The organism is Bradyrhizobium sp. LTSP857, from assembly GCF_000938285.1.
Classification (GTDB): domain Bacteria; phylum Pseudomonadota; class Alphaproteobacteria; order Rhizobiales; family Xanthobacteraceae; genus Bradyrhizobium.
Genome location: NZ_JYMS01000032.1, coordinates 222,404 through 325,117 on the forward strand (window position 1 = coordinate 222,404; position 102,714 = coordinate 325,117).

Annotated in this window: 103 protein-coding genes and 1 pseudogene; 48 read left to right on the top strand and 56 right to left on the bottom strand. The window is 64.4% G+C overall.

The window, feature by feature from the left end; all coding sequences use genetic code 11:
• Positions 1–86 precede the first annotated feature (86 nt).
• From UP06_RS21820 to UP06_RS21830, 3 genes are read left to right on the top strand one after another with little or no spacing between them, the layout of a single operon-like run.
• Positions 87–1,058 carry an ABC transporter permease gene (locus UP06_RS21820; protein WP_045005632.1) on the top strand — a complete coding sequence of 324 codons (972 nt, stop codon included), beginning with the start codon at positions 87–89 and terminating at the stop codon, positions 1,056–1,058.
• Positions 1,055–1,894 (top strand): ABC transporter permease, encoded by an 840-nt coding sequence (locus UP06_RS21825; protein WP_045005634.1) that lies wholly within the window; start codon positions 1,055–1,057, stop codon positions 1,892–1,894. Before UP06_RS21820 ends, UP06_RS21825 begins: the two co-directional genes overlap by 4 nt.
• 2 nt (positions 1,895–1,896) lie before the next feature.
• Positions 1,897–3,516: an ABC transporter ATP-binding protein gene (locus tag UP06_RS21830; protein WP_045005636.1), complete on the top strand. Its 1,620-nt coding sequence runs from the start codon at positions 1,897–1,899 to the stop codon at positions 3,514–3,516.
• Positions 3,517–3,536: 20 nt separating this feature from the next.
• On the opposite strand, the gene UP06_RS42705 is transcribed toward UP06_RS21830, so the two are convergent.
• Positions 3,537–3,806, bottom strand: coding sequence for a hypothetical protein (locus UP06_RS42705; protein ID WP_082081549.1), 270 nt, complete (start codon positions 3,804–3,806; stop codon positions 3,537–3,539).
• A gap of 348 nt (positions 3,807–4,154) precedes the next feature.
• Here UP06_RS42705 and UP06_RS41585 point away from each other — a divergent pair, with 348 nt between their 5' ends.
• The 3 genes from UP06_RS41585 to UP06_RS21845 all read left to right on the top strand — a co-directional run bounded on the left by UP06_RS41585 (position 4,155) and on the right by UP06_RS21845 (position 5,144).
• A complete protein-coding gene (locus UP06_RS41585) occupies positions 4,155–4,319 on the top strand; it encodes a hypothetical protein (protein WP_197087341.1) in 165 nt (54 codons plus the stop codon).
• Positions 4,316–4,525 (top strand): hypothetical protein, encoded by a 210-nt coding sequence (locus tag UP06_RS21840; protein ID WP_045005640.1) that lies wholly within the window; start codon positions 4,316–4,318, stop codon positions 4,523–4,525. Before UP06_RS41585 ends, UP06_RS21840 begins: the two co-directional genes overlap by 4 nt.
• 106 nt (positions 4,526–4,631) lie before the next feature.
• Positions 4,632–5,144 carry a PaaI family thioesterase gene (locus tag UP06_RS21845; RefSeq protein WP_045005642.1) on the top strand — a complete coding sequence of 171 codons (513 nt, stop codon included), beginning with the start codon at positions 4,632–4,634 and terminating at the stop codon, positions 5,142–5,144.
• A gap of 25 nt (positions 5,145–5,169) precedes the next feature.
• Here the strand turns inward: UP06_RS21845 and UP06_RS21850 are convergent, their stop codons facing one another.
• Entirely contained in the window at positions 5,170–5,634 is a 465-nt protein-coding gene (locus tag UP06_RS21850; protein WP_045005643.1) for a MerR family transcriptional regulator, read from the bottom strand.
• Positions 5,635–5,723: 89 nt separating this feature from the next.
• Between UP06_RS21850 and UP06_RS21855 the strand changes: the two genes are divergently transcribed.
• Positions 5,724–7,031: an NADH:flavin oxidoreductase/NADH oxidase family protein gene (locus UP06_RS21855; protein WP_082081541.1), complete on the top strand. Its 1,308-nt coding sequence runs from the start codon at positions 5,724–5,726 to the stop codon at positions 7,029–7,031.
• Positions 7,032–7,089: 58 nt separating this feature from the next.
• Here UP06_RS21855 and UP06_RS42160 read toward each other — a convergent pair whose 3' ends face one another.
• Both UP06_RS42160 and UP06_RS21860 read right to left on the bottom strand, forming a co-directional pair.
• Entirely contained in the window at positions 7,090–7,374 is a 285-nt protein-coding gene (locus tag UP06_RS42160; RefSeq protein WP_082081545.1) for a hypothetical protein, read from the bottom strand.
• A gap of 122 nt (positions 7,375–7,496) precedes the next feature.
• A complete protein-coding gene (locus UP06_RS21860; protein ID WP_045005646.1) occupies positions 7,497–7,838 on the bottom strand; it encodes a hypothetical protein in 342 nt (113 codons plus the stop codon).
• A 121-nt stretch (positions 7,839–7,959) separates the two neighbouring features.
• Here UP06_RS21860 and UP06_RS21865 point away from each other — a divergent pair, with 121 nt between their 5' ends.
• The 4 genes from UP06_RS21865 to UP06_RS21880 all read left to right on the top strand — a co-directional run bounded on the left by UP06_RS21865 (position 7,960) and on the right by UP06_RS21880 (position 12,707).
• Positions 7,960–8,280: a hypothetical protein gene (locus UP06_RS21865; protein ID WP_045005647.1), complete on the top strand. Its 321-nt coding sequence runs from the start codon at positions 7,960–7,962 to the stop codon at positions 8,278–8,280.
• Positions 8,281–8,503: 223 nt separating this feature from the next.
• Positions 8,504–9,229 carry an outer membrane protein gene (locus tag UP06_RS21870; RefSeq protein WP_045005648.1) on the top strand — a complete coding sequence of 242 codons (726 nt, stop codon included), beginning with the start codon at positions 8,504–8,506 and terminating at the stop codon, positions 9,227–9,229.
• Positions 9,230–9,396: 167 nt separating this feature from the next.
• Positions 9,397–11,550, top strand: coding sequence for a methyl-accepting chemotaxis protein (locus UP06_RS21875; RefSeq protein WP_045005649.1), 2,154 nt, complete (start codon positions 9,397–9,399; stop codon positions 11,548–11,550).
• A gap of 95 nt (positions 11,551–11,645) precedes the next feature.
• Positions 11,646–12,707 (top strand): MBL fold metallo-hydrolase, encoded by a 1,062-nt coding sequence (locus UP06_RS21880; protein ID WP_045005651.1) that lies wholly within the window; start codon positions 11,646–11,648, stop codon positions 12,705–12,707.
• 116 nt (positions 12,708–12,823) lie between these two features.
• On the opposite strand, the gene aroQ is transcribed toward UP06_RS21880, so the two are convergent.
• Positions 12,824–13,255, bottom strand: coding sequence for a type II 3-dehydroquinate dehydratase (aroQ, locus tag UP06_RS21885; RefSeq protein ID WP_045005653.1), 432 nt, complete (start codon positions 13,253–13,255; stop codon positions 12,824–12,826).
• Between the two features lie 301 nt (positions 13,256–13,556).
• Between aroQ and hemA the strand changes: the two genes are divergently transcribed.
• Both hemA and UP06_RS21895 read left to right on the top strand, forming a co-directional pair.
• The gene (gene hemA / locus UP06_RS21890; RefSeq protein ID WP_045005655.1) at positions 13,557–14,786 is read left to right on the top strand and encodes a 5-aminolevulinate synthase; all 1,230 of its coding nucleotides are present in this window, start codon (positions 13,557–13,559) and stop codon (positions 14,784–14,786) included.
• Between the two features lie 279 nt (positions 14,787–15,065).
• Positions 15,066–18,575, top strand: coding sequence for a PAS domain-containing hybrid sensor histidine kinase/response regulator (locus UP06_RS21895; RefSeq protein WP_045005801.1), 3,510 nt, complete (start codon positions 15,066–15,068; stop codon positions 18,573–18,575).
• A 180-nt stretch (positions 18,576–18,755) separates the two neighbouring features.
• Here UP06_RS21895 and UP06_RS21900 read toward each other — a convergent pair whose 3' ends face one another.
• Positions 18,756–19,427, bottom strand: coding sequence for a response regulator (locus UP06_RS21900; protein ID WP_045005656.1), 672 nt, complete (start codon positions 19,425–19,427; stop codon positions 18,756–18,758).
• Positions 19,428–19,730: 303 nt separating this feature from the next.
• Here UP06_RS21900 and UP06_RS21905 point away from each other — a divergent pair, with 303 nt between their 5' ends.
• Complete coding sequence (locus UP06_RS21905) at positions 19,731–21,416, top strand: MFS transporter (protein ID WP_156163112.1); 1,686 nt, start codon at positions 19,731–19,733, stop codon at positions 21,414–21,416.
• A gap of 64 nt (positions 21,417–21,480) precedes the next feature.
• On the opposite strand, the gene UP06_RS21910 is transcribed toward UP06_RS21905, so the two are convergent.
• Positions 21,481–21,954, bottom strand: coding sequence for a secondary thiamine-phosphate synthase enzyme YjbQ (locus UP06_RS21910; RefSeq protein ID WP_045005658.1), 474 nt, complete (start codon positions 21,952–21,954; stop codon positions 21,481–21,483).
• A 134-nt stretch (positions 21,955–22,088) separates the two neighbouring features.
• Positions 22,089–22,610 (bottom strand): hypothetical protein, encoded by a 522-nt coding sequence (locus UP06_RS21915; RefSeq protein ID WP_045005803.1) that lies wholly within the window; start codon positions 22,608–22,610, stop codon positions 22,089–22,091.
• 382 nt (positions 22,611–22,992) lie between these two features.
• Between UP06_RS21915 and UP06_RS21920 the strand changes: the two genes are divergently transcribed.
• The 5 genes from UP06_RS21920 (at position 22,993) to UP06_RS21940 (ending at position 25,626) form a co-directional block, all read left to right on the top strand.
• Positions 22,993–23,367 carry an AtpZ/AtpI family protein gene (locus tag UP06_RS21920; RefSeq protein WP_045005659.1) on the top strand — a complete coding sequence of 125 codons (375 nt, stop codon included), beginning with the start codon at positions 22,993–22,995 and terminating at the stop codon, positions 23,365–23,367.
• 110 nt (positions 23,368–23,477) lie between these two features.
• Complete coding sequence (locus UP06_RS21925; RefSeq protein WP_045005660.1) at positions 23,478–24,227, top strand: F0F1 ATP synthase subunit A; 750 nt, start codon at positions 23,478–23,480, stop codon at positions 24,225–24,227.
• Between the two features lie 53 nt (positions 24,228–24,280).
• On the top strand, positions 24,281–24,511 hold the full coding sequence (locus UP06_RS21930; RefSeq protein ID WP_007599451.1) for a F0F1 ATP synthase subunit C: 231 nt from the start codon (positions 24,281–24,283) through the stop codon (positions 24,509–24,511).
• A 60-nt stretch (positions 24,512–24,571) separates the two neighbouring features.
• The gene (locus UP06_RS21935; RefSeq protein ID WP_045005661.1) at positions 24,572–25,135 is read left to right on the top strand and encodes a F0F1 ATP synthase subunit B; all 564 of its coding nucleotides are present in this window, start codon (positions 24,572–24,574) and stop codon (positions 25,133–25,135) included.
• A gap of 5 nt (positions 25,136–25,140) precedes the next feature.
• Entirely contained in the window at positions 25,141–25,626 is a 486-nt protein-coding gene (locus tag UP06_RS21940) for a F0F1 ATP synthase subunit B family protein (RefSeq protein ID WP_045005662.1), read from the top strand.
• A gap of 203 nt (positions 25,627–25,829) precedes the next feature.
• On the opposite strand, the gene UP06_RS21945 is transcribed toward UP06_RS21940, so the two are convergent.
• From UP06_RS21945 to UP06_RS21965, 6 genes are all read right to left on the bottom strand, one after another.
• Positions 25,830–26,477, bottom strand: coding sequence for a hypothetical protein (locus UP06_RS21945; protein ID WP_045005664.1), 648 nt, complete (start codon positions 26,475–26,477; stop codon positions 25,830–25,832).
• Positions 26,478–26,610: 133 nt separating this feature from the next.
• Positions 26,611–27,198: a GNAT family N-acetyltransferase gene (locus UP06_RS21950; protein ID WP_045005666.1), complete on the bottom strand. Its 588-nt coding sequence runs from the start codon at positions 27,196–27,198 to the stop codon at positions 26,611–26,613.
• A gap of 38 nt (positions 27,199–27,236) precedes the next feature.
• The gene (locus UP06_RS21955; protein WP_045005668.1) at positions 27,237–28,526 is read right to left on the bottom strand and encodes a M16 family metallopeptidase; all 1,290 of its coding nucleotides are present in this window, start codon (positions 28,524–28,526) and stop codon (positions 27,237–27,239) included.
• The gene (gene thrC / locus UP06_RS21960; RefSeq protein WP_045005670.1) at positions 28,523–29,941 is read right to left on the bottom strand and encodes a threonine synthase; all 1,419 of its coding nucleotides are present in this window, start codon (positions 29,939–29,941) and stop codon (positions 28,523–28,525) included. The genes UP06_RS21955 and thrC overlap by 4 nt, the downstream gene beginning before the upstream one ends.
• A 39-nt stretch (positions 29,942–29,980) precedes the next feature.
• Positions 29,981–30,283 (bottom strand): hypothetical protein, encoded by a 303-nt coding sequence (locus tag UP06_RS40935; protein ID WP_156163114.1) that lies wholly within the window; start codon positions 30,281–30,283, stop codon positions 29,981–29,983.
• Positions 30,284–30,478: 195 nt separating this feature from the next.
• Entirely contained in the window at positions 30,479–31,123 is a 645-nt protein-coding gene (locus tag UP06_RS21965; RefSeq protein WP_045005672.1) for a response regulator transcription factor, read from the bottom strand.
• Between the two features lie 87 nt (positions 31,124–31,210).
• Between UP06_RS21965 and UP06_RS21970 the strand changes: the two genes are divergently transcribed.
• Positions 31,211–32,551 (top strand): ATP-binding protein, encoded by a 1,341-nt coding sequence (locus UP06_RS21970; RefSeq protein WP_045005673.1) that lies wholly within the window; start codon positions 31,211–31,213, stop codon positions 32,549–32,551.
• A gap of 99 nt (positions 32,552–32,650) precedes the next feature.
• On the opposite strand, the gene UP06_RS21975 is transcribed toward UP06_RS21970, so the two are convergent.
• The 9 genes from UP06_RS21975 to coxB form a co-directional block, all read right to left on the bottom strand.
• Complete coding sequence (locus UP06_RS21975) at positions 32,651–33,019, bottom strand: nuclear transport factor 2 family protein (protein WP_045005675.1); 369 nt, start codon at positions 33,017–33,019, stop codon at positions 32,651–32,653.
• Positions 33,020–33,127: 108 nt separating this feature from the next.
• Entirely contained in the window at positions 33,128–33,892 is a 765-nt protein-coding gene (locus UP06_RS21980) for an SURF1 family protein (protein ID WP_045005677.1), read from the bottom strand.
• On the bottom strand, positions 33,889–34,290 hold the full coding sequence (locus UP06_RS21985) for a DUF983 domain-containing protein (RefSeq protein WP_045005678.1): 402 nt from the start codon (positions 34,288–34,290) through the stop codon (positions 33,889–33,891). The genes UP06_RS21980 and UP06_RS21985 overlap by 4 nt, the downstream gene beginning before the upstream one ends.
• A gap of 97 nt (positions 34,291–34,387) precedes the next feature.
• On the bottom strand, positions 34,388–35,245 hold the full coding sequence (locus UP06_RS21990; RefSeq protein WP_045005679.1) for a cytochrome c oxidase subunit 3: 858 nt from the start codon (positions 35,243–35,245) through the stop codon (positions 34,388–34,390).
• A 76-nt stretch (positions 35,246–35,321) separates the two neighbouring features.
• Positions 35,322–35,966 carry a cytochrome c oxidase assembly protein gene (locus UP06_RS21995; RefSeq protein WP_045005680.1) on the bottom strand — a complete coding sequence of 215 codons (645 nt, stop codon included), beginning with the start codon at positions 35,964–35,966 and terminating at the stop codon, positions 35,322–35,324.
• Between the two features lie 5 nt (positions 35,967–35,971).
• Entirely contained in the window at positions 35,972–36,136 is a 165-nt protein-coding gene (locus tag UP06_RS22000) for a cytochrome c oxidase system small membrane protein (protein WP_045005682.1), read from the bottom strand.
• A 7-nt stretch (positions 36,137–36,143) separates the two neighbouring features.
• Entirely contained in the window at positions 36,144–37,088 is a 945-nt protein-coding gene (locus UP06_RS22005; RefSeq protein WP_045005684.1) for a heme o synthase, read from the bottom strand.
• A gap of 61 nt (positions 37,089–37,149) precedes the next feature.
• The gene (ctaD, locus tag UP06_RS22010; RefSeq protein WP_045005686.1) at positions 37,150–38,775 is read right to left on the bottom strand and encodes a cytochrome c oxidase subunit I; all 1,626 of its coding nucleotides are present in this window, start codon (positions 38,773–38,775) and stop codon (positions 37,150–37,152) included.
• Between the two features lie 87 nt (positions 38,776–38,862).
• Positions 38,863–39,717 (bottom strand): cytochrome c oxidase subunit II, encoded by an 855-nt coding sequence (gene coxB / locus UP06_RS22015; RefSeq protein WP_045005688.1) that lies wholly within the window; start codon positions 39,715–39,717, stop codon positions 38,863–38,865.
• A gap of 448 nt (positions 39,718–40,165) precedes the next feature.
• Between coxB and UP06_RS22020 the strand changes: the two genes are divergently transcribed.
• The 4 genes from UP06_RS22020 to UP06_RS22035 all read left to right on the top strand — a co-directional run bounded on the left by UP06_RS22020 (position 40,166) and on the right by UP06_RS22035 (position 43,578).
• Positions 40,166–40,714, top strand: coding sequence for an invasion associated locus B family protein (locus tag UP06_RS22020; protein ID WP_045005690.1), 549 nt, complete (start codon positions 40,166–40,168; stop codon positions 40,712–40,714).
• Positions 40,715–41,015: 301 nt separating this feature from the next.
• Positions 41,016–42,443: a metalloprotease TldD gene (gene tldD, locus UP06_RS22025; protein WP_045005804.1), complete on the top strand. Its 1,428-nt coding sequence runs from the start codon at positions 41,016–41,018 to the stop codon at positions 42,441–42,443.
• Entirely contained in the window at positions 42,440–43,216 is a 777-nt protein-coding gene (gene lepB, locus UP06_RS22030) for a signal peptidase I (protein WP_045005692.1), read from the top strand. Before tldD ends, lepB begins: the two co-directional genes overlap by 4 nt.
• A 23-nt stretch (positions 43,217–43,239) precedes the next feature.
• Positions 43,240–43,578 (top strand): MmcQ/YjbR family DNA-binding protein, encoded by a 339-nt coding sequence (locus UP06_RS22035; RefSeq protein WP_045005693.1) that lies wholly within the window; start codon positions 43,240–43,242, stop codon positions 43,576–43,578.
• Between the two features lie 138 nt (positions 43,579–43,716).
• Here the strand turns inward: UP06_RS22035 and UP06_RS22040 are convergent, their stop codons facing one another.
• The 3 genes from UP06_RS22040 to UP06_RS22050 all read right to left on the bottom strand — a co-directional run bounded on the left by UP06_RS22040 (position 43,717) and on the right by UP06_RS22050 (position 46,369).
• Entirely contained in the window at positions 43,717–44,295 is a 579-nt protein-coding gene (locus tag UP06_RS22040; RefSeq protein WP_045005695.1) for a PAN domain-containing protein, read from the bottom strand.
• Positions 44,296–44,401: 106 nt separating this feature from the next.
• Positions 44,402–45,772: a glutamate--cysteine ligase gene (locus tag UP06_RS22045; RefSeq protein WP_045005697.1), complete on the bottom strand. Its 1,371-nt coding sequence runs from the start codon at positions 45,770–45,772 to the stop codon at positions 44,402–44,404.
• A gap of 99 nt (positions 45,773–45,871) precedes the next feature.
• Positions 45,872–46,369, bottom strand: coding sequence for a MarR family winged helix-turn-helix transcriptional regulator (locus UP06_RS22050; RefSeq protein ID WP_045005698.1), 498 nt, complete (start codon positions 46,367–46,369; stop codon positions 45,872–45,874).
• Between the two features lie 125 nt (positions 46,370–46,494).
• On the opposite strand from UP06_RS22050, the gene gstA reads away from it, so the two are divergent.
• On the top strand, positions 46,495–47,109 hold the full coding sequence (gene gstA / locus UP06_RS22055; protein WP_045005700.1) for a glutathione transferase GstA: 615 nt from the start codon (positions 46,495–46,497) through the stop codon (positions 47,107–47,109).
• A gap of 87 nt (positions 47,110–47,196) precedes the next feature.
• Here the strand turns inward: gstA and UP06_RS22060 are convergent, their stop codons facing one another.
• From UP06_RS22060 to UP06_RS22075, 4 genes are all read right to left on the bottom strand, one after another.
• Positions 47,197–49,410 (bottom strand): FAD-dependent oxidoreductase, encoded by a 2,214-nt coding sequence (locus tag UP06_RS22060; protein WP_045005702.1) that lies wholly within the window; start codon positions 49,408–49,410, stop codon positions 47,197–47,199.
• 149 nt (positions 49,411–49,559) lie between these two features.
• Positions 49,560–50,768 carry an acetyl-CoA C-acetyltransferase gene (locus tag UP06_RS22065; RefSeq protein WP_045005704.1) on the bottom strand — a complete coding sequence of 403 codons (1,209 nt, stop codon included), beginning with the start codon at positions 50,766–50,768 and terminating at the stop codon, positions 49,560–49,562.
• 70 nt (positions 50,769–50,838) lie between these two features.
• Positions 50,839–52,629, bottom strand: coding sequence for an acyl-CoA dehydrogenase C-terminal domain-containing protein (locus UP06_RS22070; protein WP_045005706.1), 1,791 nt, complete (start codon positions 52,627–52,629; stop codon positions 50,839–50,841).
• A 40-nt stretch (positions 52,630–52,669) separates the two neighbouring features.
• Complete coding sequence (locus tag UP06_RS22075; RefSeq protein ID WP_045005708.1) at positions 52,670–53,053, bottom strand: nuclear transport factor 2 family protein; 384 nt, start codon at positions 53,051–53,053, stop codon at positions 52,670–52,672.
• Positions 53,054–53,243: 190 nt separating this feature from the next.
• Between UP06_RS22075 and UP06_RS22080 the strand changes: the two genes are divergently transcribed.
• From UP06_RS22080 to UP06_RS22105, 6 genes and pseudogenes are all read left to right on the top strand, one after another.
• A complete protein-coding gene (locus UP06_RS22080) occupies positions 53,244–53,834 on the top strand; it encodes a PadR family transcriptional regulator (protein WP_045005710.1) in 591 nt (196 codons plus the stop codon).
• A 91-nt stretch (positions 53,835–53,925) separates the two neighbouring features.
• Complete coding sequence (locus tag UP06_RS22085) at positions 53,926–54,399, top strand: Xre family toxin-antitoxin system antitoxin (protein ID WP_045005712.1); 474 nt, start codon at positions 53,926–53,928, stop codon at positions 54,397–54,399.
• Positions 54,396–54,899 (top strand): RES family NAD+ phosphorylase, encoded by a 504-nt coding sequence (locus UP06_RS22090; RefSeq protein WP_045005714.1) that lies wholly within the window; start codon positions 54,396–54,398, stop codon positions 54,897–54,899. The genes UP06_RS22085 and UP06_RS22090 overlap by 4 nt, the downstream gene beginning before the upstream one ends.
• A gap of 246 nt (positions 54,900–55,145) precedes the next feature.
• Positions 55,146–58,625, top strand: a complete 3,480-nt coding sequence (locus UP06_RS22095; RefSeq protein WP_045005716.1) for a tetratricopeptide repeat protein — start codon at positions 55,146–55,148, stop codon at positions 58,623–58,625.
• 341 nt (positions 58,626–58,966) lie between these two features.
• The gene (locus UP06_RS22100) at positions 58,967–59,884 is read left to right on the top strand and encodes a sulfite exporter TauE/SafE family protein (RefSeq protein ID WP_045005718.1); all 918 of its coding nucleotides are present in this window, start codon (positions 58,967–58,969) and stop codon (positions 59,882–59,884) included.
• Positions 59,881–60,650, top strand: a pseudogene (locus UP06_RS22105) (TIGR02186 family protein). Before UP06_RS22100 ends, UP06_RS22105 begins: the two are co-directional and overlap by 4 nt.
• A gap of 141 nt (positions 60,651–60,791) precedes the next feature.
• Here the strand turns inward: UP06_RS22105 and UP06_RS22110 are convergent.
• Positions 60,792–61,565, bottom strand: a complete 774-nt coding sequence (locus UP06_RS22110; protein ID WP_045005805.1) for an MBL fold metallo-hydrolase — start codon at positions 61,563–61,565, stop codon at positions 60,792–60,794.
• Positions 61,566–61,577: 12 nt separating this feature from the next.
• Complete coding sequence (locus UP06_RS22115) at positions 61,578–62,486, bottom strand: DMT family transporter (RefSeq protein ID WP_045005719.1); 909 nt, start codon at positions 62,484–62,486, stop codon at positions 61,578–61,580.
• A gap of 98 nt (positions 62,487–62,584) precedes the next feature.
• Here UP06_RS22115 and UP06_RS22120 point away from each other — a divergent pair, with 98 nt between their 5' ends.
• Positions 62,585–63,448 carry a LysR family transcriptional regulator gene (locus UP06_RS22120; RefSeq protein WP_045005806.1) on the top strand — a complete coding sequence of 288 codons (864 nt, stop codon included), beginning with the start codon at positions 62,585–62,587 and terminating at the stop codon, positions 63,446–63,448.
• Positions 63,449–63,644: 196 nt separating this feature from the next.
• Here UP06_RS22120 and pdeM read toward each other — a convergent pair whose 3' ends face one another.
• The 4 genes from pdeM to UP06_RS22140 form a co-directional block, all read right to left on the bottom strand.
• On the bottom strand, positions 63,645–64,316 hold the full coding sequence (gene pdeM, locus UP06_RS22125; protein WP_045005722.1) for a ligase-associated DNA damage response endonuclease PdeM: 672 nt from the start codon (positions 64,314–64,316) through the stop codon (positions 63,645–63,647).
• A gap of 50 nt (positions 64,317–64,366) precedes the next feature.
• The gene (locus tag UP06_RS22130) at positions 64,367–66,943 is read right to left on the bottom strand and encodes a ligase-associated DNA damage response DEXH box helicase (RefSeq protein ID WP_045005723.1); all 2,577 of its coding nucleotides are present in this window, start codon (positions 66,941–66,943) and stop codon (positions 64,367–64,369) included.
• An 89-nt stretch (positions 66,944–67,032) separates the two neighbouring features.
• Entirely contained in the window at positions 67,033–68,262 is a 1,230-nt protein-coding gene (locus tag UP06_RS22135) for an ABC transporter substrate-binding protein (protein ID WP_045005724.1), read from the bottom strand.
• 116 nt (positions 68,263–68,378) lie between these two features.
• Positions 68,379–69,305, bottom strand: coding sequence for a class I SAM-dependent DNA methyltransferase (locus UP06_RS22140; RefSeq protein WP_045005725.1), 927 nt, complete (start codon positions 69,303–69,305; stop codon positions 68,379–68,381).
• 66 nt (positions 69,306–69,371) lie between these two features.
• Here UP06_RS22140 and UP06_RS22145 point away from each other — a divergent pair, with 66 nt between their 5' ends.
• The 5 genes from UP06_RS22145 to UP06_RS22165 all read left to right on the top strand — a co-directional run bounded on the left by UP06_RS22145 (position 69,372) and on the right by UP06_RS22165 (position 74,935).
• Positions 69,372–70,409, top strand: a complete 1,038-nt coding sequence (locus UP06_RS22145) for a ligase-associated DNA damage response exonuclease (protein ID WP_045005726.1) — start codon at positions 69,372–69,374, stop codon at positions 70,407–70,409.
• Entirely contained in the window at positions 70,406–72,283 is a 1,878-nt protein-coding gene (locus tag UP06_RS22150) for an ATP-dependent DNA ligase (protein ID WP_045005727.1), read from the top strand. Before UP06_RS22145 ends, UP06_RS22150 begins: the two co-directional genes overlap by 4 nt.
• Positions 72,284–72,547: 264 nt before the next feature.
• On the top strand, positions 72,548–72,850 hold the full coding sequence (locus UP06_RS22155; protein WP_045005807.1) for a DUF6460 domain-containing protein: 303 nt from the start codon (positions 72,548–72,550) through the stop codon (positions 72,848–72,850).
• Positions 72,851–72,873: 23 nt separating this feature from the next.
• Complete coding sequence (locus tag UP06_RS22160) at positions 72,874–73,608, top strand: MBL fold metallo-hydrolase (protein WP_045005728.1); 735 nt, start codon at positions 72,874–72,876, stop codon at positions 73,606–73,608.
• 1 nt (position 73,609) lies between these two features.
• A complete protein-coding gene (locus UP06_RS22165) occupies positions 73,610–74,935 on the top strand; it encodes an MATE family efflux transporter (protein ID WP_045005729.1) in 1,326 nt (441 codons plus the stop codon).
• Positions 74,936–75,058: 123 nt separating this feature from the next.
• Here the strand turns inward: UP06_RS22165 and UP06_RS22170 are convergent, their stop codons facing one another.
• Both UP06_RS22170 and UP06_RS22175 read right to left on the bottom strand, forming a co-directional pair.
• Positions 75,059–76,156: a quinone-dependent dihydroorotate dehydrogenase gene (locus UP06_RS22170; protein ID WP_045005730.1), complete on the bottom strand. Its 1,098-nt coding sequence runs from the start codon at positions 76,154–76,156 to the stop codon at positions 75,059–75,061.
• Entirely contained in the window at positions 76,153–76,497 is a 345-nt protein-coding gene (locus tag UP06_RS22175; RefSeq protein WP_045005731.1) for a DUF952 domain-containing protein, read from the bottom strand. Before UP06_RS22175 ends, UP06_RS22170 begins: the two co-directional genes overlap by 4 nt.
• A 283-nt stretch (positions 76,498–76,780) precedes the next feature.
• Here UP06_RS22175 and UP06_RS22180 point away from each other — a divergent pair, with 283 nt between their 5' ends.
• Positions 76,781–77,434, top strand: coding sequence for a S24 family peptidase (locus UP06_RS22180; protein ID WP_082081547.1), 654 nt, complete (start codon positions 76,781–76,783; stop codon positions 77,432–77,434).
• A 126-nt stretch (positions 77,435–77,560) separates the two neighbouring features.
• Here the strand turns inward: UP06_RS22180 and UP06_RS22185 are convergent, their stop codons facing one another.
• The 5 genes from UP06_RS22185 to UP06_RS22205 form a co-directional block, all read right to left on the bottom strand.
• Positions 77,561–79,204: a lysine--tRNA ligase gene (locus tag UP06_RS22185; protein WP_045005733.1), complete on the bottom strand. Its 1,644-nt coding sequence runs from the start codon at positions 79,202–79,204 to the stop codon at positions 77,561–77,563.
• A 212-nt stretch (positions 79,205–79,416) separates the two neighbouring features.
• Positions 79,417–80,352 (bottom strand): transporter substrate-binding domain-containing protein, encoded by a 936-nt coding sequence (locus tag UP06_RS22190; RefSeq protein ID WP_045005809.1) that lies wholly within the window; start codon positions 80,350–80,352, stop codon positions 79,417–79,419.
• Positions 80,353–80,444: 92 nt separating this feature from the next.
• Positions 80,445–81,035, bottom strand: a complete 591-nt coding sequence (locus UP06_RS22195) for an SCO family protein (RefSeq protein WP_045005734.1) — start codon at positions 81,033–81,035, stop codon at positions 80,445–80,447.
• A gap of 24 nt (positions 81,036–81,059) precedes the next feature.
• The gene (locus UP06_RS22200; RefSeq protein WP_045005737.1) at positions 81,060–81,254 is read right to left on the bottom strand and encodes a hypothetical protein; all 195 of its coding nucleotides are present in this window, start codon (positions 81,252–81,254) and stop codon (positions 81,060–81,062) included.
• Between the two features lie 110 nt (positions 81,255–81,364).
• Positions 81,365–81,886 (bottom strand): Clp protease/crotonase-like domain-containing protein, encoded by a 522-nt coding sequence (locus tag UP06_RS22205; RefSeq protein ID WP_045005739.1) that lies wholly within the window; start codon positions 81,884–81,886, stop codon positions 81,365–81,367.
• A 289-nt stretch (positions 81,887–82,175) separates the two neighbouring features.
• Between UP06_RS22205 and UP06_RS22210 the strand changes: the two genes are divergently transcribed.
• From UP06_RS22210 to UP06_RS22225, 4 genes are all read left to right on the top strand, one after another.
• Complete coding sequence (locus UP06_RS22210) at positions 82,176–83,834, top strand: FAD-binding dehydrogenase (protein ID WP_045005741.1); 1,659 nt, start codon at positions 82,176–82,178, stop codon at positions 83,832–83,834.
• Between the two features lie 3 nt (positions 83,835–83,837).
• Positions 83,838–84,755, top strand: coding sequence for a CE1 family esterase (locus tag UP06_RS22215; RefSeq protein ID WP_156163120.1), 918 nt, complete (start codon positions 83,838–83,840; stop codon positions 84,753–84,755).
• Between the two features lie 114 nt (positions 84,756–84,869).
• Positions 84,870–85,220 carry a RidA family protein gene (locus UP06_RS22220; RefSeq protein WP_045005744.1) on the top strand — a complete coding sequence of 117 codons (351 nt, stop codon included), beginning with the start codon at positions 84,870–84,872 and terminating at the stop codon, positions 85,218–85,220.
• A gap of 202 nt (positions 85,221–85,422) precedes the next feature.
• Entirely contained in the window at positions 85,423–85,788 is a 366-nt protein-coding gene (locus UP06_RS22225; RefSeq protein ID WP_045005810.1) for a nuclear transport factor 2 family protein, read from the top strand.
• 184 nt (positions 85,789–85,972) lie between these two features.
• Here UP06_RS22225 and UP06_RS22230 read toward each other — a convergent pair whose 3' ends face one another.
• The 11 genes from UP06_RS22230 to UP06_RS22280 form a co-directional block, all read right to left on the bottom strand.
• On the bottom strand, positions 85,973–86,818 hold the full coding sequence (locus tag UP06_RS22230; protein WP_045005745.1) for an amidohydrolase family protein: 846 nt from the start codon (positions 86,816–86,818) through the stop codon (positions 85,973–85,975).
• A gap of 3 nt (positions 86,819–86,821) precedes the next feature.
• The gene (locus UP06_RS22235) at positions 86,822–87,799 is read right to left on the bottom strand and encodes an aldo/keto reductase (protein ID WP_045005747.1); all 978 of its coding nucleotides are present in this window, start codon (positions 87,797–87,799) and stop codon (positions 86,822–86,824) included.
• Between the two features lie 102 nt (positions 87,800–87,901).
• On the bottom strand, positions 87,902–88,834 hold the full coding sequence (locus tag UP06_RS22240; protein ID WP_045005811.1) for a sugar-binding protein: 933 nt from the start codon (positions 88,832–88,834) through the stop codon (positions 87,902–87,904).
• Positions 88,835–88,929: 95 nt separating this feature from the next.
• The gene (locus UP06_RS22245; RefSeq protein ID WP_045005748.1) at positions 88,930–90,012 is read right to left on the bottom strand and encodes an ABC transporter permease; all 1,083 of its coding nucleotides are present in this window, start codon (positions 90,010–90,012) and stop codon (positions 88,930–88,932) included.
• The gene (locus tag UP06_RS22250; protein ID WP_045005749.1) at positions 90,012–90,770 is read right to left on the bottom strand and encodes an ATP-binding cassette domain-containing protein; all 759 of its coding nucleotides are present in this window, start codon (positions 90,768–90,770) and stop codon (positions 90,012–90,014) included. Before UP06_RS22250 ends, UP06_RS22245 begins: the two co-directional genes overlap by 1 nt.
• Before the next feature lie 12 nt (positions 90,771–90,782).
• A complete protein-coding gene (gene xylA, locus UP06_RS22255; RefSeq protein ID WP_045005751.1) occupies positions 90,783–92,105 on the bottom strand; it encodes a xylose isomerase in 1,323 nt (440 codons plus the stop codon).
• Positions 92,106–93,560, bottom strand: coding sequence for a xylulokinase (gene xylB / locus UP06_RS22260; RefSeq protein ID WP_045005752.1), 1,455 nt, complete (start codon positions 93,558–93,560; stop codon positions 92,106–92,108).
• Positions 93,561–93,639: 79 nt separating this feature from the next.
• Complete coding sequence (locus UP06_RS22265; protein ID WP_045005753.1) at positions 93,640–94,686, bottom strand: LacI family DNA-binding transcriptional regulator; 1,047 nt, start codon at positions 94,684–94,686, stop codon at positions 93,640–93,642.
• A gap of 102 nt (positions 94,687–94,788) precedes the next feature.
• Positions 94,789–95,253: a GNAT family N-acetyltransferase gene (locus UP06_RS22270; RefSeq protein WP_045005755.1), complete on the bottom strand. Its 465-nt coding sequence runs from the start codon at positions 95,251–95,253 to the stop codon at positions 94,789–94,791.
• Between the two features lie 2 nt (positions 95,254–95,255).
• On the bottom strand, positions 95,256–95,768 hold the full coding sequence (locus UP06_RS22275; protein ID WP_082078596.1) for a GNAT family N-acetyltransferase: 513 nt from the start codon (positions 95,766–95,768) through the stop codon (positions 95,256–95,258).
• Positions 95,768–96,349: a helix-turn-helix domain-containing protein gene (locus UP06_RS22280; RefSeq protein ID WP_045005813.1), complete on the bottom strand. Its 582-nt coding sequence runs from the start codon at positions 96,347–96,349 to the stop codon at positions 95,768–95,770. Before UP06_RS22280 ends, UP06_RS22275 begins: the two co-directional genes overlap by 1 nt.
• Before the next feature lie 169 nt (positions 96,350–96,518).
• Between UP06_RS22280 and UP06_RS22285 the strand changes: the two genes are divergently transcribed.
• Positions 96,519–97,511, top strand: coding sequence for an alpha/beta fold hydrolase (locus UP06_RS22285; RefSeq protein ID WP_045005757.1), 993 nt, complete (start codon positions 96,519–96,521; stop codon positions 97,509–97,511).
• 13 nt (positions 97,512–97,524) lie between these two features.
• Here the strand turns inward: UP06_RS22285 and UP06_RS39270 are convergent, their stop codons facing one another.
• Together UP06_RS39270 and rpiB are read right to left on the bottom strand one after the other, a co-directional pair.
• Positions 97,525–97,998, bottom strand: coding sequence for a hypothetical protein (locus UP06_RS39270; RefSeq protein ID WP_156163125.1), 474 nt, complete (start codon positions 97,996–97,998; stop codon positions 97,525–97,527).
• 186 nt (positions 97,999–98,184) lie between these two features.
• A complete protein-coding gene (gene rpiB, locus UP06_RS22295) occupies positions 98,185–98,616 on the bottom strand; it encodes a ribose 5-phosphate isomerase B (protein ID WP_156163126.1) in 432 nt (143 codons plus the stop codon).
• A gap of 214 nt (positions 98,617–98,830) precedes the next feature.
• Here rpiB and UP06_RS22300 point away from each other — a divergent pair, with 214 nt between their 5' ends.
• From UP06_RS22300 to tnpC, 5 genes are all read left to right on the top strand, one after another.
• Positions 98,831–99,595, top strand: coding sequence for a hypothetical protein (locus tag UP06_RS22300; RefSeq protein ID WP_045005761.1), 765 nt, complete (start codon positions 98,831–98,833; stop codon positions 99,593–99,595).
• 15 nt (positions 99,596–99,610) lie between these two features.
• Positions 99,611–100,051, top strand: coding sequence for a hypothetical protein (locus tag UP06_RS40950; RefSeq protein WP_156163127.1), 441 nt, complete (start codon positions 99,611–99,613; stop codon positions 100,049–100,051).
• A gap of 237 nt (positions 100,052–100,288) precedes the next feature.
• Positions 100,289–100,747 carry an IS66-like element accessory protein TnpA gene (gene tnpA, locus UP06_RS22305; RefSeq protein ID WP_045005335.1) on the top strand — a complete coding sequence of 153 codons (459 nt, stop codon included), beginning with the start codon at positions 100,289–100,291 and terminating at the stop codon, positions 100,745–100,747.
• Positions 100,744–101,100 (top strand): IS66 family insertion sequence element accessory protein TnpB, encoded by a 357-nt coding sequence (tnpB, locus tag UP06_RS22310; protein ID WP_045004130.1) that lies wholly within the window; start codon positions 100,744–100,746, stop codon positions 101,098–101,100. Before tnpA ends, tnpB begins: the two co-directional genes overlap by 4 nt.
• A gap of 122 nt (positions 101,101–101,222) precedes the next feature.
• Positions 101,223–102,701: an IS66 family transposase gene (tnpC, locus tag UP06_RS22315; protein ID WP_045004267.1), complete on the top strand. Its 1,479-nt coding sequence runs from the start codon at positions 101,223–101,225 to the stop codon at positions 102,699–102,701.
• Positions 102,702–102,714 lie beyond the last annotated feature (13 nt).

The window sequence follows — 102,714 nt, forward strand, 5'->3', positions numbered from 1 at the left end:
CCCCACCCCAACCCTCCCCCGCAAGCGGGAGAGGGAGCACACCGTCACCACGGTGGCACTCAAGTCAAACAAGCGTCGTTCTAACTATGCTCTCCTTCGTCGCTCAGCGTGTCGTGAAGGGCGTGATCGTGCTGCTCGCGATCGTCGTCCTCAATTTCTTCCTGATCCGGCTTGCGCCCGGCGACCCCGCTGCCGTGATGGCGGGCGAGGCCGGGGCCAGCGATCAGGTCTTCGTCCAGCAGTTGCGGGAAAAATTCGGCCTCGACAAGCCGCTGCCCGAGCAGCTGTTCATCTACGTCAGAGGCATCGCCACGTTCGATCTCGGCTTCTCGTTCCGGCAGCAGGCACCGGTATCGAAGCTGATTCTCGAGCGGTTGCCGGCAACACTGCTTTTGACGCTGACGGCGTTCACGATCTCGCTCGTGCTCGGCGTGCTGTTCGGCACCTTCGCCGCGCGCTTTGCCGGAACCTTTCTCGACACCGCCATCACCGTCTTCGCGCTGATCTTCTACGCCATGCCGATCTTCTGGGTGGCTCTGATGGGAATCCTGCTGTTCTCGGTCACGGTCGATTGGCTGCCGAGCTTCGGCTACGAGACGGTCGGCGCCAACTATACCGGGCTTGCCCATGTGCTCGACGTCGGCGCGCATCTGATCATGCCGGCGATGACCCTCGGCCTGTTCTTCATGGCGACCTACACCCGCATGACGCGCGCCTCCATGCTGGAGGTGAAGCGGCTCGACTTCGTCAAGACCGCACGCGCCAAGGGCCTCTCGGACGCCGTGATTCAGCGCCGCCACGTGTTGCGCAACGCGCTGTTGCCGGTGGTGACGCTCGCCGGCGTGCATGCCGGCACGCTGATCGGCGGCGCCGTCATCACCGAGACCGTGTTCGCCTGGCCCGGCATCGGGCGGCTGATGTACGACGCGCTGCTCCAGCGCGACTACAATCTGTTGCTCGGCGTCTTCGTGACCTGCTCGGTCATGGTCCTGATCTTCAACCTCATCACTGACCTGGTCTATCGCCTGGTCGATCCGCGCATCGAATACGCCACATGAAACAGTTCTGGAAATCGATGCTGAAGAGCCCGAGCGGTGTCATCGGGCTCGTCATCCTGCTGCTCGCCATTGCGATTGCGGTGTTCGGACCGCTGCTGTTTCCGAACTCGCCCTGGCGCATGGTGCAGCGGCCGTTCCTGCCGCCCTTCACGCTCTCTACCGTGCCGCTCGGCACCGACGCGCTCGGCCGCGATGTCTTTGCCGGCATGATCTTTGGCGCACGGGTATCACTGCTCGTTGGCCTGGTGTCGACGCTGGTCGCACTGATCGTCGGCGTGCCGATCGGCGCCATGGCCGGCTATTTCGGCGGCAGGGTCGACGACGCCCTGATGCGCTTCACCGAATTCTTCCAGACCATTCCGAGCTTCGCGCTAGCGATCGTGCTGGTCGCGATCCTGCAACCCTCGATCTATTCGATCGTGACCTCGATCGCGGTGGTGAGCTGGCCACCGGTCGCCCGTCTCGTCCGCGGTGAGGTGCTGTCGCTGCGCACGCGGGAATATGTTCAGGCGGCCGTCGTCACCGGCCAGAGCAACACCTGGATCATCCTCCGCGAGATTTTGCCCAACGCGCTGTCGCCGGTGATCGTGCTGGCCTCGCTGATGGTCGCGACTGCGATCCTGCTGGAATCCTCGCTGTCATTCCTCGGCCTCGGCGATCCCAATCTGATCTCCTGGGGCTACATGGTCGGCGCTGGCCGCACCGTGATCCGGCAGGCCTGGTGGATCACCGTGTTTCCCGGCGTCGCCATCCTGATCTCGGTGCTCGGGCTGAACCTGATCGGTGAAGGCCTCAACGATGCGCTCAATCCGCGGCTGTCGCGCGAGGGGCGTTGACCATGACCGCACCCGCCACCGTCTCCATCAAGAACTTGCGGATCGCGCTGCCCAAGAGCGCTGAGCGGCAGTTCGCGGTCGACGGCATCTCGCTGGACCTGAAGGCTGGCAAGATCGTCTGCGTGGTCGGCGAATCCGGCTCCGGCAAATCGATGTGCGCGCATGCGCTGATGGGTCTGCTGCCTGATACGGTCGAGGTCACCTCCGGCGAGATCATGTTCGAAGGCCGCGACCTGCTCAAGCTCGACGACGATGGCTGGCGCGATCTGCGCGGCCGCCGGCTCGCGATGATCTTTCAGGAGCCGATGACCGCACTCAATCCTTTGATGCGGATCGGCGATCAGATGGCGGAGATGTTCGAGGCCCACGGCCTGCTCACGCCGAGGGACCGGCGCGCCAAGGCTTTGTCGCTTGCCCGCGAGGTCGGCCTGCCCGACCCCGAGCGCATCGTGCGCGCCTATCCGCACCAGCTCTCCGGCGGCCAGCGTCAGCGCGCCATGATCGCGATGGCGCTCGCGCTCGAACCGGCCGTATTGGTGGCGGACGAGCCCACTACCGCGCTCGACGTCACCACGCAGGCGCAGATCCTCAAGCTGATCCGCAACCTCCAGCGCAATCGCAACATGGCGGTGATGTTCATCACCCATGATTTCGGCGTGGTTGCAGATATCGCCGACCAGGTGGTGGTGCTCAGGCATGGCAAGGTCGTGGAGGAAGGCCCGGCCGCGACCGTCTTCAACAATCCGCAGCACGATTACACCAAGGCACTGCTCGCCGCCGTGCCGACGATGGACCCGCCGGCGCGCGAGCCGCTCGATGACCAGGCCAAGGCCGTCGAAGTGATCGGACTGGACAAGACCTACGTCACCTCGGGCGGCTGGTTTCGCGAAGACCGCCGCGTCGATGCTGCGCGCGAAGTCAACTTCACGATCCTCAAGGGTGAGACGCTCGGCCTCGTCGGCGAGTCCGGGTCGGGTAAATCATCCGTGGCCCGGCTGGTGATGCGGCTGATCGAGGCCGATCGCGGCACGGTGCGGATCGGCGAGACCGACCTCACATCACTTTCCGGCAAGGCGCTACGCGCCGAGCGCCATCGCATCCAGATGATCTTCCAGGATCCGTTCGCCTCGCTCAATCCGCGCCGCAAGATCGGGCACATCATCGCCGACGGCCCGATCGCGGCCGGTACCGATCCGAAGGTGGCATTCGAGCGCGCCCGCGATCTGCTCAAAATGGTCGGCCTCGACGCCGGCGCGCTCGATCGCTACCCGCACGAATTCTCCGGCGGCCAGCGCCAACGCGTCGGCATCGCGCGTGCGCTCGCGCTCGAGCCGGAGATCATCGTCGCCGACGAAGCCGTCTCCGCGCTGGACGTCTCCGTGCAGGCACAGGTGTTGAGGCTGCTCGAAGACCTCAAGGCGCGCCTCGGACTCTCGATGCTGTTCATCACCCACGACCTCCGCGTCGCCGCGCAAATCTGCGACCGCATCGCGGTGATGCAGCGCGGTGCCATCGTCGAGCTGAAGCCGACCGCGCAGCTCTTCGCCGCGCCGGAGCATCCCTACACCCGCGAACTGCTTGCGGCGGTGCCGGGGCAGAAGGCGCGCGCGCCGGCGGCGTGAGGGCCGCCGATCGCGGGTCGCTACTTGGCTCGGGGATTGGTGTTATTCCAGGTGGGGACTGAGTTGGTCACGCCGACAGAGGGCTGAGTAGACGTTCCGACCGACGGCGCCGTCACCGTCCCGACAGTCTGCCCGGAATTTCCAATCGTGCCTTGCTGCACCGGCGCTCCGGGGGTGCTGTGCGTGCTGCTTTGTGCGCCCGTCGCAGATGTCTGCGCGCTTGCAGCAAACGGCGATGCGGCAAATCCGACGGCGATAAGTGCGGCAACGAAGTGTCTCGTTCTTGTCATGGCTGATCCTTTCCGGCGCGAAGCCTCAGTCGCGTCAGCCGTCCGTTCGTCGAACCGCTCCTGCACTGAGCCACTTTACAACGCCACGCGTGCGAAAATGTGCCACAACACGATCATACTGCTGGGTCAACACTCCATCACGATGCAGCGACGGAAGGAGTGCGCGCTGCCGCTGCGAGGCGGCGCATCGTTCCGGTATCCCGTTCCGCCCCCACAACAAAGCAGTCACGGGTTTTTTATCCCTCGTGACCACCCGCGCAGCTGCAAACCTGCAGCCCCCTCCCTATGTCTCTATTGAATGATATTCGTCATCTTATGATGAATCTACCAACCTATTTGGAGGCCGACATGGGCCAGGTTATTCAGTTTGTCTCAAAATCCGAGCGCGAACGCGTTCGCCTCATCCAGGAAGCACGCGCGATCTATGACAGCATCTTCCCGCCGGCTGATCCGGTCAATGTGCGGCACGACAAGGCGGCGATCGGCGGTGATGGCGTGAGCAATCTCTCGTGATCAAAATCATCGCCGTGCTCTGTAGTCTGTCCTCTCCAGCCAATTGCCACGAGCAGATCGTCACTACCTCGGACTTCGCCGACGTCTCGATGCAGTCCTGTCTGATGGGCGCGCCGCAGCTCGCCGAATGGATGCGCCAGCATCCGGCCGAACGACTGGCAGCATGGCGCTGCGTGATTGGCAAACAGGAAGGCCGGGGAGCTTAGGGCCGCTCGCGGGTTGCATTCTCGTTGCCGGTCTTGACCCGGAACTCCATTCTTCTGAAGAATGATGCCCGCATCGAGTCCGCGGATGGCGACATGGGGGCGAGCGATGGTGGACGACAAATCCAGCAAGCAGGTAATTCAATACGGCGTCGTACCTATCGAGGTGATGGCATCGATGTCGGGCCTTGATTTCGTCCGCGCGATCTTCGCGCGGCAATTGCCCGAGCCGCCAATCATGCAGACGGTCGAGCCGTTCGACTGCACGGCCGACCCCGGCATCGTCGTGATCCACAGCGTGCCGGGCATGCGCCACTACAACCCGATCGGCTCGGTCCATGGCGGCTACGCCGCGATCCTGCTGGATTCCGCGATGGGGCTGGCAGTGCAGAGCACGCTGCCCGCGGGCACCGGCTACACCACACTGGAATTCAAGATCTCGTTCGTGCGCGGCATGAGCGAAGCGAGCGGCGTAATCCGCACCGAAGGCCGCGTGCTCAACGCCGGCCGCCGCGTCGCCACCGCCGAAGCGCGAATCACCGATGCAAAAGGCCGCCTGCTCGCGCACGCGACGACGACGTGTCTCGTGTTCGGGATTGCCGCGGGCAGCGCGGAAGGCTGACGTTGCATTGCTCCGCAGACGCGCGCTAGGACGACCTCGCGCGGGGCGCTCTTCGCGTCTTCGGCGCCGACGCGCCCTGTTTGCGGAAGCGTGTCATCACTCGCTTCGCATTGTCGCCGCAGCTCAACCCTTCCGGTCTGTTCTCGATGGTGTCGATGATGCCGTGCAGACGCTCCAGGCTCTCAGCCAGCCGCCCGCGCAGCGCCTCGATTTCGGCAACTTTCCGCTTGAGCGCGCCCACAAGCTCGTCATGGTGCGAGGCATCGAACCTTGCATCGAACCTTGGCGGCATCAGGCGGCGAATCTCCTGAAGCGAGAATCCGGCATTCTGCGCGCTGGTGATGATCTCCAGCAGCAGCACCGCGTCCGGCGTGTACTCGCGATAATTGTTCGCGCCGCGCTCGACGGCACTGATCAGGCCGCTCGCTTCGTAGAAGCGAATGCGGGACGCGGTCAGGCCGCTACGGGCCGCCAGTTCTCCAATCCTCATACCGGACCTCAACGGGGGTTGACCTTAAAGTTAACTTTAAGGGTAGGGTCGGGCCACGATCAAGCCAACTCTTCGATGAAACGAGCTCCATGAAACTGTTCGAGAAGCTGACGCTCCCCAATGGGTCGGTCATTCCCAACCGCATCGCCAAGGCCGCGATGGAGGAGAACATGGCCGACGCGGACCAGGCGCCGTCGCAGGACTTGATGCGTCTCTACGCGTCCTGGGCAGATGGCGAGGCCGGCTTGATCCTCACCGGCAACGTGATGGTCGACGGGCGCGCGATGACAGGCCCGGGCGGCGTCGTGCTGGAGGACGACAGGCATTTGGACAGGTTCAGGCGCTGGGCCGAGATCGGCCGATCCAGAGGCGCGCAGGTCTGGCTTCAGATCAACCATCCGGGTCGCCAGATGCAGGCCAATCTTGGCCAGACGACATGGGCACCCTCGGCCGTACCGATGGACCTCGGCAAGATGTCCAGTCGCTTCGCCATGCCGGAGGCGATGACCGAGGATCTCATCGCTGATGTCATCACGCGTTTCGCGCGGACGGCTCAACTGGGCGAGCAGGCCGGATTTACCGGAGTGGAGATCCACGCCGCTCATGGCTATTTGCTCAGCCAATTCCTTTCGCCGCTCACCAATCGAAGAACGGATGCGTGGGGCGGCTCGCTCGAGAACCGGGCTCGCCTGCTGCTGGAGATCGTGAGGGCCGTTCGCGGTCGGGTATCAGTGGGGTTCGCGGTCGCCGTCAAGCTCAACTCCGCCGACTTCCAGCGCGGCGGATTCAGCAGCGATGACGCCCGGCAGGTGGTGGAGATGCTCAACCATCTCGACGTGGACCTCGTGGAGCTCTCGGGCGGGAGCTACGAGGCGCCGGCGATGCAAGGCCAGTCGCGCGACGGCCGAACGCTTGCCCGCGAGGCATACTTTCTGGATTTTGCCCGCGACATCAGAACGGTTGCCAGCATGCCGCTGATGATCACCGGAGGCATCCGCCGTCGCGCAATTGCCGATCAGGTGCTCGACAGTGGCGTCGACATGGTCGGCATCGGCACGGCGCTGGCGATCGACCCGCATTTGCCACGCGAGTGGCGTCTCGGCAAGGACAGTGCGCCCCAACTTCCGCCGATCACATGGAAGAACAAGACCCTGGCTTCGCTCGCGAACATGGCCGTGGTCAAATTCCAATTGCGGCGATTGAGCCGGGGCGGAAGCCCTGATCCAAAAGTGTCGCCGCTACGGGCATTGATCCTGCAACAAATCGCCACCGTATTCCGGACGCGACAATATCGGCGATGGATCGCGCAGCGTTCGCCGCAGGAGGTATCGATCACCTCTGCGTCTGAGCCGGCCTTGCATCGCACGGCTTCTCGCACCAAATCCTCCAGCACCTGAATGGGCGGCATTTGCTGGCGCCGCAAGTCGTCGTCTCTCGCGCGGAGAGGCGCCCTCTTTACTTCGGGTTGGTGTTGCTCCAGGTCGGGACTGAATTGGTCACGCCGACCGACGGCCAATTATACGTTCCGATCGAAGGCGCGGTGACTGTCCCAACCGTCTGTCCGGACGCCCCGTACGCTCGGGGCTGCGTCGCGGCCACGCCGGAGCCTCCATAGGTTGGGCCCATCACGCTCGTAGTGTAGTGCCTGCTGGATCTGTGCTTCCTTGCTTCAGCCGCAAAAGGTGCAGTAAGGAGTCCGGCAGTGATGAGTGTGGTAATCGCGAGTTTGATGCTTGTCATGGCTGATTCCTTCATTCACTGCGGGCCCATTGCGCCATCTGTTCACTCAGCGGAGGAGTTCCAGAGGCCTCCGTTCATAACTCCGTGTATGCGCAAATGTGCCGAAGCAACGCTGCAAGGGATCACCGCCGCTTCGGGCGGCACGCCTTGCGGCCATGGCGCTCCTTGACGGTCGCGACTGAATGCATGAGCTCCTTGAAGGCTGCGATCGCCTTGTCCTCCGCGAGCACATTTTCGGGATGTGTTTCCAGATGCTCGATCACGGCGAGGAGAGCATCCGCGATCTGGCCGATCTGCTTGCCGTAGCCGGCGACGTCAGAGAGCACGTCCTTCTCGACATCAGGCGCCGAGGATTGCCCGACGGTGATGTTGACGAGGCCGAACTGGCCACCGGTCGGACTGAAGAACGACGGATAGATCGACTGGACCACATCCCCCGACAGGGGCAGCTTGAACACGGGCATACGATTTCCCCTCGCTGACGCTCGACCGGCGCGGAAACACTACCACGATCATGCCTGCCTTCGGATGGACCCGAATCAGCGCTAGTGCATTCACCTCAACGACTTCGCGTATCGAGGTGACATGACCGGCCCTGAACTGAAGCAATTGCGCGCCGACCTGTCCGAGGTGCTCGGCCGGGAGCTCACGGTTGCCGACATGGCAAAACTGTGCGGCCTGCCGGCGCCGACCGGCGCCGTCACGATCAGGCGCTGGGAGGTGAGCGGTCCGACCGTGGAGGCAACCAAGGTGCTGCGCGTACTCGCGATGGCAAGCGAGCGCTATCCGATCCTGGAGAAGTTCGACATCTTCGACCGCCACGACGTGCGCGAGGAAGACCGGCCCGCAAAGCGCGCGGCATTCCGCGAGCAGATGCGCGACGAGGCGCGGCGGCGTCTTGGTTAATGAAAGGCGCGCGCAAGTTACCCGAAGGCTCTCGAATTAAGCCTTCCTTCAGCACTTCTTAAGCCGACATTAAGTACGAAAATCATTTGCAGCCCAATAAGTTAGGTTGGGCGTCGCTGTGCCATGCATGTGACAGCATTTTCGTCAAAAGCAAGCTATCTGCAAAACCAACGACGGCGCGGAAAGCGCGCCTGCCGGGGACCTGAGTGTTGGAGTTTGGACTATGAAGAAGATTCTGTTTGCAACCGTGGCGCTGCTCGTGGTGGGCGCAGCCGCGCCGGCCGTCGGTGCCGATCTCGGCGCCCGCCCCTATTACAACAAGGCTGCGCCGGCCTATGCCGCGCCGATCTACAACTGGACCGGATTCTATATCGGTGCGCATGTCGGCGGCGCGTTCTCCAGCGACAACAATTTCAGCGGCCTCTCCACCGGCAACAACGGCAACGGCCGTTTCCTCGGCGGCTTGCAGGCCGGTGCTGATTGGCAGGTCAACCCGAACTTCGTGATCGGCGCCGAAGCCCAGTATTCCTGGCTCTCCGGCAATGTCGGCGCGGTGTTCCCGGGCGGCGTGGCCTACACCAACGACCAGCGCGGCCTCGGCTCGATCACCGGTCGCGTCGGCTACACCTGGGGTCCGGGCCTCCTCTACGTAAAGGGCGGCTACGCCTATTCGGACAACAACGAGAAGGTAACGGTCGGCGGCGTGCCGGCGGCCTTCGTCATCGCTGGCGATCACCGCAACGGCTACACCGTCGGCGCTGGCCTCGAATACATGTTCGCTCCGAGCTGGTCGGCCAAGGCCGAGTACCAGTACTACAATTTCGGCGACGCACACTTCACTGGCGGCCCTCTGGCGGGCACCGGCAACTTCACCACCGACGACCATACCTTCAAGGCGGGCGTCAACTACCGCTTCAACTGGGCGAGCCCGGTCGTCGCGCGCTACTGATCGCGCGTCAAAATCTCTTCGCTATCAAGGGCCGGCAGCTTTGCCGGCCCTTTCGTTTTTCGCTCTGCGGAACAAGCCAACCAATTGTGCAACTTGCGATTTTTTAACCCGCCCCACGGATACTCTGCGCCGAAAATATAAGAGATCACGGGTGTGGGGGAATTTCGATGGCGATCCGTCTGAGTGTTGGCCGTTTCCTTGGTCGTTTCAGGCCTCGTTTCAAAATGCCGAAAGTGGGCCTGCGCGGCAGCCTGTTTGCAGCCTTCGCGGTGATCGCAGGCATGGGCCTGGTGATCGCAGCCGGCGCCGGCTTCGTGTTCAACCATCTGGGCTCGACCATGATGGATCTGAGCGGCCGCGACATCCCGCGCCTCTCCGCAAGCCTTCAGCTCGCCTCGCAAAGCGCGACGCTCGCGGCGCAGGGGCCGGGTCTCCTGGCATCGCCGTCCGACGAGGCACTGAAGGAGCGCACCAAGAAGGTGCAGGAAATCCAGCAACTCGCCATGGCCAAGCTCGGCGAGATCATCGAGCTCGGCGCCGACAAGCAGACCGCAACCGCGCTGCGCGACACCGCCAAGAGCATCGACGAAGCGACGCAGAGTCTGGTCTCGGCCGCGCGCGAACGGCTCGACACCGGCGCGCTGCACGACAAGCAGTATGAGGCGCTGCGCAAATCCCAGCTCGCCTTCACCGGCGCGGCCGGTCCCGCGATGCTGGACGCGCAGACCCGCCTGAACGCGATCCTCGGCGCCGCCGACCTCTCCGCGGACGATGCCACCGAAGCCGCCCGCACCGTCGCGCAGATCTCGACCGTCTCCGCCAACGGCAATCTGATGGCCGCCGACATGATGGCCGCGCTCTCGGCCAACAGCAGCGACACGCTGGAGGCGATCGAGAAGGAGTTCAAGACGACGCGCGACCGCGTCAAGTCGAACCTCGAGGATCTCCCGAACATTCCCTCGATGCAGGCGGTGCGCGACGCCGTGCAAAAGCTGTTCGCCTTTGGCGAGGGCAAGACCGGCGTATTCAAGATCCGCGAGAAAGAGCTCGACTCGATCGATTACGGCCAGACCATCCTGGATGAGACCCGCAAACTGAATGTCGGTCTCGGCATCAGCGTGCAGCAGCTGGTCGACGGCGTGCAGAAGGAGACTGATGCGTCGACCTTCCAGGCCCGCCGGGAGATTTCGCTCGCCACCACGACGACGCTGGCGCTGGGTGCGCTGACGCTGATCGGCTCGGCGCTGTTCGTCTGGCTCTATGTCGGGCGCAACATCCTGCGCCGGATCCGCGAACTTCAGCACGCGATGCAGCTGCTCTCGGCCGGCGATCTCGACACCGAGATCGTCCGCTCCCGGCAGAATGACGAGATCGGCGCGATGAAGGAGACGCTGACGGTGTTCCGCGACAGCATGATCGAGGCCCGGGCGCTTGCGAGCGAGCAGGACAAGGATCGTGTCGTCAAGGCCGAGCGTGCCGCGCAGATGGAGGCGAAGATCGCCGAATTCGAAGGCGCGGTGCGTTCCGCGCTCGACAATCTTGCGCAATCGGCCAACTCGATGCAGTCGACCGCGCAGAGCATGTCGAACACCGCCGACCAGTCCAACGCGCTGGTCAATGCGGTCGCTTCTGCGGCCGAAGAGACCTCGGTCAACGTGCAGACCGTGTCGGCCGGCACCGAGCAGCTCTCGTCCTCGATCGAGGAGATCAGCAAGCAGGTCGTCACCTCGGCGGCGATCGCCAAGAAGGCGGTCGAAGAAGCAGGTGCCACCGACGCCACGGTGCAGAGCCTTGCCGACAGCGCCAGCCGCATCAGCGTCGTGGTCGACCTGATCCAGACCATCGCATCGCAGACCAATCTGCTCGCGCTCAACGCCACCATCGAGGCCGCGCGCGCGGGCGAAGCCGGCCGCGGCTTTGCCGTGGTCGCCTCCGAGGTGAAGAGCCTCGCGAGCCAGACCGCGAAGGCGACGGAGGAGATCCGTACCCAGATCGCCAGCATGCAGCAGGTCACGACCTCTGCCGTCGGCGCCATCCAGGGCATCGGCCGGATCATCGGCGAGATCGACAACGTCACCACGACGATCGCAGCTGCGGTCGAGGAACAGGGCGCGGCCACCCGCGAGATCGCCCGCAACATCCAGCATGCGGCCGGCGGCACCAGCGAGGTCTCCAGCAACATCGTCGGCGTCTCCACGGCGTCCGCCGAGGCGGGTGCTGCGGCCAGCGAAGTGCTTGGCGCTTCGGATGCGCTCCGCCGCGAGGCCGACATGCTGCGCGGGGAGATCGACGCGTTCCTCAACAATATGCGGGCGGCGTAAGGCGCCGTTCCGTAACCCGGAATGACCGCTATGCAGGCCACGCGCGCGTCCTTTTTCGGCTGGCGCGGCGCGGCCTCTGGGTTTAAGCCGGAAGCATGAATTCAAAGAGCGACACCGCGCAGTCCTCCGCCGAGGCCCTGCGCTACCCCTGGGAACAGCATCCCAGCCCCGAAGAGGTCGTGGAGATACGGCCCGGCGTGCTGTGGGTGCGGCTGAAGCTGCCGTTCCGCCTCAACCACGTGAACATCTACCTGCTCGCCGACGGCGACGGTTATGCCATGGTCGATGCCGGCTTCGGCAACGAAGAGACGGTCGAGGCCTGGACGAAATTGTTCGACGGCCCGCTGAAGGGCGTCCACATCACGCGGCTGATCGTGACGCATTCGCATCCCGACCATGTCGGGCTCGCGGGCTGGATCGTCGAGCGGTTCAACTGCCCGCTGGTGATGTCGCAGGTCGAATATCTGCAATCGGTCTATCACCAGAACCGCGGCACCGAGGAGCGGCGCAACGCGCAGCGGCTGTTCTTCCGCCGCCACGGCATGGACGAGTCGCTCACCGAAAAGCTGCTCGGCCGCGGCCAGGATTATCTGAAGCAGGTGTCGGTACTGCCGCCGTCCTACCGTCGCATCTCGCATGGCGACGAGGTCGTGATCGGCACGCGGCGCTTCAAGGTGATCACCGGCGGCGGGCATGCGCTCGACCAAGTGATGCTGTATTGCGCCGACGACAAGCTGTTCCTCTCCGCCGACCAGGTGCTGAGCAAGATCTCGCCGAACGTCAGCGTCTGGGCGGTTGAGCCCGACCAGAACTCGCTCGGCGAATATCTGGCCTCGCTCGCAAGCCTCACCACTACGCTGCCCTATGATTTGCTGGTGCTGCCCGGCCACGGCGTGCCGTTCTATGGACTCAAGACCCGCATCAAGCAGCTCGCCGACCATCACGAGGAGCGCTGCCGCCTGATCGCGGAAGCCTGCCGCGAAGTGCCGCAGACCTCGCGCGTATTGGTGCCGGTGGTGTTCAACAAGCATGTGCTGGACGAACACCAGATGGGTTTTGCCGCCGGCGAACTGGTCGCCCATGTCAACTACATGCTGGTCGAGGGCCGGCTGACGGCCGAGACGAAAGACGGCGTGCTCCAGTTCAGGACGACGTGAGCGGTACCGTCATGGCCGGCTTGTCCCGGCCATCCACGGTCTTCTCACGCTGAAACGAGTCCGTGGATGCCCGGGCATGACGAGTTTGCGGAACGACTGGCCGCTCACACGACTCATCACTTCATCTGCGCAATCGCGTGCATGGCCGCGATGTAGCCATACGGCCCCAGCCCGCAGATCACGCCCGTCGCCACGAACGAGATCTTCGAGTGCCGGTGATATTCGTCGCGGGCGTGGATGTTGGAGATGTGGACCTCCAGCACCGGGCCCTCGAACGCCTTGATGGCGTCCATGATCGAGACCGAGGTGAAGGAGAAGCCGGCCGGATTGATGATGATGGCATCGGCATCCTGCCGCGCCGCCTGGATCAGGTCGATGAGAACGCCCTCATGGTTGGACTGGTGGCAGGCGACCTCGAGCCCGAGCTTGACGGCCGCCTCCTCGCAGCTCGCATTGACCTCTGCCAACGTCGTCATGCCATAGATGTGCGGCTCACGCACGCCGAGCAGGTTCAAATTGGGACCGTTGAGGATCATCACGCGTTTCATGGAAGGTCCTTTCAATATTTAACCGCCGAGCACGGCGGGGACTCGCGCCCGCTGCTACCGCACAGCAACATGAGCGATCCCCCGCAAGAAAGGCAAAGGCCGATCAGGCCGGTGTACGGACACCGCTCCGCAGGAGCACAAACCACTGTGAACGCGTCAATCCGGTTCAAGCCATGTCGGGGCCCGATAGGGCATTTTGCCCAAATGCCGCGCCTGCCCAAATGTGGGATAGCGCATAGACATTAGAGCTGGAAAAGCTCTAAAAAGTGCGACCCCTTGGTTCCGTTGCAGGTTTTTGCCGATGGATTACAGCCAGTTCTTCAATTCCGCCCTCGATCGTCTCCACACCGAGCGGCGCTACCGCGTGTTCGCCGACCTGGAGCGTATCGCCGGCCGGTTCCCGCATGCGCTCTGGCACTCGCCCAAGGGCAAGCGCGACGTCGTGATCTGGTGCTCGAACGATTATCTCGGCATGGGCCAGCACCCGAAAGTGGTCGGCGCCATGGTCGAGACCGCGACCCGGGTCGGCACCGGCGCCGGCGGCACCCGCAACATCGCCGGCACGCACCATCCGCTGGTGCAGCTTGAGGCCGAGCTCGCCGATCTCCACGGCAAGGAAGCCTCGCTGCTGTTCACCTCGGGCTATGTCTCGAACCAGACCGGTATCGCGACCATCGCAAAACTCATTCCGAACTGCCTGATCCTGTCGGACGAGCTCAACCACAATTCGATGATCGAAGGCATCCGCCAATCCGGCTGCGAGCGGGTCGTGTTCCGCCACAACGACCTCGCCGACCTCGAAGACCTCTTGAAGGCCGCAGGCCCTGCCCGGCCGAAGCTGATCGCCTGCGAGAGCCTCTACTCCATGGACGGCGACATCGCCCCGCTCGCCAAGATCTGCGATCTCGCCGAGAAGTATGGCGCGATGACTTATGTCGACGAAGTCCATGCGGTCGGCATGTACGGCCCGCGCGGCGGCGGCATTGCCGAGCGTGACGGCGTGATGCATCGCATCGACATTCTGGAAGGTACGTTGGCAAAAGCGTTCGGCTGCCTCGGCGGCTACATTGCCGCCAACGGCCAGATCATCGACGCCGTGCGCTCCTACGCGCCGGGCTTCATCTTCACCACCGCGCTGCCGCCGGCAATCTGCTCGGCTGCGACCGCCGCGATCAAGCATCTGAAGACCTCGAACTGGGAGCGCGAGCGCCACCAGGACCGCGCCGCCCGCGTCAAGGCGATCCTCAATGCCGCCGGCCTGCCGGTGATGTCGAGCGACACCCACATCGTGCCGCTGTTCATCGGCGATGCCGAGAAGTGCAAGCAGGCCTCCGACCTGCTGCTCGAAAATCACGGCATCTACATCCAGCCGATCAACTATCCGACCGTCGCCAAGGGCACCGAGCGCCTGCGCATCACGCCGTCGCCCTATCACGATGACGGCCTGATCGATCAGCTCGCCGAAGCCCTGCTGCAAGTCTGGGACCGCCTGGGTCTGCCGTTGCGCGAAAAGTCGCTGGCGGCGGAGTAATCGTCGTCCTGGCGAAAGCCAGGACCCATTACCCCGACTGTGAATTGTTGCAGATCGCTGGAGCCACCCGCGTGCCCATACGCCTGTCCTGTGGTTATGGGTCCTGGCCTTCGCCAGGACGACATCCGGGTTAGCAGCTTAACGACAATGCCAATTCCTGCATCCACAAGGCATTTCGCTATCGCTTGCGCCCGGCCAACGCGCTAGATTTACTTAGAAATTTGCTTGGAAAATGAGATCTGGCGCGGGGCTGCCGCGTCCAGGGAGAGCGCGCTCACCATGCTGCACGATTGGGGCGTGATTGCCGCCGCATTCGGCTATATCGGCTTCCTGTTTCTGGTGGCGAGCCACGGCGACCGCCGCTCGCCGGCCGGGCGCGGTCGCGCGTCCGGGCTGATCTATCCGCTGTCGCTGGCGATCTACTGCACCTCCTGGACCTTCTTCGGCTCGGTCGGCTTCGCCACCCGCACCTCGACCGACTTCCTCGCGATCTATGTCGGCCCGATCCTGATGATCGGGCTCGGCGCCGGCGTGCTGCGCCGCGTGATCCAGCTTGCGAAGGCCCACAACATCACCTCGATCGCCGACTTCATCGGCGCGCGTTACGGCAAGAGCCAGGCGGTGGCGGCGACCGTGGCGCTGATCGCGATCATCGGCTCGGTGCCCTATATCGCGCTCCAGCTCAAGGCGGTCGCCTCCTCGCTCGAAGTTATCCTGAGCGAGGACCAGGCGTTCTCCCACATCCCGATCCTCGGCGACATGGCGCTGATGGTGACGCTGGCGATGGCGGCCTTCGCCGTGCTGTTCGGTACGCGGCACACGGACGCCACCGAGCACCAGCACGGCCTGATGCTGGCGGTGGCGACCGAATCCATTATCAAGCTGGTCGCCTTCCTCACCGCCGGCATCTTCGTCACCTTCTGGATGTTCTCGCCGCACGAGCTGATCGAGCGCGCCATGAAGACGCCGGAGGCGGTGCGCGCCATCAACTATTCGCCGTCAATCGGCAACTTCCTGACCATGACGCTGCTGTCGCTCTGTGCGATCATGCTGCTGCCGCGCCAGTTCCACGTCAGCGTGGTCGAAAACTCCTCGGATGCCGAGGTCGGCCGCGCGCGCTGGCTGTTTCCGCTCTACCTCGTCGTCATCAATCTGTTCGTGATCCCGATCGCGCTCGCCGGCCTCGTCAGCTTCCCATTCGGCGCCGCCGATCCCGACATGTACGTGCTGGCGCTGCCGATGGAGGGCGGCGCGGATCTGCTTAGCGTCGCCGTCTTCGTCGGTGGCCTGTCGGCAGCGACCGCGATGGTGATCGTCGAATGCGTCGCACTCTCCATCATGGTCTCGAACGACCTCGTGGTGCCGCTGGTGCTGCAACGGCGGCCGGAGGGCCGCACCGGCGGCGCGGATTTCGGCGACTTCCTGCTGCGGTCGCGGCGGCTCGCGATCTTCGCCATCATGGTGATGGCCTATTTCTACTATCGCGCGCTCGGCAACACCCAGCTCGCGGCGATCGGCCTGCTCTCCTTCGCCGCCATCGCGCAGCTCGCACCGAGCTTCTTCGGCGGATTGTTGTGGCGCCGGGCCACCGCGCGCGGCGCGATCGGCAGCATGCTGGTCGGTTTCGCGGTGTGGCTCTACACGCTGTTCATTCCGAGCTTCATGGATTCCTCGACGGCCGGAATCCTGCTGCTCCAGCACGGCCCCTTCGGCATCGAGGCGTTGCGGCCGCAGGCGCTGTTCGGCGCCGATTTGCCGCCGCTGATGCATGGTGTCGTCTGGTCGCTCTCGCTCAACATCCTCACCTACGTGCTGCTGTCGCTGGCGCGTCGGCCCTCTTCCATCGAGCTCGTGCAGGCCGATCTGTTCGTTCCCAACACGCTCGCCCCGATCGCTCCGAACTTCCGCCGCTGGCGCACCACCATCACGGTGCAGGACATCCAGACCACGGTCGCGCAATATCTCGGCCCCGATCGCGCCCGGCATTCCTTCGAGGCGTTCTCGGCGCGGCGCAATATGCGGCTGGAGCTCGCCGCACCCGCCGATTTCGAGCTGTTGCAGCACGCCGAGCATCTGATCGCCTCCTCGATCGGGGCGGCGTCCTCGCGCCTCGTGATGTCGCTCCTGCTGCGCAAACGAACGGTCTCGGCCAAAGCCGCACTAAAACTGCTCGACGATTCCCATGCGGCGCTGCATTTCAACCGCGAGATCCTCCAGACCGCGCTCAACCATGTGCGCCAGGGCATTGCGGTGTTCGACGCAGATTTGCAACTGATCTGCTCCAACCGGCAGTTCGGCGATCTCCTCAACGTGCCGCCGCACTTCATCCAGTTCGGCACGCCGTTGCGCGAGATCCTGGAATTCATGGGCGTGAGCAATCCCGACGATCCGATCGAGCGCGAAGCCATGCTGGAGCGGCGGCTTGCCGCCTACACCACCGACGGCGAGCCCTATCTGGAGCGTCTGCTGGAACGCCACATGGTGATCGAGATCCTGACCAACCGCATGCCCGGCGGCGGCTTCGTCATCACCTTCACCGACGTCACGCCCACCTTCGAAGCGGCCGAAGCGCTGGAGCGCGCCAATGCGACGCTCGAAAAGCGCGTGCGTGACCGCACCGAGGAGCTGACCCGGCTGAACTCGGAGCTGGCGCAGGCGAAGAGCTCGGCTGAAGACGCCAGCATCTCCAAGACGCGCTTCCTCGCGGCCGCCAGCCACGACATTCTCCAGCCGCTCAACGCGGCGCGGCTCTATGTCACGAGCCTGGTCGAGCGCCAGCACAGCGGCGAGGAGACGCGGCTGGTCGAGAACATCGACGAATCGCTCCAGGCGATCGAAGAGATCCTCGGCGCGCTGCTCGATATCTCGCGGCTGGATGCCGGCGCGATGGCGACCTCGATCTCGAGCTTCAAGATGGCCGATTTGATGCGCTCGCTGGAGATCGAGTTCGCGCCGATCGCGCGCGCCAAGAACCTCGAGCTCGCCTTCGTGCCCAGCTCGCTGCCGGTCGAGTCGGATAGGCTGCTGCTGCGACGCTTGCTCCAGAACCTGATCTCCAACGCGATCAAATACACCCCGCGCGGACGCGTGCTGGTCGGTTGCCGCCGCCAAGGCCCCTCGCTCAAGATCTGCGTCTACGATACTGGCGTCGGCATACCGCTGGCCAAGCGCGGCGAGATCTTCAAGGAATTTCATCGCCTCGAGCAGGGCGCGCGGATCGCGCGCGGGCTGGGGCTGGGACTCTCGATCGTCGAGCGGCTGGCGCGCGTGCTCAACCACGGCATAGCCATCGACGCCAATAGGAGCCGCGGCTCGTCGTTCTCCGTGACCGTCCCGACGGCGAAGGCCGTGACGCTGACCGCGGCGGTGACCAGCGCGACCCCGTTGGCGCGCATGTCGATCTCCGGCGCGCTGATCGTCTGCATCGAGAACGATGCCGCGATCCTCGACGGCATGCGAACGCTCTTGAAGGCCTGGGATGCCGAGGTGATCGCGGTCACCGATCCCGAGGGCGCAATCGCCGCGATCGAGGCCGCCGGCAAACGCGTCACCGGCCTGCTCGTCGACTATCACCTCGACCGCGGCAACGGCATCGCCGCCATCCGCGACATCCGCCGCCGCTTCGGCGACTCTATCCCCGCGATCCTGATCACCGCCGACCGCAGCCCCGCCGTGCAGATGGCTGCGCGCGAGGAAAAGATCGCGGTGCTGAACAAGCCGGTGAAGCCGGCTTCGCTGCGCGCTTTGCTCGGGCAATGGCGGACGCAGCAGATGGTGGCGGCGGAGTGAGGCCTCGAACGAAATCTGCAATTCGGCCTTGCGTGACCCGTCATCCTGAGGCGCGAGCCATTCGGTGCGACGCACCGGATGGCGAGCCTCGAAGGATGAACGGCCGAGGAGACAGCAGGGCCGTTCATCCTTCGAGGCCTCCGCTACGCTCCGGCGCCTCAGGATGACGGAAATTATGGATCACCCCGTCGGCGTGCCCGACTTCCACTGGCCGCCGGAGATTTTGGCCGCGGCGATCACCGCCTGCGTCCGGCTCTCGACGCCGAGCTTTTGCAGGATCGCGGAGACATGCGCCTTGATGGTCGCCTCGGAGACGCCGAGCTCATAGGCGATCTGCTTGTTCAGCAATCCCTCGGACAGCATCATCAACACCCGCACCTGCTGCGGCGTCAGCGTCACTAGGCGGTCGCGCAGCCGCGTCATGTCGGGGTCGGCGGCGGCTGACAGATCGGTGTCCGCGGGAACCCAGACGTCACCGTCCATGATCTTGAGGATGGCGTCACGCAGCGTCTCGACGCCGAACCGCTTCGGGATGAAGCCGGAGGCGCCGAAATCGAGCGAGCGGCGGATCGTGGCGCTGTCGTCGGAGGCCGAGACGATCACCACCGGGATCGCCGGATATTGCGCGCGCAAATAAATCAGGCCGGAAAAGCCGGAGATGCCGGGCATCGAGAGGTCGAGCAGAATCAGGTCGACGTCGGAGGTCTGCTCCAGCAGTTTCGTCAGATCCTCGAACGACCCGGCCTCGTCGATCTTCGCCGTGCTCAGGACGCTAGCCACCGCCTGCCGCAGCGCATCGCGGAACAGCGGATGGTCATCGGCGATGACGAGATGGGTGGAGGGAGCGCTCATCGATCTCTTGCTGTCGTTCGCAACCGGGCCAGTAGTCCGGACCGGCGCAATGGTCAATTCTTCCCCGACCGGCCGTGGCATGCAAGGGCACATTATTCCTTTACGGGAAAGGGGTTAATCCGCAAGTCATGTGCAACGGCGCCGCACTACCGGTCCGCACCGTCAGTTGCGTGTCAGTGCGCAAGGCCGAAAGTCGTATTGGGACCGGTTTCACGCCGATGTTACCTTGGGGGTAGGACCCAGGTTGATCCGGCATGGCCGGACAGCCGGGACGCGAGGAAACGAAATTCGGGGAGTCTAACTATGACAATGGCAGCGGCCGCCGGCGGCGTCGGGGCGCGGACAATGACCGGCGAAGAGAAGAAGGTCATCTTCGCATCTTCACTCGGTACCGTGTTCGAATGGTACGATTTCTATCTGTACGGCTGGACCGCAGCGCAGATCGGCAAGGCGTTCTACTCGGCATTCGACGCCAACACGCAATTCATCTTCGCACTCCTGACCTTTTCGGCGGGCTTCCTGGTTCGCCCTCTCGGCGCGCTGGTGTTCGGCCGCGTCGGTGACCTGGTCGGCCGCAAATATACCTTCCTCGTCACGATCACCATCATGGGCATGTCGACCTTCCTGGTCGGCCTGACGCCCGGCTACCAGACGCTCGGCTGGCTGGCTCCGACGATCCTGATCGGTTTGCGTCTGCTGCAGGGCCTCGCGCTCGGTGGAGAGTATGGCGGCGCCGCGACATACGTGGCCGAGCATGCGCCACAGGGCCGTCGTGGATTTTACACGGCCTGGATTCAGACCACCGCCACGATCGGTCTGTTCATGTCGTTGCTCGTCGTCTACATCGTCCGTAACAGCATGAGTGCCGATGCATTCAGCGACTCGGGGCTTTCGGGTGGCTGGCGCATCCCCTATCTGCTCTCGATCCTGCTGCTCGGCATCTCGATCTGGATCCGCATGCAGCTGTCCGAATCGCCGCTGTTCCAGAAGATGAAGGACGAAGGCAAGGGCTCCAAGGCGCCACTGTCGGAAGCCTTCGGCAATTGGCAGAATGGAAAGGTCGCGCTGATCGCCCTGTTCGGCCTCACCGCGGGCCAAGCGGTGATCTGGTACGGTGGGCAGTTCTACGCCCGCGTCTTCCTCGTCAATACGCTCAAGGTCCCGGCGAACTCGGCTGACATCGCGCTCATTATCGCGCTGGCGATTGCGACCGCGGGCTTCCTGTTCTTCGGCTGGCTTTCGGACAAGATCGGCCGCAAGCCGATCATCCTGGCGGGCTGTTTGCTCGGCGCATTGACCTATCATTTCGCCTTCAGCCTGCTGACGTCCGCCGCCAACCCGGCGCTCGAGAAGGCGCTGGCCAATGCACCGGTGTCCGTCGTCGCCGATCCGAAGGACTGCAACGTGCTGTTCGACCCGGTCGGCGGCCGGGTATTCACCAGTTCCTGCGACGTCGCCCGCAACGCGCTGATCGCGTCGTCGGTGAACTTCAAGCTGGAGCCGGGCGCGCCCGGCAGCCTTGCCAAGGTCGTGGTCGGCAACAAGTCGTTCGACTCGGTGAACGGCGCTGGCGCTGATCCCAAGGCGTTCGCCACCGCCCGCACGGCGTTCACGACCGCGGTGACCGCTGCGGTCGGCGAAGCAGGCTACCCGATCAAGGGCGCCGATCCGGCCGCGATCAACATGCCGATGCTGATCGTCGTCCTGACCTACCTCGCGATCCTCGTGACCATGGTGTACGGCCCGATCGCTGCGGCTCTCGTCGAGCTGTTCCCGACGCGGATCCGCTACACCTCCATGTCGCTGCCCTATCATATCGGCAACGGCTGGTTCGGAGGTTTGCTGCCGCCGATTGCGGTCGCGCTGGTCGCAGCAACAGGCAATATCTACGCAGGTCTCTGGTATCCGATTGCGATCGCGTCGATGACCTTCATCGTCGGCCTGATCTTCGTCCCCGAGACCAAGGACGTCGACATCACCAAGACCTGATCGCGTCGCAACGCGTCTCGTCAACCGGCCGCGGAGCGATCCGCGGCCGGTTTTCTTTTGGGGCTTATTGATTGTTGCCGATGAACTGCAGCACGATTTCGCGCCGATGCGGACGCGCGCGGTGCTCGATGAGGTAGATCGCCTGCCAGGTGCCGAGCGCGAGTACGCCGTCGAGCACCGGCACGTGCAGCGAGGTCTGCGTCAGCATCGTCTTGACGTGCGCGGGCATGTCGTCCGGCCCTTCGGTGTCGTGAGTCCAGGGCGCATTCTCGGGCGCTAGGCGCGATAGGGCCGTCGTGAGATCAACGAGCACGGAAGGATCGGCATTCTCCTGGATCGTCAGCGAGGCCGAGGTGTGGCGGATGAACAGCGTCAGCGCGCCGTCACGTGCGTGAACATCCCTGATGAATTTGGCGACTTCCGCGGTGAGATCGGTGAAGCCGCGGCCCGGAGTCTGCACGGTGAGCAGTGAGGATGAGATGATGGTGGCTTGCACCGTCGATGGTGCTGAACGTGTCAGTGATCTGGCTGATGTCATCAAATCTCTCTCAATTCCAGAAGCCGCCGTAGGGTGGGCAAAGCGAAGCGTGCCCACCGAATTCACGCAAAGAGGTCGAGTTGGTGGGCACGGCGCTTGGCGCCTTTGCCCACCCTACGGCGTCCCGCCGCGCGCTAAATCTTCCCCGAAACGTCCTTCTGCACGCGGTTGGCCATGTCGATCAGCCGCCGCCACGCCTTTTCTAGGAACGACATCGCACGGTCGAGGTCCTGGTCGCTGGGCAGCGGGATCTCGATCCTGCGGTCGCCCTCGGCGACCTTCGGCTCCGCCTTCTTCAGCGAATCTGATTTCGGCAGCGCCTCGTCGACTTTGCCCGACACGGTCGGCCCGGCCGCAAGCTGTCCCTTCAGCTTCTCGACCTCGGCCTGGAGCCGGCCGATCTCGGCATCGAGCGCGGAACGTTCGTCGGGCACGGCGTAGCAAGCCCAGCCGGCGCCGCTCCTGGTGCAGGTCGAGACCGTGCCGGTGCGGGTGTCGAGCCGCAGCACGCCCTCCTGAATCGGCGTCATGGTGTAGCGGCCGTTTTCGCTGTCGGGCGCTGATTGCGCGGCCACCAGGCCGCCGCTGGTGGCCATCACCGCGGCAATCACCGCCGTCGCAAGCCATGATGTTGTGGATGATGTCGCTGGTCTCATCGCGCTCTCCGCCACGATGCGCAGGTGGCACATCACCAAATTCTACACCTCGGCGGGCGATGACGCATCGCTTGGCCTGCCGAATCCGCCACCAAAAACGCATCTGCGAAATCAACGATCGCAGCACGCCCTTTGATCCCGGCAGCGCGGCGAAATGTCGGCCATATCGGCGGATCGCGCGGAGAGCGCTGCGGTGCGGCGTCACGCTGTGTGCAGCGCTGGCGTGCAAGGCAATATCACCAATCAAATCAACTACATAATCGAACACGACGCGATCGTGACTTGGCTTGACTTGATTATGAGCGGTCAGTATGGTCCGCGCGGCTTTTGAGGGTGGCGGGCGTAATTTCCATTCAACCGCAGCGTTTCGGGTCTTCGTGGCATGGCTCAAGACACGGGACGCGGCGAGAATGGAGATCGCGATAGATCGCCCGAGGAAGCTGCGCTTTCCGAACGGCTCGGAAATCTTGATCAGCGGTTGTCCGAATTTCGCGGCCGCCACATCAAGACCGAGCAACCCGCAGGTGACGGTGAAGACAAAGCGGCCAGAGCCTCGGCGATGGCGCTTGGTTTCCGGTTATCCTCCGAGTTGGTCGCCGGGGTCGTTGTCGGGGCGGGGATTGGCTGGGGTTTCGACCGCTTGCTGTCGACGTCGCCTTTCGGATTTATCGTGTTCCTGCTGCTGGGCTTCGTGGCCGGCGTGGTGAATGTGGTGAGAACGGCGGGCGCGGGTCAAAACAGGCGCGGTGGTTCTTAAGCGATCCGCACAGGAGAGGAATGATCGCATCGGCTTCGCCGGTGCGGGCCGGCCCGGCCGGCAGACCGAGACCAGCCGGCTAGCCCGGCAGACCAAGAGATGCCGCGCCGATGAAAATCGATCCGATCCACCAGTTCAACATCGAGCCTCTCTTCACGATCGGCCATATCGGCAATCAAACGATCGCCTTCACCAATTCATCGCTCTACATGCTGGTGGCGGTGGCGATCATCTCGATCCTGATGCTCGCCAGCGGCACGCAGCTGGTTCCCGGGCGCTTCCAGTCGGTCGCCGAGATTTCCTACGAGTTCGTCGCCTCGACCATCCGTTCGACCGCCGGCGCGGAAGGCATGAAGTTCTTCCCGCTCATCTTCTCGCTGTTCATGTTCATCTGCGTCTCGAATCTCGTCGGCATCATCCCCTATACCTTCACGATCTCGAGCCACCTGATCGTGACTGCAGCCCTGGCGCTGCTGGTCTTCTTCACCGTCCTGATCTACGGCGTTGCCAAGAACGGCCTGAAATTCTTCTCGATCTTCGTGCCACACGGTGTCCCCGGCTACATCCTGCCGCTGGTGATGTTCATCGAGATCCTGTCGTTCTTCCTGCGGCCGGTCTCCCACAGCGTCCGTCTGTTCGCCAACATGCTGGCCGGCCACATCGCGCTGAAGGTGTTCGCGGGCTTCGTTGCCATGCTGGGCTTCTCGCTCGGCGCGCTGGGCTGGTTCGGCGGCGTGCTGCCGCTGGCGCTCACGGTCGCGCTGTACGCTCTCGAGATTCTGGTCGCGTTCCTGCAGGCCTACGTGTTCGCGATCCTGACCTGCATCTACCTCAACGACGCAATTCATCCGGGACACTGAGCGGTCCGGGGAATTTCCACCCAAAACCCAATCTTTCTTCCAAGGAGTCTAAAATGGATCCGGCAGCAGCAAAACTTATCGGCGCGGGCATCGCGTGCATCGGCATGGGCGGTGCGGGCGTCGGCGTGGGCGTGATCTTCGGCAACTACCTCGCCGCGGCCGTTCGTAACCCGTCGGCCGCTCAGGGCCAGTTCGGCAACCTGATCTTCGGCTTCGCCGTGACCGAAGCGCTCGGCATTTTCTCGCTGCTGATCGCGCTGCTGCTGCTGTTCGTTCCGCTCTGAGAACGAATTTTCGCGCCGCTTCGACCGAAGCGGCGCGCATGACAGCAACAGGAGTACTCCATGGCTGAGAGTCATGGCGGGGCGAAAAGTCCGGCGGCGGGCGCCCACACCGAGGCCGAAGGCGGTCACGGTGGCGGTTTTCCGCCGTTCGAGAGCAGCACCTATGCTTCACAGCTGGTGTGGCTCGCGATCTTCTTCGTCGCGCTCTATGTGATCGTGTCCAAGCTCGCCCTGCCACGCGTCGGCGGTGCGATCGAGGCGCGTCAGAACAAGATCGAGGGTGACCTCGCCGAAGCGCAGAAGCTGAGGGACCAGTCCGACGCAGCGCTGAAGGCCTATGAAGGTGAGCTCGCTTCGGCGCGCTCGCGGGCGCAGGCCATCGGCAACGAGTCCCGCGACAAGGCGAATGCGCAGACGGAAGCCGAGCGCAAGATTCTGGAAGAGCAGCTGGCGGCCAAGCTCGCCGAGGCGGAGAAGACCATCGCCTCGACCCGCACGACTGCCATGAGCAACGTCCGCGGCATCGCAGCCGATGCGGCAGGCTCGATCGTGCAACAGCTTACGGGCGTCGTTCCGGATGCAGCGTCGGTCAATGCCGCCGTTGATGCGTCCTTGAAGGGTTAATCGATATGTTCTTCGATCCTGAAACCTGGGTCGCTATCGCTTTCGTGATCCTGATGGTCTTGTTCGGCTATCTCGGGGTCTTCAAGAAGGCGATGACTGCGCTCGACCATCGCGCCGACCGCATCAAGGCCGAGCTCGACGACGCGACGCGCCTCAAGCAGGAAGCCGCCAAGGTGCTCGCCGACTACAAGGCCCGCACCGCTTCGGCCGAGCGCGAGGCCGCCGACATCATCGCCAACGCCAGGAGCGAAGCCGAGCGCATCGCGACTGAGGCCAAGGCGAAGATGGAAGACTTCGTCGCCCGCCGCACCAAGACCGCGGAGGGCAAGATCGCGCTCGCCGAGGCCCAGGCGCTTGCCGACGTTCGCGCCGCAGCCGCGGAAGCCGCCGTCCAGGCCGCCTCCACGATCCTGTCGCAGTCGGTCAAAGGCCAGGTCGCCGACGATCTGCTCGCCAAGGGCATCACCGAGGTTCGGCAGAAACTGAACTGAGGGCGAACGCCTCACCAATCAAAAAGCCGGCGCGATGAGTGCCGGCTTTTTTGTTGACCTGGTACGACAACCGCAAACTCGACGTCATCACCCGCGAAAGCGGGTGATCCAGTATTCCAGAGACAGTCGTGACGAAAAGAGAGGCCGCGGCGTACTGGATGCCCCGCTTTCGCGGGGCATGACGGCAGAGAGTGTGGCTTGCCTTACTTCTTCTTCCCCCGCGCCTTCGGCTCGGGCGCCAGCGCCTGCGGGTCGAAGCCGACATAGAAGACGTAGGAATCGGCGGTCGCGGCCGACGGCACCGGATAGGACAAATCCTCGGCGACGAAGGTAAAGGGCACGCTGCCGCCCTCCGACATCTCGACCGTGGTCCGGTAGGCCTTCGAGGCGATCACCTTCTCGCCGACGCCGCCCTGCACCACGGCGACGCGCAAGGGGACCTCGACCGTGGCAGGCGCGCCGGCGGGGCCTGCGATGACGCGGCCCTGGATACCGACGCGCACCGTGATATCGGCTCCATTGCGCGTGCATTCGCGCGCCATCTTGGTGATGGTGGCCTGGAATCGCACATCATTGCCGACGGCCGGCTTGCCCGTCGCCCCGACCCCGTAGGTGGACGCTCCAGCGCGTACCGTGACCTGAGGACAATCGACGTCGTCATCGGCCGCCGGCTGGCCCGGCGCGGGCGCCGGCTTGGTCGGCTCGTCCGACTTGCCGCCGAACAGGCCCTTGAAGCGGTCGGTCAGCGACTGTGCCGCGACCGGCGAGACGGCTGCCAGTGAGACCGACAGCGCCAGCGCGATCACCGGACCTCGCCGCAGCGCATTCCGCAATGACCGAAGCTCTTTCATGAACGCCTGTACTCCATGACACCATCCCGGCACGTCACCGGCTCGATGCGCGTTATATCGCCAAAATCGGCGATCCCAAGGCAGTAAAACCGAGGCAGGAAAAGACTGACTTTGACCGCAGGGAAGGCCCGGCTCAGCCGCGGAAATCCTCATGCAGCAGGCCGAACAGCAAATGGTCCTGCCAGATCCCGTTGATGCAGAGATAGCGGCGCGCCAGGCCCTCGCGGGAAAAGCCGCACTTTTCCAGCACCCGGATCGAGGGCGCATTGGTGGGAATGCAGGCGGCCTCGACCCGGTGCAGATTGAGCTCGCCGAACAGCGTCGGGAGCAGCACCCGCAGCGCCGCCGTCATGTAGCCGCGATGGCCGTGGGACTGCCCGACCCAGTAACCGATGGTCCCCGCTTGCACGATGCCGCGACGGACATTGGCAAGCGTGATGCCGCCGACCATGGCGCCGTCGAGCTCGCGGAAGATCAGAAAGGGGTAGGAGCGGTCCGCGGCGATATCCTCGGAATAGCGGCGCAGGCGACGGCGGAAGCCGGACCGGGTGAGATCGTCCGACGGCCAGATCGGCTCCCAGGGCGTGAGATAGTCGCGGCTGGTCTCGCGCAGATGCGCCCATTGCAGAAAGTCGGACATCTGCGGCGCGCGCAGCAAGAGCCCGTTGCCGCGCGGGGCGAGGGCGGCAGGTCCACTGGATGGCAGGCGAAAGAGGGCCATGGTGATGCTTCCCGGGGCGGGGCTCCCGTGCGCGGCTCCTAATGCAGCCGCGCCTTGGCACGCGCCTTGGTCAATCCTTCCGCAAAAGACACCGCCGTGTCCAGACCCCTGCCACTGCCCAATGCAACCACCGCAGGGCGGCTACGCGAAAGCAGTGCACGCGCTGCATCGCGGGTCGATTCGACGCTGACGGCGTCGATCCGGGCCACCAGCTCCTGCACCGTCTGTGGCCGCCCATAGGCCAGGACATGCCGGGCAAGCTGCTCGGCGCGCGACGAGCAGCTCTCCAGCGCCATCAAGAGGCCCGCCTTCATCTGCGCCTTGGCGCGGGCGATCTCGGCCTCGGTCAGCGTCTCGACCGAATCATTCATGACGTCGATGACGACCTCCATCATCTCCGGCGCGTCGGCGGGATCGGTGCCGGTATAGAGGCCGAAGAAGCCGGTGTCGGTGTAGGGCGCATGGAACGAGTAGATCGAGTAGCAGAGGCCGCGCTTCTCGCGCACCTCCTGGAACAGCCGCGACGACATCCCGCCGCCGAGGATGTTGGTGAAGACTTGCAGCGAGAATAGCGACAGATCGTTCTGCGGCACGCCTTCCAGCGCCAACGTCAGATGCGCCTGCTCGAGCTCGCGATGCACCACCTTGGTGCCACCCTTGCCGAACATGGCAGCCTGGGGCTTCGGCCCCGGCGTCCCCTCGAAACTTGCAAAGCGCTTTTCGACCTCGGCGACGACTTGCTTGTGATCGACGGCGCCGGCAGCCGCCACCACCATGTCGGGCCCGCGATAATGCGTCGAGAGATAGCCGCGCAGCATGTCGCGGTTGAAGCCTTTCAGCGTCTTGGCGGTGCCGAGCAGCGAGCGGCCCATCGGCTGGTCGGGATAGCAGAGCTCGTTGAGATGCTCGAACACGACGTCGTCGGGTGTGTCCTGCGCAGCACCGATCTCCTGCACGATGACGTTCTTCTCGCGCTCGAGCTCTTCAGGCTCGAAGGCGGGATTGGCCAGGATGTCGGCGAGCACGTCGAGCGCCAGCGGCACGTCCGCCTTCATCACTCGCGCGTAATAGGACGTCGTCTCGGTCGAGGTGCCGGCATTGAGGTCGCCGCCAACGGCCTCGATCTCCTCGACGATCTCCCGCGAGGAGCGCCCTGTCGTGCCCTTGAAGGCCATGTGTTCCAGGAGATGCGAGATGCCGTGCTCGTTCGGCTTCTCGTCGCGACCGCCAACGCCGGCCCAGACGCCGAGCGCGGCGGTCTCGAGGTGGGGCATGTTGTCGGTGACGACGGTCAGGCCGGAGGTAAGCTTGGAGATCTCGACGCTCATCCGGCAACTCCCTGTTTCGCGGCGCGGCTGACCGACAGCACGAACCGCTCGACCTCGGCCTGATCGTTCTTCACCACCTTCATGTGTTCGGATTTGGTCATGAGACCGTCGAGCCATGCCGGCAGTAGCGGCCGCTGGCCGCAGGCGGCCTCCACGGCGTCCGGGAATTTGGCCGGATGGGCGGTGGAGAGCACAATGCTGGGCACGGTCGTATCGGTGGTGTCACGGTCGGCGACCGCGAGCGCGACGGCCGTGTGGGGATCGACGAGCTCGCCCGACTCGCGCCAGGCGGCGCGGATCGCGGCCGCGGTCTCGGTCTCGTCGGCGCGGCCGGCATCGAACTCTCCGCGGATCGCAGCCAGCGTCGCGTCGGGCAGCACGAAGCGCCCGGACTGCTTCAGAGAATCCATCAGCCGGCGCACGCCGGCCGCATCGCGCTTGCCTGCTTCGAACAGCAGCCGCTCGAAATTCGAGGAGATCTGGATGTCCATCGACGGCGACGCGGTTGCGTGCACCTCGCGCACCTCGTAGATCCCGGTCTTGAGCGTGCGCGCGAGGATATCGTTGACGTTGGCGGCGATGCGAAGTGTCCGTATGGGGAGACCCATGCGCTTGGCGACATAGCCCGCAAAGATGTCGCCGAAATTGCCGGTCGGCACGATGAAATCCACCGCGCGCGCGGGCGCGCCGACGGCGACCGCCGACGTGAAGTAGTAGACCACCTGCGCGACGATGCGCGCCCAGTTGATGGAATTAACACCGGACAGCGACGTCGCATCGCGGAAGCGATGATTGTTGAACATCCCCTTCACGAGCGCCTGGCAGTCGTCGAAATTGCCTTCGATGGCGAGCGCGTGGACATTGGCTGCGCCCGTCGTCGTCATCATGCGCTGCTGCACCTCGGAGATGCGGCCGTGTGGGAACAGCACGATGAGGTCGACATTCTCCAGCCCCGCGAACGCATCAACAGCGGCGCCGCCGGTGTCGCCGGAGGTCGCGACCACGATGGTGGTGCGCTGGCCGCGCTTGGCAAGCACATGATCCATCAGCCGCGAGATCAGCTGCATCGCGACGTCCTTGAAGGCGAGCGTCGGCCCGTGAAACAGCTCCAGCACGAATTGATGCGGCGACATCTGGCGCAGCGGCACCACTGCCGGATGGCGGAAGGTCGCATAAGCCTCGTTCGCCATGCGGCCGAGCTCGGCGTCGGAAATCTCGCCCCCGACAAAGGGACGGATCACGTCGACCGCGACCTCCCAATAGGGGCGGCCGAAGAAGCCCGCGATCGTCTCAGCCGAAAGCTGCGGCCAGGTGGCCGGCACATAGAGGCCGCCGTCGCGGGCAAGCCCGGTCAGCATCACGTCGCAGAAGCCAAGCTCGGGGGCTTCGCCCCGGGTCGAAATGTAACGAGTCAAACTGCCCTCCAAAGGCCGGCCCAGCCTGAATCCGGGGCCTTAAGCCTTTGATTTCACGATGTTCCTAGTTTCCAGCCAGAAGCTTCCCGGCACCATAGAGTGTTTTGCTGCATCGGGAAACCGCTTCCCCGCCAACGAAAAAGGGCTGCGGCGATGCCGCAGCCCCCTCTTGGAAGGTCTGTCGTTGATGTGTGCAGACCCGGTTTTCGTCGTCGGGGTCGCCGCCCCCAGAAATGGTTCGTTCGAGCTATCGTCGCCTGTCATGGGATCGTCAAGGACAAAAACGGCGCGCGCCGCCGAATGTTCCTGTTTTTCCCGATACACGTCGGCTGTGCTGCCCATCCGACAGCCCCGCGCCCGACCACCTTGCCGCTTTTTCCCGATTGATCGCACAGAGCGAGGAACGAACATCGCGTCGGCCCATTATGTCGGCGGATGGTGTCAGCCGTCGTCCACGCATTGCCCGGGCGCCCGGCCATGCCGATCCGTCGGCCGAACCGGCTGCATCCTGGAGCAGCCGGTTCGGCCCCTGACGGGTCAGTTCATCCCGATTTCCACCGCGATCCGGATCAGGTCGGAATGGTTCTTGGCGCCCAGCTTCTGCTTGAGCAGGGACGTGGTGTTGGCGACCGTCTTGTAGGAGATGCCGAGCGCCTCGGCGACCTCGACGATCTTGTTGCCACGCCCGAGCAGGCGGAGAATCTCGAGCTCCCGCGGCGTCATCTGCGAGGCCGGATTGGCCTTGATTGCGGCGCCCGAGAACGTCACGGCCTCCGCGAGCTGCGGCGAGATGAAATTGTCGCCTGCAACCACCTTGCGCACTGCCTTGAGCAGGATCCGGGGATCGTCGCCCTTGGAGACATAGCCCTGCGCACCCAGCTCGACCGCGCGCACCACGAAGGCCGGATCGTCATTCATGCTGAACATGATGATCTTGGCGTCCGGGTCGTCCTTGCGGATCCGACGCATCAGCTCGAAACCGGAGACATCGGGCAGGCTGATGTCGATGACGGTGACGTCTGGACGCTTGCTGATATAGGCCCGGTGCCCGGATTTGGCGTCGCTTGCCTCGTCGATGCGGATCGAATGATCGGACGCAAACAGGGTACGACAACCTGAAAGCACCACGGGATGGTCGTCGACGATCAGGACCCTGGTCGCCGGCTTGGCAGTATCTTGCATCGCGCGCTCACTTGTTCTCTGGACTCATAGACCGGCGGGAACAAATGGAAAGAGAGAATCCCGCAGATGCGCGTTAGAATTGACCTAATGTGGCAACGACTCCCGTTCAGAACGCAACTGCTTCTTCCGCTGGGCGTCAGCTTCGCCGCCGCGCTGATCATGGGCGGCGTGCTGCTCCAGACCTTCGCGACCGGCCAGTTGGCCGACGAGAGCGAGCCGGGGCAGCGCTCGACCAGGATGGTCGCGGCCGCCCTCAACAACACCCTGCGGGCCTCCAACAATCCGCGGCAGACACTCGAGGCCTTTGTCCACTCCATGGACGCTGCCTCGGATATCCAATTCCGTTCTCTGGAGGCGGCTCCCGCCTCTCCCGCGGATGACGCCCTGCGCAACCCGCATGGCGTGCCACGATGGTTTGTCGATCTCCTCACCATCCCGGACGTGAATGCCGCGTCACCGGTGATGATCAACGACAAGCGCGTCGGCGACATCGTGTTCCGGCCCGACCTGTCGGCCGACCTGTTCGAGAAATGGGTCGGCTTCCTGGCGTTGACCGGCCTCGTCGCCGTGCTGACGGGGTTCACCGGAATCATCGCCTATGTCTTCGCGGGATCGGCGCTGCGTCCCCTGCAAAATCTCGGCGAAGGGCTGACGCGGATGCGCCGCGGCGACTATGCAAAGCCGATCCCGGTCGGCGGACCGCCGGAGATCCGGCAGAGCTGCGAGGAGGCCAATGCGCTCGCCGCAACGCTCGCGCAATTGAGCCAGGACAATCGCGAGCTGTTGCACCGGCTGGTGTCGCTCCAGGACGACGAACGGCGTGATCTCGCCCGCGAGATGCACGACGAGCTCGGTCCCCTGTTGTTCGGCATCCGCGCCGGCACGGTCGCATTGATCGAGGCCATGCCGCCGTCGGGACATCTCGGCAGTTCGGCACAAGACGTGCTGCGATCGGTCGAGGCACTCCAGCAGACCAACCGCCGCATCCTCGACCGGCTGCGGCCGCTCTACATCGAGGAATTGGGGCTCGAGACCAGCGTGCAGACGCTGGTCCGGAATTTTCGCAGGCAGGCGCCGCATATCGGCCTGACCGCGACGATCGATCCTGATCTCAACGGGATCGAGGGGCCGCTGGCCCAGACCGTCTACCGCGTGATCCAGGAAGCGCTGACCAACGTGTTGCGCCACGCGAGAGCGAGCAACGCCCATGTGGAGGCAGCCATTGCCGGGGATGCGCTCGCGGTCGAAGTCTCCGATGACGGCGGCGGCTTTCCCGCCGACAATGTCTTCGGCCGCGGCCTGACCGGCATGCACGAACGCGTGCGCGCGCTCAGCGGATCGCTGTCACTCCTGCGCGCGGACGAACGAACCTATGTGCGCTGCCGTCTGCCGATCGGGGAGATACGCAGCGCACCTGTATCCGGCTAGAGCTTTTTCCGTTCCGATAGAATCGGAACGGAAGCTCTAGATTTTTGTTTTGACGCGTTTTCTTCACGCGAACCGGTATCCACTTCGCTGGAAAACGCTCTAGCACGCACCGCAATCGTGCGAGCCCTGCCGCGCGGGCACGCAAAGCGTGCTGTGGATCTTGCCTTCCGGGCTGAAGCGAAACGAGGCGTGGATGCGCAATGCGCCCGCAACGGAATATTCGAGATCGATGCCGTGCGGCACGGGATTGATCTCTTCGAGACCGAAGCCCGCTGACGAGAAGGCGCTGAGCCTCGGCCCCCAATAGGTCTCGAGCTCGCGCCGGCCGCGATAGAGGAAATGCGTGCCGTTGCACGTGCATTCGAGCTCGGCGTCGTCGGCATAGAGGTCGAGCAGCGTCGCGAGGTCGCCTTTCCGGCAGGCATCCACCCAATCGACGACAAGTCCCATCTGATCAAAATCGCGCACGCCGAAAATCCTGTCTGCCGCGAAAAATTTCGAAGGCGGCTTAGGATCACACTCGTGAATATGCGCTGAATAATAAAGCCCGGGCGATTCCGGGTTCCGTCCGGGAACCTACGGGCTCGCTTCACTCTGCCGCCGTCCCCTCACCCAGACCGCGAAGGCGATCAACAGGGCGCCTGCAAGCGTGAACCAGGTGATGGCGTATTGCAGATGGTCGTCCTTCAGATGCACGTCGAGCGAACCCGGACGCGGGATGCCGTTCTCGGGCGCCGGCTGCTCCAGATCGATGTAGAACGGCGCGACCGCGCCCCAGCCGAGCGCGCTTGCGATCGCCTCATGATCGCGCACGAACCAGAGACGCTTGTCGTGGTTCTCGGCCGGCGTGAGCCAGCCCGGTGCTTCCGGGAAGCGCAGATAGCCGGTGAGCGCGAGGGGCGCCCCGGTGACGAGCTTCTTCACCGCGCGATCCTCGACGCCGCGATCCTGCATCGTGTTCTCGACGAAGCCCGCATCGATCACAACGATCTCGCCGCCCGGCAGTCGCGCCGGCAGGAAGGCCCAGGTGCCGGGGCCGGAGGCATCCTTGCGCACGGCCGAGCCGGGCGAATAGACCATCGCATCCGGCGAGGCCGCGTAGGTCGCGGTGAAATTGACGCGGCGGAACTCGTCGCGTGCGGCGTTCAGGCCGGCCCATTGCGCCGGCGGCGGCAGCGCGATCGGCGCCTCCGCAAGACGCTCGGTGAGCGCGGCGATCAACTCGTGCTTGGCGGTGCGGCGCTGCAATTGCCAGACACCGAGCGCGACGAAGGCCGCCGTCAGGAACAGCGTGAACAGCGCGAAGCCGGCCACGCGAGGCTTGCGCGCGGTCTCGTTCATTTCGCGCGGTCGACCAGCCGGCCCGGCGCCGCCTTGTGGTGGAATTGCAGCGAGATCAACAGCGACTTCATGGCGCGCAGCGGCAGCAGCGTGGTGGCGAGGATCAGCGGCAGCCACAGCACCGCATGCAGCCAGTACGGCGGCTGGTACTTGACCTCGACCACGAGCGCGCAGCCGACCACGATCGCGCCGGCCAGCATGATGATGAAGATCGCGGGGCCATCGCCGGAATCGATGAAGGCATAGTCGAGGCCGCAGCGGTCGCAGGCAGGCGCGAGCGTCAGGAAGCCCGCATAGAGCTTGCCCTCGCCGCAGCGCGGGCATTTGCAGGCAAGCCCGCGCAGCGCGCTTTGCAGGACGGTGGTCTCAGACTCGGAGGGGCCGGGCGTTTCGTTCATGACGCGTAAGTCTATCACAGTTTCCGCCGAAGCCTCGGCCGCTGGAAAGCAAAAGGGCGGCCCTGCGGCCGCCCTTTGCCAATCGATCTATCGCGGTTCAGTGCGCGCCGTGGGCCATGGTCTCGGCGCCGTGTCCCCAGACATAGATGCAGAGGAACAGGAACAGCCAGACCACGTCGACGAAGTGCCAGTACCAGGCGGCGAACTCGAAGCCGAGGTGCTGCGTCGGCGTAAAGTGACCGGCATAGGTGCGCGCCAGGCACACGATCAGGAAGATCGTGCCGACCAGCACGTGGAAGCCGTGGAAACCGGTCGCCATGAAGAAGGTGCCGCCGTAGACATTGCCGGCGAACGAGAACGCCGCATGGCTGTACTCGAAGGCCTGCACGCAGGTGAAGGTCGCCCCCAACAGGATGGTGAGGATCAGGCCGTACTTCAGACCCTGGCGATCGTTCTCCAGAAGCGCATGGTGCGCCCAGGTAACCGTGGTGCCGGAGGTGAGCAGAATCAGCGTGTTCAGGAGCGGCAGGTGCCAGGGATCGAAAGTCTCGATGCCATGCGGCGGCCAGACGCCGCCGAACAGCGCTTCGCGGGTGGCGTGAACGGGATCACCGGGGAACAGCGCCGCGTTGAAATAGGCCCAGAACCAGGCGACGAAGAACATCACCTCGGATGCGATGAACAGGATCATGCCGTAGCGATGGCTGATCTGTACGACCCGGGTGTGGTCGCCCTTGTACTGGGCTTCCTTGATCACGTCGCCCCACCAGCTCGCCATGGTGTAGAGCACGCCGATGGTGCCGACACCGAAGATGATCGGCGCGGCCGAGAACATGTGGTGCATCCAGGTGATCGCGCCGACCGCCATGATGAAGGCCGAGACGGAGCCGACCGCCGGCCACGGAGAGGGATCGACCAGGTGATAGTCGTGATGCTTGCCTTGCGCGGTGGCCATTTCGGTCTCTCTCCTCAATCCCGTGCCTGTTCGGCACTTATCCCCTTTTCCGACCCCTGCAGCGTGAACCCGGCGGTCAGAGATTTCCCTTGCGTTTGTCGTCCTCGCTGGCTGCGAGCGGCTTCACCACCGGATCGCGCACCGGATAGAACGTGTAGGACAGCGTGATGGTGCCGAGCCCGTCATTGTCGTGGTCGTTGACGATCGACGGATCGACGTAGAACACGACGGGCATCTCCCGCTTCTCGCCGGGCGCCATGGTCTGCTCGGTGAAGCAGAAGCAGTTGATCTTCTGGAAATAGGAGCCGACCGTCAGCGGCGCGACATTGTAGGCGGCCTGGCCTGAGGTGGTGCGCGCGGCCTGATTGGTGACGGTGTAATAGATGGTGGTGACCTGGCCGATATTGACCTCGACTTCGGTCTGCTCCGGCTCGAACTTCCAGGGCAGGCCGGGCGCGACGTTGGCATCGAAGCGCACCGCAATTTTTCGCGCGATCGGGCCGGTCGCGGGTGCAGAGGTCGCGACCTGGGTCGTGCCGTTGAAGCCGGTGGCGCGGCAGAACCAATTGTAGAACGGCACCGCCGCGTAGGACGCACCGACCATCAGCGCGACCAAGCCGCCGCAGAGCGAGGCGACCAGCGCGTCACGGCCCAAACCACGGCGCACCGCTACCGCTGCCTTGGGGGTCACGTCCTGCGATATAGTGGGCTCTCGATCCATCTCTCTCACATTGGGCGAACTAGCACCGCTGGTCCTTTGACCATGGTGACGGCGAAGAACAGTACGACGAGCACGCCGAGCGCGAGCGCGATCGCAATCGAACGCTGACGACGGCTCTTCTTTTGCGCCTCGGTGAGGACGATTCCATCTGGCTCGGTTTTGTCAGCCATCCGGTTCTCATGCGCCCCCAACCATCGGAGCAAGCGCCCGGTACACGACCTCGCCAAGCAGGGTCGCAAACAGCGCAAACAGATAAAAGATGGAGAAAGCAAACAACTTGCGGGTCGCGCGCAGCGATTGGCTGCGCTCACGGCGGATATAGACGTTGATGGCAAGCACCAGCATGCCGGCGCCGAGCACCAGCGAGGTAACGCCGTAGATGGCGTCGAAATAGCCGAGCGCCCACGGGGCTGCGGCCACCGCGATCAACACGATGGTGTAGAGCAGGATCTGGAGCCGCGTCGCATCGGGGCCGGCGACATTGGGCAGCATCGGAATGCCGGCGCGGGCGTAGTCGTCGGAGCGGAACAGCGCGAGCGCCCAGAAGTGCGGCGGCGTCCAGAAGAAGATGATGGCGAACAGCAGCAGCGGCTCGACGTCGACCGTGCCGGTCACCGCGGCCCAGGCCACCACCGGCGGCAGCGCGCCTGCGGCGCCGCCGATCACGATGTTCTGCGCGGTCCAGCGCTTCAGGCCCATCGTATAGATCACGACGTAGAAGAAGATGGTGAAGGCGAGCAGCGCGCCAGCGATCCAGTTGACGAGAATGCCGAGCGTCATCACCGAGAAGAAAGCGAGCGTCATGCCGAACGTCATCGCCTCGGGCCGGGTGATGCGGCCGCGCGGGATCGGCCGGTTCGCCGTGCGCGACATCTTGGCGTCGATATCGCCCTCGAGCGCCATGTTGAGCGCACCGGAGGCGCCGGCGCCGACGGCGATGCAGAGCAGCGCGGTGATTGCGAGCACGGGGTGGAAATGCCCGGGCGCCATCGCCATCCCGACCAGCGCGGTGAAGATCACGAGCGACATCACCCGCGGCTTCAACAGCGCGATGTAGTCGCCGACCTCCGCTTCGGAGATCCGGGGATTGATGTCGACTGCGTTCTGATCGAGGACGGACACTTAGACCTGCTTGCTTCGTTATAGAGCCGCGGCGCCCGTTACGGGCGCCGCGGAAGATGGCTTACTGCACGCGGGGCAGCACTTCGAACTGGTGGAAGGGCGGCGGCGAGGGCAGCGTCCACTCCAGCGTGGTGGCGCCAGCACCCCAGGGATTGTCGCCCGCCGGGACCTTCTTCATGAAGGCGTCGAGCACGCAGTAGAGGAAGATCAGCACGCCGAAGCCGGAGATGTAGGAGCCGAGCGACGAGATCAGGTTCCAGCCCGCGAACGCGTCGGGATAGTCGACGTAGCGGCGCGGCATGCCCGACAGGCCGAGGAAGTGCTGCGGGAAGAACACCAGATTGACGCCGATGAAGGTGACCCAGAAGTGCGCCTTCGCGATCGTCTCGTTGTACATGTAGCCCGTCATCTTCGGGAACCAGTAGTACCAGCCGGCGAAGATCGCGAACACGGCGCCGAGCGACAGCACGTAGTGGAAGTGCGCGACGACGTAGTAGGTCTCCTGGAGCACGCGGTCTACACCCGCGTTCGCCAGCACGACGCCGGTGACGCCGCCGACCGTGAACAGGAAGATGAAGCCCACCGCCCAGATCATCGGGGCGCGGAATTCGATCGAGCCGCCCCACATCGTGGCGATCCAGGAGAAGATCTTCACGCCGGTCGGAACCGCGATCACCATGGTGGCGGCGACGAAATAGGCCTGCGTCGCCGAGGACATGCCGACCGTGTACATGTGGTGCGCCCAGACCACGAAGCCGATGCCGCCGATCGCGACCATGGCGTAGGCCATGCCGAGATAGCCGAACACAGGCTTGCGCGAGAAGGTCGAGACGATCTGGCTGATCATGCCGAAGCCGGGCAGGATCAGGATGTACACCTCGGGATGACCGAAGAACCAGAACAGATGCTGGAACAGCACGGGATCGCCGCCGCCGTCAGGCGAAAAGAAGCTGGTGCCGAAATTGCGGTCGGTGAGCAGCATGGTGATCGCACCGGCGAGCACCGGCAGCGACAGCAGCAGCAGGAACACCGTCACCAGGATCGACCACACGAACAGCGGCATCTTGTGCAGGGTCATGCCCGGCGCGCGCATGTTGAAGATCGTGGTGATGAAGTTGATGGCGCCGAGGATCGACGACGCGCCCGCCAGATGGAGCGACAGGATCGCGAAATCGACGGCCGGGCCCGGATGGCCGGAGCTCGACAGCGGCGCATACATGGTCCAGCCGGCGCCGACACCGTTGGCGCCCGGCTCACCCTCGACGAAGGTCGAGATCAGCAGCAGCGCGAAGGAGGCCGGCAGCAGCCAGAACGAGATGTTGTTCATGCGCGGGAACGCCATGTCCGGCGCGCCGATCATCAGCGGGACGAACCAGTTGCCAAAGCCGCCGATCATCGCCGGCATGACCATGAAGAAGATCATGATCAGGCCGTGAGAGGTCACGAAGACGTTATAGGTGTGCGTCTCGTGGAATATCTGCACGCCCGGATACATCAACTCGGCACGGATCGCGACCGACATCGCGGCACCGATGATGCCGGCGATGACCGCGAAGATCAGGTACATCGTGCCGATGTCCTTGTGATTGGTCGAATAGACGTAGCGGCGCCATCCGGTCGGATGGGCGTGCTCGTCATGTCCGTGGTCTTGCGCGTGATCGCCGTGTGCCGCTGCGCTCGTTGCCATTGTCAAATCCTGCCTTGCGTCCCATTCGGACCTTCGGAGGTCCCGCCCTTTATGTCGCTTTCAGTCCCTTGAGCCTTCACCCGACGCTTACTGCGCCGGGCCGGCTGCGGAGGCGAAAGTGCTGGTGCCGCCGCTCGCATATTTCTTCTTCGCCGTTTCGACCCAGGAGGCGAACTCCTGGTCGCTCACCACGCGCACGGCGATCGGCATGAAGGCGTGGTCCTTGCCGCAAAGCTCCGAGCACTGGCCGTAGAACATGCCGGTCTTGGTGGCCTTGAACCAGGTCTCGTTCAGCCGGCCCGGAATGGCGTCGATCTTGACGCCGAAAGCCGGCAACGCGAAGGCGTGGATGACGTCAGCCCCGGTGACCTGAACCCGGACCACCTTGTTGACCGGCACCACCATCTCGTTGTCGACGCCGAGCAGCCGCGGTTGCTTGTCCGCAGCCATCAGCGAATCGAATTCGAACTTGCCGTTGTCCGGATAGGCATAGGACCAATACCACTGCTTGCCGGTGGCTTTGATGGTCATATCCGCCTTCGGCACGTCGAGCTCGAGGAACAGCAGGCGGAACGACGGCACCGAGATGCCGACCAGGATCAACACCGGAACCAGCGTCCAGGCCACCTCGATCAGCGTGTTGTGGGTGGTCCGCGACGGCACCGGATTGGCCTTCGAATTGAACTTCACGACCACGACCACGAGCAGCGCGAGCACGAACAGCGTGATCACGATAATGAGCACGGACAAGAAATCGTGGAACCAGACGATATTGTCCATCACCGGAGACCCGGAGGCCTGAAGGTGCCATTCCCACGGCTCCGGCTGCCCGAGTTCGGCGAATGCCACGCCGCCCGTCGCCAGCGTGACGCCAGCCGCCGCCAAGGCGATGGTGGCCATTCCCAGCAACTGCCGGCCCACCCGACCTATCGACATCCTCATGCCGTTCGCGCTCCCCTAACGAAATCACCCCAAGTGCATTGCCCTATTTCCGGGAAATGCTTATTCGACCCGCCCGTCCGTCAAACTGCCACTCAAGAATACCTCTAAGAGGAATTGGGGCCAGATCGCTCAAACGCCGAAATCAAGCCTCTCAAACCATAATTCTTGATCTATCGCAATGCAGTCTTGGGCTTGGTCTGCCTGCCATCACCCGCAAGATAATTCCCAGCAACATCAGACAAAAATACCGTTTCCCGGGATGCCGCGGCTTGACAGCTGAATTGCTCGCGGTAGGCACTGGCGGGCAGTTACGCAGGAACCTGATTCGTGCCGGCGATGGCGGACCGAGGCGGCGCGGGATTTGCTTGGGAATCGCCTTCAAGACGCCGTCATTCCCGTATCAGTCCACCAGCGCGAGCGACCCAAGCGAGCAGAGGGACCGACCCCGATGGGGCTTTCGAGATGCATGGCAACGCTGGCTAACGGCCTTAAGGCGCTGATCGGCCCCCTGGCCGCCGCCCTTCTCCTTGCCTTGCCAGTCCTTGCCTTGCCGAGCCTCGCCCATGCGCAGGGCGCGGTGCGCTCCGTCCATGGCGACTGGCAGATCCGCTGCGACACGCCGCCCGGCGCTCAGGCCGAGCAATGCGCCCTGATCCAGAGCGTGGTGGCGGAGGACCGCTCCAATGCCGGCCTCACCGTGATCGTGCTGAAGACCGCCGACCAGAAGAGCCGCCTGATGCGCGTGGTGGCCCCCCTCGGCGTGCTCTTGCCCTCCGGCCTCGGGCTGAAGCTCGACAACCAGGACGTCGGCCGCGCCGGCTTCGTCCGCTGCCTGCCCAATGGCTGCGTCGCCGAGGTGGTCATGGACGACAAGCTGCTCGGCCAGCTCCGCAGCGCCAAGACCGCGACCTTCATCATCTTCGAGACCCCCGAAGAAGGCATCGGCTTCCCGCTCAGCCTGAACGGGCTTGGCGAGGGGTACGACAAGCTGCCGTAGAGGTGGCTACAGTAATCCGAACGCTGGTCCCGTCATCCTGAGGCGCGAGGCTTGCGATGCGAAGCATCGCAAGGTGAGCCTCGAAGGATGAACGGCCGAGCTGCCAGCCGGGCCGTCGCCCTTCGAGGGCCGCTAAAGAAGCGGCCACCCCAGGATGACGGTGATGGATTGGTGCTTGCGGCCAGCGTTTTCGCCAACATCCTTGGCAATCCTATCGTTTCCGTAATGTGACGGCCCGCCCCTCGCGGAACCAGTCCGAAACCATTATCTTGCCCCACATCTCCAGATAATGGACGGACGCATGACCAACCCTGCCACAGCCTCCCTGCTCGACCGCGCCAATCTCGACCGCGACCAGGTTCGCAGCGAGCTCGCGCGTGGGCTTGCCGGCGCCGACGACGGCGAATTGTTCCTGGAATACAGCCAGACCGAAGCGCTGATGTTCGACAATGGGCGGCTGAAGCAGGCGACCTATGACACCTCGCAGGGTTTTGGCCTGCGCGCGGTCAAGGACGACGCGGTCGGCTATGCGCATTCCTCCGACGTGTCGCTGCCGGCGCTGATTCGCGCCGCCGACGCCGTCGCGGCCGTGCGCGGCGGCTACTCCGGCAGTTTTGCGGCGCCGCCCCCGCACACCAATGTGCGGCTCTATGGCGACGACAACCCGCTGGATGCGCCGGGCTTCGAGACCAAGGTCAAGCTGCTCGCCGAGATCGACGCTTATCTGCGCGACAAGGATCCGCGGGTACGGCAGGTCAGCGTCAGCCTGGGCGCGACCTGGCAGGTGGTCGAGATCTTGCGGCCCGACGGCGAGAGCTATCGCGACATCCGCCCGCTGGTGCGCGTCAACGTCTCCGTGGTCGCAGGCCAGGGCGACCGCCAGGAGAGCGGCAGCAAGGGTTATGGCGGCCGCGCCGGCTATGCCGAATTCATCGAAAGCAAGAATTGGCGCGATGCCGCCGACGGCGCACTGCGCGAGGCGCTGGTCAATCTGGAATCGATTCCGGCGCCCGCGGGCGAAATGGACGTCGTGCTCGGCGCCGGCTGGCCCGGCGTGATGCTGCATGAAGCGGTCGGCCATGGCCTCGAGGGCGACTTCAATCGCAAGAAGACATCGGCGTTTGCCGGCCTGATGGGCCAGCAGGTCGCGGCCAAGGGCGTGACGGTGGTTGACGACGGCACCATCGCCTCGCGCCGTGGCTCGCTCTCGATCGACGACGAAGGCACGCCGACCAACCGCACCGTGCTGATCGAGGACGGCGTTCTCGTCGGCTACATGCAGGACCGCCAGAACGCGCGCCTGATGAACATGAAGCCGACCGGCAATGGCCGCCGGCAGGGCTATGCCCACGTGCCGATGCCGCGCATGACCAACACCTACATGCTCGCGGGCGACCGCGACCCGGCCGAGATCCTCGCCTCGGTGAAGAACGGCGTGTTCGCCGCGAATTTCGGCGGCGGACAGGTCGACATCACTTCGGGCAAGTACGTGTTCCAGTGCACCGAGGCCTACAAGATCGAGAACGGCAAGATCGGCGCGCCGTTGAAAGGCGCCATGCTGATCGGCAACGGGCCGACCGATTTGCATCGCATCCGCATGATCGGCAACGACCTCGCGCTCGACACCGGCATCGGCACTTGCGGCAAGAACGGCCAGGGCGTGCCGGTTGGCGTCGGCCAGCCCTCGCTATTGATGGAGCGCATTACGGTGGGTGGAACGGGCGCATGAGCGTTGAAAAAGTGACTGTCACGACGAAGCGGAAGAGCAGCGGCTGGGCCGGCCAGCTGGTGCAACTCGCCGGCATCGTCGCCGCCGTGTTCATCGCCAAGGGCGCGCTGGCCGAACCGTTCTACGTGCCGTCGGGCTCGATGGAGCCGACGCTGTTGATCGGCGATGCGCTGCTCGCCTCGAAATTCCCCTATGGCTACGGCACCTCGTCGCTGCCGATCCAGATCAACCTGCCCGAGACCGGCCGCGTGTTCGCGGAAACGCCGAAGCAAGGCGACGTCGTGGTGTTCCGCTGGCCCGGCGATCGCTCGCAGGCCTGGGTCAAACGCGTGGTCGGCCTTCCCGGCGACCGCATCCAGATGCGGCAGGGCCAGCTCTTCGTCAACGACCGTCCCGCCGAGCTGAAGCCGGATGGCGTCGGTGCGGCCGAGGACGACAATGGCGGCAGCGAACCCGCCTACCGCTATGTCGAGACGCTGCCGAACGGCGTGGCGCACCTGATCTTCAAGATGCGCGACAACGGCCCGCTCGACAACACGCAAGAAGTCACGGTGCCGGCCGGCCATCTGTTCGTGCTCGGCGACAACCGGGACAACTCGGCCGACAGCCGCGTGCCCTTGCGCTCCGGCGGCGTCGGCCTTTTGCCGGTCGACAATCTGGTCGGTCGTGCGGACGCCGTGCTCGGATCCTGGGATCTCGGCATGCGCGGCCAGCCGGTGTGGACCTGGCTGTCCGGCTTCCGCATGGCGCGGTTCTTCACCGCCGTGCGCTGAGCTGATCCCAAGACCTTGATCAAATGACCTTCGACGACGTCAGGAAATTTGCGCTGACGTGGCCGGAGGTCGAGGACGGCACCTCCTACGGCACGCGCGCACTGAAAGTGCGCAAGAAGATGCTGGCGCGCTTGAGGGAGGATGGCGACAGTCTGGTGATGCCGGACGTCCCGATCGACGAGCGCGCAATGCTGGTCGAGAGCCGGCCGAAAATCTTCTACTTCACCGATCACTACGCCGACTATCCGATCGTGCTGATCCGGCTGTCCAAGGCCAAGCGCGCGATCGTCGAGCCGTTCCTGCGGCGACGCTGGCTCGCGCTCGCTTCGAAAGCGGCGCGGGCGAAGCATGATGCGGAGTGAGATGCCGTGGGGTGGGCAAGGCGACTTGTCCGCCATAGCTCGAAGAGCGAAGGCGGAAGCGTGCCCACCACGAGTAACGTGATTGCAGAGAGATGGTGGGCACGGCGCTTCGCGCCTTTGCCCATCCTTGCACCCTGGCTATCTCACCACGCCCGACGTGAATCCCGCCTTCCTGCGCGGCGGCTTGATTTCCTTTTTCAGGAAGCAGCGCGCTTCGCGCCCGGTGTAGCCGGGACGGGCGTAGGTGAAGGCGCGGCATTTGTTGTCGGCGGTGCAGGCGGCCTTGCAGACGTCTTCGCCCTCGCCTTCCTTGAGCTCGAAATTGCGCAAGTCGCCGCCGGGGCGGTCAATCGAGGTCTCTACGCCTTCGACACGCGGCTCGATTACGCCGGCGCCGCGTACGCCGGAGATGCAGCAACTGCCCGGCACCCGCGGCGGCACGGTGTTCTTGAGCCAGCACACCGCCGCGGCGCCGTCGATGTCGGGATAGCTGAAGCTCCACGAGCGGCATTTACGATCGCGCTCGCACAGCAGCGCGCAATCCTCGGGATCGCCTGATGTGACCGGGGTGTTGAAATAGTCGCCGCCGGGCCGGTCGAACGCCGTCTGGGCACGCGCGGGCACGCTCGCAAACAGGAGCGAAAGCAGCGTGGCGCAGGCCAAGACGCATGCCAACGCGCTTGCCATGACAGCCCCGGGCAGGCGGCCCTTCCCCATCGGAACAGCTTTCGAGTTATTGACGACGCTCAGTTTTTTTTCAGCCGGTCATTTGATCGCCGCAAACCTGTATGGGCGATGAACAGCCTAAATCCTGGTCGTTGGTCTAGAACGCGTATTCCGCGTAGGCCGGTTCCACCGAGCCTTTCCAGGCGCCGTTGAACTTCTCGAGCATTTCCTCGGCCGGCGTCCGGCCGGAATCGATGATGCGATCGAGCGGCTCCAGATGCCGGGTCTCGTCGCGGCCGAGCTGGTCGATCCGGCCGCGCCGGCGCAGACCGGCATGTGCCAGAACGAGGCATTCCTTGGCGATCTCGAACAGATAGCGGTCCTTGATCCGCGCCTTGAAGCCGAAGCGCGGCACGTCGTCGCGCAGGGACTGGCGCTCGGGCGCAGTCCAGTGCTTCACCATGTCCCAGGCGGCATCGAGCGACACATCGTCGTAGAGCAGCCCGGCCCAAAACGCCGATAGCGCCGGCAGACGGCCCCACGGGCCACCATCAGAGCCGCGCATCTCGAGATAACGCTTGAGCCGCACCTCCGGGAAGATCGTCGAGAGATGGTTGGCCCAATCCGACAGTGTCGGACGCTCGCCGGGCAAATTGTTGTTGCGGCCATCGAAGAAGGCGCGGAACGAGGAGCCTGACACGTCGATGTAGTCGTCGCCGCGCTTGACGAAATACATCGGCACGTCGAGCGCGTAATCGACATAGCGCTCAAAACCCATGCCGTCCTCGAACGCCCAGGGCATCATGCCGGAGCGCGCATTGTCGGTGTCGCGCCAGATCTCGGAACGGAAAGAGAGGAAGCCGTTCGGCTGGCCTTCGGTGAACGGCGAATTGGCGAACAAAGCGGTTGCGACCGGCTGGAGCGCAAGCGACACGCGCAGCTTCTTGACCATGTCGGCTTCCGAGGAGAAGTCGAGATTGGTTTGCACCGTGCAGGTCCGGTACATCATGTCGAGGCCGTACTGGCCGACCTTCGGCATGTAATTGGTCATGATCTTGTAGCGGCCCTTGGGCATCACCGGGATGTCGGCGCGCGACCAGGACGGCGTCATGCCGAGCCCGAGGAAACCGATGCCGAGCGGGGTCGCGATCTCGCGCACCTGTGCGAGGTGCGCCATCAACTCGCTCTGGGTCTGATGCACGTTCTCGACCGGCGCGCCGGAGAGCTCGAACTGACCGCCCGGCTCGAGCGAGATCGCACCGCCGCCGGTGACGTCATAGAGGCCGATGATGTTGCCCTTCTCCATGATCGGCTCCCAGCCGAGCAGGAGCTTCATGCCTTCGAGCAGCGCGCCGATGCCGCGGGCGCCCTCGTAGGGCACCGGACGGTGGCCGTCGAGCGTGAACGGCGTCTTCTCGTGCTCGGTGCCCATGCGGAATTCGGACGGGTCCTTGCAGCCTGCCTCGAACCACGCAACGAGCTCGTCGCGCGATTGCAGCGGTGTCATATCGATCTGGTCTCGCGCCATATCAAACTCTAATCAAAAGCGCTTCGACCGAACGCGCGCGGGTGACAGGGATGGTCCGCGAACCGACCGGCTGCGCGGATGTGCTGGTTTGCCGCGCGATCATCGCGACGGCGTGCTTTCGTTGACGTTGACGACGGGCGGCAGCTTCATCTCGCCGCACGAGCAGCCCAGCCGGTCGAGCAGACCGCTGAGCTTGATGGCATCGGCGTCGGACAGTTTCGAGCCGACATATTTCTCGATCGCGGCCGAATAGGCGCCCCACATCCGCTTCTGCAACTCACGGCCAGCTTCCGTGATCTCGACGAACTGGCCGCGCTTGTCGATCTTGCATTCGCGCCGGGAAGCGAGCCCCTCGTCGACCAGACGATCGATCAACCGCGAGGTGGAGTATTGCGGGATCAGCATCTGCCGTTCGAGTTCCACCGGCCGCAGCTCTCCGCTCGGCGCCCGCGACAGTTCGAGCAGCGCGTCATACCAGGCCAGCGGCGGGAAGCCGGCCTTCTTCAGGTCCTGCTCGACGCAGTCGAGCACACGGCTCTGCACCCGCATCAGGCGGATCCAGGCGGCAGTTGCCTCAGTCGATGGTTTGCGTTTCATGGTCCCGCTCAAACTCGTCGCCCGCTTCTTACCCCACTCGATGCACCTGCATCAATCTTGCTATTCCATGCAGGTGCATGTAGGCGTAGTTTCGTCTGAGCCAAGCCAAAAGAGGAGGAAATTCCATGAAATTGTATTACTCGCCCGGCGCCTGCTCACTGTCCCCCCACATCGCGCTCCTCGAGGCCGACCTGCCCTATGAGCTGGTCAAGGTCGATATCCGGGCCAAGAAGCTCGAGAACGGTGACGACTATCTGAAGGTGAATCCGAAAGGTCAGGTCCCCGCGCTGGGCCTCGACAGCGGCGAGATCGTGACCGAAGGCCCGGTCATTGTCCAGATGATCGCCGACCAGGCCCCGGCCAAGGCACTCGCGCCCGCCCACGGCAGTTCCGAGCGCTACAAGCTGCTCGAATGGCTGAACTTCCTCACCTCCGAGGTGCACAAGAGCTTCGGACCGCTGTTCGCGCCGGCACTGAACGACGATGCCAAGGCGTTCTTCAAGGACCGCGTCATGGGCAAGCTGAAGCACATCGACAGCGAGCTCGCCGGCCGCGACTACCTCATGGGCAAGCAGTTCACGGTCGCCGACGGCTACCTGTTCACGATGCTGACCTGGGGCGACCGGATGAAGTTCGACCTCTCGGCGATGCCGAAACTCACCGCTTACAAGGCCCGCGTCGCCGCGCGGCCGAAGGTGCAGGAAGCCCTAAAGAAGGAAGGGCTGACGCAGGCTGCCTAAGCCGGGATCGGTAAACGACAAAAAGGCCGGATCGATTGATCCGGCCTTTCTTGTTCTCACGAATGCGTGAGACGCTTCAAGCTGCGCCTAGGCAGCGGCCTTCTTCGGCGCGAAGCGGCCGTAGAAGGTCTCGCCCTTCGCAGCCATCTCTTCGAGAAGCTTCGGCGGCGTGAAGCGCGAGCCGTACTTCGCCTCCAGCTTGTGGCAGAGCTCGACGAACGTCTTCGTGCCCATGAAGTCGATGTAGGACAGCGTGCCGCCGGTGAACGGCGCGAAGCCGAAGCCGAGGATCGAGCCGACATCCGCCTCGCGCGGATCGGTGATGACGTGATCCTCGACCGTGCGCGCGGCTTCCACCGCCTGCACCACCAAGAAGCGTTGCTTCAGCTCCTCGATGTCGAGCGTGTCAGGATCGAGCTGCTTCGGCTGCAAGGCCGAGAGGCCCGGCCACAGGCTCTTCTGGCCCTTGCCCTTCTCGGGGTAGTCGTAGAAGCCCTTGCTGTTCTTGCGGCCCAGGCGGCCCTGCTTCTCGACCATCTCCACCATCAGCTTCTTCTGATCGGGGTTGATGGCGTTGGGACCGAGATCGGCTTCCGTCGCCTTCATGATCTTGAGGCCGAGGTCGAGCGCAACTTCATCGGACAGCGAGAGCGGGCCGACCGGCATGCCGGCCATCTTGGCGCAGTTTTCGATCATCGCCGGCGGCACGCCTTCCAAAAACATCTCGTTGCCTTCGGCAACGTAGCGGCCGACGCAGCGGTTGGCGAAGAAGCCGCGCGAGTCGTTGACGACGATCGGCGTCTTGCCGATCTGCCGGACGTAATCGAGTGCGGTTGCGAGCGCGACATCGCCGGTGTTCTTGCCCTTGATGATCTCGACCAGCATCATCTTCTCGACCGGCGAGAAGAAATGGATGCCGACGAACTTGCCCTGGTCCTTGAAGGCCTCAGCAAGCGAGGTGATCGGCAAGGTCGACGTATTCGACGCGAAGATCACGTCCGGCTTCATATGCTCCTGCGCCTTGGCAAACGTCTCCGCCTTGACCTTGCGGTCCTCGAACACGGCCTCGATGACGAGATCGACATCCCTGAGCGCGGCATAGTCCGCAGTCGGCGTGATGCGCGCGAGCAGCGCTTCGGCGTCGCCGGGTTTGGCGCGGCCCTTCTTGATCTGATCCTCGATCACCTTCTGCGCATGCGCCTTGCCCTTGTCGGCGCTCTCCTGGTCACGATCGATCAGGATCACATCGAGGCCGGCACGCGCCGAAACATAGCCGACGCTCGCGCCCATGAAGCCGGCGCCGATCACGGCGATCTTCTTCACCTTGGTCTGCGGCACATCCTTCGGACGGCGCGCGCCCTTGTTGAGCTCCTGCATCGACAGGAACAGGCTGCGGATCATCGCAGCCGCCTCCTTCGAGCGCAGCACCGAGGTGAAGTAGCGCGACTCGACGCGGAGCGCGGCATCGATCGGCAACTGCAAGCCTTCATAGACGCAGCTCATGATCGCACGCGCCGCTGGATAGTTGTCGTAGGTCTCGCGGCGATAGATCGCGTTGCCGGCGGGGAACAACATCATGCCGGCCTTGGAGAACACAGGGCCGCCGGGGAGCTTGAAGCCCTTCTCGTCCCAGGGCGCCACCGCTTTGCCGCCGCTCTTGATCCAGTCCTTCGCCGCTTTGATGAGATCAGCTGCCGGTACGATGGCGTGGATCAGATTGAGCTGCTTGGCCTTCTCGACCGTGACCGGATCGCCCTTGAGCAAAATGGTCATCGCGTCCTGCGGCTGCACCAGACGCGGCACGCGCTGGGTGCCGCCTCCGCCCGGGAACAGACCGACCTTGACCTCGGGGAGACCGAGACGCGTCTTGGGATTCTCCGCCGCCACGCGATAGTGGCAGCACAGCGTGATCTCGAAGCCGCCGCCGAGCGCGAGACCGTTGATCGCGGCCGCCCAGGGCTTGCCGGAGGTCTCGATGGAGCGCAGCACCTGCGAAAGGTGCCGACTCTGGTCGAACAGCATCTGGTTCGCCGCGGTCTCGCCCTGTTCCTTGAGGACCTTTGCGTAAGCCTGGTTCATGCCTTCGAGCATCGACAAATCGGCACCGGCGCAGAATGCTTCCTTGGCCGAGGTGATGACGACACCCTTCACCCCGGCGTCGGCCGTGGTCTCCTTCACGATCGCCTCGAGCTCGCTGCTCGAGGTCTCGTCGAGCACGTTCATCGAACGGCCCGGGATATCCCAGGTCACGAGCGCGATGCCGTCGGCGTCGGTCTCAACCTTGAAGTTCTTGTAAGCCATGTTGGTTGCTCCTCGGTGCTGCAGCCGATCTCAGGCGCGGCGGTTGACGGTGATCTCGTAGCGTGGGCAAAGGCGCCCTTGCGCCGTGCCCACCATCATTTGCTGAGACGTCAGTGGTGGGCACGCTTCGCTTTGCCCACCCTACGAAGTTAAACGCGCTCGATGATGGTCGCGGTGCCCATGCCGCCGCCGATGCACAGCGTCACAAGCGCGGTCGACTTGTTGGTGCGTTCGAGCTCGTCGAGCACGGTGCCCAGGATCATCGCACCGGTCGCGCCGAGCGGATGGCCGAGTGCGATGGCGCCGCCATTGACGTTGATCTTGGCGTTGTCGATGTCGAAGGCCTGGATGTAGCGCAGCACGACGGAGGCAAACGCCTCGTTGAGCTCGAACAGGTCGATGTCCGACTTCTTCATGCCGGAGCGCGCGAACAGTTTTTCGGTGACGTCGACCGGGCCGGTCAGCATCATCGCCGGCTCCGAGCCGATATTCGCGAATGCGCGGATCTTGGCTCGCGGCTTCAGGCCGTATTTGCTGGCCGCTTCCTTGCTGCCGAGCAGCACGGCGCCGGCGCCGTCGACGATGCCCGAGGAATTGCCGGCGTGGTGCACGTAATTGACGCGTTCGATCTCCGGATGCGACTGCACCGCGACGCCGTCGAAACCGCCCATCTGCGCCATCATCGTGAATGACGGCTGCAGCTGCGCCAGCGACTGCATCGTCGTGGTGGGACGCATGTGCTCGTCCTTGGCGAGGATGGTGAGGCCGTTGATGTCCTTCACCGGCACCACGGACTTGTTGAAGCGGCCCTCATCCCAGGCCTTGGCCGCGCGCTGCTGGCTCTGCACCGCATAGGCATCAACGTCATCGCGCGAAAAGCCGTATTTGGTGGCGATCAGATCGGCCGAGACGCCCTGCGGCATGAAATAGGACGGCACCGCCATCGAGGGATCCATCGGCCAGGCGCCGCCGGAGGCGCCGATGCCGACGCGGCTCATCGATTCCGCACCGCCGCCGATCACGAGCTCATGCTGGCCGCTCATCACCTGGGCGGCAGCAAAATTCACGGCGTCGAGGCCGGAGGCACAGAAGCGGCTGATCTGCACGCCGGGCACGGCTTCGCCGAGACCCGCCTTCAGCGCGGCAAAGCGCGCGATGTCGCTGCCGGCTTCGCCGACCGGATCGACCACGCCGAGCACGACGTCATCGACGCAGTCTTCAGGAAGGTTGTTGCGATCCTTGAGGGCCTTCAGCGGCACCGTGGCAAGCGCGAGCGCTGTCACCTCGTGCAGTGCGCCATCAGCCTTGCCGCGACCGCGAGGGGTGCGGACGTGATCGTAGATATAGGCATCTGCCATGGGAGCCTCCTGATTGCAGCGATTGGTTACGACCGCGACGCGATCGAGATGATGGATGAAGCGAAAACTCTCAGAACGCTTCCGCGGGCAGTTCCATGATGGTGGCGCAGCCGGCCTGAATACGCGCAAGATTGGCCGCGGTCTCCGGCAGCATCCGCTCCATGAAGAAGCGACCGGTGACGAGCTTGGTCGAGAGATAGGGCGTGGCCCCGCTCTCGGCAATCTTGGTCTGCGTCACCTTCGCCATCTTCGTCCACATGTAGCCGAGGGCGACGAAGCCGAAGAGATGCAGATAATCGGTTGCGGCGGCACCGGCATTGTCGGGCTTCGCCATCGCGTTCTGCATCAGCCAGGTGGTGGCCTGCTGGAGATGGCCGAGCGCGGTGGACAGCGGCGCGACATACGGCTTCATCGCCTCGTCGCCGCCGTTCTCCTTGGCGAAGGCCATGACCTCGCCGAAGAACGCCATGATGGCGCGGCCGCCGTCGCGCGGCAGCTTGCGGCCGACGAGGTCGAGCGCCTGGATGCCGTTGGCGCCCTCGTAAATCATCGCAATACGCGCATCGCGCACGAACTGCTCCATGCCCTGCTCGGCGATGTAGCCGTGGCCGCCATACATCTGCTGCGCCTGCACCGCGTTGGCGAAGCCGTACTCGGTGAGAAAGCCCTTCAGCACCGGCGTCATCAGGCCCATGTGATCGTCGGCGGCCTGGCGATCCTTGGGATCCTCCGAGCGATGCGCGACGTCGCTCTTCAGCGCCGTCCACATCACGAAGGCGCGCGCGGCCTCGTTGAAGGCGCGGATCGAGAGCAGCGTGCGGCGCACGTCGGGATGCACGATGATCGGATCGGCAGGCTTGTCCGGCGCCTTTACCCCGGTGAGCGAACGGCCCTGGATGCGCTCGCGCGCGTAAGCGACCGCGTTCTGGTAGGCGACTTCGGACTGCGCGAGACCCTGCACGGCGACGCCGAGGCGGGCCTCGTTCATCATCACGAACATGCCCTGCATGCCCTTGTTCTCTTCGCCGATCAGCCAGCCGGTGGCGCCGTCGTAGTTCATCACGCAGGTGGAATTGCCGTGGATGCCCATCTTGTGCTCGATCGAGCCGCACACCACGCCATTGCGCGCGCCGACCGAACCGTCGGCATTGACAAGGAATTTCGGCACCACGAACAGCGATACGCCCTTGATGCCGGCCGGTGCGCCCTCGACGCGGGCGAGCACGAGGTGGATGATATTGGGAGCGAGGTCATGCTCGCCGGCCGAGATGAAGATCTTGGTGCCGGTGATCCTGAAGCTGCCGTCAGCCTGTCGCACCGCCTTGGTGCGGAGCATGCCGAGATCGGTGCCGCATTGCGGCTCGGTGAGATTCATGGTGCCGGTCCACTCGCCCGCCACCATCTTCGGGACGTAGGTCTTCTTCTGCTCCGGGGTGCCGTGAACGATCAGCGCTGCGGTCGCGCCCATGGTGAGACCGCCATACATCGAGAATGCCATGTTGGCGGAGATCTGGAATTCGTTGACCGCCTGCGAGAGCGTCACTGGCAGGCCCTGACCGCCGAACTCGGTCGGAGCCGACAGGCCGAGCCAGCCGCCCTCGGCGACCTGCTTGAACGCCTCCTTGAAACCCTTCGGCGTGGTGACGCTGCCGTCATCGGCACGCTTGCAGCCTTCGAGATCGCCCACACGATTGAGCGGCTGGAGCACCTCTTCAGAGAGCTTTGCGGCTTCGCCCAGGATTGCTTCACGCACGTCGCTCGACGCATCGGAGAAGCCGGCGAGATTGTCATAGCGGTCGATCTGGAAGACGTCGTTGAGCAGGAAGTTCACGTCTTCGATGGGGGCTTTGTAGATCGGCATGGTGGTCTCCCGGCAAGGGCCTTGAAGTGATGATGTTAGCTTATGACTGGGCAGCAAGCTGCTCCGCCATCAGGCGATGCAGCATGTTGATCGCCTTGAGCGGACGCACCATCACCTTGAAATGGGTGACGCGGCCTTCGCTGTCGAAAGTGATGATGTCGACGCCATTGATCTCGATGCCGTCGATCATGGTCTTGAATTCGAGCACGGCGCCGTTGGCGCTGGTCCACTCGCCGACATAGGTGAAGCCGGGACCACCGAGCACCTTCTCGGCGCTCGCGAGATATTTGAAGGTGATGTCGCGGCCGCGCTGGGGCGAGTGCACGACGGGGCTTTCGAATACGGCGTCGGGATGCAGGAGGTCCCAGAGCGCGGTGCGATCATGGGACTTCATGTAGCCGTACCAGGCGTCGAGGCCGGTCATGGTCAGGTGCCTCCCTAAAGGCCGTGGCAAAAAGCTGAAAAACAACCCCATGCACAGTAGCGCGAACGCTGATTCCATTGAGGTTTTGGGAGCCTCTTTCCGGGCCCGCTTCATATGCATATTGACGCATATGCACCAATGCGCATAAAGTCAAGTCAATTGGTCGAGACTTCTCAAGGGAGCTGGTGCCATGGCACTCGGCGACGCAATCCTCGCATGCCTGACGGAACGTCCGATGACGGGCTACGAGCTTGCCAAGACGTTCGACTCCTCGATCGGCTTCTTCTGGAAGGCCGACCACCAGCAAATCTACCGCGAGCTCTCCAAGCTGCGCGACCGCGGCTACATCCAGGGCCGCGAGGTCGTGCAATCCGGCAAGCCCAATAAACTCATCTATACGCTCACTCCCGAGGGCCGAACAGCGCTGCGGCACTGGGCCGCGCGGCCAAGCACGCCGCCCTCGATCAAGGATGACCTGCTGGTGCGGCTGCATACGCTCGACAGCATCGACATCGAGCCGATGCGGACCGATTTGATGGCCCGGCTGGAGCACCATCGCGACCGCCACGAGAACTACGAGCGGATCCTGAAGAAGCGCTTCCCGGAAGGCACGGCGTCAGGCGTGCTCGACCTCGGCAATCTGCTCCTGCTCCGCCTTGGCGCCCGGCACGAGCAGATGGTGGCCGACTTCTGCGAGGAGACGCTGGAAGCGCTGTCGGCGATGAGCGGCAAGGGTACGGTGGTGCCACTGGAGGACAGCAAGCGCGAGGGCAAGGGCTAGGTCGCCAGTACGGCTGGAATCCTCCGGGCCATCACTTGAAAGCTGCCGCGACACTTGTCATATTGGGAACGACAATTGGCGAGACTAGCTGATGGACGAACTTGCTCAATCTTCTGACGTCGTCCGGCTGGCAGCGGTCGCCCGACTTCTCGGGGGGACCTCGACCTTCCGCAAGATGCCTCGGAGCCCGCTGGAGGCCCACGAGATTCTCCTGCACGGCCTTCCATCCAAGGCGCTGCTGCATTTCGTCGATAACCTCGTGTTTCTACGCTGGGACGATTCGTTCGCCAAGGCGATCGGAATGAGCCACCGAACCTACCAGCGCCATACCGCCGAAGATATTCGGCAGCTCAGCTCCGAGCAGAGCGGGCGCACATGGAAGCTTGCAGAGATATTGGCGAAGGCGACTTCGATTTTCGGATCGAAGGACGAGGCCGAGCAGTGGCTGGAGCGCCCCGCCATCGGCCTCGACCAACGCAAGCCGATCGATCTGCTGGCGACCCCTGCCGGGGTCGAACTCGTCGAAGACTTTCTCGCACGGCTCGAGTACGGCGTTTACGCGTGACGCCGCTTCCCGCACCGCTCGGAGGCTCCGAGCTGGTGGCCTGGCGTCTGGATCAATCCAAATATGCAGCCACCTGGGACCGTGGCGAGGGCGCGTTTCTCGTCGGCGGCCGCTGGAACAGCAGGGGCGTTCGAGCCGTGTACTGTTCGATTGATCCCGCTACGGCGATTCTGGAGGTCGCCGTGCATAAGGGATTTCGCGCACTGGACACGGTGCCTCACGTCATCACGGCGGCAATCATCGATCCGGCCGGAGTCTTCGTGGTCGAGCCCACGGCTGTGCCAAACCCCAATTGGCTGAGGCCGGGGATACCGAGTGCCGGCCAGCAGGCATTCGGGGATGATCTGCTCGCCAGGCACGGGTTCGTTGTGATTCCGAGCGTGGTTTCGACGGCGAGCTGGAATTTGATCTTCGCCGCCGCGAATGCCGCCGGCTTGTACGAGCTGAGATCCCAAGAGCCGTTCGCCCTGGACACGCGCTTACACCCGCCGGGGCGCTAACGCCTACGGGGACATGGCCGGGCTTGTCCCGGGCATGACGAGCATCAGTGCAAGCCGTCCTCCAGGTTCCCGCCGCCCAACTTTAAGCCAGCGGCGACGCGTTCCTTAACCCGTTATTTACCGTAACGGACAAAAGTCGGTTTTCGAGGCAGACGACCCGCGCCGAATTCGGTTGTCTTACAACCGGCACGCGTGGGGAGACTGGAGGCGCCGGGTGGGGCGCCGGAGTCGGAACCGGACAGAGTCATGAATTCGCGCGTATCGTGGAGTGTTGACGGCATCGATCCATCCGTAAGGGAGCGGGCCGAAGCTGCTGCGCGTCGCGCCGGCATGTCCCTCAACGATTGGCTGAACTCCACGCTCGGCGAGACTGCCCCGCCGAACTTTCGCGGACCTTACGAGCAGCGCCAAGATCAACGTCAAGATCAACGTCAGGACCAGCGTCCCGATCCGCGTTCGCCGCAAATGCCAAGCCAAGCACCTAGCCAGGAGAGCCGCGAAGTCGCCGACATCCATCAGCGGCTCGACGCGATCACCCAGCAGATCGAACGAATTTCAAAACCTGCACCGCGCCAGGACTCCTCGCGACCAGACGTCGCGCGCGAGCAGGGCGTCGCGCGCCAGCTCAACGACGCGATCTCGCGCCTCGATGCGCGGCTGTCGCAGATCTCAAAGCCACAACAATCCCAGCCACAGCAGCCCCAGGCGCCACGGCCGGCACCGGTCGAAACGCGCCAGCGCCAGGCCGATCTGGTCGAGCGCGCGGCAGCGCAAGTCTACCGCAACTCACCACCGCTCAGCCCCGCTTCGTTCGACGTCGCAGTCGCCGAGATCACGGCGCGGCAGAGCGAGCTCGATGGATTTGCGCCGCGGCAGCTGCCGCCGCGCGCCGCGCCGTCGATTGCGCCCACAGCGGCCTATGCTACGCCCCTGCCGCCGATGGCACCGCCCACGCCTGCCTACGCTCCGCCGCCACCGCAGCCGGGGCCGGATTTCTCCTTGCTCGAACGGCACCTGCTCAAGATCACGAGCCAGATCGAGTCGCTCCAGCGTCCTGACAATACCGAACAGGCGGTCAACACCTTCCGCTCCGAGCTTGCGGAGATCCGCACCGCCATCACCGAGGCGATGCCGCGCCGCGCGATCGAGTCGATCGAGAACGAAATTCGCTCGCTGCACCGTCGCATCGACGAGACCCGTTCCAACGGCACCGACGGGCAGGCCCTCGCCGGCATCGAGCGCGCGCTATCCGACATCAAGCAGGTGCTGCGCACGCTGACGCCGGCCGAGCAGCTCACCGGCTATGACGAGGCGATCCGCAATCTCGGCACCAAGCTCGACTTGATTTTGCGCGCCAATGACGATCCTTCGACGGTGCGTCAGCTCGAGGGCGCGATCTCGGCGCTGCGCGGCATCGTCTCGAACGTCGCCTCCAACGAAGCGCTGGCACGACTCTCCGAAGATGTGCAGCTGTTGTCGTCCAAGGTCGACCAGGTCACCCGCGCCTCTGGCCACAGCGACAGTTTTGCGGTGCTGGAGCAGCGCATTGCGGCGCTCACCGCCGCGCTGGAAACGCGCGAGCGGCCGCAAGCCACCGAGAGCACCGAGCATCTGGAAAGCGCGATCCGTGCGCTGTCCGAGCGTTTCGACCGCATGCAGGTCGGCAACGACTCGGCCTCTACGTTTACGCATCTCGAACAGCGGGTCTCCTATCTGCTGGAGCGGATCGAAGCCACCTCCGATCAGCGCGGCGGCAATTTCAGCCGCGTCGAAGACGGGCTGCACGACATCCTGCGCCACCTCGAGCGGCAGCAGGCGACCTATTCCGCGCTCGCTGAAAGCCGCAGTTCGTCGCAGCCAGCCGATTCCGGCGTGGTCGACCTCGTCAAGCGCGAGCTTTCCGACATCCGCTTCAGCCACGCCGAGACCAACCGCAGCACCCAGGATTCGCTGGAGGCCGTGCACAACACGCTCGGCCATGTTGTCGATCGCCTCTCCATGATCGAGGGTGATCTGCGCGCGGTGCGCACCGCGCCGCCGGCCCCTGCGCCGCAACCGATGCAGCAGGCGATGCCCGAGCCCATGTCGATGGCTGCTCAGGTCGAGCCGGCACCGATCGCGCGCGAGCAACGGCCGCAGCCACAGCAGCCGAAATACGATCCAAAGCCCGAGCTGCAAAATCCCGCCGCCGCGCAACACGCGCATAGCGCTTTCGTGGCCGCACCGCGCGAATTCCATGCCGCTGCACCTGCCGCGCCGCCGCCGATGCCGATGGCGCCGCCGGTCCCGCCGCGCGCGATCAGCGAAATCCTGGAGCCGCACACCGCACCTGCGCGCGCCGCGATAACGCCCGAATTGCCGCCGGATCATCCGCTCGAGCCGGGCACCCGTCCGGGCGGACGCGCCGCCACGCCGTCGGAGCGCATTGCCGCGTCCGAAAGCGCGATCAGCGAAATTCCTGCCGCACCAAAAGAGCCGGTGTCGTCGTCGAGCTTCATCGCAGCCGCGCGCCGCGCGGCGCAGGCTGCCGCCGCACAACCGCCCGAAAAGCCCGCGCGCGGCGTCAAGGCCGCAATCGCGGCCCGCGTCAAGGACAAGGGCCAGGACGGCGGCTCGACCATCACCTCGAAGATCCGCTCGCTGCTGGTCGGCGCGAGCGTGGTCGTGATCGTGCTCGGCACCTTCAAGATGGCGATGAACCTACTCGAAGGCGGCAGCACGCAGCCGGCGCCGCAGGCGATGGAGAATTCCAGCGAGCCCGCGCCGCAGGCGCCGCCGCCGGTCGAGATCAAGCCCGCCGCGCCCGAGCAGGTCACCCCATCGATGACCTCGCCGACGCCGATCGGAAAGCAGTCCCTCAACAATCCCGCCCCGGCTGCAACGAACCCCAGTGGGACGGCTTCGGTCGAAATCCCGCCCGCCCCCGCCGCAGCGCCACCTTCCAGCGACGTCACCGGCGCGCTGTCGGGCGCGAGCCGCGCGCGGCTCGGCGTCGTCCAGGTGCCGCCGAGCGAGAAGCTGCCTGACGGCATCGGCGGCCCAAGCTTGCGCACCGCCGCGATGAAGGGCGATGCGACCGCGGCCTACGAGATCGGCGTGCGCTTTGCCGAGGGCAAGGGCGTGGCTGCGAATTACGACGAAGCCGCCAAATGGTATGACCGCGCGGCGCAGGCCGGCGTGGTGCCCGCGACCTTCCGCCTCGGCACGCTCTACGAAAAGGGCCTCGGCGTGAAGAAGGACGCCGACATCGCCCGCCGCTACTACACGCAGGCGGCAGAGCGCGGCAACGCCAAGGCGATGCACAATCTCGCGGTGCTCGACGCCGATGGCGGCGGACGCGGCGCCAATTACAAGAGCGCGGCGCAGTGGTTCCGCAAGGCCGCCGACCGCGGCGTCGCCGACAGCCAGTTCAACCTCGGCATCCTCTATGCCCGCGGCATCGGCGTGGAGCAGAACCTCGCCGAGTCCTACAAATGGTTCACCCTTGCGGCCGCCCAGGGTGACGCGGATGCTGCCGGCAAGCGCGACGACGTCGCCAAGCGTCTCGATCCGCAGTCGCTCGCCGCCGCCAAGCTTGCGATCCAGACCTTCAGCACCGAGCCGCAGCCCGACGACGCCGTCAACGTGACGACGCCCGCTGGCGGCTGGGACGGTAGTCCGCAGGCGAGCACGAAGCCGGCACCGAAGCCGGTCGCGAGCAAGAAGTCAGCGTCCGCGGTGCGTTGAGAGCGGTCGCTCAGCCCTCTCTGACGACAAATCTGTCCAAGTCGTCTCTCTCCAAGTCGTCCTGGCGAAAGCCAGGACCCATTACCACAAGCAGTCGTCGTTGAAGGACGCTGTGGCCACAGCTCGCCGCGATAACAACCGATCGGGATAATGGGTCCTGGCTTTCGCCAGGACGACATTGGAGAGCTACGGCGCTTCGATACCCTCGTCACGCCCATTCACCACGCCTCAAATTCCTGATCCGGGCCCTCGCGAATTCGGCTATTGAAGAGCGCGGCAATCGTTCTGCCCTTCCTCCGAGCATTCCGCGAAATCGATCCGTCTCGCCGGAGCGTGGTCCGATGCAGCTTTATCTTCCGATCGCCGATCTGCCGGTCAACGTGTTCCTGGTGCTGGCGATGGGCGCCGCGGTCGGCTTCGTCTCCGGCATGTTCGGGATCGGCGGCGGATTTCTGATGACGCCGCTGCTGATCTTCATCGGCATCACGCCGGCGGTCGCGGTCGCTTCCGTTGCGAGCCATATCGCGGCCTCGTCCTTCTCCGGCGCGCTGTCCTATTGGCGACGGCGCGCGATCGATCCGGCGCTGGCAAGCGTGCTGTTGTGTGGCGGGGTGACCGGCACGGCGCTGGGCGTGTGGACATTCACGCAGCTCCGCGCACTCGGCCAGCTCGATTTGATGATTGCGCTGTCCTACGTGGTCCTGCTCGGCACGGTCGGCAGCCTGATGTTCTCCGAAGGCCTGCGCGCGCTGATGCGAACCCGCCGTGGCGCCATTCCGCCACGGCGCACGCACAACTGGATCCACGGACTGCCGCTGAAAATGCGGTTCAAGCGCTCGAAGATCTATCTGTCGGTGATTCCCGTCGTGATCGTCGGCCTCGTGATCGGCTTTATCGGCGCCATCATGGGCATCGGCGGCGGCTTCATCCTGGTACCGATCATGATCTATCTGCTGCGGGTGCCGACCTCGACGGTGATCGGGACCTCGATGGTCCTGACGCTGGTCACGATGCTGTTCGCGACCCTGCTGCATGCCGTGACCAATCACCTGGTCGATGCCGTGCTGGCGCTGATCCTGATGGTCGGCGGCGTCACCGGCGCGCAGTTCGGCGCGCGCGCGGGCCAGAAAATCCGCGGCGAGCAGTTGCGGCTACTGCTTGGCCTGCTGATCCTCTCGGTCGGCATCCGCTTTGCGGTCGAGCTGGTGATCCGGCCCGAGGATCTCTTCACCATCCGCGAGATGGGAGCGAGCGGATGATGCGCGCGCTGTTAGCGGCTCTCCTCGTCCTGCTGTTCGGCTCCGCCGCGCGGGCCGAACGGCTGATCGTGTCGGTCTCCAACCACCGCGTCACGGTGACGCCGAACTATTCCGGCGAGGAGCTGGTGCTGTTCGGCTCGGTGGAGAAGGACGCCACGACGCCCGCGGACCGCTCGAGCTATGACCTCGTGGTCACCGTGATGGGCCCGCGCGCCGACATGGTGACGCGGCGCAGGGAGCGCACCTTCGGGATCTGGATCAATACCGACTACCGGCAGTTCTTGCAGGTCCCGAGCTATCTCGCGCTGTTCGCCAACCGTCCGTTCGACCGCATCACCTCGCCCGAGATCGCGCGGCGGCAGCAGATCGGCCTCAACAACGTGCTGCTGACCCAACGCGTCAGCGGCGATTTTGCCGACGTGGTGCCGAACGACGCGTTCCGCTCCGCCTTCATCCGCCTGCGCACGCAGCGCGGGCTCTATCGCGAGGATGCGAGTGCGGTGACGTTCTTGACGCCAACACTGTTCCGCACCGGCATTCCGCTGCCGGCGGAGGTGCCGATCGGCACCTATGAGGTCGAGATCAAGCTGTTCGCGAACGGCGCGTTCGTCGGCAAGACCGCGACGACATTCGAGATCGTCAAGGTCGGCTTCGAGCATTCGTCGCGACGACCGCGCGGCAGAACGGATTGGTCTATGGCCTGGTCACGGCGGCGATGGCGTTGATGACGGGGTGGATGGCGTCGATCGTGTTTCGGAAGGATTGAGGGAGCTCCACTCGCCCCTCTCGTCATCGCCCGGCTTGACCGGGCGATCCAGTATCCAGAGGCTTGCGTTGGAGGGCTCGCTCTCACAACATCCGCCGCGGCATACTGGATGCCCGCCTTCGCGGGGCATGACAGCTGAGGCTACGGCGCCTCCACCACCGTCGGCACGCCCGGCTCCAGCAATCGCAGCCGCGGCCCGAAGCCCAGCACGTCAAACGTCTTGCGCAGATCCTCGCTGTTCTGGCGGAAATGCGCCCAGCCTTCGGTGTGCAGGGGCACGATCATCGCATCGGGAAAGGCGCGCGCGGTCTCGATGGTATCGTTGGTGTCCATGGTGAGATGGAACGGCCCGCGCGTTTGCGCAGCACCCGCGAACGGCAGCACCACGCCGCATTTGAAGCGGCGCGCAACTTCGGCGACGCCGTCGAACCAGGTGGTGTCGCCGCTGATATAGACCGGGCGCGTATCCTTGCGGCTCGACGACACCACGAAGCCGATGACGTCACCTGACAACGGCTCGATGCCGGCCGGGCCGTGGCGTGCGGGCGTTGCGGTGATCGTCAGCGCATTGCCGTCTCGGTCTTTGAGGTGGGCGGTGGCCCAGGGCGCGAGGCCCTCGACATGGCCGCCGAGGCGCTTGGCGCCGGCCTCTGTCGTCAGCACACGCTTCGCATGCTTGAGAAACTCGCGACCGGAATTGTCGAGATTGTCCGAATGCTGGTCATGGCTCAGCAGGACCGCATCAACCGGACCGATCGCGTCAGCCTTCAACGCGGGGCCGATCGTTTTCTCCAGCTTCACATGCGGCAGCTCATAGGCACCGGGCGCATCGAACGTCGGGTCCGTGAGCAGGCGAAAGCCGTCGATCTCGATCAGCGCGGTGGGACCGCCGATCAGGGTGATGGAAATGGGCATGATCAACTCCTCTTAAGAGATCGATTTGGCGGGCCGCGTCACCAGATAAATGCCGAGCGCGACCGGGACGATGCCGAGCAGGTCGCGCGCCTCGACATGCTCGCCGAGCACGAGGAAGGCGAACAGCATGCCGAGCGGCGGCATGACGAAATGATAGGCACTTGCCGTGGTCGCGCCACACACTTTCAGGAGATGAAACCAGAGCCAATAGGCCAGGATCGAACCGCCAAGCACGAGGAAGGCGAAGGCGCCGATCAGGCCCGGTGTGACATCGATCGCATGGACGTCGGCGAAGGTGAGCGCGATCGGTGTCAGCACGATTCCGGCGGCGAGATTTTGCACGCCGTTGCCGATCCACAGGCTCCCCTTCGGCGCGAGCAGCTTGAATAGGATGGTGCCGGCGACGATGGAGGCGAGCGAAGCCAGCGTGAACATGATGCCGTGCAGTGAGTCGGTGCCGACTGACAGGCGGTGCCAGACGATCGCCGTCACGCCGATGATGCCGAGCAGGAGGCCGCTCGCCTTGCGCCAGGTCATGCCTTCGCCGAGCAGCAGCGCGGCGAGCGCCGCCGTGAATACCGGATTGGCCGAGACGATCAGGCCGCCGAGGCCGGCGGAGACCGATTGCAGGCCGGTATAGCCAAGCCCGAGATAGAGCGCGTTGTTGGCAATGCCGAGCACGGCAAAGATCGCGGCATCGCGCCACGACAGCGACCAGTCGCCGCGGATCATCGTGGCGCCGAGGATCAAAATGCCGGCGAGCGAGAAGCGCGCGGCGAGCAGGATCAGCGGCGGACAATGGGTGACGCCGATCTTGCCGGCGACGAAGGCATAGCTCCAGAGCAGGCAGAACACGCCGATAGCGAGCGGCAGGGTGTTGAAGCGGCTGCGGGGAGCGGGAAGCGAGGTGGCGAGCGACATGAGGGCATTCTCCTGAGCCTTCGATCTAGAGACCCGGCTTGTCATTTGGAAATTAAATGATTAACTTCTGATCAGTGGATTTTCGAATGGAGGCGCCCATGCTCGATCTCGAGCTTCTGCGCAGTTTCGTCTCGGTGGTCGATGCCGGCGGCTTCACCCGCGCCGGCGAGCGCGTCCACCGCACGCAATCGACCGTGAGCCAGCAGATCAAGCGGCTGGAAGAGGATGTCGGCCAGGTGCTGCTGCATCGTGACGGCAAGGACGTGCGCCCGACCGAGGCCGGCGAGCGGCTGCTGTCTTATGCGCGGCGGCTGCTCACGCTCGCCGAGGAGGCGCGCGACGTGCTGCGCGAACCCGACAGCGAAGGCGCGATCCGGCTCGGCATTCCCGAGGATTTTGCCGCGTATCAACTGGCGAAACTGCTGGGGACGTTCGCGCGTTCGCATCCGGGCCTGCGGCTCGATGTGCGTGCCGACCAGAGCAAGAATCTCGCCCGCGATCTCGAACGCGGCGAGCTTGATCTGGCGCTCTACAAGCGCGAGGCCGGCGAGAAGGGCGCCATTGCGGTGTGGCCGGAGCAGGTGCACTGGGTCACCAGCAAGAGCCATCCGATCCACGCGGATGTCGCTTCCGTGCCGCTGATCGGTTTTCCGCTCGGCTGTCTCTATCGCGCCGGCGCCATCCACGCGCTGGAAAGCGCGGGGCGCATTTGGCACATGTCGTACACCTCATCGAGCCTCGCCGGCATCCAGGCCGCGGTCGCCGCCGGCATGGGCTTGAGCATTTTGTCCGAGATGTCGATCCAGGCGGATCACCGCGTGCTGACGGCGAAGGATGGCTTTGCGCCGATCAACCGGACCGAAGTGGCGCTAATGGCTTCGCCCGGCGCCAGCCCCGCGACGCTGCGACTTGCGGATCGGCTCGCGGAGTTCTGCGATGATGTGCAGGCGAAGGCAGCGTAGTCGCCACTAGCTCGGTCTGTTCCCTCCCCCCTTGCGGGGGAGGGCTAGGGAGAGGGGTGCCACACAGGGACTCTCTCGATTCAAGCGAATGTCCGGCCGCCTAACGCGCACCTTTTCCTTGGCTACCCCTCTCCCCCGCCCTCCCCCGCAAGGGGGGAGGGAGCGCAGTTGTGCGAGCAGCCCGCAGCGCGCCTCTTCAATAACACCGTGACGCCGCGATCGCGTGCACGCGGCGGTCGCCGAGGAGATGCGCGACAAAACCGTTCTTCGGAAAGATCTTTGCGAACGCGGCGTCGCGGATGCTGAGACCACCGGCATAGGCGCCGAAGGCAGGCATCACGGCGCGTTCGCCGTCACTGGCAAAACACCGCCGCTCCATCGAACGGCCGCGCGTGGAAACGCGCGCCTTGGGATGGAGATGGCCGGCGATCTCGCCGTGCGCGCCGGTCGGCTCGTGGCGGAAGGTGATCGAGCCGATCGCGACTTCGTCGGCGACGGTGCCGCCGAGATCGCGCGGCAATGCCGGATCGTGATTGCCGGAGATCCAGATCCAGTCGCGCCCCGACTGGAGTGCGCCCACGGCAGCGCGATCCTCCGCCGTCAGGCGTCCATGCGCGGTGCGATCATGAAAACTGTCGCCGAGCGCGATGACGATTCGGGGTTCATGGCGGGAGATGACAGCAGCGAGCCGACTGAGCGTCGCGATGGTATCGTAGGGCGGCAGCAGCACGCCGCGCGTGGCGAAGCTGGACCCTTTTTCCAGGTGCAGGTCAGAGACGACGAGCAGGCGCTGTTCCTCCCAGAAGAGAGCACCGGAGAGGTCGGCCGCGAACGTCACGCCGCTGATGCTGACCTTCGAAACGCGCATGTCCTCATCATCCCCTGAAACCAGCGCGCCTGCCGTCACGTTCTATCCTGCTATCCCATCGCCTCTTTGACGAGCTCGTCGGCGGCCTCCGCCAACAGCTCGTCGCCAGCTTCGCCATAAACTGACTCGCGGCCGATTTCCAGCATCACGGGGACGGCGAGCGGGGAGACGTGATCGAGTTCCCGATGCGTGATGCGGCCCTGGATACGCGTGAGCATGTCGCTGAGGCGGCGCAGATCGAGGAGACCCGTGGCGGCATCGGCGCGGGCGGCGCGCAACAGCACGTGATCGGCCTGGTGCTTGCGCAAGACGTCGTAGACGAGATCGGTGGAGAACAGCACCTGGCGACGGCTCTTCTCCTCGCCGGTATGGCGGCGCGCGATCAGGCCCGAGATGATCGCGCAATTGCGGAACGTGCGCTTCATCAGCGCCGACTCGGCGAGCCAGGCTTCGAGGTCGTCGCCAAGCATATCAGGATCGAACAGCGCGTTGAGGTCGAGCTTGCCGTTCCGGATCATGAACGACATGTCGCCGAGCCCCCAGATTGCGACCGCATATTCGTTGGCGACGAAGCCGAGCGGCCGGGCGCGGGCGCGCTCCAGCCGGCGCGTCAAGAGCATGCCGAGCGTCTGGTGCGCGAGGCGCCCCTCGAAGGGATAGCAGACGATGTAATGCTTGTTGGCGCGCGGAAAGCTTTCGACCAGGAGCTCGCGCACCGCCGGCACGCGCGAGACGTCCCTTTGCAGCGACAGCCAGTCGCGCACCTGCTCCGGCAGCGCATGCCAGGCGCGCCCGTCATCGAGCAGGCGACGCACGCGTTCGGCGAGATAGGTCGAGAGCGGAAACTTGCCGCCCATGTACGACGGCACCTTTGGATCCTTGTCGTTGGCGCGCGAGACGTAGACCTGATCCTCGACCAAAGCCTCGTAGCGCACCACCTCGCCGCTGAATACGAAGGTGTCGGCGGGCGAGAGGCCCTCGATGAAAGCTTCCTCGATCTCGCCGAGCAATCGCCCGCCGCGCGCGATCACCCCGGTTGAGCCGCCTGCCTTTCCTTGGCCGCCGCCGCGCGAGCGCACCAGCCGCACCTTCAGCATATCGTCCTCGACGATGGTGCCGACATTCATACGATAGCTCTGCCGCACCTTTGGATTGGCGACGCGCCAGCGGCCCTGCTTGTCCTGCTTGATGCGGGCGAAACGCTCGTAGGTTTTCAGCGCATAGCCGCCGGTGGCGACGAAATCGACGACGTCGTCGAAATCCTGTCGCGCGAGATCGGCATAGGGCGCAGCGGTGCGGACCTCGTCGTAGAGCTCGTCAGAGAGAAACGGCTCGCCGCAGGCGCAGCCGAGCACGTGCTGGGCCAGCACGTCGAGGGCGCCGGTCCGCAGCGGCGGCGTGTCCTGCGCGTTCTCGGCAATCGCATCGATCGCAACGCTGCACTCCAGCACCTCGAAACGGTTGGCCGGCACCAGCACCGCACGCGAAGCCTCATCGAGGCGGTGGTTGGCGCGACCGATGCGCTGCATTAGCCGCGAGGATCCCTTCGGCGCGCCGATATTGACGACGAGATCGACATCGCCCCAGTCGACGCCGAGATCGAGCGAGGAGGTGCAGACCACGCCGCGCAGTTTCCCTGCCGACATCGCGTCCTCGACCTTGCGGCGCTGGGCAACATCGAGGGAGCCGTGATGCAGCGCGATCGCAAGGTTGTCGTCGTTCATGCGCCAGAGATCCTGGAACAGCATCTCGGCCTGGCTGCGGGTGTTGACGAAGACGAGCGTGGTCTTGTTGGCCTTGATCAGCTGGTAGATTTCGGGAAGCGCATGGCGCGCACTGTGACCGGCCCAGGGCAGCCGCTCGCGCGTATCAAGCATCTCGACCAGCGGCGGTGCCGCGCCGCCGGCGATGACGATATCGGCTGATTCCGCTTTATCCTTCGGCTGCGGCACCAGGAAGCGCGCCAGCGATTCCGGCTCGGCCACCGTCGCCGACAGGCCGATCGCGCGCATCTGCGGTGCCAGCCGCCACAGCCGCGCAAGGCCCAGCGAGAGAAGATCGCCGCGCTTGGATGTCACCAGCGCGTGCAGCTCGTCGAGCACGATACGTTTCAAGGAGGAGAACAGGAACGGGGCATCGTCGGACGACAGCAACAGTGCAAGCTGCTCGGGCGTCGTCAGCAGAATGTCCGGCGGATAGCGCCGCTGCCGCTGCCGCCGCGACGTCGGCGTGTCGCCGGTGCGGGTCTCGATCTTGACCGGCAGCCCCATCTCGGCGACCGGCCGCTCCAGATTGCGCGCGATGTCGACGGCGAGGGCTTTCAGCGGCGAGATGTAGAGCGTGTGGAGGCCGCCGCTGCGTTGCAGGGCCCGGCCGGTGGAGACCACGGATTTTGTCGAGACCGCCGGCGCGGAGCTCAGCTCCACCAGCGTCGGCAAAAATCCCGCGAGCGTCTTGCCGGCGCCGGTCGGCGCAATCAGCAGCGCGCTAGCGTCCTCGCGCGCCTTCTCCAGCAGCGCCAATTGATGCGCGCGCGGCAACCAGCCACGGGCCGCAAACCACGCCTGGAAGCGGTCGGGCAACAGCGCGGCCGGCTCGGCCGAGATTTTGAGGATACGGGGCGGCACGGCATCACAGGTAAGCCGTGGGGGTGGGTTCGTCGAGGGGGTGGGCACGGCGCAAGGGCGCCTTTGCCCACCCTACGGCGCTCCCCGCCCTACTCCGTCACCGGCTTGTCGGAGACCTGCCAGTCCTTGCCGTTGAAAGTTGAGATGAACAACGTCTTCATCGGGGTGTAGTCGTCGGGCGTGTAGTTGTAGTCGACGCCGTCGAGGAAGAACGGCGAGTGGAAGCCGTTGAGGTTCGCGGCCTGCTTCAGCACGTTCTCCCGCGTAAGCTCGTCGCCGCAGCGGCGCAAGATCTCGCCCATGGTCACCGCCTGGCCGTAACCGGCATAGGCGATGGTGTTGTCGGGATCGATGTTCGGCAGGTAATTCTTGCGCAGCGTATCGAATGCGACCACATCCTTGTCATTCTCCCAGGGGCCGGGCCCGGCATCCTTGGAATAACGGATGGCGACGATCCCGACGGCATTCTCGAGGCCGGCGGCGTTGAGGATGGACTTCCCGGTCGAGCCGGCCGACAGCAGTTGCAACGGCTTCCAGCCGAGCTCGGCGACCTTGCGGATCGACTGCGACGTCGCCTTGCCGGTCGAGATGTTGTAGAAGACGTCGGCGCCCGACTTCGAGAGATTGATGAGCTGGGAATCGACGGTCGGATCGGTCAGATCGTAGGTCTGCTCCATGATCACCTGCGCGGTGCCGCCGGCATCGGCCAGCACCTTCTTGAACGGACCGAGGAAGTCGCGGCCGAAATCGTCGTTCTGGTAGAGAATGCCGACCTTGGCGTTCGGCTTCACGCTGAGGACGTGCCGCGCCAGGATGCGCGCTTCGGTCGGATAAAGCGGCAGGCCCGCCATCGTCCATTTGAACTCTTTCGGATTGTTCCACTTCGACGCGCCCGTGTTGAGCAGCAGCTGCGGCACACCCTTGGAATTGAGATATTTGTGTACGGCCGTCTGCGGCGCGGTGCCGAGCGAACCATACAGCGCCAGCACCTCCTCCTGCTCGACCAGACGCCGCGTGGCCTCGACGCATTTCGGCGCGCTGTAGGCGTCGTCCATGGTGAGGAACTTGACCTTGCGTCCGTTGATGCCGCCCTTCTCGTTCAGCATCTGGAAATAGGCTTCGCCGACGCGCCCCAACACGCCATAGAGCGAGCCTGGGCCGGAATGCGGCACGGTCTGCCCGATCTTGATCTCGGTATCGCTGGCGCCGGCGTCGTATTTCTTCTCCGCAGCCCGGACATAAGGCGCGGGCAGGACGGATGCAGTGATGGCGGCGAGCGCGGCGGCGCTGACATCGCGCCGCGATGGATTCTTTGTCATTGTTGTTTTCTCCCTGGTGCGCGCATTGTGCTGACATCGCCGCACGGCTCGCAAGTGGGAAGTCGTCGCTTTGCGACGCAATGACGCTCAAATCGCCCCGGGGCTAGCGCCTAGACTCAAGTTTTCTCGGCGACCACGACGAGGCCGCGCACGGGCTCGTTGTTCTCGATGCGTGGCGATGCCGGCTCCAATGTCAGAAGCTTGAGTCCGGCCTTCGTCATGGTGCCGCGCACATATTCCGCGGAATGGGCATAGCGCAGCCCTTCGCCGAGAACGATTCCACCGCCGTCATGCGTCTCCAGCGTGAAGGCGAGCACGCCACCGGGCGCGAGCACGCGCTTGGCCTCAGTCAGCACCGGCGCGAGATCGGAGAGATAGACGAATGCATCCGCCGCGACGACGATGTCCGCGCTCGCGTCAGTCTTGCCGCGCAGGCCCTCGATCATGTCGACAACTTCAAGCTCGGCGTAGAGGCCTGTGGCGCGCGCCTGCTTGATCATGCCGGGCGACAGATCAATGCCGGTGAAACGATCGACCTGCTTTGCGAAGGCAGCGGCCGCGAGCCCGGTGCCGCAGCCGAGATCGATGGCGCGCTTGAACAGAGCCGGCTTCTTCGCGCTGACGCGCGCAGCCACCACCGCCTTGAAGATCAGGGACGGGGCGCGGTAGTCGAGATCGTTGATCAGCACATGCTCGAAGCGCGGTGCATATTGATCGAACAAGGCCTGCACATAGGCCTTGGGCATCTCGGACAATTGCGCGTCGCCGAGCCGTATCAGATGCAAATGGGCGCCGTGCTGGTCGTCGGGATCGGACTCGCGCGATTTTCGAAAGGCCGCGATCGCCTTGTCGCGCTCGCCGAGCTGGCTGCGGATTTCGCCAAGCGTGAACCAGGCGGAGGTGAAATCGGGTGCGAGCTCGAGCGCCTGCTCCAGCAGGTCGGCGGCGGCGGGCAGATCGCCCTTGAGCTGGAGGTCGCGCGCGAACTCGAAACGGCGGTCGGCCATGAGATCGCCGGAGGAGTGGAACAGGCGCAAGGGCATTGGAGAACCAGGGAGGGAAGCGGGCGGATGACTCGAAGACGCGATGGCGCAACCTATATAACAGGCATGCGTCCGCAAGACATCCTGCTGCCAGTTGCGAGCGGCCTCTGCTGCAAGCCCGGCGGCTTCCATATCGACCCCGTCCGGCCCGTGGAGCGGGCCGTGATCACCCACGGCCATTCCGACCATGCCCGCGCCGGCCACGGCGCGGTGCTGGCGACGCAGGAAACGCTGGACATGATGCGGCTGCGCTATGGCGAGAATTTTGCCGGGACGACGCAGGCGATCCGCTATGGCGAGGAGATCCGGCTCGGCGACGTCAGCGTCAAGTTTCACCCGGCCGGCCATGTACTCGGCTCGGCGCAGGTCGCCGTAACAGCCAAGGATATTTGCATCGTCGCCTCCGGCGACTACAAGGACGCGCCAGACCCGACCTGCACGCCGTTCGAACTCGTCACCTGCGACGTCTTCATCACCGAGGCCACCTTCGGCCTGCCGGTGTTCCGGCATGGGGATGCCGCCAACGAAGTGAAGAAGCTGCTCGCCTCCGTCGCGCTGTTTCCGGAGCGCGCGCATCTCGTCGGCGCCTATTCGCTTGGCAAGGCCCAGCGCGTGATCGCGCTACTGCGGCAGGCCGGCTACGATGCGCCGATCTACCTGCATGGCGCGATGGAGAAGATCACGCAGTACTATCAGAGCCGCGGCATCGCGCTTGGCGATTTGCGGCCGGTGATGGGCGTGAAGAAGGCGGCGCTCGCCGGCACCATCACGCTCGCGCCGCCGTCTGCGACATCGGATCTCTGGACCCGGCGCTTTCCCGATCCCATCACCGCCTTCGCCTCCGGCTGGATGCGCGTGCGCGCCCGTGCGCGGCAGCGCGGCATCGAATTGCCGCTGGTGATCTCCGATCATGCCGACTGGGACGGCCTCACCGCGACCATCACTGCTACCGGCGCCGGCGAGATCTGGGTGACCCACGGTCAGGAAGATGCGCTGGTGCATTGGTGCCAAAGCAAGGGCTTGCGGGCAAAGCCGCTCGATCTCGTCGGCTATGGCGACGAGGGAGAGAGCGAGACGCCGCTTCAAGACGAGGCCGAGGCATGAACCGCTTCGCCGAATTGCTGGACCGCCTCGCCTACGAGCCCGGCCGCAACAACAAGCTGCGGCTGATCACCGGCTATTTCCGCGAGGTCGGCGATCCCGATCGCGGTTATGCGCTGGCCGCGCTGACCGGCGCACTCAGCTTCAAGCACGCCAAGCCGGCGCTGATCCGCGATTTGATCGCGTCGCGGACTGACCCGGTGCTGTTTGGATTGTCCTATGACTATGTCGGCGACCTCTCGGAGACGGTCGCGCTGATGTGGCCGAGGCGGGTGCCTCGTCATGACGAGTCTTTTCCGGGCCACCCCTCTCCCCCGCCCTCCCCCGCAAGGGGGGAGGGAGCGCAGTTGCGCGTGCAGCGGCAGACGAGATCGACGACTGATCGTGATCCCGCGAGTGATGGGGGCACAACTCTCTCCGTTCCCTCCCCCCTTGCGGGGGAGGGGCAGGGAGAGGGGTACCGCGGGCGAGATGCTGATGAGTCCACCCACTCTCGCAACCACAACAACCCACCTCCTCCAACCCTCACTGAAGTCGTCACCACGCTCCGCACCCTCGGCAAGACTGAGCTACCAAGACAACTCGAACGCTGGCTCGACGAACTCGATGAGACCGGCCGCTGGGCGCTGCTCAAACTCGTCACCGGGAGCTTGCGCATCGGCATCTCCGCGCGGCTGGCGAAGACCGCAGCCGCGGCGCTCGGCAACAAGGATCCGCATGAGGTCGAGCTGATCTGGCCCGGCCTCAGCCCGCCCTATCTCGACCTGTTCGCGTGGCTCGAAGGGCGCGGCGAAAAGCCCGTCAATCGCGATCCCGCGCCATTCCGTCCCGTGATGCTGGCGCATGCCATCGAGGACACCGACTTCCGAAACCTCGATCCCGCCGACTACGTCGCCGAATGGAAATGGGACGGCATCCGCGTGCAGGCGGTTGCGGGCCGCGACGAGCACGACAAAATCACGGCGCGGCTCTATTCGCGCACCGGCGAGGACATCACGGGGAGCTTTCCGGACCTGGTGCCGTCGCTGCGCCTGCCCGGTGCGATCGACGGCGAGCTTTTGATCCTGCGCGAAGGCCGCGTGCAGAGCTTCAACGTTCTCCAGCAACGGCTCAACCGCAAGATCGTCTCACCGAAGCTGATCAAGGAATTCCCGATCCATCTGCGCGCCTACGATCTGCTCGGCGACGATGCGAACGATCTGCGCGAATTGCCGTTCGCCGAGCGGCGCGAGCGATTGGAGACCTTCATCGGGAAACTCGACGATCCCCGCATTGATCTCTCGCCCACCGTCCCCTTCGAAAGCTGGGATGCGCTCACCGCCGCGCGCGCCGATCCGGCGAGCTCGGGTGCCGGCGAGGATGCCGATGCGGTCGAAGGCGTGATGCTGAAGCGACGCGATGCGCCATACCTGCCGGGACGGCCGAAGGGCCAGTGGTGGAAGTGGAAGCGCGATCCGCACATCATCGACGCCGTGCTGATGTATGCGCAGCGCGGCCACGGCAAGCGCTCGTCCTTCTATTCCGACTACACCTTTGGTGTCTGGACCGCGGGTGAAAGTGGCGACGAGCTGGTCCCGGTCGGCAAGGCCTATTTTGGCTTCACCGACGAGGAGCTTTTGCAGATCGACCGCTTCGTTCGCCGCAACACCACGGAAAAATTCGGTCCCGTCCGACATGTCGTGCACGAGGCGGACAAGGGGCTGGTGCTGGAAGTCGCCTTCGAGGGCCTTCAACGCTCACCGCGGCACAAATCCGGCGTCGCCATGCGCTTCCCCCGCATCAGCCGCTTACGCTGGGACAAGCCGCCGCGGGAGGCCGATCGGCTGGAAACGTTGGAAAAGATGCTGAAGGGGGAGACGGCTGAGGTCGAGGCGTGATGGCTCGATGACGGCCACGACGTCGGTGCGCTCCCTCTCCCGCTTGCGGGAGAGGGTGTCTCCGCATTGGGAATCCCCAAGAGGAGAGAACCCTCACCCGCGCCTTCGGCGCGACCTCTCCCGCAAGCGGGAGAGGTTGCAGCCAGCCCGCGGCATATGCTTGCCAGAATTAAAATCCCGTAAGCCGATTGACGCCCCGTTGCGGGTTCCCCATGTGCCTCGCCGTGCCCTATAATGGGGTCGAATCCGCCTGAGGAGTTTGAGATGGTCCAAGACGTCAGAGATTTGCCGGCCGGCCGCAGCGATGGCCTGAACCGCTTTCTCGGCGGCTCGCCGCTGGCGGTCGCGTTTCGCCTGGTCCTGCTCTCGATCCTGGTCGGCGTCGTCTTGGCGGCGGTCGGCTTCGATCCCTGGAACATCATCTACAGCATACGCCTGCTGTTCCAGCGGTTGTGGGATCTCGGCTTCGATACCGTCAACTGGCTGTGGCGCTACTTCCTGCTCGGCGCGGTCATCGTGATCCCGATCTGGCTGCTGATGCGCGTCTTCGGCACGCCGCGGCGCTAACCCCTCACGGAGCCAAGCAGCCGATGCAATTGCGCTTTGTCGGCTGCGGCGACGCCTTCGGCTCGGGCGGCAGGTTCAATACCTGCTTCCACGTGTCGGGGCGCGACGCCAATTTCCTGATCGATTGCGGCGCCTCTTCGCTCCCGGCACTGAAGCGGCTCGAGATCGAGCGCGACGCCATCGACCTGATCCTGATCACGCATTTCCATGGCGACCATTTTGCCGGGCTGCCCTTCTTCCTGATCGAGGCGCAGTTTGCGCGGCGGACGCAGCCGCTCACGATCGCCGGCCCGCAAGGCATCGAGGCTCGGCTGCGTGAGGTGATGGAGGCGCTGTTCGAGCACTCCACCAAGCGGAAGCGCGGTTTTGACCTCTCCGTCGTCGAGCTCGCACCGGAGCAAAGCCAGAGCTTCGGCGCGGTGACGGTGACGCCCTACCCGGTCGTGCACGGCGAATCCGGTGGTCCCTTTCTCGGCTATCGCGTCGAGGCCGAAGGCCGCATCCTCGCCTACAGCGCCGATACCGAATGGACGGAGACGCTCATTCCGCTGGCGCATGGCGCCGACCTTTTCATTGCAGAAGCCTACATGTACGAGAAGGTGGTCAAGAACCATCTCAGCCTGAAGACCTTGGAACAGCATTTGCCCGAGATCGGCGCCAAGCGCCTCGTCCTCACCCATATGAGCGACGATGTGCTGTCGCGCCTCGACGATATCCCGCACCTCGCCGCCGAAGACGGCATGGTGCTGGTGTTCTGACATGCACGCGCCCGTTCATCCCAAGGTCGGCTCCCGCCAGGTCTTCGCCATCGCCGGGCCCGCGATGGTCGCGAACCTGACCACGCCACTGATCGGCGTGGTCTCGACCACCGCGATCGGACGGCTCGACGACGCCGCACTGCTCGGCGGCGTCGCGATGGCCTCGGTGATCTTCGACTGCCTGTTCTGGCTGTTCGGTTTCCTGCGCATGAGCACGCTCGCCTTCACCGCGCAGGCGCTCGGCGCCGGCGAGGCGCGCGAGCTGACCGCGATCCTGGTGCGCGGCTTCATCGTCGCAGGCCTGATCGGCGCCGCGCTGATCGCACTGCAATTGCCGCTGACCGCCGTGCTGTTCGACCTGATGGGCGGCAGCGCGGGCGTCACGCGCGCCGCCAAAACCTATTTCATGATCCGGATCTGGTCGTCGCCGCTGGTCCTCGCCAACTACGTCATCCTCGGCTGGCTGATCGGCCAGGCCCGCGCCAATCCGGCGCTGCTGCTTCAGATCGTCATCAACCTCATCAACACGGCGGCGACCCTGGTGCTCGTGCTGGTCTACGACACCGGCATTGCCGGTGCGGCGATCGCTGCGCTGCTGTCGGAGACGATCGGCTTCGTGCTCGGCGTGACCGTCTGCCGGCGCTATGCCGAGGGCGGCTTCGCAGTCCCGCGTGCGACGTTGTTCGACCGCGAGAAGCTGATGCGGATGCTGGCGGTGAACTCCGACATCATGATCCGCACCGCAGCGTTGATCGCCGTATTTCTGTTCTTCACCGCCAAGGGCGCGCGCGCCGGCGACGTCACGCTGGCCGCGAACTCCGTGCTCAACAATTTCCTGCTGGTCAGCGCGTTCTTCCTCGATGGCCTTGCCAATGCGGCGCAGCAGCTCTGCGGCCGCACCTTTGGCGCGCGCGACGCCAAAGGTTTTGCCGATTCGACGCGGCTAGTGTTGCTGTGGGGGCTGGGCTTCGCGCTGGTCGTCTCGGTGCTGTTCGCCCTGTTCGGCCCCGCACTGATCAATGTCATGACCGCAAGCGAAGACGTCCGCGGGGCCGCGCGCGACTTCCTGGTGTTCATCGTGCTCGCGCCTGTGCCCGGCGTGTTCGCCTTCGGCTTCGACGGCATCTATGTCGGCGCGACCTGGGCGCGCGAGATGCGCAATTTGATGCTGGCTTCGCTCGCGATCTTCCTGGGGGTGTGGTGGGCACTGCAATCGTTCGGCAATGCCGGACTGTGGTGGGCGTTGATCGCGTTCTATGTCGCGCGCGGCGGCTTGCAGGGCGCGCGCTATCCGGCGCTGTTTCGGGCGACGTTTCCGAAAATCTAACGATCGTGTCCCGGACGCGCTGCAGCCGTAGCCCGGATGCAGCGCAGCGTAATCCGGGGCCTTTGAGCTCGCAGCCAGATTCCCGGATTGCGCTGCGCTCCATCCGGGCTACGCGGCGGTGCCTTACATCCCCGGCCAGTCTTCCGCCGTCAGTGTCGCCGCATCCGCGCCGACGATCTCCGACAGCGAATCCCGGCCCGTGCGCAGCAGCGTCGAGGTGAGGTCGCGCTTGATCTCCTCGACCAAGCCGAGGCCCTTGTAGACCAGCGACGAATAGAGCTGGATCAGGCTGGCACCAGCGCGGATTTTTGTCAGCGCTGCACCACCGGAGTCCACACCACCAACGCCGATCAGCGGGAATGCGCCCTCGACGCGCACATAGGTCTCCGCGACCATCCGCGTCGACAGGCGGAGCAGCGGCCGCCCGGACAGGCCGCCCTGTTCCTTGGCGCGCATTTCCTCGCGCAGCGTGTTCGGCCGCGCGATCGTCGTGTTCGACACGATCATGCCGTCGACCCGGCGCGAGCGCGCGACCTGCACAACGTCGTCAAGCTGGGCCAGGCTGAGGTCCGGTGCGATCTTCAGCAGCACCGGCGTGTCGCCGGCCTTCTGGCGCACCCGTTCGCGCGCGTCGATCACCTTTGCCAGGAGATCGTCGAGCAGAGCGCCTTCCTGCAAATTGCGCAGGCCCGGCGTGTTCGGCGAGGAGACGTTGACGGTGAAATAGCTCGCGACCGGCGCAAAGGTCTCGATCAGCTTGACGTAATCGGCGACGCGATCCGGCGAATCCTTGTTGGCGCCGACATTGACGCCAACGAGGCCGCCGTGCTGCGCGCGCGCGGCGAGCCGGCGCAACGCGACGTCCGCGCCGTCATTGTTGAAGCCCATGCGGTTGATGACGGCCTCGTCGCGCTCGAGCCGGAACAGCCGCGGCCGCGGATTGCCGCTCTGAGGTTTTGGCGTCACCGAGCCGATCTCGACGAAGCCGAAGCCGAGCCGCAGCAGCGCGTCGGGCACCTCGGCGCTCTTGTCGAAGCCCGCGGCCATGCCGATCGGATTGGGAAAATTGAGCCCGAACGCGCGCACCGCGAGCTTGGGATCGTCGGGTCGCGGCTTGCCCGGCGGCAGGAAACGCAGGCCCTGGATCGCGAGGCGATGCGCATCCTCCGGATCGAGCCAGCGCAGCACCGGCAGCGAGAAGGCGTCAAAGGCGCGGATCACGGCACAAGCTCCGGAATGTCGTGACCACCATCGGAGCGCATGTTGAGGTTCGTCACCGAAATCACCGCGCCGAGATCGAGCTCGCCATAGAGATGCGGGAACAGCTCCTCATTGCGCGAGCGCTCCCAGCGCAGGCCGGCTCCAAGCGCCTCGTCGTCGACCTCGACCAGGAATAGCGCGCGCTGCCCGAAAAAATGCTTTCGCAGGGTCTCGGGAACCTGGGGCGCAGTCGAGAAATGAATGAAACCGTCGCGCGCATCGTCGGCGCTGCCCCGGTAGACACCCTGCCGTTCCGCTTCGCGCCAGGCCGAGGCCGGACAGATTTTGTAGATCTTGACCACCGCTTGCGGAGCCCTTTGAGTCTCTTGGGGTTTTTCGTCTCTCGCGGGTCTTAAAACCCGGCGCGACCGTAAAGGCGGCCCCTTCCGAACTCAAGCGTTAGAGCCTATTCCGTTCCGATGAAATCGGAACGGGGCTCTAAATTCCCGTTTTGACGCGTTTTCTCGACGCGAACCGGTATCCACCTCGCTTGAAAACGCTCGGGCCTATCGGCCCTTGCACGGAAAACGGAAAACCGGTTGATTTGAGGATAGTTTTCCTGAGTTGCGACGGGCTGGACCTTCCATGGTCAGACAGGCCAAAGCGCAGAGGATGCTCTCTCACGACCAGATCTGGGTCGCACTGGATCGGCTGGCGGAGCGTGCCGGCTTGTCGCCGTCCGGCCTCGCCAAGCGCGCCGGGCTCGATCCCACCACCTTCAACAAGTCCAAGCGGGTTACCTCCGACGGCCGCGAGCGCTGGCCCTCGACCGAATCGATCGCGAAGGCGCTGGCGGCGGCCGATTCGTCCATGGAGACCTTTGTGAGGCTGATCGGCGACGGCGCAGGCGATGGCCGCTCGGTGCCGCTGCTCGGCTTCGCGCTGGCCGGCGCGAGCGGTGCGTTCGACGAGTCCGGCTTTCCGTCCGGCAAGGGCTGGACCGAAGTCGCGCTTCCCACCGCCGAGGACAGCCACACCTTTGCGCTGGAGATTTCCGGCGATGCGCTGGCGCCGGCCTATCGCGACGGCGACGTCATCCTGGTGTCGCCGGGCACACCGATCCGCAAGGGCGATCGCGTGGTGGTGAAGACCAGAGCTGGCGAGGTGACGGTCGCGACGCTGAAGCGCCGCACCGCGAAGGCGCTTGAGCTACAGCCGCTGGGTGCGACGCAGGCCGAACGGACGATGGCGGCGAGCGAGGTGGCGTGGGTGGCGCGGATTGTTTGGGCGAGTCAGTGAGCTTGCTCCGCTGTCATTCCCCGCGAAAGCGGGGAATCCAGTACGCCGCGGCGTCTCGATTCAATCGCAGCCGCCTCTGGAATACTGGATCGTCCGCCTTCGCGGACGATGACAGTGAGGATGCGGCTAAGCACTCCTTGCCAGTGCGCCGTCGATCATGTTCACCGCGTTCTGCACGCCATACACCGCAACAAACGAGCCGAAGCGCGGGCCTTTTTCCTGGCCGAGCAGCACCTGGTAGAGCATGTTGAACCAGTCCAGCGTCACGCCGGGCCGGCCATCCTTGCCCTTCTTGACCTGGTCGAGGAACGGCTCGCGGCGGCCGATCTCGTAGACGACGTTCTGGATGTCTTCGGCCGAGGATTCCTGCGGCAGCTGAGACAGCGCGTCGCGCAGATCCTGCAACGCGGCGCGCTCAACATCGGTCGGTTGGCGGAACTGCTTCGTCGGCGCCACGAAGTCGCGATAATAGTTGATGGCGTAGCCGACCATCGCATCGAGCTTCGGATGCGTCTGCGGGCTCACGCCGGAACGATAGCGACCGATGAATCCCCACAGCGTCTCGGCATTCTCCGCATTCGACGACGACACCAGCGTCAAGAGCAGCTGGAAGGTGACGGGCATGTCGGCCTTCGGCGGATGGCCGCTATGGATGTGCCAAACGGGATTGCCGAGCTGCTGCTTGCCATCCTGCTTGGCAAAGCCGTCGCTGAATTGCTGATAGTCGTCGACGTTGCGCGGGATGACGTCGAAGTACAGCCGCTTCGCCGCCTTCGGCTCGCGGTACATGAACAGCGACAGCGATTCCGGCGAGGCGTAGCGCAGCCATTCGTCGATGGTGAGGCCGTTGCCCTTCGACTTCGAGATCTTCTGGCCCTTCTCGTCGAGGAAGAGCTCGTAGTTGAAGCCTTCGGGCGGCGTGGCGCCGAGCGCCCTCGCGATCGCACCGGACAGCTTCACCGAATCGATCAGGTCCTTGCCGGCCATCTCGTAGTCGACGCCGAGCGCGACCCAGCGCATCGCCCAGTCGGCCTTCCACTGGCATTTTACATTTCCGCCGGTGACGGGCGTTTCGACTTCCTCGCCGCTGTCCGGATCGACATAGGTGATCGTGCCCGCGTTCACGTCGCGGCGGATCATCGGCACCTGCAGCACCACACCCGTGGTCTTGCTGATCGGCAGGAACGGCGAATAGGTCGCGCGGCGATCCGGTCCCAGCGTCGGCAGGATGATCGCCATGACCTGATCGTAGGCCGCGAGCATTTTCAGCAGCGTCGCATCGAAACGGCCCGACTTGTAATAATCGGTCGAGCTCGCGAACTCATAGTCGAAGCCGAAATGATCCAGAAACGCGCGCAAGCGCGCGTTATTAGCAGCGCCGAACGAAGGATATTCGTTCGAGAACGGGTCAGGCACGGCGGTGAGCGGACGCCCGAGATATTGCGCCAGCATATCCTTGTTCGGCACGTTGTCCGGCACCTTGCGGAAGCCGTCCATGTCGTCGGAGAAGGCGAGCAGACGCGTCTTGATCTTGTCCTCGGTGAGCACGCGGAAGGCGTGGCGCACCATCGAGGTGCGCGAGACCTCGCCGAAGGTGCCGATATGCGGCAGGCCGGACGGGCCATAGCCGGTCTCGAACAGCACCTCGTCCTTCGGGCTTTTCTTCAGCCGCCCGACAATGGCCTTCGCCTGCTCGAACGGCCAGGCGTTGGATTGTTCGGCGAGCGCACGAAGATCGCTCGGGCTCATGCTGGGATCGATAACAGACATCAAGGGGCCTCCGGGCCGCGGAAAATAGCGATTTCCGGGCAGAATGCAAAAGGTGCTGGGCAACTATTGCGGAATCGTAGGGTGGGCAAAGCGAAGCGTGCCCACCAACGTTGAGCGAAGCGGATAGATGGTGGGCACGGCGCTCACGCGCCTTTGCCCACCCTACGGCAGCTGCGCTCCTCGCAATGACGGTGGAGGACGCAGCGAAGAAGCTAAAACGGGCTCACCGAAAAATACCGCAGCCACAAATCGGTGTAGCGGCCTTTTTCCCAGACGCGGAACATGGCCCAGTTCAGGGCCTGGCGCAGCACGTCGTTGCCCTTGCGGACAGCGATGCCGATACCCTCGCCGAAGAAGCGGCTCTCGACGAAGGGGCCGCCGGAGAAGGCGCAGCAATCGCCGGAATCCGTGCCGTTGATCCAGAACGCGAGCGAGATGGCGTCGCCGAAGATGAAATCGACCTCGCCCTTGCGCAGAGCGGCGCGCATGGCGTCGTCATTGGGATAGCCGTGCAGCTCGGCGTCGGTGAACATTGCCTTGAGATACGCCTCGTGTGCGGAGCCCGCGATGACGCCGACCTTCTTGCCCTCGAGCAATTCGGGACGGATCTCCGGCATCACCGCGTCCTTGCGCGAGGCGAAGCGCGCCGGCACGCGATAGTAGGGATCGGTGAAGTCGACACGCGCGCGGAGCTGCGGGCTCACCGCCATCGAGGCGATGATGGCGTCGCCCCGGTTCGAGGCGAGCGCATCGACCAGCGTCTCGAAGCGGCGCATCTGCACGGTGCAGGTGACCTTGATCTCCTCGCAGAGCGCGCGGGCGAAATCGACGTTGAAGCCGGCCGGATTGCCGTCGGCACCGGTATAGTTGAACGGCGGATAGTCGGTCTCGGTCAGGAAGCGGATCACGGTCAGGCGCGACAGGTCCGGCCGCTCCGGACGCCGCCGCGGGTCCCAGAAGCCGGGCACCGCCTGCGGGGCGGCTTGAGGGGCCACCTGAGGCGCGGCTTGCGGAGCCGCCGGAGGCTGCTTGGCCGGGATCTGCGCTTTCGCGCACGGCGCGACTGCCAGCAGGCAAGCGCTGACGACCAGCCCCGTCAGGAGGCCACAAGCGGATTTGGACGATTTTGCCTGTCGCGACGGGGCCATCGGCGGGAAATGAACGAATTTCATTGGGATCGGAGGGCCTTATAGACCATCCGGCCGGGAACGCGAGCGCCGATTGCGGTTAACCAGGGAGTTCAGAGATACCGCTTCAGCTCGGTCGCGGCCTCTTCCGGGCTCCGCTTCAGGTTGAACGGCGAGACGAAGCGGGCATCGCGGTCCATCAAATAGATCAGCGCGGTGTGATCCATGGTGTAGTCGCCGTCCTTCATCGGGACCTTCTTGGCATAGACCCGGTAGGAAGTGATCACCTTGGCGGTCTCGGCGGGATCGCCGCTGAGGCCTTCGAGATGCGGGTCGAAGCTCGACAAATAGTCCTTCATCGCGGCCTGCGTATCGCGCTCGGGATCGACCGAGATGAAGACGGCGTTGACCTTGTCGGCATCCTTGCCCATCGCGCGCAACACTTCCGAGATCTCGAACAGCGAGGTCGGGCAGACGTCGGGGCAATGGGTGTAGCCGAAGAAGATCAGGGTCGGCTTGCCCTTGAGGTCCTTGTCGGTAACGGCTTTGCCGTTCTGGTCGGTGAGCTGGAACGGGCCGCCGATCGCGGCGGGCTGCGCCACCTTGCTCACCCCGCCCATGGCCCAGAACAACACGAGCAGACCGACGACGAGGCTTGCGGCGAAGGCGGTCGCGATCACCAGCGGACGGGCGGTGGAGTTCATGAGCGGAAAATTTCCTGTCGCGGGTCAGAAGCAGGCGGCAAAGCCGGTCCTGATCATTTCGAAGAACACCTGGCTGCCGTAGTGGAACCAGAGCGCGAGCGCGCCGATCACGGCGAGCACGCCGACGCCTGCGCCGGCCAACAGCAGCACGGACGGCATCCGGCCGGCAGTGGGCGAATTGTCCTGTATCGGATGGGCGGGGTGCAGTGGTTGAACCATGACAATGATCGGAGCGAAGGCCCCGGTTCCCTGCCTTTCAGATAGGCTTTGGGCCGCCTGCGGGCAAGGCGCCGCCGGCGGGCCAAAGGGATCCCGTCATGCTGAGGATGTCAGTGAAGGAGCTGGCCCCGGGCGGACTCAAGCTGTTCCGCTTGCGGGAGAGACCCGCGCGACGGCTTGACCGCCGAAGCCTGCGCGTCGAGATAGCAGGGCTTGTACATGGACTGGAGCTGCCTGCCCTTCAGAAACAGCATGTGCGGGGTGAGACCGCCGCGCTGGTTGATCCAGCGTTTCACCTGCGAGGGATACATCGCGTAGAGCATCTGGGTCGCCTCGGCATTGGTCACGGCGCGGCCGTTGGTGCCGAAATCCCAGGCCGCATGGAAGCCGAGCGTCGCGTGCGAGGTGACGCAGATGCGGTCGTGAGGAATGGCGCCGAGGACGATGGTGCAGGCCGAGGCGCAGAGACCGTCGATGATGACGGTGTCGCCGGACTGGCGCAGGTCCTGGTATTTGTCGACGTAGGTCCCGATCCGGCCACCGCGATCATCCGCAATCCGGACCACGGCGTGAGAAGCCCCCATACAAGCGATCAGAACAACCGCCGTAAGCAACCCCGTCAGAAGCTTCATTATCCCCCGCCCCAGTCGAAATTCGAATCTGCGTCTCAGGTGGTGATGCGCCGCTAGCGTCTGTCGTAACCAAGGTTTTGTCTAGGCGCGCCGGCTCGCTCAAAACAAATTCAAATCCAGTGTTGCGTCCGCGCTGCACTTTGCAGCCCTTGGCAGCCCTTGGTCCCAAACCTCGGTCCCAAACTGGAACAAGTTAACGATGTCTTACGCGACAAGCCCTTGATCTCAGTTGCAACCGCTGGCTTCAATCCGGACAACTACAGGGGGGAACTTATGGAGGGGGGAATACATGGCTGAGCAGGCGGACGTCATCGTTGTCGGCGCAGGACTATCGGGACTGGTGGCGGCGACCGAGCTCGCGGACGCCGGCAAGCGCGTCATCGTGGTCGACCAGGAGGGCGAGCAGTCGCTCGGCGGCCAGGCGTTCTGGTCGTTCGGCGGATTGTTTCTGGTCAATTCGCCGGAACAGCGCCGGCTTGGCATCAAGGACTCCTTCGCGCTCGCGATGCAGGATTGGCTCGGCACTGCCGGCTTCGACCGCGACGATGACTTCTGGCCACGCAAATGGGCCGAGGCCTATGTGGCGTTCGCGGCGGGCGAGAAACGCGACTGGCTGCGCGCGATGGGCCATCGTATCTTTCCCGTGGTCGGCTGGGCCGAGCGGGGCGGCTATGACGCGATGGGCCACGGCAATTCGGTGCCGCGCTTTCACGTCACCTGGGGCACCGGGCCCGGCATCGTCGAGCCGTTCGAGCGCCGCGCGCGCGAAGCGGCCAAGAGCGGACGGCTAATCTTCAAATTCCGCCATCGCGTCGATGCGCTCTCCATCACCAACGGAACAGTCGATGGCGTCAGCGGCGCCATTCTCGCGCCCGACAATGCCGAGCGCGGCAAGAGCTCGTCGCGCAATGTCGTCGGCGAGTTTGCGCTCAACGCGCAGGCCGTGATCGTCGCCTCCGGCGGCATCGGCGGCAATCATGATCTGGTGCGGCAAAACTGGCCAAAGCGGCTCGGCGCGCCGCCAAAGTTCATGATCTCCGGCGTGCCCGAACATGTCGACGGGCGCATGATCGGCATCACGGAAAAGGCCGGCGCGCGGCTGATCAACCGCGACCGCATGTGGCATTATGTCGAGGGCATTCAGAACTGGTCGCCGATCTGGCCGCGCCACGGCATCCGCATCCTGCCCGGCCCGTCCTCGATGTGGTTCGACGCCACCGGCGCGCGGCTGCCGGCGCCGCTGTTTCCCGGCTCCGACACGCTCGGCCAGCTCCAATACATCATGTCGACCGGCTATGATTATTCCTGGTTCATCCTGACCCAGAGCATCATCAAGAAAGAGTTTGCGCTGTCGGGCTCGGAGCAGAATCCCGATCTCACGGGCAAGAGCTGGCGCATGACCTTGCGCCGCGCCACCAACAAGGGCGCGCCGGCGCCGGTCGAGGCGTTCAAGCGCCATGGTGTCGACTTCATCGTGCGCGACAAGATCGAGGATCTTGTTGCGGAGATGAACAAGCTCGCCGGCAACGACCTGCTGAGGCTTGATGAGGTGAGGATGCAGATCGAAGCGCGCGACCGCGAGATCGCCAATCCCTACGTCAAGGACGCGCAGGTGATGAACATCCACAATGCGCGGCGCTATATCGGCGACAGACTGATCCGCACCGCGTCCCCGCACCGCATCCTCGATCCCGCGCAGGGGCCGCTGATCGCAGTCAAGCTCAACATCCTCACCCGCAAGACGCTCGGCGGCTTCGAGACCGACCTCGACTCGCGCGTGTTCGGCGAGGAAGGCCAGATCATCCATGGGCTCTACGCCGTCGGCGAAGCCGCGGGTTTCGGCGGCGGCGGCGTGCACGGTTATCGCTCGCTGGAGGGCACCTTCCTCGGCGGCTGCCTGTTCTCCGGCCGCAATGCCGGCCGCGCGGCAGCGAAAGCGGTGGGATAAATCATGCGGTGGTGGATGCGCGTCGGAATAATCGTCGCGGGGCTATTCGCCGCAGCGCCGACATCCGCCGACACGATCGAGATCAACGGCGTAAAGCGCTCGTATGTTGTGCAATTGCCGGCGGCACGGCCCGCACCGCTGGTGATCGTGCTGCACGGCAAGACCCAGCGTGGCGCCGACATGATCACGCGGACCGCATGGCCGCTGATCGCCAAACGCGACGGCTTCGCGGTCGTCTATCCCGATGGGCTGAACAATGCCTGGGCCGATGCACGGCCCGAGGAGCGACGCGCCAGCCGCGGCCCGCCGGAGGGCACCGATGACGTCGCCTTCATCGCCAAGCTGGTCGAGAAGCTGGTGGCCGACGGGACTGCGGACGCAAAGCGCGTCTATGTCACCGGCATCTCCAATGGCGGCGCCATGACCATGACGCTCGTCTGTGCGCGCGCCGACCTGTTTGCAGCCGGGGCGAGCGCGGTCATGAACCTCACCGACGAATCGGCTGCGGCCTGCCATCCGTCGCGGCCGCTGCCGATGCTGATGATGAACGGCACGGTCGATCCGCTGATCCCCTACGAGGGTGGCCGCGGCGCAAGCTATTTTGCCGCCGATGGGTTCTGGTCGACCACAAAGACGCTGGCGTTCTGGCGCAACATCAATGGTTGCGATACAAACGATGCGGCGGTGACCGATCTCCCCGACAAGAACCCCGCGGACCAGTCCACGGTCACGCGAATTTCCTCGCATTGCCCGACCGGGCATGACGTCGTGCTCTACCGTGTCAACAATGGCGGACATCGCATGCCCGGGCTGTTTCCCGACGCGCATTTCCCAAAACTCGCGGCCAGCCTGCTCGGCCCCCAGAACGGCGACATCGACGGCGCCGAGACGATCTGGGCGTTCTTCAGCCAGTTTCCGTGAAGCGCCACGCATGCATAGCCGGCGACGCATGCGTGCCGGGCAACGCATGCGTGCCGGGGGTGGCTCAGCGCAAGCCGCTGCGCTAGACAGGGCCGCCATTTACAGGAGATCCCAATGAGCATTCAGCGTTTTGAAACCGGCCCGCGCATGAGCCAGGTCGTCGTGCACGGCAACACCGTCTATCTCGCCGGTGTCGTCGCCAACAACGCCGCCGGCGAAAGCGTGACCAAGCAGACCCAGGACATCCTGGCGACGATCGATGGCCATCTCGCCAAGGCCGGCACCGACAAGTCGAAGCTGCTGTCGGCCACGATCTACATCACCGACATGAAGACGTTCCAGGAAATGAACGCGGTGTGGGACGGCTGGGTGTCGGCCGGCAACACCCCGGCCCGCGCCACCGTCGAAGCCAAGCTCGCGGCGCCACAATACACCGTCGAGATCATGGTCACCGCAGCGAAGTAATTTCGCGCACGATTAGCGCGCGCCTGAAGCGCGATAAAATATCATCGCGCTTCAGATATCTTTTTGGCGCATGATCTTATCGGGAAACCGCTTCACACTTTCCCGGATCATGCGCATGACCTCAGAGGTAATCGATCGGCGCGCGCAAACCTTCGATAGTCACCGTCAGCCGAACCAAACGGCACCATCGAAGGAGAGCATCATGACCGATCCCATCGCCATCGCCCGCCGCTACATCGATCTCTGGAACGAGCGCGCACAAAATCGCCGGCGCGAATTGCTCACCGAGAACTGGACCGCGGATGCGAGCTATGTCGATCCCCTGATGAACGGCGACGGCTATGACGGCGTCGACGCACTGATCGCCGGCGTGCAGCAGCGTTTTCCCGCGTTCAAGTTCAAGCTGATCGGCGAGCCCAACGGCTACGGCGACAATGTGCGTTTTTCCTGGGGCCTCGGCCCTGATGGTGTCGACAGCCCGATCAAGGGCACCGATTTCGCCGTGCTGAAGGGCGGCCGCATCAAGAGCATCACGGGATTTCTGGATCAGGTGCCCGCGGGGGTGTGAGGGGCGTACTGCCTCCTCAATCACAGCCGTCGTCCCGGCGAAGGCCGGGACCCATACCGCGTGATTCATCCATTGCGCGCGGTGGGAGTACCGAACGACTGGTCTTCGTCAAATTACTCCCTGTGGTTATGGGTCCCGGCCTTCGCCGGGACGACACCTTTGATTAGGCGCTTGCTCGGCTTATTCAGCCCACCAACCGATACGCGACCTTCGCATTCACGCCAAACGCTTTGTCGCGCACGCTCGCTCCGAGCTTTGTCAGGCACGCCTCCAGCGCACTCTTGATCTCGCCGTAACTGCCCGCGAGCAAACAAACCGGCCAATCCGAGCCGAAGATCAGGCGATCCTCGCCAAAGCACTTCGCCACATGCGCGACGAATGGAAACAGCCGTTCCGCATCCCAATCATTCCATTTTGCTTCGGTCGCCAGCCCCGAGATCTTGCACCAGACATTGCCGCGGGCCGCGAGTGCGGCGATGCGATCGGCCCATTCCGTACTCCAGCCATCGGCGATCGGCGGTTTTGCGGCATGGTCGAGGACGAAGCGTGCTTGGGGAAAGGCTTTTGCGGTCGCGATCGCGGCCGGCAGCTCGCGGGTGCGGACGAGGAAGTCGTAGGCGAGATCGCGGGTGAACACTGCCTCGAAGCCGCGCTGGACATCCGTGCGCAACAGCCAGTCGGGATCGGGCTCGTCGTGAACCTGGTGGCGAATGCCGACGAGCTTTTCGCCGCCCGGCAGGGCTCGCAGGCGGTCGAGCGTGTCGCCAAGCGAGCCGCTGGTCAGATCGACCCAGCCGACCACACCGATGACCGAAGGCGTGGCACGCGCGATCCGCAAAAATTCCTCGGTCTCCTCCAGCGCGGAGCGGCATTGCACCAGGATGCTCGCCTCGATGCCGTTCGCTTTCAACAGCGGCGCGAGATCGGCGGGGCCGAAGGCGCGGCGAATCGGCGTGAGTTCAGGCGCATCCATCCAGGGATAGTCGGCGCGCGTGGGATCCCAGAAATGCTGGTGGCCGTCGATGATCATGGCTCACGCTCCGCCAGGCAACGGCGCCCGCACGTCGACGAGTTTTCGCGCGCGCAGCTCCTGCCAGAAGGCCGACGGAACCACCTTCTCCGACATCGCGATGTTGTCGGCGACCTCGGCGGCGTTGCGCGCGCCCATCACAGCGACGGTCACGGCCGGATGGGCCATGCAGAACTGGAGCGCGGCCGCCTTCAGCTCGGTGCCGTGCTTGCGGCAGAGCTCGTCGAGCGCGAGCGCGCGCGCAACGAGCACCGCATCGGCGTCCTGATAGTTGAACTTTGCGCCCGTATGCGGATTGGCAAGGATACCGCTGTTGTAGATGCCGCCGAGCAGGATGCCGATGTTCTTCTCGCGGCAGACCGGAAACAGTGCGTCCAGCGCGCCCTGGTCGAGCAGCGTGTAGCGGCCGGCGAGCAGGAAGCAATCGACCGGCACGGCCTCCGCGAAGCGCACAAGCATCTCCGACTGGTTCATGCCTGAGCCTATCGCCTTGACCGTGCCGTCGGCGCGCAGGCGCTGAAGCGCGCGGAAGGCGCCGGTAACGGCGTCGTCATAGTGATCGTCCGGATCGTGCACGAGCAGGACATCGACGCGGTCGAGCCCGAGGCGCATCAGGCTCTCCTCGACCGAGCGCATCACGCCGTCATAGCTGAAGTCGAACACCGGCCGCTCGCGCGACGTGCCCTTGTAATGATCGTCCTCGGCAGCAGTGCCGTCGGGCGCTCGCAGCAGGCGACCGACCTTGGTCGAGATGGCGTAGGATTCGCGCGGCTGTCGCCGCAAGAAAGCGCCCAGCCGCCGTTCCGCCAGGCCAAAGCCATAGAGCGGCGCGGTGTCGTAGAAGCGGATGCCGGCCGACCAGCCCTGCGCGATGGTCGACTCCGCATCGGCATCGCTGACCGGTGCGAACAGACCGCCGAGCGGCGCGGAACCGAGACCGATTGAGGTGACGTCGAGTGAGCCGAGCCGCGATCGTTTCATTCCCATTCCTTCCAGAAGCCAGTGTCTCTCCCGCCTGCGAACGCCGCAAGCGGGAGAGAGCATAGGAGTGTGGGGCTGGCGACACTCCTATTTCAACATCTGCTATTTCAACATCTGCGCGACGTTGTCCTTGGTCACGAGATCGAGGCCGGTGTAGACGATCTCCGGCACCTTCTCGCCCTTCTTGATGGCGAGCAGCGTGTCCATCGCCTTCTCGCCCATCTCGAACGGACGCTGGCCGACCAGCGCATTGGCATAGCCGTCGCGCAGCAGCTCGAGCTGCATCTTCAGCGTATCGGCGACGACGAGGGTGAACTTACCGCTGTCGATGTCCTTCTTGGACCTGGAGGCAAAAGCCTTGAAGCCCTCGGGCGCGAACATCGGCCAGCCGCCGACAGGGACGATTGCGGCGAGGTCGGGCGTCGCGGTGCGCACGTCGGTCATCTGCTGAACCGCGAGCGCGGGATCGTCATTGCAGAAGGTCGGAGAGCCCGCGACCTCGGTCCATTTCGATCCCTTCAGCGCCTCGCGGACGCCATCGACGCGCTCGGCGAGGTTCTTTGCGCCCGGGCCGCCCGAGACCATGGCGTATTTGCCGCCGTCGGGCCGAAGCTTGAGCAATTGCTTGCCGAGCGCGACGCCGAACTCCTTGTTGTTGGTGCCGATGTAGGCGATGCGTTTGGAGCCCGGCGCGTCAGCGTCAAACGTGATGACGGGGATGCCGGCCGCAGTTGCCGCCTCGATCGTCTTGGTCATGGCTGCGACGTCGGCGACCGAGATCGCAAGCCCGTCGACCTTCTGGGTGACGAAGTCCTGGATGATCTGCGCCTGTGTGGCCGGCTCATGCTCGACCGGCCCCTTGTAGATGCACTCGATATTGCCAAGCTCCTTGGCGCGCTTCTGGCAGCCATCGCGCGCAAAGTCGAAGAACGGGTTGTTCATCGCCTTGGGCACGATCACGAAGCGGTAGTTCGCGGCCAACGCCGGCGTCGCCATCATCGCCACGGCGATGCCGGCAAGAAGAATTTTCCTCATCGTCTCCTCCACCCTTTTTCTGACGCCTATCCTCTCAGGATCGTCCGGGAAGCGGATAGGCGACATTTTCGTTGCCATCCCGAAACGACGTCACGTCAAATCATCCGCGAGCGAATACGGTCGACCAGCACCGCCAGGATGATGATCACGCCCACCAGCGTCTGCTGCCAGTAGGAGCTGACCTGCGCGAGCACCAGGCCGTTGCGGATGACCTCGAGCAACACACAGCCGACGATGGCGCCGAGCGGACCGCCGATGCCGCCGGCCAGATTGGCGCCGCCGATCACGGCCGCCGCAATCACGTTGAGCTCGTAGGATGTCGCCATGTTGGCCGGCGCCGAGCCCAGCCAGCCGGAGATGATGATGCCCTGGAGCCCTGCGGCCAGCGCGCAGATCACATAGACCTCGATCTTGACCCGCACGACCGGGATACCGGTCAGCTCGGCCGCCTTCTCGTTGCCGCCGAGCGCAAAGACATGACGGCCAAAGGCACTGTGGTGCAGGATCACGGCCATGACGAGCGCGAGGATCACGAGATAAATGAAGGGCGCGGGCACGCCAAGCACATCACCTGAGGTGATTGCATAGAAATAATCGGCATCAGGTCCGCCTGGAAAACTGCCGCGGCCGTTGGAGACGACATAGCCGAGACCGCGCACGATCGAGAGCATGCCGAGCGTGGTGACGAAGGGCGACAGGCCCAGCACCGCGATGCAGAAGCCGTTGACGAGGCCGGCGATCAGCGCGACGCCGAGCCCCGCCACGACCGAGACCAGCAGGATCAGCCCCGGTGCGTTGGCCAGCACGGTCTTGCCGTCGGCAGCCATATGCACGAACAGCGATGCGCCGAGCCCGCCGGGCGTTGACAGCTCGGTCATGACCATCGAGGTGATCATGGCCGAGAAGCACATCATCGAGCCGACCGAGAGGTCGATGCCGCCGGTGATGATGACGAAGGTGACGCCAAGGGTGGCGATGGCGATGAAGGAAAAATTCTTCGCCACGTTCTGCATGTTGCCTTCGGTGAAGAAATAGGGGCTGGCGAAATGCATGATCACCAGCAGCACCGCCAGCGCCACGAGCACATAGCCGGTCTGGGAAGCGAAGATGCCGCGCTGCCACCATTTGATCTTGCCGACGTTCGAGAAGCTGACCGGGGATTCCAAGGGCATGGCCATTACGCCGCCTCCTTCGCGCCGGTGATGAGGGCGGTGACCTCCTCAGGGGACGTCGTGTCGATCGGTTTGTCGGCCCGCTTCTCGCCGCGGCGCATGACGATCACGCGGTCGCACACCGCGAACACGTCGGGCATGCGGTGAGAGATCAGCATCACGGCGACACCCTGCTCCTTCAGCCGATGAATCAGGCCGAGCACCTGCTCGACCTGGCGGACCGAGATCGCGGCCGTCGGCTCGTCCATCATCACCAGTCTCGCATTGGAGAGCCGCGTCCGCGCGATCGCGACCGCCTGGCGCTGGCCGCCCGACATCTGCTTGACGAGATCATCGGGCCGCGTCTCCGAGCGTAGCTCGCCGAACAATTCCAGCGCACGCGCGGCCATCGCCTTGTGGTCGAGCAAGGCGATGGGTCCGAACTTGCGCTTCAGCTCGCGGCCGAGAAACACGTTGGCCGCCGCCGTCAGATTGTCGGCGAGCGCAAGGTCCTGGTAGACGACCTCGATGCCGACCGCGCGGGCGTCGATCGGCCGGTTGAAATGGACCGCGCTGCCGGCAAAGCGGATCTCGCCATGGGTGGGGCGGAAATTGCCGGCGATGATCTTGACCAGCGTCGACTTGCCCGCGCCGTTGTCGCCCATCAGGCCGACCACCTCGCCCGGAAGCACCTGCATGTCGACACCATGCAGTGCGCGGATTGCGCCGAACTCCTTGCCGATGCCGGAGAGTTCGAGGACCGGTGTTGCGTCAGCACTTGCCATCAGCGACCTCGCTCAGACGTAGCGGTTGACGAGTGATTCCAGATATTCCTGTCGGCCCGAGCGCGGCTGCGGGTCGAAGCCGGGGCTCAGCGCCCGATCGGCGAGATCGGCGAGCGAGCGCTGACCGCCGAGAATGGCCCGGCCCTCAGCGCCGGCCCATCCCTCATAGCGCTCGACGAGCGGCGCGCTGAGAGCACCGGCATCGTGCATGTCAGCGGCGGCGAGGAACGCCCGCGCACAGGCGTCCATCGAGCCGACATGGGCATGGATCAAATCGTCGGGATCGATCGACTGGCGGCGGATCTTGGCGTCGAAATTGAGTCCGCCCGAGGTGAAGCCGCCGCGGTTCAGGAGTTCGTGGAACACCAGCGCCAGTTCAGGCACGTTCATCGCGAACTGGTCGGTGTCCCAGCCCAGCAGATCGTCGCCGCGGTTGATGTCGAGCGAGCCGAACACGCCGAGCGCCTCGGCGAGCACGACCTCGTGATGGAAGGAATGGCCGGCGAGGATGGCGTGGTTCTGCTCGATGTTGAGCTTGACGTCCTTGAGCAGATCGTAGCGCGCCAGGAAGCCGTAGCAAGTCGCGACGTCGAAATCATATTGGTGCTTGGTCGGCTCCTTCGGCTTCGGCTCGATCAGGATCGGGCCCTTGAAGCCGATCTTGTGCTTGTGCTCGACGACGAGCGACACAAAACGACCGAGCTGGTCGAGCTCGCGCTTGAGATCGGTGTTGAGCAGAGTCTCGTAACCCTCGCGACCGCCCCACAGCACGTAGTTCTGGCCGCCGAGCCGGTGCGTCACCTCCAGCGCGGCACGGACCTGGCCGGCGGCATAGGTGAAAATCTCGGGGTCTGGATTGGTCGCGGCGCCCGCCATGTAGCGGCGATGCGTGAACAGATTGGCGGTGCCCCAGAGCAGGCGGACTTTGGCCGATGCCATCTTCGCTTCGAAGAGATCGGCGATCGCGTTGAGATTGGCGACGGATTCGCTGAGCGAAGCGCCTTCCGGCGCGGCGTCGACATCGTGGAAGGTGAAGAAGGGCACGTCCAGCAAACGGAACAGCTCGAAGGCGACATCGGCCTTGGCGCGTGCCATCGCCATCGCATCGGTGCCGTGATGCCAGGGCCGCAGGAAGGTCTCGCCGCCGAAGGGATCGCCGCCCGGCCAGCACAATGAATGCCAGTAACAGACCGCAAAGCGCAAGTGGTCCTCCAGCCTGCGGCCGTGAACCATGCGGTCCTTGTCGTACCAGCGAAAGGCAAGCGTGTTTCCAGCATCCTTGCCGGCAAAGGCGACGGGTGCGTTGGCATCGAAGAATTTGGCGGGCGCGTTCACTTAAAAACTCTCCTTCAACGCGGGATAGAGCTCGTGCCAACGGCGATAGGCCTCGTCGTAGGCACTCACGGTGGATGCGCGGGGCACGAAACTCGCGAGCCGCCGTGGACGCGTGCAGACCTGCGCCGGGCTCTCGCCGGTGACCGCAAGCCGGCCGAGCCGCGCGGCACCGAGCGCCGCGCCGACCTCGCCTTCCTCGACGCGATGGACGGGAATACCGAGCACGTCGGCACAGATCTGCGCCCATAGCGGCGAGCGCGAGCCGCCGCCGACGAGATCGACTTCAGTGATCGGCCCGCTCGCCGCGCTCAGCGCCGCCAGATTGTCCCGCGCAGCGAAGGCGACGCCTTCGAGCACGGCCTGGACCATCTGGCCGCGCCCGGTCGCGCCGCGTAAGCCGACGAAGGCGCCGCTCGCGGCGGCATCGTTGTGCGGCGTGCGCTCGCCGTCGAGATAGGGCAGAAATTTGATCGGGCTCGGGCCATCGACGCGATCGCCGAGCGGCGCCAGCAGCGCTGCCGCCGGCACCTCCATCACGCCGGCAAGCCAGGCGAGCGAAGCCGCCGCCGAGAGCATGACGCCCATCTGGTGCCACAGGCCGGGCAGCGCGTGGCAGAACGCATGCACGGCCGAGGCCGGCGCCGGCGCAAAGCGATCGGTGACGCGGAACACCACACCTGAGGTTCCCAGTGACAGAAACGCATCGCCGGGCGCGATCGCGCCAAGCCCGATCGCGCTCGCCGCGCAATCACCAGCGCCGCCGGCGACCACGACATCCTTCGCCATGCCCCAGCGCTGTGCGAAGTTCGGCGCCAGCACCGCGCTGGCCTCGCTGCCTTCGACGAGGCGCGGCATGTGATGGAGATCGAGCCCGGTGGCATTGAGCAGCTCCGCCGACCAGCGGCGCTGGCCGACATCGAGCCACAGCGTGCCGGCGGCGTCCGACATGTCCTCGACCATCTCGCCGGTGAGGCGGTAGCGGACATAGGCCTTCGGCAGCAGCACCTTTGCCGTGCGTTCGAAGATGTCCGGCTCGTGCCGCGCGACCCACATCAGCTTCGGCGCGGTGAAGCCGGGCATCGCCAGATTGCCGGCGATGGCATGCAGTGACGGACAGCGCCGCTCGAGCTCGCCACATTCGGCCTGCGAGCGGCCGTCATTCCAGAGGATCGCGGGCCGCAGCGGCCGCCCGTCCACACCTAACAGCGTCGCACCATGCATCTGGCCTGATAGCCCGATGCCTCGCACCTGCGCGACCTCGTGCGGATGGCGCGCCGAGAGATCATCGACCGCGCCGATCGCTGCATCGACCCAGGCGTCAGGATCCTGCTCGGACCACAACGGCGCGGGATGCGACAGCGCAAGCTCGCGGGCCGCCGTCGCGACGATCGCGCCGGCTTCGCTCACGAGCACCGCCTTCACACCGGACGTGCCGATGTCCATTCCGAGATACACGCCTCGTCCTCCCTTGCTGGCCCGGCTGGCGATCTCCGTCGCCTGTTCCGCGGGCCGTCCTCACAAATCCACGCTGCCGTTACGGCAGATTGTCCCGCATCACGATGTCGATCCTGATCTTCTCCTGTTCGCGCAAGATCGGCTCGCCGCGGGCGAGCGCGAGCAGCACGCGCACGGCGGCGCGCGCCTCATGTCCCGGATTCTGCGAGATCGCGGCATCCATCACGCCCTGCAACAACAGCCGGCGCGTCAGTGCGGTGACGTCGTGGGCGACGAACACCACCTGCTGGTCGCGGCCGGCCTCGCTCAACGCATTGGCAACGCCTTGTGTGCCGGCACCGACGTTATAAAGACCGACAATGTCAGCATGCCTGCCGAACAGCCGCGCCAGGAGCTGCTCGGAACGGCCGTCCTCGTCGCGCCCTTCCAGCACCGGCAGCACGGCAAGGTCAGGAAATTCCGAGGCCATCACCTGATTGAAGCCAAAAATGCGCTCGGCATGGTCGCGCAAGCCCTGCGAGCCGGCGACGATCGCGACCTTGCCGGACCTTTGGCCGACCAACCGCCCGACCAGTGCGCCGGCGGTGCGGCCGGCTGCGATGTTGTCGATGCCGACATAATGGTGGCGGCGCGACGACGGCACGTCCGAGACCAGCGTCACCACCTTGGTGCCGGCGTCGACGAGATCGTCGATCGCGGCGCGAACGCCGGGATGGTCGAGCGCCACCACGGCAACGCCGTCGTAGTCTTCCGACAAGGCCTCCAGCGAGGCGGCAAGCACGGACGGATCGAACACGTCGGTTGCGATCATCTCGACATTGAGGCGGCGGGCCGAGAGCCAGGCCGACATCTCGCCGAGATAGGCCTCGATCTGCTGCATGAATGGATTTGGCCCCGAGGGCATCACGAAGGCGAAACGGCGGGCGCGGCCGCGGGCCAGCTCGGCGGCGGCCACATGCGGCTGGAACGCGTTGCGCGCGATCGTCTCCTTGACACGGCGAACCGTATCCGGCCGCACGCCGGGGCGGTTGTGCAGGACGCGGTCCACCGTCGCGAGGCTGACGCCGGCCTCGCGGGCGATGTCCTTCAGCGTCAGCGCGGCAGTGGTGAGAGCGTCCTCGGCCATGGCTGAAGGCTAGCAGAGGTGTTTTGAGGTACGCAACTCATTTTGAGGGGCAAGGGGAGGAATGGCGACATTTCGAGCCGCGGTTGCACCGGGGCCGGGGCCTCAGCCGCCAGTCAGATCGAGCGTCAGGAACAGGCTGTTGCGATCCTCGGCATAACCTTCGAACGGGCCGCAAAGCACAAAACCGTGCGCCTGGTAGAGCGCGTGCGCGGGTTTAAAATAGTCCCATGAGCCGGTCTCGAGGCTGAGCCGCTTCAGGCCGCGCGCGCGACCCTCGGCAATGATGTGGCGGAGCATCTCGCCGCCGAAACCGCGCCGTCGCGTGGTTTGCAGCGTGTGCATCGACTTCACCTCGCCATGCGCAGCCGAGAGCATCTTCAGCGCACCGGTGGCGACCAGTGTCTCACCGTCCCAGCCGGTCCAGAACGCGACGTCGGGCGCGCGAAGTCCGGCGAGATCGAGCGCATGCGCACTGCCCGGCGCGGTCTGTGCCCGCGCAGCCGTGGCGTGATGATCGAGCAGCGCGACGACGCGCGGATCAAAGGTGTCGCCGGTGCGGATCTGCATCGTCACGGCCTCACCTCACTCGCAAGCCGTTTCTGCATCAGGACCAGATTGAGCCAGCGGCCGAACTTGCAGCCGACCTCCGGCATGCGGCCGACCTCGGCAAAACCGAGCGAGGCATGCAAGCCAATCGAACCGGTGTTGGCGGCCTCGATGGCGGCGATCATCGTATGCTTGTTCATGGCGGTGGCGCGCTCGATCAGCGCGGCCACCAGGCTGCGGCCGATGCCCGCCCTGTGGTGCCGCTCGTCGACATAGACGGAGTTTTCCACGGTGTGGCGATAGCCGGGCCACGGGCGGAAATCGCCGAACGAGGCGAAGCCGACAACATCCCTGCCCTTCATCGCAACCAGGATGGGATAGCCGGCCTGCTGTCTTGCGCGGATCCACTCGCGTCGGGAGTCGAGATCGACTGCGCCGTCGGTCCAGACCGCCGTGGTGTTGAGCGCAGCGTAATTGTAGATGGCGAGGATGTCTCCGGCGTCCTCCAGCGTGGCGTCCCGCACGATCAGCGACATCACATTTTCCCGTAAGAGGTACCGCGCCGCGTGATGACGACGTAGCGCGAATCCTGCTTGGTTTCGTTCTCGAAGGTCACGGAGCGCATCACATCGAAGTCGAGACAGTCGCCCTCGCGCAAGCGCACCGCCTTGGCGTCGATATGCACGCAGACCGCGCCCTCCAGCATCAGCAGCTGCTGGGTGAAGGCGTTACGACCCCAGGGGCTGTAGGACACGCGTGCGCCGGCCGGCAGATCGACGACGATGATCTCGATCCCGCTCGCCGCATCGGCCGGCGAGGCATGACGCCGCCGGTAACCGCTGTCGGGATCACGCCATTGCGGCTGGTCGGCAAGCCGCGTCAGCCGCTCCGGGGGCTTCTCCGAGAGTGCGACGACGTCGCTGAGCGAGACATCGAGCGCCGAACAGAGCTTGTTGAGCAGCGCCGCCGTGGCACTGCTCTGCGCCCGTTCCACCCGCCCGATCATGGCCCGGCTGACACCGGAGCGCGCCGCAAGTTCGTTCAAGGTCATGCCGGCCTGCGTCCTCAGCGTCTTCAATCGGCGACCGATCGCGCGGTCGAGTTTCTGCTGGTCCATGGTCTTCATCCGAATTGCCCGACACGAGGACCGCACCCGCCGGGGCGACAAAAATCTTAAGCCGGACGGGCCGCGCGTGCCGGGGGTGATTGTCTAATATATTAGAATCTTTGCGGAGCCCGTAAGGCCGATTAAGATGCGCCCAACCAGATGACCGGGAGGCGATGACATGAGCGGGCCGACGCAGCGGACGATCAAGGCCAACGGCATTGCCCTCAACGTCGCCGAACAGGGCAAGGGGCCGATGGTGCTGCTCTGCCACGGCTTTCCGGAAGGCTGGTACTCCTGGCGTCATCAGCTCGAGGCACTGGCTGCGGCCGGCTACCACGCCGTTGCGCCCGACATGCGCGGCTACGGCAAGAGCGACCGGCCGGAGGCGATCGATCAGTATACGATCCTTCACATGGTCGGCGATCTCGTCGGCGTGCTCGACGCCTTCGAGGCAAAGGACGCCGTCATCGTCGGCCACGATTGGGGTGCAACGATCGCCTGGCACACGGCGCGCTTGCGGCCCGATCGTTTCCGCGCCGCCGCCATCCTCAGCGTACCCTATCGCCCGCGCAGCCCGGTGCGGCCGACCAGCGTCATGCCGCAGACAGCCGATGCGCAGTTCTATCAGCTGTACTTCCAGGAGCCGGGTGTAGCCGAGGCGGAGTTCGAGGCGGACCCGCGGAAAACGCTGGGCGCCATGCTGTTCGGCGGTTCCGGCGAAGGAGCGGCGGCGATCCGCGCCAATGCTGAGCGTCAGGGGCGGACCGCTGGCGTCGGCATGGTCTCGCGCAAGGACGGCATGTTGCCAAAGGTGCCGGTGCCACTGCCATCATGGCTGAGCGTCGCCGATCTCGACTATTACGGCGCCGAGTTCGCCCGCAGCGGCTTTCGCGGGCCGCTCAACTACTACCGCAACATCGATCGCAACTGGGAGCTGATGGGCGCCTTCGAGGGCGTGAAGGTGGTCGTGCCTTCGCTCTACATCGCCGGCGACCACGACATGGTCATCGCCTTCCCCGGCGCCGCCGAGCACATCGCCAACATGAAGCAGCTTGTGCCGCAGCTGCGCGAGATCAAGATGCTGCCGGGCTGCGGACACTGGACGCAGCAGGAGCGGCCGAGGGAGGTGAACGCTGCGCTCGTGGAGTTTTTGCGGAGCCTGTCGGGTTAGCCGCACGGCTTAGTCACGTGCCGTCTCCCAAGTACTTTCGCTCGTAGTTCCTTGTTCGATCGTCCGCTTGGAAGGCATAGCAGACGCGTCGAAATAGCCAGTCCAGCTTTCTCCATTGCGGCTCGCCAAGCGGCTTGGTGATCTCACGGCGCAGAGCTCTTATTATGGATATGCCTGCTTGGCGCTCGTCTATGACCTTACTCGTCCCCACTCTTTCCTGCTGCACTCGCCAATTCAGTAGAAACAGAGGGGTGAAGGGGTCGATGAAAGTCAGACCATCTTCTGTTGCCATGAAGGGAGGCAGCACTCCAAAAGTATCGCCGATGTCTGGATCGAGAATGATCCGGGGATAAATTGCTCGTTGGCTTTCAAGTTCATAGGCCCTGTTGAGCGCTGGTCCGAAGACGACAAGGTCATCATGGACTAGATCACCAATCGTTATGGCCCCTCGAATGAGAAGGCCCGACCACGAGGCGATCACTTGCATGTAGCCCAATCTGAAGAGGAGCAGATGAAAGTTTGGCCCCTCAACTGGTTCGGAGATTATGACGTTGTCTGAGAAGCTTGTGATCTGTGTCTTGAAGCCTCGGTTTTGAATTTGCGAGCCGCTGAGAAGGGACCAGCCGGTGAGGAAGGCAAACCCTCGCATACAGTTTGGAGAGCAGGGTTCTCTCTAACAGGAGCCCAGCTTGTCGATGCGCTTTTGATGGCGGCCGCCCTCGAATGCCGTGCTCAGGAACTCTTCGACGCATTCTTTCGCCACCGCCTCGCCGATCATCTGTCCGCCCATCGCCAAGACATTCGCGTCATTGTGCTGGCGGCACAGCCGCGCGCCCGTGACATCATGGACGAGCGCGCAACGAATATGCGCATGGCGGTTGGCCGCGATCGAGATGCCGATGCCTGATCCGCAGATCAGAATGCCACGTGCGGCCTTGCCGTCCCTGATGGCGTCGGCGAGCTTACCGGCGAAATCGGGATAGTCGACGGACTCGGCGTTATCAGTGCCCAAGTCCAGCCACGCGACATCGGGCAGAGCGACTTTCAGGGCTTCCTTGAGGGCAAAGCCCCCGTGATCACAGGCAATGGCGACGGTATCGAGCATTCCCATGCCCTCAGGATGCGATTTGGAGCGGGCGAAGGGAATCGAACCCTCGTATGCAGCTTGGGAAGCTAGCCGTTTTTTCGTCCGGCCAACGGCTTAGCTGCAAAACCGAGCATATCGGCCCTCAATGCTATCAATCGGTTATATCGGAAATGCAAAACAAACCGGCACGAGAGGAGATCACTTTTCGTCTCGTGTGGTCGGAGGAGAGCCTATGACCGACCAAACGAAACCCGATTGGAAGCCGCTCGTCCCCATCTTGCGACAGGTCATCTTCGCCAACCGCATATACCTGACGGAGCACGAACAACAGGTTTTGACGTTCATTTTCCAGCGCACCCGCATGTTTGGCAAAGCTTGGGAGGCAATCCCATTGAGGCATTTCATAGGTGGAATCTGGAGCCGAGACGCTGGAAACACTTGTTCTCGGCTTCGCATGAAGGCCAACAACGTAATTGCCGCCTACAAAGGACTTCAGGCGAAAGATCTAATCGAAATCCGCGACCATCCGACCGAAGCATCGCAATATCGAACTGTAGAACCGAGCGAGGTCGCGAGGCACGACATCATCGGCTTTATAAACAGGAACCAACCGAAGCTAATGGCTTCAATTCTTGTTGAGCTACGGCGAAACAAGGGTCGACTTCCGCCAGCTTTCAGCAAGCTCCTTGAAGTACTACCCAAAGGACATGATCTCCACCGCCCAAAGCACAAGACCGGCAGTGGTATCCGCCCGGATAGTCTTTCGGTATCCCTCGGGACAGATCTCTCGCTATCCCGAGGGATGCAACCTACTAATAAACAGATTGGTAGACTGAAAAGACGGAATTCTAATATCGCGCCCGCAGGCGCCAAACTGACTTTTCCCACGACCACTAAGGAAAGATCAAAGTTTCGAATCATTCCGCTAACAACGGCAGCGGCGCAGTTTCGAAAGGAGCAAAGCCTGCACCTAGCTTTGCTGGAAGCCTCATCCTAGCAAGATGAAAGACGCATGCGCGGAGTACCCAAATTCGATGTCCTTACATTGCAAAAACATTGGGACCAAGGAATGCAGGCTCGTTGGCCAGATGGTCACGTGAACCCACCTCCTCGTGCGTTCCGAAACCTGAAGCTTGCAATCGAACAGGGCGGCCTGCCAGCGGAAGACTTGCCCCCACTTCTCACCTGGACCATTTCAAGCTGGAGCCAGTTGCGGTCCAATGTGTTTTCATTCGACTGGAAGAAACCGTACGGTCCTCCAGCTCCGGACCTCGACTTCATCATTAAGAAGCTTCCAGCCATCTACCAAAGCTTCCTGCGGGCGCGCGAGGTAGCGCGGCCGATCAACGAGCCACGACGCTTGCCGCGCTCCGGCGCTTCGCCTGCCAGACCTGACTTTGCCGCAGGCGAAGCTGCTCGAATACGGTTGGGCATGCCTGAATGGGACAAGTGAAGGGAGCGACCGACCAGCATTGCTCAGCCAGATAGGCCTACAAGGGGTCCCGAGACGCGCCCATGAGTTTGAATGAATGCTCTGGCACCTCTCCCTTCACTTCCAAAGGGGCGCGAAAATGCAAGAAATGTGATCTTTTGCGAGGACGAAACTGTTGTAAGCGCTGTTCAGCGGCCACCTACCGGATGATGGGGTGATCTGCGAGTCTGCGGTTCGATTTGGACCGTTAGGCTTAGAATGGACACAGTGCATACTGCTATCACGGAGCCGGTACGGCGGCTTGAGGTCTTCACCGGCGCCGGCCGTCGGCGGAAGTGGAGCGACGAGGACAAGGCGCGGATCGTCGCGGAGATTGTGGCGAGCGGCGACTCGGTCTGTTCGGTAGCCCGACGGCATGGATTGTCACCGCAGCAGTTGTTTGGCTGGCGACGTCAGTTGCGAGAGGCAGCAGGCGGTCATTCCGAAATAGAAGAAGTGCAGTTTGTGCCGGCGGTGGTGGATGTCGCAGTGCCGGCGCCTGCTCTTGGCCGGGAGCGCAAAGTGGCGCGCTGCAAACCCAAACCGGATGTCCGAACTTGCCGTTGCGATGCCGGGATCATCGAGATCGAAGTCGACGGCATCACGATCCGGGCCGGTCGTGGTGCGGACACGGCAATGATTGCGTCGATCGTCCAGGCGCTGAAGGCGAGCCGGTGATCGGTCCGTCGGGTGCGGTCCGGGTGATGGTGGCGACCAAACCGGTGGACTTCCGCAAGGGGATGGAAGGGCTTGCGACCCTGGTGCGCGAGAGCATGGGGGCTGACCCATTCTCGGGAGCTGTCTATGTGTTCCGTGCCAAGCGGGCGGATCGGATCAAGCTGGTGTTCTGGGACGGAACGGGTCTGTGCCTGTTCGCCAAACGGCTTGAGGATGGGATCTTCCGCTGGCCGAAGATCGAGGACGGCGTGATGCGTCTGTCGGCGGCGCAATTGTCGGCGCTGTTGGAAGGGCTCGACTGGCGGCGTGTCCACGAGGTACGGGAGACGCCAGCGCCAACGCAAGCCGGATAGTTGTTGGCAGCGCTGCGGCGAAGTGAATCAGGGGCATCGAGCGCGTCGCCAGATGGCGGCGAATATGCTCTGAATTGCGTGTGAGCGACGCCCTGCCTGACGATCCCGAGACGCTGAAAGCGATGCTGCTTGCCGAGCGGTGCGAGAGCGAACGGCTGCGTCAGATCATCAAGGAATTGCAGCGGCATCGGTTCGGCCGGCGGGCAGAGACCTTGCCTGAAGATCAGATGCTGCTGGGCCTGGAAGATGTCGAGCAGGTCGCAGCGTACAGCGAGACGGCGCAGGACGTCAGCGCACCTGAAAGCCGTGAGGCTCGGGCTCGCAAGCGCCGGATCAACCGTGGCGCCTTGCCAGCGCACTTGCGGCGGATCGAGGTCGTCGTCGATATCGACAATAAGATCTGCTCCTGTTGCCAGGGCGAGTTGCACCGGATCGGCGAGGATAGAAGTGAGCGGCTGGACCTGGTCCCGGCGCAGTTCCGGATCCTCGTCACCCGGCGTCCCAAATACGCCTGCCGGGCTTGCGAGGACGGTGTCATGCAGGCGCCGGCCCCGGCCCGGCTGATCGAGGGTGGTCTGCCGACCGAGGCCACCGTCGCCCAGGTCCTGGTCTCCAAATATGCCGATCACCTGCCACTCTACCGGCAGGCGCAGATTTACGCCCGCCAGGGCATTGAGCTTGATCGTTCGACGCTGGCGGACTGGGTGGGACAGGCAGCCTTCCATCTGCGCCCGTTGCATGAGCGGCTCCTTGGCAAGCTCAGGCAGCGGCCAAAGCTGTTCGCCGACGAGACGACGATGCCGGTGCTCGATCCCGGCCGCGGGCGCACCAAGACCGGTCAGCTCTGGGCCTATGCGGCGGACGACCGGCCATGGGGCGGTGCCGATCCGCCGGGCGTCGCCTATGTCTATGCGCCCGACCGCAAGGCCGACCGACCGATCGCTCATCTGGCAGGCTTCAAGGGGATCCTGCAGGTCGACGGCTATGCCGGCTATGGCAGGCTCGCCGAGCGTGGCAACGTTCAGCTTGCATTCTGCTGGTCGCACATGCGGCGTAACTTCTACGAACTTGCCACCCCCGGTCCTGCGCCTATTGCGAGCGAGGCGCTCAAGCATATCGCCGAGTTCTATGCCATCGAGAAGGACATCCGCGGCCGCAGCGCCGAGGAACGTCGTCTCGTTCGACAACAGAAAAGCCGGCCGCTGGCGGAAGCCTTCGAGCTGTGGCTCCGCGCAAAGCTCGCGTTGATCAGCCAAAAGGGCAAGCTGGCAGACGCCATCCGTTATGCGCTCTCACGCTGGGATGGCCTGACGGGCTTCATCGATGATGGCCGTATCGAGCTCGACAATAACGCCGTCGAGCGCTCGATCCGTCCGATCACGTTGAACCGTAAAAATGCGCTGTTCGCAGGCTCCGACGGCGGTGCCGAGCACTGGGCCACCATCGCCTCCCTGGTCGAAACCTGTAAGCTGAACGACCTCGATCCGCTTGCCTACCTGACCGACGTCCTCACCAGGATCGTCAATGGTCATCCGAATAGCGAGATCGATCAGTTGCTTCCGTGGGCCTATTGCCGTCACGACCTCAGAGCTGTGGCCTGAAAACAGCGCTTAC

What these genes read in the sequence shown, in the direction of transcription:
- UP06_RS21820 (WP_045005632.1), top strand. Translation starts at nt 87, where the DNA reads ATGCTCTCCTTCGTCGCTCAGCGTGTCGTGAAGGGCGTGATCGTGCTG.
- UP06_RS21825 (WP_045005634.1), top strand. Translation starts at nt 1,055, where the DNA reads ATGAAACAGTTCTGGAAATCGATGCTGAAGAGCCCGAGCGGTGTCATC.
- UP06_RS21830 (WP_045005636.1), top strand. Translation starts at nt 1,897, where the DNA reads ATGACCGCACCCGCCACCGTCTCCATCAAGAACTTGCGGATCGCGCTG.
- UP06_RS42705 (WP_082081549.1), bottom strand. Translation starts at nt 3,806, where the DNA reads ATGACAAGAACGAGACACTTCGTTGCCGCACTTATCGCCGTCGGATTT.
- UP06_RS41585 (WP_197087341.1), top strand. Translation starts at nt 4,155, where the DNA reads ATGGGCCAGGTTATTCAGTTTGTCTCAAAATCCGAGCGCGAACGCGTT.
- UP06_RS21845 (WP_045005642.1), top strand. Translation starts at nt 4,632, where the DNA reads ATGGTGGACGACAAATCCAGCAAGCAGGTAATTCAATACGGCGTCGTA.
- UP06_RS21850 (WP_045005643.1), bottom strand. Translation starts at nt 5,634, where the DNA reads ATGAGGATTGGAGAACTGGCGGCCCGTAGCGGCCTGACCGCGTCCCGC.
- UP06_RS21855 (WP_082081541.1), top strand. Translation starts at nt 5,724, where the DNA reads ATGAAACTGTTCGAGAAGCTGACGCTCCCCAATGGGTCGGTCATTCCC.
- UP06_RS42160 (WP_082081545.1), bottom strand. Translation starts at nt 7,374, where the DNA reads ATGACAAGCATCAAACTCGCGATTACCACACTCATCACTGCCGGACTC.
- UP06_RS21860 (WP_045005646.1), bottom strand. Translation starts at nt 7,838, where the DNA reads ATGCCCGTGTTCAAGCTGCCCCTGTCGGGGGATGTGGTCCAGTCGATC.
- UP06_RS21865 (WP_045005647.1), top strand. Translation starts at nt 7,960, where the DNA reads ATGACCGGCCCTGAACTGAAGCAATTGCGCGCCGACCTGTCCGAGGTG.
- UP06_RS21870 (WP_045005648.1), top strand. Translation starts at nt 8,504, where the DNA reads ATGAAGAAGATTCTGTTTGCAACCGTGGCGCTGCTCGTGGTGGGCGCA.
- UP06_RS21875 (WP_045005649.1), top strand. Translation starts at nt 9,397, where the DNA reads ATGGCGATCCGTCTGAGTGTTGGCCGTTTCCTTGGTCGTTTCAGGCCT.
- UP06_RS21880 (WP_045005651.1), top strand. Translation starts at nt 11,646, where the DNA reads ATGAATTCAAAGAGCGACACCGCGCAGTCCTCCGCCGAGGCCCTGCGC.
- aroQ (WP_045005653.1), bottom strand. Translation starts at nt 13,255, where the DNA reads ATGAAACGCGTGATGATCCTCAACGGTCCCAATTTGAACCTGCTCGGC.
- hemA (WP_045005655.1), top strand. Translation starts at nt 13,557, where the DNA reads ATGGATTACAGCCAGTTCTTCAATTCCGCCCTCGATCGTCTCCACACC.
- UP06_RS21895 (WP_045005801.1), top strand. Translation starts at nt 15,066, where the DNA reads ATGCTGCACGATTGGGGCGTGATTGCCGCCGCATTCGGCTATATCGGC.
- UP06_RS21900 (WP_045005656.1), bottom strand. Translation starts at nt 19,427, where the DNA reads ATGAGCGCTCCCTCCACCCATCTCGTCATCGCCGATGACCATCCGCTG.
- UP06_RS21905 (WP_156163112.1), top strand. Translation starts at nt 19,731, where the DNA reads ATGACAATGGCAGCGGCCGCCGGCGGCGTCGGGGCGCGGACAATGACC.
- UP06_RS21910 (WP_045005658.1), bottom strand. Translation starts at nt 21,954, where the DNA reads ATGACATCAGCCAGATCACTGACACGTTCAGCACCATCGACGGTGCAA.
- UP06_RS21915 (WP_045005803.1), bottom strand. Translation starts at nt 22,610, where the DNA reads ATGAGACCAGCGACATCATCCACAACATCATGGCTTGCGACGGCGGTG.
- UP06_RS21920 (WP_045005659.1), top strand. Translation starts at nt 22,993, where the DNA reads ATGGCTCAAGACACGGGACGCGGCGAGAATGGAGATCGCGATAGATCG.
- UP06_RS21925 (WP_045005660.1), top strand. Translation starts at nt 23,478, where the DNA reads ATGAAAATCGATCCGATCCACCAGTTCAACATCGAGCCTCTCTTCACG.
- UP06_RS21930 (WP_007599451.1), top strand. Translation starts at nt 24,281, where the DNA reads ATGGATCCGGCAGCAGCAAAACTTATCGGCGCGGGCATCGCGTGCATC.
- UP06_RS21935 (WP_045005661.1), top strand. Translation starts at nt 24,572, where the DNA reads ATGGCTGAGAGTCATGGCGGGGCGAAAAGTCCGGCGGCGGGCGCCCAC.
- UP06_RS21940 (WP_045005662.1), top strand. Translation starts at nt 25,141, where the DNA reads ATGTTCTTCGATCCTGAAACCTGGGTCGCTATCGCTTTCGTGATCCTG.
- UP06_RS21945 (WP_045005664.1), bottom strand. Translation starts at nt 26,477, where the DNA reads ATGAAAGAGCTTCGGTCATTGCGGAATGCGCTGCGGCGAGGTCCGGTG.
- UP06_RS21950 (WP_045005666.1), bottom strand. Translation starts at nt 27,198, where the DNA reads ATGGCCCTCTTTCGCCTGCCATCCAGTGGACCTGCCGCCCTCGCCCCG.
- UP06_RS21955 (WP_045005668.1), bottom strand. Translation starts at nt 28,526, where the DNA reads ATGAGCGTCGAGATCTCCAAGCTTACCTCCGGCCTGACCGTCGTCACC.
- UP06_RS40935 (WP_156163114.1), bottom strand. Translation starts at nt 30,283, where the DNA reads ATGGGCAGCACAGCCGACGTGTATCGGGAAAAACAGGAACATTCGGCG.
- UP06_RS21965 (WP_045005672.1), bottom strand. Translation starts at nt 31,123, where the DNA reads ATGCAAGATACTGCCAAGCCGGCGACCAGGGTCCTGATCGTCGACGAC.
- UP06_RS21970 (WP_045005673.1), top strand. Translation starts at nt 31,211, where the DNA reads ATGTGGCAACGACTCCCGTTCAGAACGCAACTGCTTCTTCCGCTGGGC.
- UP06_RS21980 (WP_045005677.1), bottom strand. Translation starts at nt 33,892, where the DNA reads ATGAACGAGACCGCGCGCAAGCCTCGCGTGGCCGGCTTCGCGCTGTTC.
- UP06_RS21985 (WP_045005678.1), bottom strand. Translation starts at nt 34,290, where the DNA reads ATGAACGAAACGCCCGGCCCCTCCGAGTCTGAGACCACCGTCCTGCAA.
- UP06_RS21990 (WP_045005679.1), bottom strand. Translation starts at nt 35,245, where the DNA reads ATGGCCACCGCGCAAGGCAAGCATCACGACTATCACCTGGTCGATCCC.
- UP06_RS21995 (WP_045005680.1), bottom strand. Translation starts at nt 35,966, where the DNA reads ATGGATCGAGAGCCCACTATATCGCAGGACGTGACCCCCAAGGCAGCG.
- UP06_RS22000 (WP_045005682.1), bottom strand. Translation starts at nt 36,136, where the DNA reads ATGGCTGACAAAACCGAGCCAGATGGAATCGTCCTCACCGAGGCGCAA.
- ctaD (WP_045005686.1), bottom strand. Translation starts at nt 38,775, where the DNA reads ATGGCAACGAGCGCAGCGGCACACGGCGATCACGCGCAAGACCACGGA.
- coxB (WP_045005688.1), bottom strand. Translation starts at nt 39,717, where the DNA reads ATGAGGATGTCGATAGGTCGGGTGGGCCGGCAGTTGCTGGGAATGGCC.
- UP06_RS22020 (WP_045005690.1), top strand. Translation starts at nt 40,166, where the DNA reads ATGGGGCTTTCGAGATGCATGGCAACGCTGGCTAACGGCCTTAAGGCG.
- tldD (WP_045005804.1), top strand. Translation starts at nt 41,016, where the DNA reads ATGACCAACCCTGCCACAGCCTCCCTGCTCGACCGCGCCAATCTCGAC.
- lepB (WP_045005692.1), top strand. Translation starts at nt 42,440, where the DNA reads ATGAGCGTTGAAAAAGTGACTGTCACGACGAAGCGGAAGAGCAGCGGC.
- UP06_RS22035 (WP_045005693.1), top strand. Translation starts at nt 43,240, where the DNA reads ATGACCTTCGACGACGTCAGGAAATTTGCGCTGACGTGGCCGGAGGTC.
- UP06_RS22040 (WP_045005695.1), bottom strand. Translation starts at nt 44,295, where the DNA reads ATGGGGAAGGGCCGCCTGCCCGGGGCTGTCATGGCAAGCGCGTTGGCA.
- UP06_RS22045 (WP_045005697.1), bottom strand. Translation starts at nt 45,772, where the DNA reads ATGGCGCGAGACCAGATCGATATGACACCGCTGCAATCGCGCGACGAG.
- UP06_RS22050 (WP_045005698.1), bottom strand. Translation starts at nt 46,369, where the DNA reads ATGAAACGCAAACCATCGACTGAGGCAACTGCCGCCTGGATCCGCCTG.
- gstA (WP_045005700.1), top strand. Translation starts at nt 46,495, where the DNA reads ATGAAATTGTATTACTCGCCCGGCGCCTGCTCACTGTCCCCCCACATC.
- UP06_RS22060 (WP_045005702.1), bottom strand. Translation starts at nt 49,410, where the DNA reads ATGGCTTACAAGAACTTCAAGGTTGAGACCGACGCCGACGGCATCGCG.
- UP06_RS22065 (WP_045005704.1), bottom strand. Translation starts at nt 50,768, where the DNA reads ATGGCAGATGCCTATATCTACGATCACGTCCGCACCCCTCGCGGTCGC.
- UP06_RS22070 (WP_045005706.1), bottom strand. Translation starts at nt 52,629, where the DNA reads ATGCCGATCTACAAAGCCCCCATCGAAGACGTGAACTTCCTGCTCAAC.
- UP06_RS22075 (WP_045005708.1), bottom strand. Translation starts at nt 53,053, where the DNA reads ATGACCGGCCTCGACGCCTGGTACGGCTACATGAAGTCCCATGATCGC.
- UP06_RS22080 (WP_045005710.1), top strand. Translation starts at nt 53,244, where the DNA reads ATGGCACTCGGCGACGCAATCCTCGCATGCCTGACGGAACGTCCGATG.
- UP06_RS22085 (WP_045005712.1), top strand. Translation starts at nt 53,926, where the DNA reads ATGGACGAACTTGCTCAATCTTCTGACGTCGTCCGGCTGGCAGCGGTC.
- UP06_RS22095 (WP_045005716.1), top strand. Translation starts at nt 55,146, where the DNA reads ATGAATTCGCGCGTATCGTGGAGTGTTGACGGCATCGATCCATCCGTA.
- UP06_RS22100 (WP_045005718.1), top strand. Translation starts at nt 58,967, where the DNA reads ATGCAGCTTTATCTTCCGATCGCCGATCTGCCGGTCAACGTGTTCCTG.
- UP06_RS22110 (WP_045005805.1), bottom strand. Translation starts at nt 61,565, where the DNA reads ATGCCCATTTCCATCACCCTGATCGGCGGTCCCACCGCGCTGATCGAG.
- UP06_RS22115 (WP_045005719.1), bottom strand. Translation starts at nt 62,486, where the DNA reads ATGTCGCTCGCCACCTCGCTTCCCGCTCCCCGCAGCCGCTTCAACACC.
- UP06_RS22120 (WP_045005806.1), top strand. Translation starts at nt 62,585, where the DNA reads ATGCTCGATCTCGAGCTTCTGCGCAGTTTCGTCTCGGTGGTCGATGCC.
- pdeM (WP_045005722.1), bottom strand. Translation starts at nt 64,316, where the DNA reads ATGCGCGTTTCGAAGGTCAGCATCAGCGGCGTGACGTTCGCGGCCGAC.
- UP06_RS22135 (WP_045005724.1), bottom strand. Translation starts at nt 68,262, where the DNA reads ATGACAAAGAATCCATCGCGGCGCGATGTCAGCGCCGCCGCGCTCGCC.
- UP06_RS22140 (WP_045005725.1), bottom strand. Translation starts at nt 69,305, where the DNA reads ATGCCCTTGCGCCTGTTCCACTCCTCCGGCGATCTCATGGCCGACCGC.
- UP06_RS22145 (WP_045005726.1), top strand. Translation starts at nt 69,372, where the DNA reads ATGCGTCCGCAAGACATCCTGCTGCCAGTTGCGAGCGGCCTCTGCTGC.
- UP06_RS22150 (WP_045005727.1), top strand. Translation starts at nt 70,406, where the DNA reads ATGAACCGCTTCGCCGAATTGCTGGACCGCCTCGCCTACGAGCCCGGC.
- UP06_RS22155 (WP_045005807.1), top strand. Translation starts at nt 72,548, where the DNA reads ATGGTCCAAGACGTCAGAGATTTGCCGGCCGGCCGCAGCGATGGCCTG.
- UP06_RS22160 (WP_045005728.1), top strand. Translation starts at nt 72,874, where the DNA reads ATGCAATTGCGCTTTGTCGGCTGCGGCGACGCCTTCGGCTCGGGCGGC.
- UP06_RS22165 (WP_045005729.1), top strand. Translation starts at nt 73,610, where the DNA reads ATGCACGCGCCCGTTCATCCCAAGGTCGGCTCCCGCCAGGTCTTCGCC.
- UP06_RS22180 (WP_082081547.1), top strand. Translation starts at nt 76,781, where the DNA reads ATGGTCAGACAGGCCAAAGCGCAGAGGATGCTCTCTCACGACCAGATC.
- UP06_RS22185 (WP_045005733.1), bottom strand. Translation starts at nt 79,204, where the DNA reads ATGTCTGTTATCGATCCCAGCATGAGCCCGAGCGATCTTCGTGCGCTC.
- UP06_RS22190 (WP_045005809.1), bottom strand. Translation starts at nt 80,352, where the DNA reads ATGGCCCCGTCGCGACAGGCAAAATCGTCCAAATCCGCTTGTGGCCTC.
- UP06_RS22195 (WP_045005734.1), bottom strand. Translation starts at nt 81,035, where the DNA reads ATGAACTCCACCGCCCGTCCGCTGGTGATCGCGACCGCCTTCGCCGCA.
- UP06_RS22200 (WP_045005737.1), bottom strand. Translation starts at nt 81,254, where the DNA reads ATGGTTCAACCACTGCACCCCGCCCATCCGATACAGGACAATTCGCCC.
- UP06_RS22205 (WP_045005739.1), bottom strand. Translation starts at nt 81,886, where the DNA reads ATGAAGCTTCTGACGGGGTTGCTTACGGCGGTTGTTCTGATCGCTTGT.
- UP06_RS22210 (WP_045005741.1), top strand. Translation starts at nt 82,176, where the DNA reads ATGGCTGAGCAGGCGGACGTCATCGTTGTCGGCGCAGGACTATCGGGA.
- UP06_RS22215 (WP_156163120.1), top strand. Translation starts at nt 83,838, where the DNA reads ATGCGGTGGTGGATGCGCGTCGGAATAATCGTCGCGGGGCTATTCGCC.
- UP06_RS22220 (WP_045005744.1), top strand. Translation starts at nt 84,870, where the DNA reads ATGAGCATTCAGCGTTTTGAAACCGGCCCGCGCATGAGCCAGGTCGTC.
- UP06_RS22225 (WP_045005810.1), top strand. Translation starts at nt 85,423, where the DNA reads ATGACCGATCCCATCGCCATCGCCCGCCGCTACATCGATCTCTGGAAC.
- UP06_RS22230 (WP_045005745.1), bottom strand. Translation starts at nt 86,818, where the DNA reads ATGATCATCGACGGCCACCAGCATTTCTGGGATCCCACGCGCGCCGAC.
- UP06_RS22235 (WP_045005747.1), bottom strand. Translation starts at nt 87,799, where the DNA reads ATGAAACGATCGCGGCTCGGCTCACTCGACGTCACCTCAATCGGTCTC.
- UP06_RS22240 (WP_045005811.1), bottom strand. Translation starts at nt 88,834, where the DNA reads ATGAGGAAAATTCTTCTTGCCGGCATCGCCGTGGCGATGATGGCGACG.
- UP06_RS22245 (WP_045005748.1), bottom strand. Translation starts at nt 90,012, where the DNA reads ATGGCCATGCCCTTGGAATCCCCGGTCAGCTTCTCGAACGTCGGCAAG.
- UP06_RS22250 (WP_045005749.1), bottom strand. Translation starts at nt 90,770, where the DNA reads ATGGCAAGTGCTGACGCAACACCGGTCCTCGAACTCTCCGGCATCGGC.
- UP06_RS22265 (WP_045005753.1), bottom strand. Translation starts at nt 94,686, where the DNA reads ATGGCCGAGGACGCTCTCACCACTGCCGCGCTGACGCTGAAGGACATC.
- UP06_RS22270 (WP_045005755.1), bottom strand. Translation starts at nt 95,253, where the DNA reads ATGCAGATCCGCACCGGCGACACCTTTGATCCGCGCGTCGTCGCGCTG.
- UP06_RS22275 (WP_082078596.1), bottom strand. Translation starts at nt 95,768, where the DNA reads ATGTCGCTGATCGTGCGGGACGCCACGCTGGAGGACGCCGGAGACATC.
- UP06_RS22280 (WP_045005813.1), bottom strand. Translation starts at nt 96,349, where the DNA reads ATGGACCAGCAGAAACTCGACCGCGCGATCGGTCGCCGATTGAAGACG.
- UP06_RS22285 (WP_045005757.1), top strand. Translation starts at nt 96,519, where the DNA reads ATGAGCGGGCCGACGCAGCGGACGATCAAGGCCAACGGCATTGCCCTC.
- UP06_RS39270 (WP_156163125.1), bottom strand. Translation starts at nt 97,998, where the DNA reads ATGCAAGTGATCGCCTCGTGGTCGGGCCTTCTCATTCGAGGGGCCATA.
- rpiB (WP_156163126.1), bottom strand. Translation starts at nt 98,616, where the DNA reads ATGCTCGATACCGTCGCCATTGCCTGTGATCACGGGGGCTTTGCCCTC.
- UP06_RS22300 (WP_045005761.1), top strand. Translation starts at nt 98,831, where the DNA reads ATGACCGACCAAACGAAACCCGATTGGAAGCCGCTCGTCCCCATCTTG.
- UP06_RS40950 (WP_156163127.1), top strand. Translation starts at nt 99,611, where the DNA reads ATGCGCGGAGTACCCAAATTCGATGTCCTTACATTGCAAAAACATTGG.
- tnpA (WP_045005335.1), top strand. Translation starts at nt 100,289, where the DNA reads ATGGACACAGTGCATACTGCTATCACGGAGCCGGTACGGCGGCTTGAG.
- tnpC (WP_045004267.1), top strand. Translation starts at nt 101,223, where the DNA reads ATGCTGCTTGCCGAGCGGTGCGAGAGCGAACGGCTGCGTCAGATCATC.